Annotated in this window: 117 protein-coding genes, 2 pseudogenes and 1 riboswitch (2 of these 120 running past the window's edge); of the genes and pseudogenes, 58 read left to right on the forward strand and 61 right to left on the reverse strand. The window is 73.3% G+C overall.

The features are described from left to right. Together ACFYPR_RS18490 and ACFYPR_RS18495 are read right to left on the reverse strand one after the other, a co-directional pair. Window positions 1-366 carry the 5' portion of a VOC family protein gene (locus tag ACFYPR_RS18490; protein ID WP_355067516.1) on the reverse strand. 117 nt of this gene lie to the left of the window's left edge, so the window shows 366 of its 483 coding nt (coding positions 1-366); the start codon lies at window positions 364-366; its stop codon lies beyond the left edge, outside the window. 11 nt (window positions 367-377) lie between these two features. Then, window positions 378-1460 (reverse strand): methyltransferase, encoded by a 1083-nt coding sequence (locus ACFYPR_RS18495; RefSeq protein WP_387261056.1) that lies wholly within the window; start codon window positions 1458-1460, stop codon window positions 378-380. 59 nt (window positions 1461-1519) lie between these two features. On the opposite strand from ACFYPR_RS18495, the gene ACFYPR_RS18500 reads away from it, so the two are divergent. Then, the gene (locus ACFYPR_RS18500; RefSeq protein WP_387261059.1) at window positions 1520-2917 is read left to right on the forward strand and encodes an LLM class flavin-dependent oxidoreductase; all 1398 of its coding nucleotides are present in this window, start codon (window positions 1520-1522) and stop codon (window positions 2915-2917) included. Window positions 2918-2999: 82 nt separating this feature from the next. On the opposite strand, the gene ACFYPR_RS18505 is transcribed toward ACFYPR_RS18500, so the two are convergent. Further along, window positions 3000-4151, reverse strand: coding sequence for an acyl-CoA dehydrogenase family protein (locus ACFYPR_RS18505; protein WP_387261062.1), 1152 nt, complete (start codon window positions 4149-4151; stop codon window positions 3000-3002). 92 nt (window positions 4152-4243) lie between these two features. Here ACFYPR_RS18505 and ACFYPR_RS18510 point away from each other — a divergent pair, with 92 nt between their 5' ends. Genes ACFYPR_RS18510 through ACFYPR_RS18520 form a run of 3 tightly spaced genes read left to right on the forward strand, consistent with a single transcriptional unit; the run spans window position 4244 to window position 7434 of the window. Continuing rightward, entirely contained in the window at window positions 4244-5971 is a 1728-nt protein-coding gene (locus ACFYPR_RS18510; protein WP_387261066.1) for an AMP-binding protein, read from the forward strand. A 24-nt stretch (window positions 5972-5995) separates the two neighbouring features. Continuing rightward, a complete protein-coding gene (locus tag ACFYPR_RS18515) occupies window positions 5996-6301 on the forward strand; it encodes an acyl carrier protein (protein WP_007460186.1) in 306 nt (101 codons plus the stop codon). Further along, window positions 6298-7434, forward strand: coding sequence for a class I SAM-dependent methyltransferase (locus tag ACFYPR_RS18520; RefSeq protein ID WP_354855229.1), 1137 nt, complete (start codon window positions 6298-6300; stop codon window positions 7432-7434). The genes ACFYPR_RS18515 and ACFYPR_RS18520 overlap by 4 nt, the downstream gene beginning before the upstream one ends. Window positions 7435-7476: 42 nt before the next feature. Here ACFYPR_RS18520 and ACFYPR_RS18525 read toward each other — a convergent pair whose 3' ends face one another. Then, window positions 7477-9069, reverse strand: a complete 1593-nt coding sequence (locus ACFYPR_RS18525) for an AMP-binding protein (protein WP_354855230.1) — start codon at window positions 9067-9069, stop codon at window positions 7477-7479. 94 nt (window positions 9070-9163) lie between these two features. On the opposite strand from ACFYPR_RS18525, the gene ACFYPR_RS18530 reads away from it, so the two are divergent. From ACFYPR_RS18530 to ACFYPR_RS18540, 3 genes are read left to right on the forward strand one after another with little or no spacing between them, the layout of a single operon-like run. Beyond that, window positions 9164-10201, forward strand: coding sequence for a methyltransferase (locus ACFYPR_RS18530; protein ID WP_387261070.1), 1038 nt, complete (start codon window positions 9164-9166; stop codon window positions 10199-10201). A 9-nt stretch (window positions 10202-10210) separates the two neighbouring features. Next, the gene (locus tag ACFYPR_RS18535) at window positions 10211-11236 is read left to right on the forward strand and encodes a methyltransferase (protein ID WP_387261072.1); all 1026 of its coding nucleotides are present in this window, start codon (window positions 10211-10213) and stop codon (window positions 11234-11236) included. 3 nt (window positions 11237-11239) lie between these two features. Then, a complete protein-coding gene (locus ACFYPR_RS18540; RefSeq protein ID WP_234584997.1) occupies window positions 11240-11434 on the forward strand; it encodes a ferredoxin in 195 nt (64 codons plus the stop codon). 211 nt (window positions 11435-11645) lie between these two features. Here the strand turns inward: ACFYPR_RS18540 and ACFYPR_RS18545 are convergent, their stop codons facing one another. Genes ACFYPR_RS18545 through ACFYPR_RS18555 form a run of 3 tightly spaced genes read right to left on the reverse strand, consistent with a single transcriptional unit; the run spans window position 11646 to window position 16358 of the window. Next, window positions 11646-13907: a xanthine dehydrogenase family protein molybdopterin-binding subunit gene (locus tag ACFYPR_RS18545; RefSeq protein ID WP_354855232.1), complete on the reverse strand. Its 2262-nt coding sequence runs from the start codon at window positions 13905-13907 to the stop codon at window positions 11646-11648. A gap of 34 nt (window positions 13908-13941) precedes the next feature. Beyond that, window positions 13942-15150, reverse strand: a complete 1209-nt coding sequence (locus tag ACFYPR_RS18550; RefSeq protein WP_354855233.1) for a cytochrome P450 — start codon at window positions 15148-15150, stop codon at window positions 13942-13944. Then, window positions 15147-16358 carry a cytochrome P450 gene (locus tag ACFYPR_RS18555; RefSeq protein WP_354855234.1) on the reverse strand — a complete coding sequence of 404 codons (1212 nt, stop codon included), beginning with the start codon at window positions 16356-16358 and terminating at the stop codon, window positions 15147-15149. The genes ACFYPR_RS18550 and ACFYPR_RS18555 overlap by 4 nt, the downstream gene beginning before the upstream one ends. A 78-nt stretch (window positions 16359-16436) precedes the next feature. Between ACFYPR_RS18555 and ACFYPR_RS18560 the strand changes: the two genes are divergently transcribed. The 18 genes from ACFYPR_RS18560 to ACFYPR_RS18645 are packed head-to-tail and all read left to right on the forward strand — an operon-like array spanning window position 16437 to window position 34178. Next, complete coding sequence (locus tag ACFYPR_RS18560; RefSeq protein ID WP_354855235.1) at window positions 16437-17711, forward strand: cytochrome P450; 1275 nt, start codon at window positions 16437-16439, stop codon at window positions 17709-17711. Between the two features lie 41 nt (window positions 17712-17752). Beyond that, on the forward strand, window positions 17753-18892 hold the full coding sequence (locus ACFYPR_RS18565; protein ID WP_354855236.1) for a steroid 3-ketoacyl-CoA thiolase: 1140 nt from the start codon (window positions 17753-17755) through the stop codon (window positions 18890-18892). Between the two features lie 5 nt (window positions 18893-18897). After that, window positions 18898-20151 carry a CoA transferase gene (locus ACFYPR_RS18570; RefSeq protein ID WP_354855237.1) on the forward strand — a complete coding sequence of 418 codons (1254 nt, stop codon included), beginning with the start codon at window positions 18898-18900 and terminating at the stop codon, window positions 20149-20151. Between the two features lie 12 nt (window positions 20152-20163). Further along, window positions 20164-20916, forward strand: a complete 753-nt coding sequence (fabG, locus tag ACFYPR_RS18575) for a 3-oxoacyl-[acyl-carrier-protein] reductase (protein WP_354855238.1) — start codon at window positions 20164-20166, stop codon at window positions 20914-20916. Continuing rightward, the gene (locus ACFYPR_RS18580) at window positions 20913-21383 is read left to right on the forward strand and encodes a hypothetical protein (RefSeq protein ID WP_354855239.1); all 471 of its coding nucleotides are present in this window, start codon (window positions 20913-20915) and stop codon (window positions 21381-21383) included. The genes fabG and ACFYPR_RS18580 overlap by 4 nt, the downstream gene beginning before the upstream one ends. Beyond that, complete coding sequence (locus tag ACFYPR_RS18585) at window positions 21383-21856, forward strand: beta-hydroxyacyl-ACP dehydratase (RefSeq protein WP_354855240.1); 474 nt, start codon at window positions 21383-21385, stop codon at window positions 21854-21856. Before ACFYPR_RS18580 ends, ACFYPR_RS18585 begins: the two co-directional genes overlap by 1 nt. 18 nt (window positions 21857-21874) lie before the next feature. After that, window positions 21875-22129: an acyl carrier protein gene (locus ACFYPR_RS18590; protein WP_354855241.1), complete on the forward strand. Its 255-nt coding sequence runs from the start codon at window positions 21875-21877 to the stop codon at window positions 22127-22129. Window positions 22130-22131: 2 nt separating this feature from the next. Beyond that, window positions 22132-23337, forward strand: a complete 1206-nt coding sequence (locus tag ACFYPR_RS18595; protein ID WP_354855242.1) for a beta-ketoacyl-[acyl-carrier-protein] synthase family protein — start codon at window positions 22132-22134, stop codon at window positions 23335-23337. Beyond that, window positions 23334-24368, forward strand: coding sequence for a beta-ketoacyl synthase N-terminal-like domain-containing protein (locus ACFYPR_RS18600; protein WP_354855243.1), 1035 nt, complete (start codon window positions 23334-23336; stop codon window positions 24366-24368). Before ACFYPR_RS18595 ends, ACFYPR_RS18600 begins: the two co-directional genes overlap by 4 nt. A gap of 3 nt (window positions 24369-24371) precedes the next feature. Further along, window positions 24372-25484 carry a beta-ketoacyl synthase N-terminal-like domain-containing protein gene (locus ACFYPR_RS18605; RefSeq protein WP_354855244.1) on the forward strand — a complete coding sequence of 371 codons (1113 nt, stop codon included), beginning with the start codon at window positions 24372-24374 and terminating at the stop codon, window positions 25482-25484. Further along, window positions 25481-26482, forward strand: coding sequence for a beta-ketoacyl synthase N-terminal-like domain-containing protein (locus ACFYPR_RS18610; protein ID WP_354855245.1), 1002 nt, complete (start codon window positions 25481-25483; stop codon window positions 26480-26482). Before ACFYPR_RS18605 ends, ACFYPR_RS18610 begins: the two co-directional genes overlap by 4 nt. Next, window positions 26479-27288, forward strand: a complete 810-nt coding sequence (locus ACFYPR_RS18615; RefSeq protein WP_354855246.1) for an alpha/beta hydrolase — start codon at window positions 26479-26481, stop codon at window positions 27286-27288. The genes ACFYPR_RS18610 and ACFYPR_RS18615 overlap by 4 nt, the downstream gene beginning before the upstream one ends. Then, on the forward strand, window positions 27285-28193 hold the full coding sequence (locus tag ACFYPR_RS18620; RefSeq protein ID WP_354855247.1) for a thioesterase family protein: 909 nt from the start codon (window positions 27285-27287) through the stop codon (window positions 28191-28193). The genes ACFYPR_RS18615 and ACFYPR_RS18620 overlap by 4 nt, the downstream gene beginning before the upstream one ends. Continuing rightward, on the forward strand, window positions 28193-28885 hold the full coding sequence (locus tag ACFYPR_RS18625) for a 2-hydroxychromene-2-carboxylate isomerase (RefSeq protein ID WP_387261081.1): 693 nt from the start codon (window positions 28193-28195) through the stop codon (window positions 28883-28885). Before ACFYPR_RS18620 ends, ACFYPR_RS18625 begins: the two co-directional genes overlap by 1 nt. After that, complete coding sequence (locus ACFYPR_RS18630; RefSeq protein ID WP_354855249.1) at window positions 28878-29636, forward strand: class II aldolase/adducin family protein; 759 nt, start codon at window positions 28878-28880, stop codon at window positions 29634-29636. Before ACFYPR_RS18625 ends, ACFYPR_RS18630 begins: the two co-directional genes overlap by 8 nt. A gap of 3 nt (window positions 29637-29639) precedes the next feature. After that, window positions 29640-32420 carry a cytochrome P450 gene (locus ACFYPR_RS18635; protein WP_387261083.1) on the forward strand — a complete coding sequence of 927 codons (2781 nt, stop codon included), beginning with the start codon at window positions 29640-29642 and terminating at the stop codon, window positions 32418-32420. A gap of 4 nt (window positions 32421-32424) precedes the next feature. After that, on the forward strand, window positions 32425-33597 hold the full coding sequence (locus ACFYPR_RS18640) for an LLM class flavin-dependent oxidoreductase (protein WP_387261086.1): 1173 nt from the start codon (window positions 32425-32427) through the stop codon (window positions 33595-33597). After that, on the forward strand, window positions 33594-34178 hold the full coding sequence (locus ACFYPR_RS18645; protein WP_354855252.1) for an NAD(P)H-dependent oxidoreductase: 585 nt from the start codon (window positions 33594-33596) through the stop codon (window positions 34176-34178). Before ACFYPR_RS18640 ends, ACFYPR_RS18645 begins: the two co-directional genes overlap by 4 nt. Here ACFYPR_RS18645 and ACFYPR_RS18650 read toward each other — a convergent pair. Together ACFYPR_RS18650 and ACFYPR_RS18655 are read right to left on the reverse strand one after the other, a co-directional pair. Further along, window positions 34165-34698: a hypothetical protein gene (locus tag ACFYPR_RS18650; RefSeq protein WP_387261090.1), complete on the reverse strand. Its 534-nt coding sequence runs from the start codon at window positions 34696-34698 to the stop codon at window positions 34165-34167. The genes ACFYPR_RS18645 and ACFYPR_RS18650 overlap by 14 nt on opposite strands. Window positions 34699-34875: 177 nt before the next feature. Beyond that, on the reverse strand, window positions 34876-37674 hold the full coding sequence (locus tag ACFYPR_RS18655) for a LuxR C-terminal-related transcriptional regulator (RefSeq protein ID WP_387261093.1): 2799 nt from the start codon (window positions 37672-37674) through the stop codon (window positions 34876-34878). 569 nt (window positions 37675-38243) lie between these two features. Here ACFYPR_RS18655 and ACFYPR_RS18660 point away from each other — a divergent pair. Together ACFYPR_RS18660 and ACFYPR_RS18665 are read left to right on the forward strand one after the other, a co-directional pair. Further along, the gene (locus tag ACFYPR_RS18660) at window positions 38244-38927 is read left to right on the forward strand and encodes a hypothetical protein (RefSeq protein WP_387261095.1); all 684 of its coding nucleotides are present in this window, start codon (window positions 38244-38246) and stop codon (window positions 38925-38927) included. A 53-nt stretch (window positions 38928-38980) separates the two neighbouring features. Continuing rightward, window positions 38981-39463 carry an NUDIX domain-containing protein gene (locus tag ACFYPR_RS18665; RefSeq protein WP_354855256.1) on the forward strand — a complete coding sequence of 161 codons (483 nt, stop codon included), beginning with the start codon at window positions 38981-38983 and terminating at the stop codon, window positions 39461-39463. A 52-nt stretch (window positions 39464-39515) separates the two neighbouring features. On the opposite strand, the gene ACFYPR_RS18670 is transcribed toward ACFYPR_RS18665, so the two are convergent. Then, window positions 39516-40250 carry an SDR family oxidoreductase gene (locus tag ACFYPR_RS18670; protein ID WP_387261098.1) on the reverse strand — a complete coding sequence of 245 codons (735 nt, stop codon included), beginning with the start codon at window positions 40248-40250 and terminating at the stop codon, window positions 39516-39518. A 69-nt stretch (window positions 40251-40319) separates the two neighbouring features. Here ACFYPR_RS18670 and ACFYPR_RS18675 point away from each other — a divergent pair, with 69 nt between their 5' ends. Continuing rightward, window positions 40320-40787: an RrF2 family transcriptional regulator gene (locus tag ACFYPR_RS18675; protein WP_387261100.1), complete on the forward strand. Its 468-nt coding sequence runs from the start codon at window positions 40320-40322 to the stop codon at window positions 40785-40787. Between the two features lie 6 nt (window positions 40788-40793). On the opposite strand, the gene ACFYPR_RS18680 is transcribed toward ACFYPR_RS18675, so the two are convergent. Further along, window positions 40794-42338, reverse strand: coding sequence for a glycosyltransferase family 39 protein (locus tag ACFYPR_RS18680; protein WP_387261103.1), 1545 nt, complete (start codon window positions 42336-42338; stop codon window positions 40794-40796). A 110-nt stretch (window positions 42339-42448) separates the two neighbouring features. On the opposite strand from ACFYPR_RS18680, the gene ACFYPR_RS18685 reads away from it, so the two are divergent. The 3 genes from ACFYPR_RS18685 to ACFYPR_RS18695 are packed head-to-tail and all read left to right on the forward strand — an operon-like array spanning window position 42449 to window position 44577. Further along, window positions 42449-43480 (forward strand): aldo/keto reductase, encoded by a 1032-nt coding sequence (locus ACFYPR_RS18685; RefSeq protein WP_387261105.1) that lies wholly within the window; start codon window positions 42449-42451, stop codon window positions 43478-43480. Beyond that, window positions 43477-43983 carry a DUF664 domain-containing protein gene (locus tag ACFYPR_RS18690; RefSeq protein WP_387261107.1) on the forward strand — a complete coding sequence of 169 codons (507 nt, stop codon included), beginning with the start codon at window positions 43477-43479 and terminating at the stop codon, window positions 43981-43983. The genes ACFYPR_RS18685 and ACFYPR_RS18690 overlap by 4 nt, the downstream gene beginning before the upstream one ends. A gap of 24 nt (window positions 43984-44007) precedes the next feature. Beyond that, the gene (locus tag ACFYPR_RS18695; RefSeq protein WP_387261109.1) at window positions 44008-44577 is read left to right on the forward strand and encodes a GNAT family N-acetyltransferase; all 570 of its coding nucleotides are present in this window, start codon (window positions 44008-44010) and stop codon (window positions 44575-44577) included. Here ACFYPR_RS18695 and ACFYPR_RS18700 read toward each other — a convergent pair. Then, window positions 44574-44837, reverse strand: coding sequence for a flavin reductase (locus ACFYPR_RS18700; protein ID WP_387261111.1), 264 nt, complete (start codon window positions 44835-44837; stop codon window positions 44574-44576). The two genes, ACFYPR_RS18695 and ACFYPR_RS18700, sit on opposite strands and share 4 nt — an antisense overlap. Before the next feature lie 199 nt (window positions 44838-45036). On the opposite strand from ACFYPR_RS18700, the gene ACFYPR_RS18705 reads away from it, so the two are divergent. Continuing rightward, a complete protein-coding gene (locus ACFYPR_RS18705) occupies window positions 45037-45807 on the forward strand; it encodes a Scr1 family TA system antitoxin-like transcriptional regulator (protein WP_387261114.1) in 771 nt (256 codons plus the stop codon). After that, window positions 45798-45989 carry a DUF397 domain-containing protein gene (locus ACFYPR_RS18710; protein ID WP_363942744.1) on the forward strand — a complete coding sequence of 64 codons (192 nt, stop codon included), beginning with the start codon at window positions 45798-45800 and terminating at the stop codon, window positions 45987-45989. The genes ACFYPR_RS18705 and ACFYPR_RS18710 overlap by 10 nt, the downstream gene beginning before the upstream one ends. Before the next feature lie 66 nt (window positions 45990-46055). Here the strand turns inward: ACFYPR_RS18710 and ACFYPR_RS18715 are convergent, their stop codons facing one another. Continuing rightward, entirely contained in the window at window positions 46056-47288 is a 1233-nt protein-coding gene (locus ACFYPR_RS18715) for an MFS transporter (RefSeq protein ID WP_387261116.1), read from the reverse strand. A 69-nt stretch (window positions 47289-47357) separates the two neighbouring features. Between ACFYPR_RS18715 and ACFYPR_RS18720 the strand changes: the two genes are divergently transcribed. Beyond that, the gene (locus tag ACFYPR_RS18720; protein ID WP_387261119.1) at window positions 47358-47852 is read left to right on the forward strand and encodes a MarR family winged helix-turn-helix transcriptional regulator; all 495 of its coding nucleotides are present in this window, start codon (window positions 47358-47360) and stop codon (window positions 47850-47852) included. Window positions 47853-47859: 7 nt separating this feature from the next. On the opposite strand, the gene ACFYPR_RS18725 is transcribed toward ACFYPR_RS18720, so the two are convergent. Continuing rightward, window positions 47860-48636 carry a maleylpyruvate isomerase family mycothiol-dependent enzyme gene (locus tag ACFYPR_RS18725; protein ID WP_387261122.1) on the reverse strand — a complete coding sequence of 259 codons (777 nt, stop codon included), beginning with the start codon at window positions 48634-48636 and terminating at the stop codon, window positions 47860-47862. Window positions 48637-49195: 559 nt separating this feature from the next. Here ACFYPR_RS18725 and ACFYPR_RS18730 point away from each other — a divergent pair. From ACFYPR_RS18730 to ACFYPR_RS18740, 3 genes are all read left to right on the forward strand, one after another. Beyond that, the gene (locus ACFYPR_RS18730) at window positions 49196-49738 is read left to right on the forward strand and encodes a DUF2087 domain-containing protein (protein WP_354855270.1); all 543 of its coding nucleotides are present in this window, start codon (window positions 49196-49198) and stop codon (window positions 49736-49738) included. Window positions 49739-49748: 10 nt separating this feature from the next. Then, window positions 49749-50264: a GNAT family N-acetyltransferase gene (locus ACFYPR_RS18735; protein ID WP_355138835.1), complete on the forward strand. Its 516-nt coding sequence runs from the start codon at window positions 49749-49751 to the stop codon at window positions 50262-50264. A gap of 68 nt (window positions 50265-50332) precedes the next feature. Further along, window positions 50333-50758 carry an Hsp20/alpha crystallin family protein gene (locus tag ACFYPR_RS18740; RefSeq protein ID WP_354855272.1) on the forward strand — a complete coding sequence of 142 codons (426 nt, stop codon included), beginning with the start codon at window positions 50333-50335 and terminating at the stop codon, window positions 50756-50758. On the opposite strand, the gene ACFYPR_RS18745 is transcribed toward ACFYPR_RS18740, so the two are convergent. Then, complete coding sequence (locus ACFYPR_RS18745) at window positions 50748-51872, reverse strand: helix-turn-helix transcriptional regulator (protein WP_387184772.1); 1125 nt, start codon at window positions 51870-51872, stop codon at window positions 50748-50750. The genes ACFYPR_RS18740 and ACFYPR_RS18745 overlap by 11 nt on opposite strands. 95 nt (window positions 51873-51967) lie before the next feature. Between ACFYPR_RS18745 and ACFYPR_RS18750 the strand changes: the two genes are divergently transcribed. Next, window positions 51968-52966 carry a tyrosine-type recombinase/integrase gene (locus ACFYPR_RS18750; protein WP_354855274.1) on the forward strand — a complete coding sequence of 333 codons (999 nt, stop codon included), beginning with the start codon at window positions 51968-51970 and terminating at the stop codon, window positions 52964-52966. 29 nt (window positions 52967-52995) lie between these two features. After that, window positions 52996-53841, forward strand: a complete 846-nt coding sequence (locus ACFYPR_RS18755; RefSeq protein WP_387261126.1) for an LLM class flavin-dependent oxidoreductase — start codon at window positions 52996-52998, stop codon at window positions 53839-53841. Window positions 53842-53863: 22 nt separating this feature from the next. On the opposite strand, the gene ACFYPR_RS18760 is transcribed toward ACFYPR_RS18755, so the two are convergent. Together ACFYPR_RS18760 and ACFYPR_RS18765 are read right to left on the reverse strand one after the other, a co-directional pair. Then, window positions 53864-54235: a VOC family protein gene (locus ACFYPR_RS18760; RefSeq protein ID WP_354855276.1), complete on the reverse strand. Its 372-nt coding sequence runs from the start codon at window positions 54233-54235 to the stop codon at window positions 53864-53866. 689 nt (window positions 54236-54924) lie between these two features. After that, window positions 54925-56628, reverse strand: coding sequence for an acyl-CoA dehydrogenase family protein (locus ACFYPR_RS18765; protein ID WP_354855279.1), 1704 nt, complete (start codon window positions 56626-56628; stop codon window positions 54925-54927). Window positions 56629-56763: 135 nt separating this feature from the next. Here ACFYPR_RS18765 and ACFYPR_RS18770 point away from each other — a divergent pair, with 135 nt between their 5' ends. Together ACFYPR_RS18770 and ACFYPR_RS18775 are read left to right on the forward strand one after the other, a co-directional pair. Beyond that, entirely contained in the window at window positions 56764-57222 is a 459-nt protein-coding gene (locus tag ACFYPR_RS18770; protein ID WP_387184783.1) for a hypothetical protein, read from the forward strand. Between the two features lie 61 nt (window positions 57223-57283). After that, window positions 57284-57709: pseudogene (locus tag ACFYPR_RS18775) on the forward strand (low temperature requirement protein A); the annotation flags it as partial. A gap of 48 nt (window positions 57710-57757) precedes the next feature. On the opposite strand, the gene ACFYPR_RS18780 reads toward ACFYPR_RS18775, so the two are convergent. From ACFYPR_RS18780 to ACFYPR_RS18805, 6 genes are all read right to left on the reverse strand, one after another. Further along, window positions 57758-58474 carry a thymidine kinase gene (locus tag ACFYPR_RS18780; protein WP_139587755.1) on the reverse strand — a complete coding sequence of 239 codons (717 nt, stop codon included), beginning with the start codon at window positions 58472-58474 and terminating at the stop codon, window positions 57758-57760. 56 nt (window positions 58475-58530) lie between these two features. Beyond that, complete coding sequence (locus tag ACFYPR_RS18785) at window positions 58531-59922, reverse strand: MFS transporter (RefSeq protein ID WP_387261129.1); 1392 nt, start codon at window positions 59920-59922, stop codon at window positions 58531-58533. Between the two features lie 17 nt (window positions 59923-59939). Continuing rightward, window positions 59940-60707: a glycerophosphodiester phosphodiesterase gene (locus ACFYPR_RS18790; protein ID WP_387261132.1), complete on the reverse strand. Its 768-nt coding sequence runs from the start codon at window positions 60705-60707 to the stop codon at window positions 59940-59942. A gap of 72 nt (window positions 60708-60779) precedes the next feature. Further along, window positions 60780-61622, reverse strand: coding sequence for an SDR family NAD(P)-dependent oxidoreductase (locus ACFYPR_RS18795; RefSeq protein WP_387261134.1), 843 nt, complete (start codon window positions 61620-61622; stop codon window positions 60780-60782). A gap of 153 nt (window positions 61623-61775) precedes the next feature. Next, on the reverse strand, window positions 61776-62369 hold the full coding sequence (locus tag ACFYPR_RS18800; protein WP_387261137.1) for a hypothetical protein: 594 nt from the start codon (window positions 62367-62369) through the stop codon (window positions 61776-61778). A gap of 213 nt (window positions 62370-62582) precedes the next feature. Then, window positions 62583-63353 carry a lysophospholipid acyltransferase family protein gene (locus tag ACFYPR_RS18805; protein ID WP_387261255.1) on the reverse strand — a complete coding sequence of 257 codons (771 nt, stop codon included), beginning with the start codon at window positions 63351-63353 and terminating at the stop codon, window positions 62583-62585. A gap of 174 nt (window positions 63354-63527) precedes the next feature. Between ACFYPR_RS18805 and ACFYPR_RS18810 the strand changes: the two genes are divergently transcribed. From ACFYPR_RS18810 to ACFYPR_RS18830, 5 genes are all read left to right on the forward strand, one after another. Then, window positions 63528-64943: a cytochrome ubiquinol oxidase subunit I gene (locus ACFYPR_RS18810; RefSeq protein WP_387261140.1), complete on the forward strand. Its 1416-nt coding sequence runs from the start codon at window positions 63528-63530 to the stop codon at window positions 64941-64943. Window positions 64944-64958: 15 nt separating this feature from the next. Then, window positions 64959-65957, forward strand: a complete 999-nt coding sequence (cydB, locus tag ACFYPR_RS18815) for a cytochrome d ubiquinol oxidase subunit II (protein WP_387261143.1) — start codon at window positions 64959-64961, stop codon at window positions 65955-65957. Between the two features lie 58 nt (window positions 65958-66015). Then, window positions 66016-66846 carry an arginase family protein gene (locus tag ACFYPR_RS18820; protein ID WP_387261146.1) on the forward strand — a complete coding sequence of 277 codons (831 nt, stop codon included), beginning with the start codon at window positions 66016-66018 and terminating at the stop codon, window positions 66844-66846. 112 nt (window positions 66847-66958) lie between these two features. Beyond that, window positions 66959-68152 carry an enhanced intracellular survival protein Eis gene (gene eis / locus ACFYPR_RS18825; RefSeq protein ID WP_387261147.1) on the forward strand — a complete coding sequence of 398 codons (1194 nt, stop codon included), beginning with the start codon at window positions 66959-66961 and terminating at the stop codon, window positions 68150-68152. Between the two features lie 82 nt (window positions 68153-68234). Further along, on the forward strand, window positions 68235-68609 hold the full coding sequence (locus tag ACFYPR_RS18830) for a hypothetical protein (protein ID WP_354855289.1): 375 nt from the start codon (window positions 68235-68237) through the stop codon (window positions 68607-68609). A gap of 12 nt (window positions 68610-68621) precedes the next feature. Here the strand turns inward: ACFYPR_RS18830 and ACFYPR_RS18835 are convergent, their stop codons facing one another. Next, window positions 68622-69053 (reverse strand): hypothetical protein, encoded by a 432-nt coding sequence (locus tag ACFYPR_RS18835; protein WP_354855290.1) that lies wholly within the window; start codon window positions 69051-69053, stop codon window positions 68622-68624. Window positions 69054-69149: 96 nt separating this feature from the next. On the opposite strand from ACFYPR_RS18835, the gene ACFYPR_RS18840 reads away from it, so the two are divergent. After that, window positions 69150-69602: a MarR family winged helix-turn-helix transcriptional regulator gene (locus ACFYPR_RS18840; RefSeq protein ID WP_355068061.1), complete on the forward strand. Its 453-nt coding sequence runs from the start codon at window positions 69150-69152 to the stop codon at window positions 69600-69602. A 77-nt stretch (window positions 69603-69679) separates the two neighbouring features. On the opposite strand, the gene ACFYPR_RS18845 is transcribed toward ACFYPR_RS18840, so the two are convergent. The 3 genes from ACFYPR_RS18845 to ACFYPR_RS18855 form a co-directional block, all read right to left on the reverse strand. Beyond that, a complete protein-coding gene (locus ACFYPR_RS18845; RefSeq protein ID WP_355138807.1) occupies window positions 69680-70366 on the reverse strand; it encodes a hypothetical protein in 687 nt (228 codons plus the stop codon). Window positions 70367-70440: 74 nt separating this feature from the next. Then, complete coding sequence (locus tag ACFYPR_RS18850) at window positions 70441-70902, reverse strand: peroxiredoxin (protein ID WP_355138805.1); 462 nt, start codon at window positions 70900-70902, stop codon at window positions 70441-70443. A gap of 45 nt (window positions 70903-70947) precedes the next feature. After that, on the reverse strand, window positions 70948-71781 hold the full coding sequence (locus ACFYPR_RS18855; RefSeq protein ID WP_387261152.1) for a patatin-like phospholipase family protein: 834 nt from the start codon (window positions 71779-71781) through the stop codon (window positions 70948-70950). 78 nt (window positions 71782-71859) lie between these two features. Here ACFYPR_RS18855 and ACFYPR_RS18860 point away from each other — a divergent pair, with 78 nt between their 5' ends. Continuing rightward, entirely contained in the window at window positions 71860-72591 is a 732-nt protein-coding gene (locus ACFYPR_RS18860) for an SDR family oxidoreductase (protein ID WP_355068067.1), read from the forward strand. Window positions 72592-72621: 30 nt separating this feature from the next. Here ACFYPR_RS18860 and ACFYPR_RS18865 read toward each other — a convergent pair whose 3' ends face one another. The 3 genes from ACFYPR_RS18865 to zwf all read right to left on the reverse strand — a co-directional run bounded on the left by ACFYPR_RS18865 (window position 72622) and on the right by zwf (window position 75665). Beyond that, window positions 72622-72747: a hypothetical protein gene (locus tag ACFYPR_RS18865; protein ID WP_255473694.1), complete on the reverse strand. Its 126-nt coding sequence runs from the start codon at window positions 72745-72747 to the stop codon at window positions 72622-72624. Beyond that, on the reverse strand, window positions 72744-74156 hold the full coding sequence (locus ACFYPR_RS18870) for an OFA family MFS transporter (protein ID WP_363937349.1): 1413 nt from the start codon (window positions 74154-74156) through the stop codon (window positions 72744-72746). Before ACFYPR_RS18870 ends, ACFYPR_RS18865 begins: the two co-directional genes overlap by 4 nt. A gap of 129 nt (window positions 74157-74285) precedes the next feature. Further along, window positions 74286-75665: a glucose-6-phosphate dehydrogenase gene (gene zwf, locus ACFYPR_RS18875; RefSeq protein ID WP_387261155.1), complete on the reverse strand. Its 1380-nt coding sequence runs from the start codon at window positions 75663-75665 to the stop codon at window positions 74286-74288. A 281-nt stretch (window positions 75666-75946) separates the two neighbouring features. Between zwf and ACFYPR_RS18880 the strand changes: the two genes are divergently transcribed. After that, window positions 75947-76786: an alpha/beta fold hydrolase gene (locus ACFYPR_RS18880; RefSeq protein ID WP_387261158.1), complete on the forward strand. Its 840-nt coding sequence runs from the start codon at window positions 75947-75949 to the stop codon at window positions 76784-76786. After that, window positions 76779-77369: a DinB family protein gene (locus ACFYPR_RS18885; RefSeq protein ID WP_387261161.1), complete on the forward strand. Its 591-nt coding sequence runs from the start codon at window positions 76779-76781 to the stop codon at window positions 77367-77369. The genes ACFYPR_RS18880 and ACFYPR_RS18885 overlap by 8 nt, the downstream gene beginning before the upstream one ends. A gap of 126 nt (window positions 77370-77495) precedes the next feature. On the opposite strand, the gene ACFYPR_RS18890 is transcribed toward ACFYPR_RS18885, so the two are convergent. After that, on the reverse strand, window positions 77496-78332 hold the full coding sequence (locus ACFYPR_RS18890; protein WP_363937361.1) for a hypothetical protein: 837 nt from the start codon (window positions 78330-78332) through the stop codon (window positions 77496-77498). A 321-nt stretch (window positions 78333-78653) separates the two neighbouring features. After that, window positions 78654-78905: pseudogene (locus tag ACFYPR_RS18895) on the reverse strand (AAA family ATPase); the annotation flags it as partial. Window positions 78906-78915: 10 nt separating this feature from the next. Between ACFYPR_RS18895 and ACFYPR_RS18900 the strand changes: the two are divergent. Then, window positions 78916-79917 (forward strand): tyrosine-type recombinase/integrase, encoded by a 1002-nt coding sequence (locus ACFYPR_RS18900; RefSeq protein WP_387261164.1) that lies wholly within the window; start codon window positions 78916-78918, stop codon window positions 79915-79917. A gap of 6 nt (window positions 79918-79923) precedes the next feature. Here ACFYPR_RS18900 and ACFYPR_RS18905 read toward each other — a convergent pair whose 3' ends face one another. The 3 genes from ACFYPR_RS18905 to ACFYPR_RS18915 form a co-directional block, all read right to left on the reverse strand. Further along, window positions 79924-80565: a fasciclin domain-containing protein gene (locus ACFYPR_RS18905; RefSeq protein WP_387261166.1), complete on the reverse strand. Its 642-nt coding sequence runs from the start codon at window positions 80563-80565 to the stop codon at window positions 79924-79926. Between the two features lie 75 nt (window positions 80566-80640). Beyond that, entirely contained in the window at window positions 80641-82749 is a 2109-nt protein-coding gene (locus tag ACFYPR_RS18910) for a M14 family zinc carboxypeptidase (RefSeq protein ID WP_387261169.1), read from the reverse strand. A 122-nt stretch (window positions 82750-82871) separates the two neighbouring features. Further along, on the reverse strand, window positions 82872-83651 hold the full coding sequence (locus ACFYPR_RS18915) for an endonuclease/exonuclease/phosphatase family protein (protein ID WP_354855303.1): 780 nt from the start codon (window positions 83649-83651) through the stop codon (window positions 82872-82874). A gap of 183 nt (window positions 83652-83834) precedes the next feature. Between ACFYPR_RS18915 and ACFYPR_RS18920 the strand changes: the two genes are divergently transcribed. Then, window positions 83835-84608 (forward strand): TSUP family transporter, encoded by a 774-nt coding sequence (locus ACFYPR_RS18920; protein WP_387184827.1) that lies wholly within the window; start codon window positions 83835-83837, stop codon window positions 84606-84608. 20 nt (window positions 84609-84628) lie between these two features. Here ACFYPR_RS18920 and def read toward each other — a convergent pair whose 3' ends face one another. Continuing rightward, window positions 84629-85138, reverse strand: a complete 510-nt coding sequence (gene def / locus ACFYPR_RS18925; protein WP_354855305.1) for a peptide deformylase — start codon at window positions 85136-85138, stop codon at window positions 84629-84631. A 31-nt stretch (window positions 85139-85169) separates the two neighbouring features. Further along, on the reverse strand, window positions 85170-86363 hold the full coding sequence (locus ACFYPR_RS18930) for a chorismate-binding protein (RefSeq protein ID WP_387184830.1): 1194 nt from the start codon (window positions 86361-86363) through the stop codon (window positions 85170-85172). Between the two features lie 123 nt (window positions 86364-86486). Here ACFYPR_RS18930 and ACFYPR_RS18935 point away from each other — a divergent pair, with 123 nt between their 5' ends. Continuing rightward, window positions 86487-86687, forward strand: coding sequence for a DUF5999 family protein (locus ACFYPR_RS18935; RefSeq protein WP_234586185.1), 201 nt, complete (start codon window positions 86487-86489; stop codon window positions 86685-86687). A 123-nt stretch (window positions 86688-86810) separates the two neighbouring features. On the opposite strand, the gene gcvP is transcribed toward ACFYPR_RS18935, so the two are convergent. The 3 genes from gcvP to ACFYPR_RS18950 all read right to left on the reverse strand — a co-directional run bounded on the left by gcvP (window position 86811) and on the right by ACFYPR_RS18950 (window position 91901). After that, entirely contained in the window at window positions 86811-89633 is a 2823-nt protein-coding gene (gcvP, locus tag ACFYPR_RS18940) for an aminomethyl-transferring glycine dehydrogenase (RefSeq protein WP_387261172.1), read from the reverse strand. Window positions 89634-89704: 71 nt separating this feature from the next. Then, a riboswitch (glycine riboswitch) is annotated at window positions 89705-89803 on the reverse strand. A gap of 60 nt (window positions 89804-89863) precedes the next feature. After that, window positions 89864-90724: an NAD-dependent protein deacetylase gene (locus ACFYPR_RS18945; RefSeq protein ID WP_387261175.1), complete on the reverse strand. Its 861-nt coding sequence runs from the start codon at window positions 90722-90724 to the stop codon at window positions 89864-89866. A 109-nt stretch (window positions 90725-90833) separates the two neighbouring features. Next, on the reverse strand, window positions 90834-91901 hold the full coding sequence (locus tag ACFYPR_RS18950; RefSeq protein WP_387261178.1) for a MerR family transcriptional regulator: 1068 nt from the start codon (window positions 91899-91901) through the stop codon (window positions 90834-90836). 107 nt (window positions 91902-92008) lie between these two features. Here ACFYPR_RS18950 and ACFYPR_RS18955 point away from each other — a divergent pair, with 107 nt between their 5' ends. Beyond that, window positions 92009-92665 carry an NAD(P)H-binding protein gene (locus ACFYPR_RS18955; protein ID WP_387261181.1) on the forward strand — a complete coding sequence of 219 codons (657 nt, stop codon included), beginning with the start codon at window positions 92009-92011 and terminating at the stop codon, window positions 92663-92665. Between the two features lie 43 nt (window positions 92666-92708). On the opposite strand, the gene ACFYPR_RS18960 is transcribed toward ACFYPR_RS18955, so the two are convergent. The 15 genes from ACFYPR_RS18960 to ACFYPR_RS19030 form a co-directional block, all read right to left on the reverse strand. Further along, complete coding sequence (locus ACFYPR_RS18960; protein ID WP_355138785.1) at window positions 92709-93404, reverse strand: DivIVA domain-containing protein; 696 nt, start codon at window positions 93402-93404, stop codon at window positions 92709-92711. Next, the gene (locus ACFYPR_RS18965) at window positions 93401-94567 is read right to left on the reverse strand and encodes a globin domain-containing protein (protein WP_355138783.1); all 1167 of its coding nucleotides are present in this window, start codon (window positions 94565-94567) and stop codon (window positions 93401-93403) included. Before ACFYPR_RS18965 ends, ACFYPR_RS18960 begins: the two co-directional genes overlap by 4 nt. Window positions 94568-94569: 2 nt before the next feature. After that, the gene (locus ACFYPR_RS18970) at window positions 94570-94968 is read right to left on the reverse strand and encodes a group 1 truncated hemoglobin (protein ID WP_355068091.1); all 399 of its coding nucleotides are present in this window, start codon (window positions 94966-94968) and stop codon (window positions 94570-94572) included. Between the two features lie 365 nt (window positions 94969-95333). After that, window positions 95334-95930, reverse strand: a complete 597-nt coding sequence (locus ACFYPR_RS18975) for a MerR family transcriptional regulator (RefSeq protein WP_387261184.1) — start codon at window positions 95928-95930, stop codon at window positions 95334-95336. Window positions 95931-96120: 190 nt separating this feature from the next. Continuing rightward, window positions 96121-96585 (reverse strand): bifunctional nuclease family protein, encoded by a 465-nt coding sequence (locus ACFYPR_RS18980; protein WP_007460347.1) that lies wholly within the window; start codon window positions 96583-96585, stop codon window positions 96121-96123. A gap of 186 nt (window positions 96586-96771) precedes the next feature. Further along, window positions 96772-97473 carry a MerR family transcriptional regulator gene (locus ACFYPR_RS18985; RefSeq protein WP_193376631.1) on the reverse strand — a complete coding sequence of 234 codons (702 nt, stop codon included), beginning with the start codon at window positions 97471-97473 and terminating at the stop codon, window positions 96772-96774. A 50-nt stretch (window positions 97474-97523) separates the two neighbouring features. Next, complete coding sequence (locus ACFYPR_RS18990; RefSeq protein WP_007071101.1) at window positions 97524-97976, reverse strand: FHA domain-containing protein; 453 nt, start codon at window positions 97974-97976, stop codon at window positions 97524-97526. Between the two features lie 217 nt (window positions 97977-98193). Beyond that, window positions 98194-98574 (reverse strand): glycine cleavage system protein GcvH, encoded by a 381-nt coding sequence (gene gcvH, locus ACFYPR_RS18995; RefSeq protein WP_007460354.1) that lies wholly within the window; start codon window positions 98572-98574, stop codon window positions 98194-98196. Window positions 98575-98657: 83 nt separating this feature from the next. Beyond that, the gene (locus ACFYPR_RS19000; RefSeq protein WP_387261187.1) at window positions 98658-99623 is read right to left on the reverse strand and encodes a DUF881 domain-containing protein; all 966 of its coding nucleotides are present in this window, start codon (window positions 99621-99623) and stop codon (window positions 98658-98660) included. Between the two features lie 11 nt (window positions 99624-99634). After that, window positions 99635-99967 (reverse strand): small basic family protein, encoded by a 333-nt coding sequence (locus tag ACFYPR_RS19005; RefSeq protein ID WP_007460356.1) that lies wholly within the window; start codon window positions 99965-99967, stop codon window positions 99635-99637. Continuing rightward, complete coding sequence (locus tag ACFYPR_RS19010; RefSeq protein WP_355068094.1) at window positions 99964-100902, reverse strand: DUF881 domain-containing protein; 939 nt, start codon at window positions 100900-100902, stop codon at window positions 99964-99966. Before ACFYPR_RS19010 ends, ACFYPR_RS19005 begins: the two co-directional genes overlap by 4 nt. Then, window positions 100899-101531, reverse strand: a complete 633-nt coding sequence (locus ACFYPR_RS19015; RefSeq protein WP_354855315.1) for a CDP-alcohol phosphatidyltransferase family protein — start codon at window positions 101529-101531, stop codon at window positions 100899-100901. The genes ACFYPR_RS19010 and ACFYPR_RS19015 overlap by 4 nt, the downstream gene beginning before the upstream one ends. 294 nt (window positions 101532-101825) lie before the next feature. Then, window positions 101826-102290 (reverse strand): MarR family transcriptional regulator, encoded by a 465-nt coding sequence (locus ACFYPR_RS19020; protein ID WP_354855316.1) that lies wholly within the window; start codon window positions 102288-102290, stop codon window positions 101826-101828. 56 nt (window positions 102291-102346) lie between these two features. Continuing rightward, on the reverse strand, window positions 102347-103525 hold the full coding sequence (locus ACFYPR_RS19025; RefSeq protein WP_387261190.1) for a PP2C family protein-serine/threonine phosphatase: 1179 nt from the start codon (window positions 103523-103525) through the stop codon (window positions 102347-102349). A gap of 75 nt (window positions 103526-103600) precedes the next feature. Beyond that, complete coding sequence (locus ACFYPR_RS19030) at window positions 103601-104347, reverse strand: SAM-dependent methyltransferase (protein ID WP_387261193.1); 747 nt, start codon at window positions 104345-104347, stop codon at window positions 103601-103603. Window positions 104348-104462: 115 nt separating this feature from the next. On the opposite strand from ACFYPR_RS19030, the gene ACFYPR_RS19035 reads away from it, so the two are divergent. The 3 genes from ACFYPR_RS19035 to ACFYPR_RS19045 all read left to right on the forward strand — a co-directional run bounded on the left by ACFYPR_RS19035 (window position 104463) and on the right by ACFYPR_RS19045 (window position 106102). Beyond that, entirely contained in the window at window positions 104463-105344 is an 882-nt protein-coding gene (locus ACFYPR_RS19035) for a universal stress protein (protein WP_387261196.1), read from the forward strand. Between the two features lie 72 nt (window positions 105345-105416). After that, entirely contained in the window at window positions 105417-105629 is a 213-nt protein-coding gene (locus tag ACFYPR_RS19040; RefSeq protein WP_088948250.1) for a phosphatidylethanolamine-binding protein, read from the forward strand. Beyond that, the gene (locus tag ACFYPR_RS19045; protein WP_387261199.1) at window positions 105626-106102 is read left to right on the forward strand and encodes a hypothetical protein; all 477 of its coding nucleotides are present in this window, start codon (window positions 105626-105628) and stop codon (window positions 106100-106102) included. The genes ACFYPR_RS19040 and ACFYPR_RS19045 overlap by 4 nt, the downstream gene beginning before the upstream one ends. Here ACFYPR_RS19045 and ACFYPR_RS19050 read toward each other — a convergent pair. Beyond that, window positions 106099-106305 carry a hypothetical protein gene (locus ACFYPR_RS19050; protein ID WP_354862918.1) on the reverse strand — a complete coding sequence of 69 codons (207 nt, stop codon included), beginning with the start codon at window positions 106303-106305 and terminating at the stop codon, window positions 106099-106101. The two genes, ACFYPR_RS19045 and ACFYPR_RS19050, sit on opposite strands and share 4 nt — an antisense overlap. A gap of 133 nt (window positions 106306-106438) precedes the next feature. Between ACFYPR_RS19050 and ACFYPR_RS19055 the strand changes: the two genes are divergently transcribed. Continuing rightward, on the forward strand, window positions 106439-107089 hold the full coding sequence (locus ACFYPR_RS19055; protein WP_354862916.1) for a hypothetical protein: 651 nt from the start codon (window positions 106439-106441) through the stop codon (window positions 107087-107089). 5 nt (window positions 107090-107094) lie between these two features. Here the strand turns inward: ACFYPR_RS19055 and ACFYPR_RS19060 are convergent, their stop codons facing one another. The 5 genes from ACFYPR_RS19060 to selB all read right to left on the reverse strand — a co-directional run. After that, window positions 107095-107283 (reverse strand): hypothetical protein, encoded by a 189-nt coding sequence (locus ACFYPR_RS19060; protein ID WP_354862920.1) that lies wholly within the window; start codon window positions 107281-107283, stop codon window positions 107095-107097. A 73-nt stretch (window positions 107284-107356) separates the two neighbouring features. Beyond that, window positions 107357-108634: a hemolysin family protein gene (locus ACFYPR_RS19065; protein ID WP_387184868.1), complete on the reverse strand. Its 1278-nt coding sequence runs from the start codon at window positions 108632-108634 to the stop codon at window positions 107357-107359. Window positions 108635-108714: 80 nt separating this feature from the next. Beyond that, a complete protein-coding gene (locus ACFYPR_RS19070) occupies window positions 108715-108912 on the reverse strand; it encodes a hypothetical protein (protein ID WP_088989536.1) in 198 nt (65 codons plus the stop codon). 39 nt (window positions 108913-108951) lie between these two features. Next, complete coding sequence (locus tag ACFYPR_RS19075) at window positions 108952-109701, reverse strand: hypothetical protein (RefSeq protein ID WP_387261202.1); 750 nt, start codon at window positions 109699-109701, stop codon at window positions 108952-108954. Between the two features lie 59 nt (window positions 109702-109760). Then, window positions 109761-111109 carry the 3' portion of a selenocysteine-specific translation elongation factor gene (gene selB / locus ACFYPR_RS19080; RefSeq protein WP_355068107.1) on the reverse strand. It continues 406 nt past the right edge of the window, so only the last 1349 of its 1755 coding nucleotides appear in the window; its start codon lies beyond the right edge, outside the window; its stop codon occupies window positions 109761-109763.

A 111109-nucleotide genomic window follows, 5' to 3' on the forward strand; every position in this document is an offset into this window, starting at 1 on the left:
CTGCGAGCCCGCCTCGTGCTTGGAGGTGGTGATGCCGGAGTGCGTGACGCCGACGGCGTCCAGGTGGGTCACCCACTCGTCCAGGTCGGCGCGCTCGGGCACGTGGTAGGCCAGGTGGTGCAGCCCCGGGCGCCGCTCGTCGAAGCGGTCGCCGTCGACGCCGCCGTCGGGCGGGTCCACGAGGCAGCCCAGCACCACCGAGGCGAACGACGCCGTGTGCAGCAGGGTACGGAAGCGGAAGCCGGACTCGGGTGGCGCGACGTCGTTGACCACCACCATCTCGAAGACCGAGCAGTAGAACGCGGTGCTGCGTTCCAGGTCGACGACGGTGAGGTTGATGTGGTTGCGACCGTCCAGGCGTGGCATCGCCGGTCTCCTCAGGCCGTCCGGCCGGCCGCCGCGACGGCCGGTCTGCCCAGGGGCTGGCCGCCGTCGGGCGCGGGCACCGCCGGCACGGCCTCCAGGACCGACATCGACGAGGTCGGCGTGATCCGCGACAGCCGGAACCCGGCGTCGTCGAGCAGCGCGCGGAACTCCGGCTCGGTCCGGGTCCGCCCGCCGAACAGCGCGAGCGCCTTGACGTCCATCACCTTGCCGGTGTCGTCGTGGTTGCCGTAGCGGCTCACCGACTCGACGATGACCAGTCGACTGTCGGGCCGGGCGGCGGCGCGGACGTTGCGCAGGATCGCGGCGGCCTGCTCGTCCGGCCAGTCGTGGATGATCGTCTTGAGCAGGTACACGTCGGCGCCCTCGGGCAGCGGGTCGAAGAAGCTGCCGCCGCGGACCTCGCACCGGTCCGCGACACCCGTGCGGGCCAGCACGTCCGGCGCCTCGGTCACCACGTGCGGCAGGTCGAGCAGGATCGCGCGCAGCTCGCGGTGGCGGGCGAGCAGGCCGGCGACGAAGGTGCCGTGCCCGCTGCCCACGTCCACAAGCGTCCGGGCCGTGCCCAGATCCAGCGCCGGCGCGACGGTGCGCAGCACGAACGGGTTGACGCTCTCGGCCGACCGCTCGAACCGGACGCACTCGTAGGGGTGGTCGGCGAAGTGGTCGTAGTAGCGCGTGCCGCCGTGCACGTGCCCGAACGCGGTCTCGCCGGTACGCAGGCTGTGCGTCAGCCGCGCCCACGAGTAGATGTCCGGCGGCATGAGGGGGAAGCACTCGCGGACCGAGAAGGGGTGGTCGCTGCGCAGCGGTTCGGCCAGCGGAGTGAGCCCGAAGACCTCGGGCGTGACCTCGGTGAAGATGCCCCGCCCGGCCAGCGCGCGCAGGCCACGGGTCAACGCGCCGGGGTCGGCGCCGACGCGCCGGGCCAGCACGTCCACCGGCAACGGACCCTCGATGAGCTGGTCGGCGACCGCGAGGTCACACATGACCCGGATGGTGAACGGAACGATGTAGTCGGCCAGTTCGGTGAGGCGGGTGACCGACGCGAGGTCGATGCGAGGCGTCACGGACATGTCCGTACGGTATCCGGTCGAGCGTTGCGATACCAGATAGCATACGAGACACTTGATACGTGCATCTGAACCTGTTCACCCAGTGCTCGCCGTCGCCGCAGTTCAAGGGGTTCTGGCGGCACCCCGCCGACCGCAGCGCCACCGGCTACCGCGATCTCGGCTACTGGGTCGAGCTGGGTCGCCGGCTGGAGGCCGCCTGCCTGGACGCGCTCTTCTTCGCCGACGTGCACGGCACCTACGACGTCTACCAGGGCTCCTGGCGGGCCGCCGTGCGGCACGCCGTGCAGATCCCGTCGATCGACCCGCTGCTCGTGCTGCCGGCGATCGCGGCCACCACCTCCCGGCTGGGCCTCGCCGTCACCTACTCGACGACCTACCACGCCCCGTACGAGTGCGCCCGGGTGTTCAGCTCGCTGGACCACCTCACCGGCGGACGGGTCGCCTGGAACATCGTCACCTCGTATCTGCGGTCCGCGTCGGCGAACGGGCTCGGCTCGTACCTGGACCACGACGAGCGCTACGACCGGGCCGACGAGTACGTCGAGGTGGCCCGGCGGCTGTGGGAGGAGAGCTGGGACGACGACGCGGTCCGGCGCGACGTCGCCGCGAACGTCTTCACCGACCCGGACCGGGTGCGCGAGATCGGCCACGAGGGGCGCTGGTTCTCCGTGCGGGGCCCGCACCAGTGCGAGCCGTCGCCACAGCGCACCCCCGTGCTCTACCAGGCCGGGGCGTCCGGACGGGGGATGACGTTCGCGGCCCGGCACGCCGAGGTGGTCTTCCTGACCATGGCGGACCCGGCCAGCGGAGCCTCGCAGGTGGCCCGGCTGCGCGCCGAGGTGGCCGCACACGGGCGCGACCCGCGCTCGGTGAAGGCGTTGCAGGGCAGCATGGTGATGGTCGCCCCGACCCGGGCGGAGGCCCGCCGACGTGCCGAGGAGTACGTGGCGCTGTGGAGCGGCGAGGGCCAGCTCGCCAAGTGGTGCGGCTGGATGGACGTGGACCTCGCGGCGTACCCGGACGAGACGCCGGTGGCGGAGATCGCCGGGCAGGGCAGCCAGAGCTTCGTGGGTTTCCTGCGCCGGCTCGGACCCGAGCGCACCTGGACGGTCGGCGACGTGCGCTACCTGGTGGCGACCGCCCGCCGGCCCCGCACCGGAGCGCCGGTGACCCTCTTCGGCACGGTCGAGCAGGTCGCCGACCGGATGGAGGAGTGGTGCGCGGTGGCCGACGTGGACGGTTTCAACCTGATCCCCTGCCCGACGACCCAGGGCATCGACGACATCTGCGACCTGCTGGTGCCGGAGTTGCAGCGCCGTGGCCTGTTCCGCACCGCGTACGACCCGGCGGAGCGGACCCTGCGGGAGCGCTACTTCGGCGCCGGGGCGCCCGTGCCGGCCCGGGTGCCGGCCCGGGATACGCAGGCGCCGGCCGAACCCGCCGCCGCGCGCGGCTGACCCGCAGAACGTACGGCCGGCTCGGACGCCGCAGAGCCCACGGCCGGCTCGCACGGCCGGCTGAGATGCCGGCGCCGTGCGGTCAGAACATCGTGGTGTCGACGTCCGCGCCGGCCAGCAGCGCGCCGACAGTGGCGTAGCTGTCGCGGCTGTTGACGAAGTGCTGCGTCGCGGTGTTGATGTCGCGCAGCCGCCGTTGCAGCGGCGACGAGTCGAACACCGTCGACGCGCCGGCCAGCGCGTACGCCGTCTGCACGGCCTGTAGCGCGGTGGCCGTGACCTGCGTCGCGGTGGCCCGCAGGCAGGCGCGGTCCAGCGCGCCGAGCACCTCGCCGCGCCGCGCGGTCTCCCAGGCGGTGGCCGCCTCGCGGTGCAGCAGCGCCCGGGCCGCGCGCAGGGCCACGTGGGCCTCGCCGAGCCGGTCGTGGAACACCGGGGAGTCCGCCAGTGAGCGGGTGCTGAACGTGCGCCGGCGGCCGGCGGCGGCGTGGGCCGCCGCGTCGTGCACGGCCCCCTGCGCGATGCCGAGGTCGACGGCGGCGATGAGCAGCCCGGCCTGGGCGATGCGAAAGACCGTGCGGCGCACGTCGTCGCCGTCGCCGACCAGGCTGAAGCCGCGGTGCTCGGGGCAGATTCGGCTGGCCACCCGCACGTCCTGGCTGGCCGTGCCACGCAGGCCCAGCACCTGCCAGGTGTCGACCTGCTCCAGCTCACTGGCGGGGAAGAGCACCATCCGCGTCAGCGGAGCCCCGTTGGGCAGGGTGCGGGGGGTCCGGCCGTCGAGCACGATGCAGTTCAGGTAGATCCAGCTCGCCTGCGGGCTGCCGGTCACGAACGGCCACTGGCCGTTGACCCGCCAGCCGCCCGCGCCGTCCGGGGCGGCCCGGCCCTTCGGCGCGACCGCGCCGGCGCCCAGCACGTCCGGGCCGTGCGCGTAGATCTCGTCGCGGGCGGCCTCGGGAAAGCAGGCGAACAGCAGGTGGGCCAGGCCGACCTGCCCGATCAGCCAGCCGGTGGAGGCGTCCGCCGTGGAGAGCTGCTCGATGACGCGCAGCGCCTCGCCCAGCGGCAGGTCCGCGCCACCGTACGCGGCCGGCACCAGCATCCGCAGGCAGCCCGCGGCGCTCAGCTCGGCGAGAACGTCCTCGGGGACCCGGCCCGCCCGGTCAATCTCGGCCGCCCGCTCGGCGAGCGCGGGGAGCAGTCCGTCGACGCGGGGAAGCGTACTGGTCACGGTTGGACTCTATCGCCTTCCTCGTATCTTGTTTAGCCTTGTATCTGCTATCAATCTCGGATAGACGTACTGGGGAAGGAGGTGACGGGCCGATGACCGAACGCGCCGTTGCGGAATCGCCGCTGCTGAGCTGGCTGGAGCATCCCCGGCAGGACCGGGGCGTGCACTTCGCCGCCGCGGGCGACGACTGGACCTTCCTGTCGTACTCGGAGCTGGCCGAGCGGACCCGGGTGATCCTGGCCGGCCTGCGGGCGGTCGGGGTGGTCCCGGGCGACGTGGTGTCCATCGTCGAGCCCGCCGGCCCCGACTTCGTCGCCACGCTGTTCGCCGCGATGGCCGCCGGGGCGGCGCCCTCACCGATCGCCCCGCCGCTGAACTTCCAGGACCGCGCGGTCTACGGCGAACACGTCCTGGGCCTCCTGCGCGCCGCCGCGCCACGGGTGGTGGTCTGCGCGTCCACCCTCACCGCGGCGATCGCGCCGCTGGCCGCCACCGCCGGGGTCCGGCGGGTGCTGAGCGCCGACGAGCTGGCCGACGCCGCCGGCGGCTCCCGGGGAACGGTCGCGGCGCCCGGCCCGCTCGCGCTGCTGCAGTTCACGTCCGGCTCCAGCGGCCGCGCCCGGGGCGTGCAGGTGCCGCACGCCGCGCTGGCCGCCAACGTCGCGGCGATCCGGCGGTGGCTGGCGATGACCCCCGACGACCCGACCGCGTCCTGGCTCCCGGTGCACCACGACATGGGCCTCATCGGCTGCCTCGTCACCCCGGTGGTCAACACCAGCGACCTGTGGCTGATGCCGCCGGAGGAGTTCGTCCGCAACCCCGGGCGCTACCTGCGCTGCTTCGGGGCACGCGGGGCGCGGCTGACCTCGATGCCGAACTTCGGGTTGGAGTACATCGCCCGCCGCGTGCGCCCCGAGGCGCTGACCGGGCTGGACTTCTCCGCCTGGCGCGCGGTCATCGTCGGCGCCGAACGCGTCGACGCCGAGGCACTGCGCCGCTTCTGCGCGCTGCTCGGCCCGCACGGCTTCGACCCCCGCGCGCTGCTGCCCGCGTACGGGCTGGCGGAGGCGACCCTGGCCGTCACCGGGCTGCCGCTCGACGAGCTGTACCACGCCGTCGAGCTGCGCCCCGACCGGCTGCGGCTGGGCGCGCGGGCCGTCCCGGACCCGGCCGAGGGCGTCGACGGCGGCGTCGAGGCGTACCCGGTGGTGGGCTGCGGCCGGCCGCTGACCGGGGTACGGGTGCGGATCGTGGACGAGGCCGGCACACCGCTGCCGGACGGGGTGGTCGGCGAGATCGAGGTGCACGGCCCGTCCGTCGCCCAGGGGTACGTCAACGCCGACGACTCGGCGTCGCAGACCGCGCTGGGCGCAGGGGTGCTGCGCACCGCCGACGCCGGGTTCCTGCACGACGGGCAGTTGCACGTGCTGGGCCGGCTCGGCGACAGCATGAAGGTCCGCGGCCGGGCGGTCTTCGCCGAGGACCTCGAATGGGCCATCTGCCGCCCCGGGGTGCCGGCGCAGCGGATGGCCGCGCTGCTGGGCCACCGGGGCGGCACCGCGACAGTCGTGGCCGTGTTCGAGCAGGCCCAGCCGGAGTGGCTAGCCCAGGCGGAGCGCGAGCTGCGCCGCCGGGCGGAGGGCGCGCAGGTCGTCATCGTGGACGCCCCACGCGGCACCATCGCCCGCACCTCCAGCGGCAAACCCAAACGGCGCCAGCTGTGGCAGGCGTTCGTCGATGACCGGCTGCCCGGCACCGTGGTCACCACGGGAGCGGCCGGTCAGCGGGACCAGACCGAGCAGACGACGACGGCGTCCTGAGGGACGTTCGGACAGGAGGCGGGAATGACCGACGCGACCAGGTCGACGACAGCCGAGGTGCGGACCGAGGCGGAGGTGCGGGACTCGGTGACGGCGATCGTCACCGAACTGGCGCCCAACCCGGAGCAGACCGAGGGGGCGGGTGACTCGCGGCTGGTCGAGGACCTCGGTTTCCACTCCCTCGCGCTGCTGGAGTTGGCCTTCACCCTGGAGGACGAGTTCGAGCTGCCGCCGATCGACGAGACGACGGCCCGCAAGATCGTCACGATCGACGCGGTGGTGGAGCACGTGAAGGACATCCTGCGCTCGCGCGGCGAGCTGGCCAGTTGACCGGCCGCCCGGGGAACGCACCGGGCGCGGCGACACTGCGCGGCCCGACGCCCGGCGAGTCGGACCAGCGGGCCCGGGCGTTGTCGCTGCGGCTGTTCCTGGCCATGCTGCACACCCAGGAGCTGCTGGCCGGCTACCTCGGCGCCCGGCTGGGGCTGTACGAGGCGCTCGACCGGGGCCCGGCCGACGTGGCCGAGCTGTGCGCGCGTACCGGGATCGACAGCCGGTACGCGCGGGAGTGGCTGGAACAGCAGGCCGTCGCCGGGTTCATCGAGGTGGACGACGTGACGGCCGCCCCCGAGCGGCGGGTCTACCGGCTGCCGCCGGGGCACGCCGAGGTGCTGCTCGCCTCGGACAGCCCGCTGTCGCTGGTGTCGCTGACCATGCTGCCGCTGGGCGGGGTGGCCGGCGCGTTGCCGGCGCTGCTCGACGCGTACCGCACCGGCGCCGGGGTGCCCGACGAGATGTACGGCGACGACTGGCGGCACGGGCACTCGGGCGCCAACCGGGCGCTGTTCACGTACTCCCTGCCCGGTTGGCTCTCCTCGGCGCTGCCGCACCTTCACCAGCGGCTCGCCGCCGCGCCGAGCCGGATCGCCGACATCGGCTGCGGCGCGGGTTGGGCGGCGATCGCGCTGGCCGGGGCGTACCCCCTCGCCGAGGTCGACGGCTACGACCTGGACGCGCCGACGGTGGCCGCGGCGCAGGCGAACGCCGCGGCCGCCGGTGTGGCCGACCGCGTGCGGTTCCACCGGCGCGACGCCGTGGACCCGGAGCTGGCCGGCCGGTACGACCTGGTCTGCGTCTTCGACGCGCTGCACGAGATGAGCCAGCCGGTGTCGGTGCTGCGGGCGTGCCGGCGGCTGCGCGCCGACGCCGGCGCGGTGCTTGTGCTCGACGCCAAGGTGGCACACCGGTTCGTCGCACCCGGCGACGAGATCGAGCGTTTCCAGTACGCCACAAGCGTGCTGCACTGCCTGCCGGCCGGTCTGGCCGGGCCCGACTCGACGGCCAGCGGCACGGTCCTGCGGCCCGCGCAGGTCCGCCGGTTCGCCACCGAGGCGGGCTTCACCGACGTGCAGATCGTGCCGGTGGACGACCGGTTCCACCGGCTGTACCACCTGACCGGCTGAGAGGGGGCGGGGGAGGGCGGCGACGCCGTCCCCCGCGCCGGCTCAGCCCGCCAGCTCGGCGCCGAGCGTCCGCTTGTCCACCTTGCCCACCGGAGTGTGCGGCAGCGCCGTGCGCAGCTCCAACCGGTCCGGCAGCTTGTACGCGGCCAGCCCCCGCCCGGTGAGGAAGTCCCGCAACTGCCCCAGGGTGGGGGCGTCGGCGCGGGGCACCACCACCGCGCAGGTCTTCTCGCCCAGCACCCGGTCGGGGACGGCGAGCACGGCGACCTCGCGGACCCCCGGGTGGGCGAGCAGGTGCTCCTCGACCTCGCCGGCCGGGACCTTCTCGCCACCCCGGTTGACCACCTCCTTGATCCGGCCGACCACGACCAGCTCGCCGGTCGGGGTCCAGCGGACCAGGTCCCCGGTGCGCAGGAAGCCGTCCGGGGTGAAGGTGCGCGCGTTGTACTCCGGCACCCGGTAGTAGCCGCGCAGGGTGGTCGGACCGAGCACGATCAACTCACCCACCTCGCCGGGCACGACCTGCCGGCCGGCGTCGTCGACCACCTGGAACTCGTCGGCGTCGGACAGCGGACGGCCCTGGGTGTGCGCGGCCAGCTCCGGCGGGTCGTCCGGGCGGGTGCAGCAGATCGGGCCCTCGGCCATGCCGAAGAAGTGCGCCAGTCGGATCCCCAGCTCCCGGGTCACCCGCTCGGCCACCGCCGGGCTGAGGTTGGCGCCACCGACCTCGACCACCAGGCCGTTCAGGTCGGCGCCGAGCATCGGCGCGAGGTCGGCCCACAGCGGCAGGAAGGGCGGCATCAGCGTGGTCAGGGTGACTCGCTCGCGGGCGATCAGCCGGAACGCCTCGTCGGGGCTGGGACTGCCGGCCAGCACGGCGGTGGCGCCGACCCGCAGCGCGCCGAGGACGCCGGGGCAGCCGAGCGCCGCGTTGTGGGCGACCGGCAGCGCGGCGAGATAGACCCCGTCCGGCCCGAACCCCATCGCGGCCGCGGTCGCCCGCAGCTGGTACGCGTAGTCGTCGTGGGTACGGGGGATCAGCTTCGGCAGGCCGGTCGAGCCGCCGGAGAGCAGGAAGAACGCGACGTCCGACGGGTCCGGAGCGGGCAGCGGCACCGGGTCTGCGTCCACGTCGGACAGGGCGGTGAACTCGCCGGGGTCGCCGACGACGAACACCTCCCGCAGCGACGGCGTCTCGGCCCGTACGTCGGCGGCGAGTTTGCGCAGGTCGTAGCCCTGGACCTGGTCGACGGTCGCGTACGCGACCGCCTCGGTGTGCGCGCACAGGTGGCCGATCTCCGCGCGCCGGTGCGCCGGCAGGGCCAGGACGGGCAGCGCGCCCAGGCGGAACAGGGCCAGGCACAGCACCACGAACTCGACGCTGTTGGGCAGTTGGACCACCACCCGGTCGTGCCGGCCGATGCCGTGGGCGCGCAGCCCGGCGGCCATCCGGTCGGCCCGGCGGTCGAGGTCGCCGTAGCTCACCCGCTGCCCGTCGGTGACCAGCGCGGCGCGCTCCGGGTCGGTCCGTGCCCACTCCCGGCCCAGGTCAGCGAGGGATTCGCCGCGCCAGTAGCCCTGCGCGCGGTAGCGCTCGGCCAGCTCCCGCGGCCAGCTCACACATCCGTCCAGCATCCCGTGCCTCCCGTGAACGACGGTGACAGCGACCCGCTCACAAGCTAGTGTGCAGATACACGAGATACAAGACACGTGATAGTGGAGGCGGTTGATGCTGGCGGCGCGGCCCCGTACCGACCTCGGTGCGCTGACCCGGCTCACCGAACTCGCCGACTACATCGTGCCGCTCACCATCCGGGTGATCGCCCAGCTCGGCGTCGCCGACCAGCTCGTCAACGGGCCGCGCCCGGTGGCCGAGCTGGCCGAGGCCACCGGCGCGCACGCCCCGTCGCTGCTGCGCGCCCTGCGGGCGCTCGCCGGCAAGGGCATCTTCACCGAGGTCGAACCCGAGGTGTTCGGCCTGACCAAGCTCGCCGAGCCGCTGCGCACCGACCACCCGCTGTCGCTGCGCGACGCGTACCCCCTGATGGCCGCGGACGTGCGCGCCTGGGCCGGGCTCACCCGGTGCCTGCGCACCGGGGAGGCCGCCTTCCCCCGCGTCCACGGCGCCGACTACTGGACCTACCTGGCCGGGCACCCCGCCGACAGCCTCGCCGTCGACCGCTGGATGTCGAGCCTCACCCGGCTGCACCTGCGCACCGTGCTGCCGGCGTGGCCGTGGGCGCAGGCCGGCCACGTCGTCGACGTCGGCGGCGGTGACGGCGCGTTCCTGGCCGGCCTGCTCAGCCGCTGCCCGCAGCTGCACGGCACGCTGCTCGACCTGCCCCACGTGGTGGCCGCCGCGCCGGCTCTGCTCGCCCGGGCCGGGGTGGCCGACCGGTGCCGGATCGTGGCCGGCAGCTTCTTCGACCCGCTGCCGGCCGGCGCCGACCTGTACGTGCTCAAGACGATCCTGCCCGGCTGGGAGGACGCCGACGCCACGGCCATCCTGCGCCGCATCGCCGCGGCGATGGGCCCGCGGAGCCGGCTGCTGCTGCTGGAAGCGATCATCCCCACCGGCGATGTCTTCGACGTCGCGAAGCTCGTCGACCTGCACACCCTGGTGCTCACCGGCGGTCGGCACCGCACCCGCGACGACCTCATCGACCTGTTGGCCGGCGCCGGCCTGCGGCTGGACCGGGTCGTCGCCACGCCCACGCTCACCGTGATCGCCGCCGGTCCCGCCGGGCCGCAGCTGACATCCCCCTAGGAGGTATCGATGGCCCCGAGCCGACCCCGGATCGACATCGAGTCGGTGTTCCGACTGACCGAGCTGGCCGACTACATCGTGCCGTTCACCGTGCGCGCGGTCGCCGAGCTGGGCGTCGCCGACCAGCTCGTCGACGGGCCACGGCCGGTGGCCGAACTGGCCGAGGCCACCGGCGCGCACGCCCCGTCGCTGCTGCGCGCCCTGCGGGCGCTCGCCGGCAAGGGCATCTTCACCGAGGTCGAACCCGAGGTGTTCGGCCTGACCAAGCTCGCCGAGCCGCTGCGCACCGACCACCCGCTGTCGCTACGCGACGCGTACCCGCTGCTGGAGCCCGACATCGAGGCGTGGGCCCACTTCGACCACAGCATCCGCACCGGACAGGCGTCGTTCGACCAGGTCCACCCCGAGGGCTACTGGCCGTACATGGCCGCCCATCCGCACGACAGCGCCCGCTTCGACGCCTCCCAGCAGGCGGCCACGCGGCTGGAGCTGCGGGCCGCGCTGCCCGCGTACCCGTGGGGTGAGCTGACCACAGTCGTCGACGTCGGCGGCGGCAACGGCGCCTTCCTCGGCGGCATCATGGCCCGCTTCCCGCAGTTGCAGGGCACCCTGTTCGACCTGCCGCACGTGGTCGCCGAGGCCGAACCGGTGCTGCAGAAGCTCGGCGTGGCCCAGCGGTGCACGGTGACCGGCGGCAGCTTCTTCGAGACCATCCCGGCCGGCGCGGACGCGTACCTGCTCAAGCGGATCCTCTACGGCTGGGACGACGACAACGCCGTACGACTGCTGAGCGCCGTGCGGGCGGCGATGCGGCCCGACAGTCGGCTGCTGGTGCTGGAGCCGGTGGTCGAGGCCGGCGACCGCTTCGACGTGGGCCGCCTCTACGACCTGCTCCTGCTGGCCATGGTCGGCGGCGGCGCCCGCTCCCGCGAGCACATCGAACGGCTGCTGGACGCCGCCGACCTGCGGCTGGCGCGCAGCGTGCCCACCATGATGTTCCCCATCCTCGAGATCGTCGCGAAGACGGAGGCGTGAGCGATGCGACTGGTCGTGGACTTCTCCCGCTGCGAGAGCAACGCGGTCTGTGTGGGGCAGGCGCCGGAGGTGTTCGACGTCGGTGAGGACGACCGTCTGCACATCACCGAACAGCCGTTGGAAGGCTCGCTGGCCAACCGGGTGCGCGAGGCCGCCCGCCGCTGCCCGAAGCAGGCGCTGTCCGTCGTGGACGACTGACGACGTACCCGATCCCGGCACGCCCGTGCCTGCACCGGGTCGAGGACGTAGGGGCTACGCCTGCGCATCGGATCCTTTGCTCTGCTTCAACGGAGGCAACACCCGGTGTCCGGATAACGGACGCGTGGTGTTGCGTGGGTTGAAGCAGAGCAAAGGACGGGCCTAAACATCCCCCGCCGCCCGCCGCCCGCGAAGCGCGGTGGCGTCGGAGCTAGCGGACGGCGTACGCCTCCCGGATGGCCGTCCAGACCCGCTCGGCGGTCACCGGCATGTCGATGTGCCGCACGCCCAGGTGGCGGACGGCGTCGACCACGGCGTTCTGCACCGCCGGCGGAAGTCCCACCGCACCCGACTCGCCCAGGCCCTTGGCGCCCAGCGCGTTCACCGGAGTGGGGGTCTGCGTCGCCACCGTCTCGAACGAGGGCAGCTCGGCCGCGCCGATCATGGCGTACCGGTGCAGGTCACCGTGCAGGGGCGTGCCGTCGGCGGCGAAGCGGACCTCCTCCACCAGCGCCTGACCGGCGCCCTGCGCCAGGCCGCCGTGCACCTGCCCCTCGGCCAGCAGCGGGTTGAGCAGCACACCCGCGTCGTCGACGGCCACCACCCGCCGCAGGGTCACCTGACCGGTCTCGGTGTCGACAAGCACCACCGCCAGGTGCGCGCCGAACGGGCAGGTCGCCGCCGTTGGCTGGAAGGTCGCCACCGCCGACAGCCCACCGTCAGGCCCTTCGGCGGTGGCCAGCTCGGTCCAGTGGACGACGTGCCCGGTGGTCGAGCGGAACCGTCCCTCGGTGTACTCCACCTCGTCGCGGGCCACGCCCAGGTGTCCGGCCGCCGCGTCCCGGCCCCGCTCCATGAGGGCCAGGGCCGCTTCGCGGACCGCCATGCCGCCGGTCTGCAACGACCGGGACCCTCCGGTGCCGCCACCCGCCGGGACCGTCGCGGTGTCGGAGTGGCGTACGTCGACGCGGTCCAGCGCCACGTCGAGCACGTCGGCGGCGAGCATCGCCCACGCGGTGACGTGGCCCTGCCCGTGCGGGCAGGTGCCGGAGTGGACGGTGAACCGGCCGGTGGTGTCGACGCGGATCGAGGCGTACTCGCTGCGGGTGTCCGCGCCGGTGATCTCCACGAAGGTGGACAGGCCGATGCCGAGCTGCTGGACGTCGCCGCGCTCGCGGCGGGCCGCCTGCTCGGCGCGTAACGCCGGGTAGTCGGCCTCGGCGAGCACCCGATCCAGCGCCGCCGGGTAGTCGCCGGTGTCGTAGCGGGCGCGGGTCACCGTGGTGACCGGAAAGCTCTCCGGCGGCAGCAGGTTGCGCCGACGCACCTCGGCCGGGTCCAGGCCGATCTCCGCCGCGTACACGTCGACCATCCGCTCCAGCGCGGCGACGGCCTCCGGCTGCCCGGCGCCCCGGTACGACACCACGGGCGTGGTCGTGGTGGTGACGCTGGACGAGCTGAACTTCGCCCGGCTGATCGCGTACGGGCCGGTGAGCATCGTCCGGGTCCAGAACGGCAGGATCGCGCCGATGCGCGGGTACGCCCCGGCGTCCTGCACGACCTCCAGCGCGTACGACACGATCCGCCCGTCGCGGGTGCCGCCCAGCTCGGCGCTCTGGTGCTGGGCCCGGCCGTGCCCGGCGGCGGTCATGCTCTCGCTGCGGGTCTCCGCCCAGCGCACCGGGCGGCCGAGCCGACGGCTGGCCCAGGCGACGAGGACGTCCTCCCGGCTGGCGAACGCCTTGGAGCCGAACGCCCCGCCGACGTCGCCGTTGACCACCTGGACCCGGTCCTCCGGCTCACCGAGGGCCGCCGCGAGCTGGCCGCGCCACAGATGCACGGCCTGACTGCCGGCGCGGTAGCGCAGCCCGTCCGGCCCCCACTCGGCCTGCCCGGCGCGGGCCTCCAGGGGGCAGGGCGCGACCCGGGGGTTGCGCATCCGCTGCCGGACGACCACCTCGGCGCCCTCGTGCAGCTCGGCGCGTCCGGCCGGGCGCCGAAAGCCCAGTTTGAGCACCATGTTCGTGCCGGCCTCGGGGTGCAGCACCAGCTCGTCGGCGAGGGCCTCCTCGACGTCCACCAGGGCCGGCAGGGGCGCGATATCGGCCGCGACGAGGGCGGCGGCGTCGACCGCCTCGGCGCGGCTGGTCGCCAGCACCGCGGCGACGGGTTCGCCGACGAAGCGCACCACGCCGTCGGCGAGCACCGGGGTGGTCATCTTCTGGTTCAGCACCCCGGCCTCGGGGGGCAGCGGCGGCAGGTCCACGTCCGCCGCCGTGAAGACCGCGACCACGCCGGGGGCTCGGCGGGCGGCGTCGGTGTCCACGCCCCGCAACCGGCCGTGGGCCACCGTCGAGCGGACGATGACCAGCTCCAGCGAGTCGGGCACCCGTACGTCGTCGACGTACGTGCCGCCGGTGGTGAGCAGGGCGCGGTCCTCGGTACGCCGGACCGGTCGGCCGATCAGTGACATCTGCGACTCCTGGTTGCTGCGGCCCGGCGCCCGCTCAGGCGGGGGTGACGGCGAGCGGGATCGACGCGTACGACCGGAAGAGGGCGCTGGGCTCGCGGACCGGGTCGGCGGCCAGGTCGATGTCGGTGAGCCGGTGCGCGAGCCGCTCGAAGACGACAGCTCCCTCGATGCGGGCCAGCGCGGCGCCGAGGCAGCCGCGTACGCCCCCGCCGAAGCCGACGTGCGGGTTGGGGTGCCGGCCGATGTCGACGCGAGCGGGGTCGGCGAAGACGTCCTCGTCGTGGTTGGCGCAGCCGAGCAGGAGGAAGACCGACCGGCCGGGCCGGATCACCCGGTCGCCGACCGGGATCGGGGCCAACGCCAGCCGCGCGGTGTACTGGATCGGGGCGTCGAACCGGACGAACTCCTCGGCCGCGGTGGCGGCCAGCGACGGGTCGGCGCGCAGCCGACGCCACTCGTCGGGCCGGTCGGCCAGGGCGATGCTGCCGGTGCAGACCATGTTCATGGTCGTCTCGTAGCCGGTGAAGCAGAGGAAGACGATGTTGTCGACGACCTCGTCGATCCCCTCGGCGGGGTCCGCCACGGCGAGCATCCGGTCGAGCAGGTCGCCGTTCGGATCGGCGTGTCGGTCGGCGAGCAGGTCGCGGACGTACCCGCGCAGCCAAGCGAGGGCCTCGTCGGCCGCCGCGCGGTCGGCCTCGGGCACGAACGGCGTGAAGGCCCGGCCCAGCGCCGCCGAGCGGGGCCAGACCTCGGCCCGGGTCCGCGCCGCCGGCAGGCCGATGAGTTCGCACACGACTGTCGCGGCGACCGGAAACGCCAGGTCGGCGACGGCGTCCAGGCGGCCGGCGTCCAGCGCCGGGGCGAGCAGTTCGTCGACGAGGTCGCCGACGCGGCTCGCGGTGCGCCGGGCCACGCCGGGGCTGAACGCGCGGACGATCTGCTGGTGCAGCCGGCTGTGGTCGTCCGGATCGCGGGTGGGGATGATGCGGCGGAACACCTCGCGGGAGAGATCCTGTGCCATCCGGAACTGCGGGTCGTCCTCCGGGAAGGTGTTGCTCAGCCGGCGGTCGCGCAGCAGCGCGGCCACGTCCCGGTGCCGGGTCACGCCCCAGCTCGCCGGCCCGAAGCGGCACAGCGGGCCGGCCGCCCGCATCCGCGCGTACGTCGGGTAGGGGTCGGCGACGACCTCGGGCGCGAGCGGGTCCATCCGCGCCGGCAGGACGCGGCCGGCGGGGCTCACGGCCGCACCGCCACGGGCACGCTGGCGTACGAGCGCAGCGTCCCGTCGGTCTGCCGGCGGGCCGGGCCGGCCGGGGTCAGCGTGCCGAAGGTGCGCAGCAGGGTCTCGAACGCGACCTGCGCCTCCACCCGGGCCAGGTAGCCGCCGAGGCAGTGGTGGATGCCGCCGCCGAAGGACAGGTGCGGGTTCTCCGCGCGGGTGATGTCGAGGCGGTCCGGGGCGGCGAACTGGTCGGGGTCGCGGTTGGCGCTGCCCAGCAGCAGGATCAGCACCCGGCCGGCGCGGATGGTGCGCTCGCCGACGTCCAGATCCTCCCGGGCGAGGCGGGCGACGCCCTGGATCGGGGCGTCGTAGCGCAGGAACTCCTCGACGGCCCGGGGGGTCAGGGTCGGGTCCGACCGGAGCAGGGCGAGCTGGTCGGGGTGATCGAGCAGGGCGGCCACCCCGGTGGCGATCAGGTTGGTGGTGGTCTCGAAGCCGGCGAAGAAGGCGAACACCGCGTTGTCCACGATCTCGTCGTCGCCGAGCACGGCGCCGTCGTCGTCGGTCGCGGCCAGCATCCGGGACAGCAGGTCCTCACCGGGTTCGGCGCGACGCCGCTGAAGGATCTCACCGAGGTAGCCGCGCAGCCACTCGACCGCCCGGTCGGCGGCCGGGCGGTCGTCGTCGGGCACGATCGCGGCGAACGCCTTGCTCAGGTCCAGCGCGTACGGGCGGATGCGCTCGTGGTCGGCCGGCGGGATGCCCATCAGGGCGCAGACCACCATCACCGGCAGGGGAAAAGCGAGATCCGAGACCGCGTCGAAACGTCCGGTGCGGGTCGCCGGGGCCAGCAGCTCGGTGACCATCTGCTCGATGCGGGGGCGCAGCCGGCGGACCAGGGCGGGGCTGAACGCCTTGGCCATCAGGCGCCGCAGCCGGCCGTGCTCGGGCGGGTCGCGGTAGAGGATGATGCTGCCGAAGAAGTCGCCGGCCGCGCCGTCGCCGGCCGACATCCGGTGGTAGGCGGCCGGGAACTCGCTGCCCAGGCGCGGGTCGCGGACCAGCCGGGCGACGTCGGCGTAGCGGGTGACACCCCAGCTGCCGGGGCCCATCCGGCACAGCGGGCCGGCCGCCCGCAGCGCCGCGTAGGTGGGATAGGGGTCGGCCACCACCGCGGGATCACGGGCGTCGAATCTCGGCGGCATGCCGGTACGGGCCGAGGTCATGCCCGCCAGTATGCTCAACCAAAGATACGAGAAACAAGTACTTCCGAGATACGCGAAACACTATTAGGCTTCCGAGCCATGACCGAGACCGTGGTGAGCGCTGACCCCCGGATCATCGCGATGGAGTTGCTGATGAAGGCCCCGGCCACCGTCAGCAGCCCGTACCCGCACTACCACGCGCTGCGGACCGCGGCGCCCAAGTACCGGATGGAACAGCCCGGTCAGGGTGTGGGTTGGGTGCTCACCGCGTACGACGACTGCCGGGCCGCGCTGCGCAACCCGTCGCTGGACAAGTCCGCGCAACGCCCCCGGATGGGCGACTCCCGTGGCCGCGAGGGCGCCCGCACCCTGCTGTTCCTCGACGGGCCGGAGCACACCCGGCTGCGCGGGCTGGTCAGCCGGGTGTTCACCCCGCGGCGTACCGAGACCCTGCGCCCCCGACTGACCGCCTTCGTCGACGGGCTGCTCGACGACATCACCGCCCGCATCGGCCCCGGTGGCGGCGAGGTCGACATCGTCGGCTCGTTCGGCTTCCCGCTGCCGGTCATGGTGATCGGCGAGCTGGTCGGCGTGCCGCCGGAGGACTGGCCGCTGCTGCGCCGGCTCACCCGCGCCGCGTCCGGCGGGCTGGAGATCTTCGCCCCGGAGGAGGTGCTCAAGGCATCCGATCAGGCGCTCGGCGAGATGGAGGAGTACTTCGCCGACCTGGTCCGCAAGCGCCGTGAGGATCCCCGCGACGACCTCGCCTCCGCGCTCGGCCAGGTCGAGATCGACGGTGACCGGCTCTCGGTCGACGAGCTGATCCAGGTGATCGTGCTGCTCTTCGGCGCCGGCTTCCAGACCATGACCGACCTGATCGGGCTCGGCACGCACGCGCTGTGCCGCAACCCCGACCAGTTGCAGCGGCTGCGCGCCGAACCGGAGCTGACCCGCTCCGCGGTCGAGGAGCTGCTGCGTTTCGACTCCCCGGTGCACGTGCTGGGCCGGGCCGCCTTCGAGGACACCACCTTCGTCGACGGCACCCCGCTCAAGAGCGGCGAACACGTCATCACCCTGATCGGCGCGGCCAACCGTGACCCGGCCCGCTACGCCGACCCGGACCGGCTCGACATCGCCCGTTTCGCCGGCGCCGAACCGCCGGAGACGCCGCTGTCGTTCGCCTGGGGCCCGCACCACTGCCTCGGCGCGCAGCTCGCCCGCGCCGAGGGGCAGATCGCCTTCCGCCGCCTGGTGGACCGGTTCGCGGTCATCGAGCTGGCCGACCCGGACGCCGACGAGATCGACCTCGAATGGCGGCACAGCAGCACGTTCCGGGGCCTGGAGGAGCTGCGCGTCCGGCTCGTCCCGGCCTGAGCACCAGCGAACCACCACGCGCCGACCAGGAGGGGGAGTCCATGCCGGAGGCGGTGATCGTCGAGGCGGTGCGGACGCCGATCGGCCGGCGCGAGGGTGCGCTGTCCGGCCTCAAGGCCGTGCAGCTGCTGCGGCACGTGCAGGTCGAGGTGCTGCGCCGCTCCGGCATCGCACCCGGCGAGGTGGAGCAGATCATCGGCGGTTGCGTCACGCAGGTCGGCGAGCAGAGCCTCAACGTCACCCGCAACGCCTGGCTCAACAGTGGACTCGACTACGAGGTCGCGGCGAGCACCGTCGACGCCTCCTGCGGCTCCGCGCAGCAGGCCAACCACCTGATCGCGGCGCTCATCACCGCCGGCGCCATCGACGTGGGCATCGCCTGCGGCGTGGAATCGATGAGCCGGGTGCCCGTCGGCACCAACCTCTACCAGGGGCCCGGCCACTACAAGACACCCGACTACCCGTACGACGATCCGCCGAAGGCGCAGTTCGGCGGCGCCGAGCGGATCGCGGCCCGGCAGGGGCTGACCCGCGCGGACGCCGACGCCTACGGGCTGCGCTCGCAGCAGCGCGCGGCGCGGGCCCGCGACGAGGGCCGCTTCGACCGGGAGATCACGCCCGTGCCGCTGCCCGACGGCAGGTCGGTCGACGCCGACGAGGGCATCCGCGACACCACGGCGGAAGGGCTGGCCGCCCTGCGTCCGGTGCTCCCGGACGGCATCCACACCGCCGGGACCACCTCGCAGATCTCCGACGGCGCCGCGGCGATCCTGTGGATGTCGCGGGAGCGGGCCGACGCGCACGGCCTGCGGCCCCGGGCCCGGCTGGCGCACCAGGTCGTCACCGGCGCCGACCCCTACTACCTGCTCGACGGCCCCACGGTGGCCACCCGCAAGCTGCTCAAGCGCGCCGGCATGACCCTCGACGACATCGACGTCGTGGAGGTCAACGAGGCGTTCGCCGCGGTCGTGCTGTCCTGGGCCGCGCACCACGACGCCGACCTGGACCGGGTCAACGTCAACGGCGGCGCCATCTCGCTCGGGCACCCGCTGGGCAGCAGCGGCACCCGGCTGCTGGTGACCGCCCTGCACGAGCTGGAACGCGCCGACGGCGAGGCAGCCCTGGTCACCATGTGCTGCGGCGGCTCGCTCGGCACGGCGTCGCTGCTGGTGCGGGAGTAGGCGGCATGGACACCGAGACGCGCACCGCGCCGGCCCGCGACGCCGCGGCCTTCTACGCCGACGCCCGCCACGACCTGACCGGGCCGTTGCACGGCGTACGGGTCCTGGACGTCACGAAGGTCTGGTCCGGCCCCATCGCGAGTTGCGTCCTGGCCGACCTCGGCGCGGACGTCCTGCGCGTGGAGATGCCCGGCAACCGGGAGGGGTTGATGCCCCCGGACATTCCCGGCACCGGCCTGTCCTGGTTCCGCCAGAGCGTGCACCGCAACAAGCGCAGCATCGGGCTCGACCTGCGCCGCCCCGGCGCGGCCGAGGTCTTCCTGCGGCTCGTCGCCACCGCGGACGTGGTGGTGGAGAACTACAAGCCCGGCACGCTGGACGCCTGGGGCGTCGGCTACCAGGCGTGCCATGCGGTCCGGCCGGACGTGGTGCTGGTCTCCGTCTCCGGCTACGGCCAGTACGGCCCGGACGCGCAGCGACCCGGGTACGACCCGACCACCCAGGCGGCCGCCGGCTGGATGGCGCTCAACGGCGACCCCGACGGCGCTCCGCTGAAGGCGCCCACCTTCCTCGCCGACGACCTCGCCGGGCTGCACGCGGTGATCGGCGCGCTCGCCGCGCTGCGCCACCGCGACCGCACCGGCGAGGGTCAGCACGTCGACGTGAGCATGCTCGACTCGCTGCTGTTCTCCAGCAACGGCTACCTCACCCTCGGTGCGACCGGGGTGCCGCTGCGCCGCTGGGGCGACCAGGCCGACTTCGTGGTGCCGGCCGGCTGCTTCCGGTGCGCCGACGGCCACGTCTACGTGGCGGTCGCCCTGGACCGCTCCTGGCGTCGCCTGGCCGAGGTCGTCGGCCGCCCGGAACTGGCCCGCGCGCCCGGGTACGCGACGAACGAGGAACGCCGCGACAACCGCGCCACGGTCAACGCTGTCCTCGCCGACTGGTGCGCCGGGCGGAGTTGCGCCGAGGTGGTCGACATCCTCGACGCCAACGGGATCACCGCCGAGCGGGTGCGGACCTTCGCCGAGGCCGCGACCGACCCGCAGGTGCACGCCCGGGCCATGGTGCAGGAGACGGTGCTGTCCAACGGCAGCACCGCGCCACTGACCGGGCCGGCGGTCAAGTTCTCCCGGACACCGACCGCCGTCCGCTCCGGCGCCCCCGAGCCCGGCGCGGACACCGACCGGGTTCTCGACGAGGTGGGCGTCGACGCGGCCACGCGGGACCGGCTGCGCGCGCAACGGGCCATCGGATGAGCAGGGGGTGACATGACAACGGCAGGCGACGCGCCGCGCTGCGCGCTGGTGACCGGGGTGTCCCGGGGAATCGGCCGGGCCGTCGCGCTGCGACTCGCGGCGCAGGGGTATGCGGTGGCGGGCTGCTACAGCGCGCCGAGCGAGGCCGCGGACAAGACCCGGGCGGAGGTCGAGGCGTACGGGGTCGGGTCGTGGTTCGGGCCGTGCGACGTGACCGACCCGAACGCGGTCGACGCGTTCGTCACCGCCGCCGAGCGGCACCTCGGGCCGCTCACCGCGCTGGTCAACAACGCCGGCATCACCCGGGACCGGCCGCTGGTGCTGATGGCCCCGGACGAGTGGCACGACGTGATCGGCACCAACCTCACCGGCACCTGGAACACCTGCCGGACCGTCGCGTTCCGCTTCCTCAAGCGACGCCGCGGCGCCATCGTCAACCTGTCCTCGGTGGCCGGGGTCACCGGCAACACCGGGCAGACCAACTACGCCGCCAGCAAGGCCGGCATCATCGGGCTCAGCCTGTCGCTGGCCAAGGAGGTCGCCGGGTACGGCGTACGGGTCAACGTCGTCGCCCCCGGTTTCATCGAGACCGACATGACCGCCGCGCTGCCGGCGAAGCTGCGCGAGCAGGCGTTGGGGCAGATCCCGCTGGGCCGCTTCGGTGCGCCCGCCGACGTCGCCGACCTGGTCGAGTTCCTGCTCTCCGACCGCGCCGGCTACGTCACCGGCCAGGTGATCCGGGTGGACGGGGGGATCGTGCTGTGACCGCCGCACCCGCGTTCAGCGCCGCGACCCGCCCCGTCGACACGTACGAGGCCGCTGCGGCGCCTCTGCCGGCCATCGACTGGGTCGAGGTTTCCGCCGGGCCGCGCGGCGGGATCAGCCTGCGCGCCGGCACCACAGTCGACGCCGCCGACGTCTACCTGGCCGGGCACTTCCCCGAGCTGACCGTCTATCCGGGCGTGTTCACCCTGGAGACGATCGGGCAGGCCGTGACGTCGGCCGTCGGCTACTGCGCCGGCCGGCTGCCCCAGCTGCACCGGTTGCGCTCCGCCCGGTTCCTCGCCCCGCTGCTGGCCGGCGACACGCTCACCGTCGAGGCGTCGGTCGGCCCGGTCGGCGACGACCAGTCCTTCGACGTCGCCGCCCGGTGCGTACGCGGCGACGGGGTCCACGCGGCGACGGTGCGCGCCGTCTACCGCTGGCCGAGCGCGGACGGCGGGAACGCCTGATGAGACTCGAACACGGCGAGCTGCGGGCCCTGCTGCCGCACCGGTACCCGATGCTGCTGCTCGACCGGGTCGACAGCGTCGAGCCGGGAGTGCGCCTGGAGGCCGTGAAGGCGGTCACCGGCTGCGAGCCCTGCTATCGGGGGATCGCCGAGGGGCAGGCCCCCGACCGGTACGCCTACCCGGCCTCGCTGCTGATCGAGTCGTTCGGTCAGGGCGCGGCGGTGCTCTGGCTGCTGTCGCGCGGGCCGGGCACGACCGGGCTGCCGATGTTCACCGCGGCCCGGGACTGCGTGCTGCTGCGCCCGGTGTACCCGGGCGACGTGATCCGGCACCGGGTTCGACTGGAACAGGTCGTGCACGGTGCCGCGTTCGCCGCCGGATCCAGCTGGGTGGGGACCGACCAGGTGGCGGAGTTCGGCTCGATGATGGCGGTCGTCCGACCGGTCGACGCCATCGCGGAGCGGAAACGATGAGAGGAAGAGGGAACCCCGATGAGTGAACGCGACCAGCACATGGCGGAGCTGCGGGAGATCGTGGCGGAGGTGCTCGAGTTGGAACCCGAGGAGGTCGCCGACACCGCCGACTTCGTCGAGGAGTACGAGGCGGACTCGTTGCGGGCGATCGAGATCCTGGCCCGGATCGAGAAGAAGTACAAGGTGGAGATCCCGCAGGCCGAGTTGAACGAGATGCGCAGCCTCAAGGCCGTCCACGAGGTGGTGGCGCGACACGCCGGCTGGCAGGACTGACCGTGCACCGCGTGGTCGTCACCGGGCTCGGGCCGGTGTCCGGCATCGGCATCGGCGTGAACGAGTTCACCGCCGGGCTGCGCTCCGGCCGGTCGGCCGCCGCGCCCATCACGAGCTTCGACGCGAGCGGATTCCCGCACCACTTCGCCGGTGAGGTGCCCGCGTTCCGGCCGGAGACGCTGCTGCGGAGGCTGCGGGTCGCCGACTGGGGCCGCTCGGCGCTGTTCGCGGCGGCGGCCGCCCGGCTGGCCGCGATGGACGCGGGTCTGTCGCTGCCGGCCACCGACCCGGCGCGCGTCGGCGCGGTCGTCGGCACCACCAGCGGCGAGTCCACGGTGGTGGAGCAGCTGACCGCCGAGCTGGTGGCCGGCGGGTACCCGGCCATGTCCGCCGAGGCGCTGCGGCAGGCGCCGGCCGAGCGGCTGTCCTACGCGGTGAGCGCGGAGCTGGGGCTGGCCGGGGAGTCGGTCACCCTCACCACCGCCTGCTCGGCCAGCAACTACGCCATCGGGTACGCGTACGACCTGTTGTGCTGGGGTGAGGCGGACGTGATGGTGGCCGGCGGCGCCGATTCGGTGTGCCGGTGGGCGCATGCCGGCTTCTACCGGCTCGGCGCGCTGACCGAGCGGGCCTGTCGACCGTTCGACCGGGACCGCTCCGGCATCCTCACCGGTGAGGGCGGTGCGGCTCTGGTGCTGGAGACCCTGGAGCACGCGCAGGACCGGGGCGCCCGGATCTACGCCGAGGTGCTCGGGTACGGCGTCAACTGCGACGCCCACCACATGGTCGCGCCCAACGAGGAGAGCGTCGCGGCGTGCATGCGGCTGGCCCAGGAGAACGCCGGCGTCAAACCGGAGGACATCGACTACATCAGCACGCACGGCACCGGCACACCCGCCAACGACCTGTGCGAGGCGCGGGCCATCCGGGCGGTGTTCGGCGACCGGGTGCCGCCGGTCAGCTCGATCAAGTCGATGCTCGGCCACACGATGGGCGCGGCGAGCGGGTTCGGCGCGATCGCCACCACGCTGGGCATCCGGCACGGGTTCCTGCCCCCGACCATCAACTGGGCCACCCCCGACCCGGAGCTGTCGTGGATCGACCCGGTGCCGAACACGGCCCGGCCGGCCACGGTGCGGGTCGCGCAGAACAACGGCTTCGCGTTCGGCGGCAACAACGCCATCACGATCTTCGGGGCGATCCGGTGACCGGCCTGGTGACCGGCTGGGGAGTGCTCAGCGCGGCCGGGGACTCGGTCACCGAGCTGCTGGCCGCCGTCCGCGCCGGCACGGTCGTCGGCGTCGACGTGCGCGACCGCTTCGACGAGCCGCTGCCCACCGAGCAGGCGCCGGCGATCGCCGACTTCGACGTACGCCGGCTGCTGGGCCGCAAGGGCACCAGCTTCCTGGACCGGGCGACCGCGCTGGCCATGGTGGCCTGCGGGCGGGCGCTGGCCGACGGGGGCCTCACCCCCGACGACGACAACCGGCACCGCGTCGGCGTGGTGCTGGGCACCACCACCGGCAGCCTGAAGTCGACGATGGACTTCTCCCGCGAGACGCTGGTGCAGGACAAGCCGTACCTGGTCAACCCGGTGTTGTTCCCGAACACGGTGATGAACTGCGCCAGCGGCCAGGCCGCGATCCGCTACGGGCTGCGCGGCGTCAACGCCACAGTGGCCGGCGGCCCGCTCGCCTTCCTGTACGCGCTGCGCTACGCGCTCAACGCCCTGCGCCGGGGGTACGTCGACGCCCTGCTTGTCGGCGGGGTCGAGGAGTACACGCCGAACACGGCGTGGGCGGCGCAGCTGACCGGCGCCGGCCCGGCCGGTGAGGCCGCGGCGGTCTACCTGCTCTGCCGCCCGACGCCCGGCCGCACCGGGGCGCCGCGCGCCCAGGTGCTCGCGGTGGCCACCGGTTTCCAGCCGGAGCCCAGCGTCGACGGGCTCGCCGGCTGCGTACGTCGGGCGCTGGCCACGGCGAAGGTCCGACCGGCCGACGTGTGGGCGATCGCGAGCGGCGATCTCGACGCCGACAGCCTGTCCGAGGTGGTGCCGACGGCCGCGCAGCGGTTGTCGGTGCGTCCGGCGCTCGGTGACTGTCAGTCCGCCACCGGCGCGCTGGCGCTGGGCGTGCTGCTGGGCCGCTACGCCGAGGACCCGGACGCGCGCGGTCGGCCCGCGCTGATCGTCGGGCGGTCCCGCGACGGCGCGGTCGCCGCGGCCGTGGTGCGGGGGTAGGACATGGCCGCCACCATCACCGCCACAGCGGTCCGTACCTGCTTTGGCGACGGCCCGGCCACCGTCGCGGCGCTGCTGCGCGGCGCGTGCGGCGCCGCCGGGCTGCGGCGGTCGGACCCGGCCCGGGTGGGGGTCGGCCACGGCTACCCGATCGACGACGATGGCCCGTTCGGCCCGAGCCGCTGGCTGACCGACTGCGTGGCCGAGGCCGTCGCCGCCGCCGGCCTCGATCCCCGTCGACAGCGGGTGGTCGGTCTCGTCGGCACCGGGCTGCGCGAGTCGGCCGAGGTGGAACGGGCGGCGCTGGCGGGCTCGGTGGACTTCCCCACCGAGCGGCTGCACTTCGCCGCCGCCGTCGCCAGCGCGGCACCCGGCGTGCGGCAAGTGGTCACCCTGGCCAACGCGTGCAGCGCCGGCGGTTCCGCCCTCGCCCTGGCCCAGGACCTGGTGGAGACCGGCGAGGCGGACGCCGTGCTGGTCGGCGGCACCGACGGCAGCAGCGCCTCCATGCTCGCGATGATCGGCCGGGTGGCCGCCCGCCCGACCAGCCGGGTGCAGCCCTTCGACGCCGACCGGGCCGGTGTGCTGCTCGGCGACGGCGCGGCGGTGCTGGTGGTCGAGCCGGAACGACCCGGCGGGCTGGCCCGGCTGCTCGCCACCGGGCTGTCCTGCGACGCCGGACACGAGACGGCGCCCGATCCGGCGGGCATCCTGCGGGCGGTCCACGACGCCCACCACCGCGCCGCGCGCCGGCCCGACCAGGTCGACCTGGTGCTGGCGCACGGCACCGGCACGACGCTGAACGACGAGACCGAGGCGCGGGTCATCGCCGAGGTGTTCGCCGGTTGCGAGCCCGGCCCCCTGGTCACCGCCCTCAAGGGCGCCGTCGGCCACACGTCGGGAGGATCGGCGCTGCTCAGCGTCGCTGTCGCCGTCGAGATCCTGCGCACCGGCCGGGTGCCGCCGGTGGTCGGGCTGACCCGGCCGGCGTCCGAGGCGGCCGCGCTGCGGCTGGTCCGCGACGCGGCCGTGCGGGCGGACGTCCGGGTGGCTCAGGTGGACGCGTTCGGCTTCGGCGGTCTCAACGCCGTCACCCTCCTGGAGGCGGTGCGATGACCGGCCGCGCCCACGCCGGGCACCTCGCCCCGACGCCGGATCGCAGCGTGCCGCCGTCCGCGTCCCGCCGGCCGGGCCAGGTGACCCGGCCGGGACGGTCCACGGCGGACACGCCGCCCGGGGCCGACCCGGATCGACCGGTGGCCGCCGTTCTCGCGGCGGCACTGCATTTGCCGGGAGTCGACCTGCCGACCGGTGTGGGCGAGGCGTGGGCCGCTGAGAATCCCGCCTGCCCACCCGAGCGGGCCGCCGACCTGCTGGGCCGCAAGGGTCTGCTGGCCAAGGAGCCGGCCACCCGGCTCGCCCTGTGCGCCGTGCATCGGGCGCTGGGCCGCGCGCCGAAGGCGCCCCGCCCGAGCGGGCCGGCGGATCCGCGTACCGCCGTGGTGGTCAGCTCCAACCTGGGCAACGTCGCCACCGTCGGCGACATCGCCCGCCGACTGCGCGAGGGCGGCCCGCGCGAGGTCGGCCCGTTGGAGGCGCCGAACGCCTCCAGCAACGTCATCGCCGGCGCGATCGCCATCTGGTTCCGCTTCGGAGGCCCCAACCTCACCGTCTGTTCCGGGGCCACCGCCGGCCTGGACGCGATCTGGCTGGCCGGGCTGCTGCTTCGTACCGGCCGCGCCGACCGGGCCGTCGTGGTCGGCACCGAGCCGGACGACCCGCAGGCCCAGGCCCTGCACGCCGCCCGGGACGGCGCCACCGCCGCCCGCCCGCTGCGCGCCGGGGCGGCCTGCCTGCTGCTCGGCCGGGTCGACGCCGCGCCGCACCCGTTGGCCCTGCTGGGGCCCGTGCGGGCGGGCGTACCCGTCGACGGCACACCACGCGGCCCGCTGGTCGACGCGGCCGCCGTGGCGGGCGACCACTACGGCGCCGCGGGGGTCGTGCACACCGCCCTGGCCGTACGCCTGGTCGGCGCCACCCCGAACGTCACGGTCCGCTGCGGCGACCCCGTCGACGGCATGCGCGAACTCGACGTCCGGACGGCGCGGCGATGAGCGGCACGCCACCGGCGGTCGCCGTGCACCGGCTCGCCGGCCCGGACACCGGAACGCCGACCGTGCTGCTCGCGCACGGTATGTCCGACGCCTGGCGCAGCTGGCGACCCCTGGCGCAGCGGCTGCCCACCGGTTGGCGGCTGCTCGCGGCCGAGTTGCCGTGGAAGGCCGGCACCGATCACCGCTGGCGGCGTCGGGGCACCCCGGGCGCCTGGCTCGCCGCCGCCATCCGTGCCCTGGCCACGCCCCCCGACGTCGTGGTCGGCCACTCGCTCGGCGCGAACGCGGTGCTGGAGATGCTCGCCACCGAACCGGACGTCGCGCCGCGCGGGGCGATGCTCATCGCGCCGTTCTACTGCCCGCCCGACCTGGCGGTCACCTGGGCGGTGCACGAGCGGGCGCAGGCCAACTTCGTCCAGATCATCGACGAGGGGCTGCGCCACCGCCTCGGCCCCCGGCTGGCCGACCTGGACGCGGAGACCCTGACCGCCATGCGGGACATCATGGTGGACCGGATCGGGCCGGTCGGCTTCACCACGCTGTTCGACCACTTCACCGCGACCGCCGGCCTGCCGCTGCACGCGGTGACCGTGCCGACCATGGTGCTCACCGGTGGCCGGGACCCCGGCCTCGACGGCCCGCGCGTCGGCGCGCTGCGGGCCGAACTTCCCGACGCGCACGTCGTCGTGGAGCCGGATTTTCACCACTTCTGTCATCTCGACCGGGCGGCCGAGGTGGCCCGACACGTCGCGGGCTTCGTCGAGAAGGTCTGCCCCGACTCCGCGATCCGAGGAGGTACGCCGTGACCACGGCGGTTGAGAACGCATCCGTGACACTGTCGGCCCGGCCCGGGTTCGAGGGCGCGAACATCCGCACCTGGATCGGCTTCAAACACTTCGCGTACCTGGTGGAGCAGGGTGTGCTGCAGTGGTTCCGGGAGCGGGGGCACGGGCCCGGCCGGCTCTACCACGAGCACGGGGTGGGGCTGTCGATCCGGGACTGTTCGCTGCTGCTGCCCGCCGTCCTCGACGTCGACGACACCGCGACGGTGGTGGCGAGCACCGCCGCCAACGGTCGGTTCGCGGTGCGGATGGGTGTGCGCCGCGACGCCGACGTGACCGTGTGCCGGGCCCGGGTGCGGGTGGCCCTGGTGCGGGAGGCGGACGTACCGCAGGCGGCGCCGCTGCCGGCGGAGCTGGCCGGCCTGGTCGAGGAGCCGGCCCCCGGCGAGCCGGGCGCCCCCGCCGGCGCGGACCCGGCCGATGAGTTGCGCGCCGCCGGGGCGGGATTCGTGTGGCCGTGGCGGGTGCCCTACTTCTACTGCCAGTACTCGCAGCGGATGCAGCACTCCGGGTACGTCCGGCTGCTGGAGGAGGTGGTGGACCGCTACCTCGCCGACCGGGGTGTGTCGGTGGGCCGGATGCTGCGCGAGCGGGGCTGGATCCCGGTGGTCTCCCGCGCCCGCATCGAGGTGCTCGGCGACGCCCACCTCGACGAGCCCGTGTGGGTCAGCTTCACCGTCACCGACGTGCTCAAGGACGTCACGTACGACGCGCGGATGGACTGCCACGTCGTCCGCGACGGTCGCCTGGTCCGGGTGGCGACGGCCAGCATCCTGCACGGGTACGCGGTCAGCCGCGGCCCGGAGGCGGGCCGGCTCGCCACCCTCGACGGGGACACCGTGGCGGCGTTGACCGGCGGGCGGCGGTGATGGCCACCAAGCAGCCCCGCCTGTACTTCTCCTTCCGCAGCCCGTACAGCTGGCTGGCCGTGGAGCGGCTGACCCGGGCGCTGGGCCGGCCGCAGGAGGTGCTGGAGTTCATCCCCTACTGGGACCCGGACGCGCGGACGCAGGAGGCGCTGACCGCCCGTGGCGGCGCCTTCCACTACGTGCAGATGAGCAAGCCGAAGCACCTGTACCTGCTCCAGGACGCCAAGCGGCAGGCCCAGCGGCTGGGCCTGCCGATGCGCTGGCCGATCGACATCGACCCGTGGTGGGAGGTCCCGCACCTGGGCTGGCTGGCCGCCCGGGAACAGGGCGCGGGGGAGGCGTTCTACCGGGAGGTGATCGCCGCCCGCTGGCAGCGGGGCGAGGACGTGTGCACCCCCGAGGTGATCGCCGAGGTGGCCGAGCGGGCCGGGGTGGACCCGGCGGTGGTGCTCGGCGCGGTGAACGACGAGACCGTCCGGGCGGCTGGGGCGCAGTGCCTGCTGCGGGCGTACGAGGAGGACATCTTCGGCATTCCCTACCTGCGGCTGGGTCCACACCGGTTCTGGGGTGTGGACCGGGTCGACGACTTCCTCGCCGCGTACGCCGAGCGGACCGGCGCGCCGGTCGCGCCCCCCGCGGTGCCGGCGGGCGTGGGCGGGTACGACACCGACACCGGAGGCGGCTGTGGCTGAGCGACGAGACCCGGAACAGGAACGCGCCCACCGCCGCCGGCAGTTGGTCCTCACGCTGCGCGCGTTCGCCCTCGCGGGGTTCGACGAGGGCGCTGGCGGCCACGTCACCGCCCGGGACCCGATCGAGCCGGACACCTTCTGGATCAACCCGTTCGGCCGGCACTTCGCCCATGTGCGCGACGACGACCTGCTGCGCGTCGACCACACCGGCGACGTGGTCGACGGCTCCGGCCGGATCAACCCCGCCGGGTACGCCATCCACTCGGCCATCCACAAGGCCCGCCCGGACGTGGTGGCCGCCGCGCACACCCACTCGATCCACGGTCGGGCGTTCTCGGCGCTCGGCCGGCCGCTCGCGCCGATCACCCAGGACGCGTGCGCCTTCTTCGAGGACCACGAGGTCCACGACGAGTACGGCGGCGTCGTCCTCGACGGCGCGGAGGGTGACCGCATCGCGGCGACGCTGGGCACCGGCAAGGCCGTCGTCCTGCGCAACCACGGGCTGCTCACCGTCGGCGGCTCGGTGGCCGAGGCGGCCTGGTGGTTCCTGGCGATGGACCGCTGCTGCCAGGTGCAGCTGCTCGCCCAGGCGGCCGGCGAGCTGGTGGTGATCCCCGCCGACGCGGCTCGGGCCGCGCGGGCGGACATCGGCACCGCGCAGATCGCCCGACTGAACTTCCGGCCGGTCGCGGAGCACGTCCTGGCTGTCAGCCCCGACCTCACGCACGGCACCACGCCCAGACAGGAGTGACGAGTGGCCGAGCTGCTGAAGACCATGGTCCGGGACCGGGCCGGCGACGTCGCGCTGACCGACGAGCGGACCACCCGGACGTGGGCGGAGCTGGACCGGTCGGTGGACCGGTGGATCGGCGTGCTGCGCGGGGCCGGCCTGGACGTCGGTGACCGGGTGGCGTTCGTGCTCGGCAACCGGCACGAGACGTTCGAGGCGCTGCTCGCCTGCGTGCACGCGGGTCTGGTGGCGGTGCCCGTCAACTGGCACCTCACCGCGCCGGAGATCGCCCACATCCTGACCGACTGCGGCGCGCGGGCGGTGCTCACCGAGGCGGCGTACGCGCCGACGGTGCGCGACGCGGTGGCGCGTACGCCGGGCGGCCCCGACCTGCTGGTGACTGTCGACGGCGGGGACGGGTTCACGGCGGTGGACGACCTGCCGGCGGGCCCGGGCGTCCCGGCGCTCTCCGGCGGCGTGCTGCTCTACACCTCGGGCACCAGCGGACGCCCCAAGGGAGTGGTCAACCCGCTGCTCAAGGTGGGCGCCCCGATCGACCGGGTGGCCGCCACCACCGAGGCGCTCGGCGGCGGCCTGGGCATTCCGACGCAGGGGCAGGCGCTGCTGGTCGGTCCCTGGTACCACTCGGCGCAGTTGTTCTTCGCCCAGTTTCCGCTGCTGCGCGGCTGTGGGCTGGTGCTGCGCCGCGGGTTCGACCCGGTCGAGGTGCTGCGCGTGATCGACGACGAGAAGATCACCATCAGTCATCTGGTGCCGACCCAGTTCATCCGCCTGCTGCGGGTCGACGCGGGGACCCGGGCGGCGTTCTCCGGCGCCAGCCTCGCCCGGATCTGGCACGGCGGCGGCCCCTGCCCGCCGGAGACCAAGCGGGCGATGATCGAGTGGTGGGGGCCGGTGTTCGTGGAGTACTACGCCGCGACCGAGGCCGGCATCGTCACCCTGGCCGACTCGCACACCTGGCTGGCCCGGCCGGGCACGGTGGGCCGGCCGGCGCCGCCGACCGAGGTGGTGGTGGTCGACGACGAGGGCCGGCCGGTGCCCGCCGGGCAGGAGGGCCGGGTGGCCGTGCGGCGGCCCCCGGGCCGGGGGTTCCACTACCACAACGCTCCGGAGCAGACCGAGCAGGCGCACGTCGCCCCGCACACCTTCACCGTCGGCGACCTGGGCCACCTGGACGCCGACGGCTACCTGTTCCTCACCGGCCGCTCGGCGGAGCTGATCGTCACCGGCGGCGTGAACGTCTATCCCGCCGAGGTGGAGGCGGTGCTGTCGACGCACCCCGCCGTGCAGGACAGCGTGGTCATCGGTGTGCCGGACGACGAGTTCGGCGAGCAGGTCCGGGCGGTGGTGCAGCTCGATCCGGCGTGGCCGGTCCAGGGCGTCGAGCAGGCCCTCGACGCGCACTGCCGGACCAGCCTGGCCGGCTTCAAGGTGCCGCGCTCGTACGAGGTGGTCGACCGGATCCCGCGCGAGCCCACCGGCAAGGTGCCCCGCCGGGCGTTGCGGGACCGCTACCGGCGGGCCACGGTGTCGCCGGGCCTGCTCGCGGACCCGGCGACCTTCCTGACCGGCGTGCCGCACGACGAGTTCGCCCGCCGCCGACGGGCGGCGCCGGTGGCCTGGGTCGAGGAGGTCGAGCTGACCCGCACCGACCAGGACCGGTCGGTGCGGTCCCGGGGGCCGGGTTTTTGGGCCGTCACCCGCCACGCCGCGGTGTCCGCGGTGTCCCGTGACCCGGCGACGTTCTCGTCGGCGGCCGGCGGGGCGTTCCTCGCCGACCCCCGGACCCCGGAGGATCTGCACCGCAACCGGCAGCTTCTGATCAACATGGACGCTCCGGAGCACGCCTGGGTGCGGCGGCTGGTGGCGGGGGCGTTCACACCCCGCGCGGTGGGTCGCCTCGGTGAGCTGGTGACCCGGCATGCCGAGGAGGTCATCGCCCGGGCGGTGGCCGCGCGCGACATCGACGTGGTGGCGGACCTCGCGGCCGAGCTGCCGCTGCTCGTCCTCACCGACCTGCTCGGTGTGCCCCGGGCGGACCGCCGGTTGCTGTTCGAGTGGAGCAACAACCTGGTCGGGTTCGACGATCCCCGCTACGGCGGTGGCAGCGTGCAGCGCTACCGGGACACCTTCGCGGCGGCCTTCTCCTACGTCCGGCAGCTGGCGGCCCAGCGACGGGCCGCGCCCACCGACGACCTGCTGAGCCTCCTCGTGCACGCCGAGGCCGACGGCCGGGGCCTGACCGACGCGCAGCTGTGCCAGCTGTGGCTGCTGCTGGTCATCGCCGGCAACGAGACCACCCGGCACCTCATCTCCAACGGGGTGCAGGCGTTGCTGGAGCATCCCGAGCAGCGGGACCGGCTGATCGCCGAGCCCGACCTGACCGCGAGCGCGGTGGAGGAGCTGCTGCGCTGGGTCACGCCGATCATGCAGTTCCGGCGCACCGCCACCCGCGACACCGTCCTCGACGGAACCCACATCGCCGCCGGGGACAAGGTCGTCGTCTACTACATCTCGGCCAACCGGGACCCGGCCGCGTTCACCGATCCCGACCGGTTGGATCTCGCCCGCGATCCCAACCCGCACCTGGCGTTCGGTATCGGTCCGCACTTCTGCCTGGGCGCGCACCTGGCGCGGCTGGAGATGGCGGCCTTCCTCACCGCGATCCGTCCGCATCTGGCCCGGCTCCGACTGACCGGGCCGGTACGCCGGATGCGGACCAACTTCATGAACGCCGTCACCGCGATGCCCGCGCGCTTCGACGTCGCGCCCGAAGGGGAGTGACCCCATGCCACTGGACCTGCACTGGTTCCTGCCGACGCACGGAGACGGCCGTGACCTGGCCGAGCCCGCCCGCGGTGGCGGAGGCCGGCCGGCCCGGATCACCCGCCGCCCGCCGGACATCGGCTATCTGGCGCAGGTGGCGCGCGCCGCCGACCGGTTGGGTTTCGCCAGTGTGCTCACGCCCGCCGGCCTGTTCTGCGAGGACCCGTGGGTGGTGGCGTCCGCGCTGGCCGCGCAGACGCAACGGCTGAAGTTCATGATCGCGTTACGGCCGGGGCTCGCCTCGCCCACGCTTGTAGCTCAGATGGCCGCGTCCCTGCAACGTGTCTCGGCGGGCCGGGTGCTGCTCAACATCGTGGCCGGCAGCGACCCGGACGAGCAGCGCCGCTACGGCGACTGGCTGGACCACGACGCCCGCTACGCCCGCGCGGAGGAGTTCCTCACCGTGCTGGGTGGACTGTGGACCGGCCAGCCGGTCGACCACAGCGGCGAGCACTACCGGGTGAAGGCCGCCCTGCTGGCCCGGCCACCGGCCACCGCTCCGGCCGTGTTCCTCGGCGGGTCCTCGCCGGCGGCGCAGCGGGCGGCCGCCCGGCACGCGGACGTGTACCTGGCCTGGGGTGAGACACCGGCCCAGCTCGGCGAGCTGCTGGGTCGGGCACGTGAGCAGGCGGCGGAGGCCGGCCGCACGCTGCGCACCGGGAGTCGGCTCCACGTGATCACCAGGGACACCGCGCGGGAGGCGTGGGCCGAGGCGGACCGTCTCCTCGCCGGCGTCGACCAGGCGCGGATCGCCGCCGCTCGGCAGCGCTTCGCGCGTACCGACTCGGAGGGCCAGCGGCGGGCGGCGGCGCTGCACGCGGACGGCAACGCCCGGATGGAGGTGTACCCGAACGTCTGGGCGGGCTACTCCCTGATCCGGCCCGGTGCCGGCGCGGCGCTGGTGGGCAGCCACGAGGAGGTCGCGGAGCGGATCGCCGAGTACCACGCCGCCGGGGTGGACCATCTGATCCTGTCCGGGCAGCCACACCTGGAGGAGGCGTACTGGTTCGGCGAGGGCGTGCTGCCGCTGCTGCGCCACGACGGTCTCCTGAGTGGCGGGGCCGACGCGGACGACGGGGCCGGCACGCACGACGGGGCCGCCCGGCGGACCCCGGAGCTGGCGGTGGGCCGATGACCGGGCCGGTCGCGGAGTTGCCGATGACCGCGCTGATCGGCAACCCGAAACCCCATTCCCGTACGCGGACCGTCGCGTTGGCCACCGCGGCGGCACTGCATTCCCGACTGACCCACGGCCCGACCCCCGTCGGAACGCCGACGGTGATCGACCTGGCCGAGCTGACGGCCGAGCTGGTCGGTCAGGGCAGCCGGCCGGAGACGCTCGACGAGGTGCTGGAGGCGGTACGCCGACCGGGGCTGCTGCTGGTGGCCAGCCCCACGTTCAAGGCGGCGTACAGCGGCTTGCTGAAGCTCTTCGTCGACGTGCTGCCCCGGGGTGCGCTCACCGGGGTGGTGGCGGTGCCGTTGATGACCGCCGCCCGGTCCGGTCACCGGCACATCGTCGACACCTACCTGGGCGCCCTGCTGGCCGAGGTGGGCGCGTGCGTGCCCACGGCGGGCCTGTGCGTGCTGGAGCGCGAGTTCGACACGGCGGAGGTCGGCATCGAGCGCTGGCTGGACCGGGCGACGCCAGCGGTGGTGGACGCGCTGGCCGTGGTGCCCGGCGTGCCGGCCGAGCCCGGAGTCAGCCGGCGCTGACCTCGGTGTCGTGCTTGCGGCGCATCCGGCTGATCCAGCCCTGTGCCGTGTGCACCGGAACGTCGAAGTGCTCGGCGACGCGGCTGATCGTGCCGACCTGCTCGTAGACCGCCTCCAGGTCCGCCGGGTCGGGCGCCCGGCGGTACGCGCGACCGGCCTTGAGTCGGCTGAGCCGGTCCGGTTCGCCGGCCCGGCGTGCCGGTCGAGGCGGCTGCGGCCGGGGTGCGGTGGTCGCGGTGGTCGCGGGGACCGGCCCGACCGTCACGGCCGGACGGGGTACGGCCTCGGCGCGACTCCGGTCCCGGTCCTGCGGGGGGATGAAGGCGCGCAGCAGGGCGTCGAAGTCGACGTACGGCAGCTCGCCGGTCAGCCCGGCGCTCTGCGGCGCGCGGACGGTGAGCTCCCGCACGACCGGGTGGCCGTTGCCGGTCTCCAGACGCACGACGGTCTGGGCCACCGGGCCGGTGATCTCCTCACCGTCGTCCTCCACGGGCACGATGGTGATGATGTATTGACTCACGACGATGCCTTTCCTGCGCATCTCCGGGCGAGCCAGTGCGGCTTCCGGCCCCCCGGTCAGCCCTGTCGGGTTTGACCGGTGGTGGGAGACAAGATATCAGATTCCCGCAGGCAGAAGGCGAGATATCCGACACTCGTCACGGGACGCCTATCCTTCATCTGCGTTTTATTGTGGGCATCAACGCTCAAATCGGGCCCTGCGGGTCGCAGACCCTCGATCCTCGACAGCGGATCGCGGGTCGACAGCCCGGGACACCAGCAACGCGGCCAGCCCGGCCCGCGACGACACCCCCGTCTTGCGGAAGATCCGGGTCAGGTGAGCCTCCACCGTCTTGACTGTCACGTACACCTGGTCCGCCGCCTCGGCGTTGCTCGCACCGGCCGCCACCAGGCGGGCGATGTCCCACTCCCGCCGCGTCAGGGTCAGCTCCCCGCCCGCGGCCGCGGCCGGCAGACGGCCCGCGGCCCCGGCCGCGCGGCTCTGCTCGCCGGCCACCGAGCGGCGCAGCGGCGGGGAGTCGACCAGCTCCGCGATGCGGCGGGTCTCGGCGAGTTCGACCTCCGCCGCCGACCACTCCCGGGCCTCGCACAGAGCCCGCGCCCGCACCAACCGCGCCGACGCCTCCTCCAGCCTCCACCCCAGACTCGCGAACGAGTCCGCGGCCGCGGCGGCCAGCTCGGCGGCGCAGCGCGGATCCGCCTCCAGGGTCAGCCGCGCCCGGGCCGTCCGGGTCAACGCGCTCTGCCCCCGCAGCCCCAGCCGCTCGGCGTACCCCTCCGCCACGTCCAACCAGCGCCTGGCCTCGTCGCACCGACCGGCCTTGTGGGCCATCTCGGCCAGGGCCGAGGCCCAGCAGGCCCGGTTGGTCAGCTCGACCTGGTCGAGACCATCCCCGCCGCAGGCGCGCAGCAACGTCGCCGTCGAGCCGGCCCGGTCCCCGGCCAGGAAGCGCAGACGCACCGACACGCGCTGACTCGCCCCGTCGTACCAGTTCTCGCGGCGGGTGCTGGCGTCCAGCACGGCGGTGTCAGCCAGGTGGCGGGCCGCCTTCGGGCCGCTGCGCCAGGCCACCGCGATGGCCCGGTACGCGCGCGCCAGCGCCACCATCGGGTCGATGCCCATGGCGACGGCCACCTCCTCGGCGTCCTCACCCTCGACCCGGGCCCGGTCCAGGCTGCCCAGTCGGGCGGTCACCGCGCAACGGCCGACCAGCAGCCAGGGAGTCAGCGCCACGAGACCCGCGCGGCAGCAGATGTCCAGCGCGCGGTCGAAGTGGTGCAGGGCCGAGCGCTCCCGCTCGTGGAAGTATTCGGCCCAGCCCAGCAGGGCCAGCAGGTCCGGGTGCCGGGCAAGGTCGGTGTCGGCGAACGCGTCCACCTCGGACGACGCCCGGTCCAGCGTCTCGGGCGCCCGGATCCCACAGTCGGTGTACGCGGCCACGAACGACTGCACCACCGCCGCGGTGGTCGAGCTGACCGCCGAGCCGGTCCGCTCCGCCAGCAGGCTCAGACTCCGGGCGTGCTCGGCCGCGTCGGGCGCTGCACAGAGGGCGCCGGCGATCGCCGCCTCGACGGTCAGCAGGAACTGCGTGTGCGGCTCCACCCGCCCGTCCCGGTACGGCAGCAGCAGCGCGTACGCGTCGAACGGCCGGCCCAGCAGGCGCTCCACCCGCGCTCGTGCGGCCACCGCCCGCAGCCGCTGGTCGCAGTCGGCGAGAGGGCGGCGGGTGAGTTCCTGTAACAGGGTGCGGGCCTGGCGCAGCTGACCCGCGCCGACCAGCGCGTCCGCCATCGCGAACTCCAGCCGCGTACGACGTGGCTCGGTGACCTCGGCGGCGGGCAGCAGCCGCTGGACGTTGGTCAACCACCGGATCGCGTCGAGCCGGGGCACGAGACCGCTCTCCGCCGCCTCGATCAGCGCGTCGGCGGTCGCCGGTTCGGCGCACTGCCCGCTGGCCGACAGGTGTTCGGCGTACCGGGTGACCGGATGCCCGAGCTCGCGCAGGACGCGGGCCGCCGTCGCGTGCAGGCGTCGCCGCCGGCCGGGGGACAACGCGCGGTACACCACGGTGCGGTCCACCTCGTGACGGAACCGCAGGGTCGACGCCTCGGTGGGGTCGGTCCGCAGCAGGTCGGCGGCCACCAGCGCGTCGAGCAGGTCGCTGGTGACCTCGGGGCCGCGATCGGCGAGCGCCGCGGCCAGCGCCGGCTCGAACCCGTCCGGGCACACCGAGACGGCCTCCAGCATCTGCCGTTGCTCGTCGGTCAGCGCGTCGAGGTCGAGCTGAACCGCGCCGGTGACGTCGACGGGCAGCTCGGCGGGCAGGCCCCGCAGGGCGGCGACCGGGCCGTCCAGGGCGCCCGGGCGGTAGGCGAGGACGTAGCGGGGGACGCCGCCGGAGAGCACGTGCACCCGCTGGGCGGCGCGTCCCTCCACCAGCCCGAGCAGCGCGGCGACGCTGGCCGGATCCAACGGTGTCAGGGTGACCGGCCGGCGGCTCAGGTGGATGCCGGCGGCGAGCGCGGTGGTCACGCACGACGGCATCTGCCGCGGCCGGTACGCGGTGACCCACAGCAGACCCCGGGGCGGCGCCTGCGCGAGCCGACGCAGCAGCGTGGCCGTCGCGGGTGACGCGCTGTGCAGGTCGTCCAGGAGCAGCAGTAGCGGCCCACCGGCGCGGACCGCCGCCGACGGCTCATCGGTCAGCGCCGCGAGGGCCTGTCCGACCTGGTGGCCGTCGCGGCCGGCGGCGGCGAGCACCGGCACCCCGGCTCGTCGGGCTCGCGCGGCGACCTCGCGCAGCAGCCGCGTCTTGCCGGTGCCGGGGTCACCCACGAACTCGATCATGGCGGGTTGGCCGTCGCGGACCCCGGCCAGGGCGCGGTCGAACAGGTCGAGCGCGCAGTTGCGCCCGACCAGGGGGTCGAGAGGGTCGCCCGACGGCGGCGGGGCGAACTCCTCCTCGCTGATGTTCATCGGCGCTCCACGACGGGCGCCCGCGCGCCGCGGTCCACCGGCGTACGCCATCGGTCGGTCGTGGTCGGACTCGGCCCGGCGGCGGCCCGACGGCCAGGTCGGACGCGAGAATGCGGCGAGTGTTGGCCCAGCTTCAACTGCCACCCCCAGGATCTGTCCCGTTCGGGCCTCTCGGCGTGCCCGATGCCAGCGGTGCCAATTGCCGGCGCTCGGGCGAGCGGCAGATGCAACTCTAGGTCCGCGCGACAAGAACTGCGATCGCGGGACCGGTTGGTCCTATTGCCTAAGAGAGCAAATGTTGCTGCCCAAAAACCGAAATAGCGGACTTGGTTCTTGACACAGCGCACACCGGCGGTTGCGGTGAGTTCACGACAATGTGGGGTTTCCCCTACTGTCGCATCGTTCCCCGTCGCTTAATGTCGACCCCGGCGGTGCGACGCCTTCTGGGGGGACTTCGGATGACCGTTCATTATCGATCCTATCTGGACAATTCGTCAGATGCGGAGGTGATGCTGAGCGAGCCGGAACGATGGCACGCATTTCAGTGTCTTTTGCCGCCGCGCGCCGCGGTGGCCGACGCGTTCCTCACCCGGGGCATCAGTCCGCTGCTGCACGGCCTACAGGCTGCCGGTGAGCTGTCCGCCTGGTCGTTCACCCGACAGTCGCCACGGGTGGTCTGTCTGCACCTGCTCGGCAGCGCGCCGCGACTGCTGGCGGCCCGACTGGCGGGGCTCTGCGTGGCGGTCGGGGCGGAGGGGCCCGTGCACGTGCCACACCTCGCCGCTCCGCTGGCGCGCGATCCACGGCTGGTCGACGTGGCGGTCGACCTGATCGGGATGACCCCGGGGCGGCAGGCCCGCCTCGGCGCCGCCGTGGACCTGGCGATGGTGGCGGCCATGCGCAACTGCCCCGCCCTGCGGGGCGACAGCGAGCTCGTCACGTCCGAGGCGGTGGCCGCCCTGCCGAGCGTCCGCTGGCAGCGGATCACCACCGCGCTCAAGACCGAACGCCACCCGCTGACCTGCTGGGCACACCTGCTGGAGGCGTTCCGTCGTGCACCGGGATACGAGGGCAGGATGACGTTCGACCTGGTCCACCTGCTGCACAATCAGCTCGGGCTCAGCACCCGTGACGAGCAGCGGGTGCACGCCGACCTGATCCGTTCGCTGTCGCGGCGCCGGTCCGGAGCGCGGCGGTCGCCCCGCTCGCACCTGGGCGTCCAGCATCCCGGGCCGGTCCGCCCGAAGAGGTGAACGACCGCGCGACCTGCCGGTCGGGGCCGCCGACCGACCGGCAAGGAGTCGAAGTGATCGCGCAACGGCTGCGGGTCGCCGCCTACGCGGTGTGCACGCGGGACGAGCACGTGCTGCTCGCCCGCTTCGTGTCGGCGGACAGCTCGGCGTGCCACTGGACGCTGCCCGGCGGCGGGGTCGAGCACGCCGAGGACCCGTACGACGCCGTCGTCCGGGAGGTGGCCGAGGAGACCGGTTACCAGGTGCGGGTCGAGCATCTGCTCGGTGTGCACTCGCGGACGAGGTACGTGCCGTTGGGCGACGCCGATGCCGCCGAGCTGCACATGCTGGCCATCTATTACCGGGTGCGGATCACCGGCGGCGACCTTCGGCACGAGACGGGCGGCTCGACCGACCGGGCCCAGTGGACACCGCTGGCGAGCGTCGCCGAGCTGGAACGCTCCGTCGTCGTCGACGCGGGGCTCGCGTTGCATCGTGGCCTGCCGCCCAGCGGCCACGTGCCGCCGATCGAGATGAGCGAGCTCCTGCGGCACTGAGGTGTGCGGTGTTCCGGCGCGGGGCGTACGCCGGAACACCGCGGGTGGAAAGTCAGCGGGCCAGCCACTCCCGGTAGGACGTCGGCGCGAGCACCGCGCCCTCCGTGGCGATCAGCGCGTCGCCGGGAGCGGCCGCGAACATGCCGGCGCTGTCGTCGGTGGTAACGGTGCGCTGGTCGCCGTGCGCGGCGAGGGTGATCCGGCCCAGTTCGTCGAGCCCGAACACGTCGGGGCCGGCGACGTTGCGGACGCCCCGCAGGGGGGCGCCCACGCTGACGTCGGCGACGGCCTGGGCCACGTCGGCCGCGGCCATCGGCTGCACGGGGGTGCTGGGCAGGCGGACGCCGTTGGCGTCGGCGGTCCAGGAGATGACCGCGTCGATGAACTCGAAGAACTGGGTGGCGCGGACGATCGAGTACGGCACCTTGCCGGCCTTGAGGATGTCCTCCTGGAGCACCTTCGCGCGGTAGTAGGCCAGGTCGGGCACCTGGTCGACGCCGACGATGGACAGGACGACCGGGTGGCCGACGCCGGCCCGCTCGGCGGCGGTCAGCAGGTTGTCCATGGTCGTCTGGAAGAAGGCGGGGGAGGCGTCGTCGAAGGTCGGCGAGTTGGTCAGGTTGACGACGACGTCGGCGTCCTTGAGCGCCTCGGGCAGACCCTGCCCGGTGAGGAGGTCGACTCCGGTCGACTGCGAGTGCGGTACCGCGTCGTGCCCGGCCGCCTGCAGGATCCGGACGACCTGGGACCCGATGAGGCCCGTCCCGCCCATCACGGCGATCTTCATATCCGTTCCACCTTCCCTGTCTGTTTTGTCCGCCATGCCGCTACGGCACTTAACTCGGACTTCCTATGGGTGGAGTGGGCGCTGCACTGCTGCGTCGTGCTCACGGCCAGCAGCAGGCCCGTCCCGGCGGCCCGGCTCGCGGAGCTGCACGACGTCTCCGGCAGCTACCTGGCCAAACAGCTCCAGTCGCTGGCCCGCGCCGGGCTCATTTACTCCGTGCAGGGCAAGTCGGGCGGCTACGCGTTGACCCGCGCTCCGGAGAGCATCAGCCTGCTCGACGTGGTCCACGCCGTCGACGGGCCCGGCCCCGCCTTTGTCTGCACCGAGATCCGCCAGCGCGGCCCGCTGGCCAGCCCACCCGAGTCCTGCACCCGCGCGTGTCCCATCGCCCGCGCCATGTCCACGGCGGAGAAGGCGTGGCGCGAGGCCCTGGCCGGGATCACGATCGCCGACCTCGCCCGCGACGTGGACGTCGACTCCGGCCCCGAGGCCCTGGCCGGCGTCAGTGCCTGGCTCACCGGCGACCGCGCCGGCTGAGCACGCTCAGCCGGTGTGGCGTACCTCGGTGTCCCAGATCTGCGCCCACGGCCGCCGCAGCCCCCGGCACACGAGGATCGGGCCGCCGTTCTCGTCGTTGTCCACCTCGACCCGCTGGTCCACCCGCCCGGCGGGCGTGCACTCCTGGAACCAGGCGTTCAGCGCGTCGGGGCGCTCCCAGCCGACCACGATCGCCACGTCCGCGTCGGCGGGTGGGCGGCCGAAATCCACCATGCTGTTGTGCCCGGAGTACGCCCGGGGGAGCCCCCGGGCCGGCCCGTAGCGGGCGATCGCCCCGGCCTCCCCGTAGTTGCCGGTGAGGATGACCGCCCGCGAACGTTCCTGCGGCGGCAGGGCACGATGGACGGTGGCCACCGAGTCGGCGAACTCCGGCCAGCCGATGGTCTCGCCAGCGTCGTAGTTGACGTCGACCACGAAGCTGGGCAGCCGATCGGCCGGCAGCACCGGCAGCAACAGCACGACGGTGGGCAGCAGGAACGGCACCGCGAGCACCCCCCGACGCAGCCACGCCGACCCGCGCGAGGCCCGGGCGGCGCTCACCACCGCGCCCGCGGCGGTGAGCACGAGCAGCAGAGGCGCGTCGTAGTAACCCTTGCCGCCGGCGACCAGGACGATGCCGACCACGACCACCCAGGCCCAACCCACCGCGCGGTACGCCCGCCACGCCGGCCGGCGCAGCAGGGCGACGAGGCCGGCGATCCAGATCGGCACGGCGTACGGGCTGATGATGACGAACTGCAGGGTGAGCGCGTCGAGGCGACCGCTGTAGGAGCTGTCGCCATCGGAGATGGAGGCCGCCACACCGAGCTGCGGGAAGCCGTGCGCGGCCTGCCAGATCAGGTTCGGCGCGGCCAGCAGCACGGCGATCCCGGCGGCGGCGAGCACCCACTTGTCGCGCAGCAGCCGACGCGGCCCCGCGATCACCACCCCGGCGAGCAGACCCACGGCCAGCAACGCGGGCAGCAGCTTGTTGAGCATGCCCACGCCGAGCACCAGCCCGAGCGCGAGCGCCCACCGGCTGTCCCCGGTGCGCAGCAGCCGCACCGCGCACCACGCGACGCCGAGCCAGACCAGCAGGTCGACGGTCGTGGTGCTGAGCAGGTGCCCGCCGGCGAGCACGATGCCGGACAGCGCGGCCAGCACCGCGGCGAAGGTCTGCCCGCCCCGGCCACCGCCCAGCTCGCGGGCGATGGCGGCGACCAGCAGGACCGCGACGCCGGCCAGCAGCGCCGACGGCGTCCGCAGCACCACCAGGTTGCCCGGCGCGATCGTGTCCAGAAGGCGGGCCAGCGCCGGGACGAGCGGGCCCTGGTCGACGTAGCCCCAGGCCAGGTGCCGGCCGCAGAGCAGGAAGTACAGCTCGTCGCGGTGATAGCCGTAGCGGCCGGCGAGCAGCAGCAACGTCACGCTGGTCGCGGCGGCGACCAGCCACGGGCCGAGCGCACGGGGACCGGGCTGCGGCAGCTCGGCCGGCGCGGACGACCGCGCCGGCAGGTGCGGTCGATCGGTGTCGATGGCGGGCTCGCTCACCGACCCATCATCGCCCGCGAAGCCGCCGCGTGGGGGCCCCGACGCCTGCGGATGCAGGTGGTCTGAGCAGGTGCGAAGATCAGCTTCGTAACTCGGACCGAGAGGACGACATGCGATACCGCACTCTGGGCGCCACCGGCACGGTGGTGTCGACCCTGTGTCTGGGCACGATGACCTTCGGCGCGGAGACCGACGAGGAGGGCAGCTTCGCCCAGCTCGACCGGTTCGTCGAGGCCGGCGGCACCTTCCTCGACACCGCCGACGTCTACTCCACCGGCGTCTCCGAGGAGATCATCGGTCGCTGGCTGCGCTCCCGCCCCGACCTGCGCGACCGCCTCGTCATCGCCACGAAGGGCCGATTCCCGATGGGCCCCGGGGCGAACGACGCCGGCCTGTCCCGTGTGCACCTCACCCGCGCCCTGGACGCCAGCCTCCGGCGGCTCGGAGTCGAGGCCGTCGACCTCTACCAGGCGCACGCGTGGGATCCGCTGACCCCGCTGCCGGAGACGCTGCGCTTCTTCGACGACGCGGTCCGCGCCGGCAAGATCCGTTACGCGGGGGTCAGCAACTTCACCGGTTGGCAGTTGCAGAAGGCCGCCCTGCTCACCCAGCACCTCAACCTCACCCCGATCGTGACCCTCCAGCCGCAGTACAACCTGCTGGCCCGGGAGATCGAGTTCGAGCTGGTGCCAGTCTGCGAGAACGAGGGCATCGGCATCCTTCCGTGGTCGCCGCTGGGCGGCGGCTGGCTGACCGGCAAGTACCAGCGCGACACCACGCCCACCGGCGCCACCCGGCTCGGCGAGAACCCGCAGCGCGGCGTCGAGGCGTACGCCGGTCGCAACGCCGAGGAGCGCACCTGGCGGGTGCTCGACGCGGTCCGCCAGGTCGCCGGGGAACACGGCGCTTCCATGTCGGCGGTGTCGCTGGCCTGGCTGGCGGCCCGACCGGCGGTCACCTCGGTGATCCTCGGCGCGCGGACCACCGACCAGCTCGACGACAACCTGACCGCCGCCGACCTGGTCCTCGACGCCGAGCAGATGCGGCTGCTGGACGAGGCGAGCGCCCCGCTGGTGGGCGACTACCCGTACGGCGGCGCGGGTGTGCGCCAGCGCGGTCGTGACCTACCGACCGGCTCATGACGGCGTTCCCCGAACCCACCACCCCGGCCGGCAGCCGCACCGAGATCTTCCTGCGCTACCTGGATTACTTCCGGGAGTCCATGGTGGCCAAGGTGTCGGCGCTGGACGAGCCGGAGCTGCGGCGCAGCCGGCTGCCGTCCGGGTGGACCCCGCTGGAGCTGCTCACGCACCTGCGCCACGTCGAGCTGCGCTGGATCGAGTGGGGCTTCGAGGGTCGGGCGGTCGCCGAGCCGTGGGGCGACCGCCGCGGTGACCGGTGGTACGTCGCCCCCGAGGAGACCCTCGCCGACCTGGTGGCGGCGCTGCGCGCGCAGGGCGCCCACACCAGCGCGGTGGTCTCGGCGCACGACCTCGCGGAGATCGGCGCGCCGGGCCCGCGCTGGAACGGCGCCGACCCGGCGTCACTGGAACGGGTGCTGTTCCACCTGGTGCAGGAGTACGCCCGCCACCTGGGCCACCTCGACGTGGTCGCCGAGCTGGCGGGCGGCCCGACCGGAGAGTGAGGCCGCCTGCTCGATAATGGACCGATGCCGCTGCTCGTCGCGCCCGCGCTGCCCGCCGGAAGCCTCGCCGCCCAGGAACAACCCCACCTTCCGGTACGCCCCGGGCTGACGCTGCGGCCGTGGCGCGACGACGACGCCCCGCTCGTGCGGGCGGCGTTCGACTGCCCGGCGATCCAGCGCTGGCACGTTCGCAGGCTGGACAGCGACGACGAGGCGCGGGCGTGGACGGCGCAGTGGGCGGCCCGCTGGAGCGCCGAGACCGCCGTGAGCTGGGCGATCGTCGAGGACGACGACCGGCCGGTCGGTCAGGTGGGGTTGCGGCAGGTGTCACTCGCCGAGGCGTCGGCGGACGTGTCGTACTGGGTGCTGCCCGCCGCGCGTGGCGCGGGCGTCGCCACCGAAGCGCTGCTCGCACTGACCCGGTGGAGCTTCGCGGCGGGGCTGCACCGGCTGGCCCTGGAGCACTCCACCGCCAACGCGGCGTCGTGCCGGGTGGCCACGCGGGGCGGCTTCGCCCTGGAGGGGGTGACGCGCGAGTCGATGCGCCACGCCGACGGCTGGCACGACATGCACCTGCACGCCCGCCTGGCTTAGCGGGCTTGCGCCCAGCCGACGAAACGCGGGGTCAGGTCGGGCAGCGCCACGCCGGGGTTGAGCGCGGTGAGGTCCGCTTCGGCCTCCTTCTGGATGGTCGCCAGGTGCGTCAACAGGCCGGGCCGATCCTCGCGGTACTCGCCGAGCAGGCGAAGCTTCGCGGTCGAGCACGGCCAGAGGATGCCGCAGACCGGGCAGCGCCACGACGGGCGCAACGGGGAGTGCGTCGACTTCCTGGCCTTTCCTTCGGTGTGGAGCACTGGTCCTCCTCCTGGGTCGGCTGTTGGAAGCGGGGCCGCTTCTGGTCGCGGAAGCGGCCCCGCCACGAACGCGTCCGCCGGGTTCGGGTCCCTGCCGGCCGCGCCGTCGATACCCCACTTTGCCGGGAGTCTCTGGACAACCACACAGCGTTACGTAATCTCCTTGGCGCAGCCCATTTGCTCCCAGGGAAGGGACGGCATGAACCACGCGTTTGTCGCAGCGCTCGCCGAGGCGGGTCACACCGCCGAGAGCCTCGCCGATCGGATCGGTGTGCATCCGAAGACCGTCGCCCGGTGGGCGAACCCGGGCCACGTTCCCCAGAGTCGACACCGCGCGACCGTCGCGGAGCTGCTGGCCCGCGACGCCGAGGCACTGTGGCCGGACGCCCTCCGGCGCCGCGAACCGGTGTGGTTCCGACCCTGGGTCGACCTCGAACGCGAGGCGCTGACGCTGCGGTCGTTCGAGTTGACGTGGGTGCCGGGTCTACTCCAGACCGAGGCGTACGCGCGGGCGACCCTGGCCGGCGGGGTCCTGACGCCGGACGCGGTCGACGAGTTCGCCGGGGCGCGGATCAGCCGGCAGTCGATTCTCGACCGGGAGAGCGACGGGCCGCTGCTCATCGCCCTGCTCGACGAGGGGGTGCTGCGCCGGCGCGTCGGCGACGACCGCGCGTTGATGGCGGCGCAGCTCACGCACCTGCTCGGGTACGTCGAGACGGACACCGTCCAGCTCCAGATCGTCCCGGCGGACGCGCCCAGCTACCCCGGGCTCGACGGGCCGTTCACCATCGCCGACCTGCCGGACGGCTCGCGGGTCGCGCACGTCGACAGCGCCGCGCAGGCGCAGATCCTCGACCAGACATCGGAGCTTGTTAGCCTGGAGCGGCGGTGGGAGCGCATTCGCGGCGAGGCGCTGCCCCGGGGGCGTTCCCTGGACCTTCTCAGAGAAGCGGCGGCATCATGGACCTGACCGACGCGCGGTGGCGCAAGAGCACGAAGAGCGGCGGCAACGGCGGCAACTGCGTCGAGGTCGCCGACAACCTCCCGGGCGTGGTCCTCGTGCGCGACACGAAGGATCGCGACGGCGCGACGCTCACGTTCAGCCCGCAGTCGTGGCGCAGCTTCGTCGCCATGGCACGCGACGCCCGCTGACCGTCCACATCGCACGCGGGGCTCCCGGCGCCGCCGGGAGCCCCGCGTGCGGCCGGCCCGATCTCATCAGCGCACGCCGGCCGGTTCGGCCGGTTGCGGTTGTGGGGCCGCCGGCCAGGTGAGCCGGCGTACGCCGGGCACGAGCGCGGTGCCGGCGCAGGAGGCGAGGACCAGCAGGCCGGCGACCGCCAGGGGTACGGGCGCGCCGAAGGCGTCCGCGGCCAGCGGCGCCAGCGCGTAGCCAAGCGGCATCGCGGCCAGCGACACCAGCCAGTCGTACGAGGTGACCCGGGCCAGGACCTCCGGCGGGAAGTGGTGCTGCACGACGGTCTCCCAGACCGGGTTGAGGTAGCCGAGGGCGGTCAGCGCCACGGCGTACGCGACGATCACGGCCGGGGCGGGCGCGGCGACGGCGAGCAGGAACAGCGGCGCGGCGTAGCTGGCGAGCCCGAGGTTGGCCAGCAGCACCGGCCGGCGGAGTCGGACCCGCCCGGCCAGCAGCGAGCCGGTGAGCATGCCGACCGCGCCGGCCTGCAACAGCAGCACCCACGTCGCCTCCCCGCCGAGGCGGTTGATGGCGACGGCCGGGCCGAGGGTCATCAGCACGGCGGCGGCGCCGTTCCACGCGCCGTGCCCGAGCAGGCTGGTCCAGAACCAGTCGCGGGCGCGCACCTCGCCGAAGCCGTGCCGCAGGTCGGCGAGGACCGAGCGGCGGGGCACCGGCACGTGTCGGACCCGGACCAGCGCGAGCAGGGCCGCGCTGAGCGCGAACGACGCGCTGTCGATCACGAACGCCCATCCGGGCCCGGCGGCCCAGATCAGCGCGCCGGCCAACGCCGGGCCGAGCAGCCGGCTGGCGTTGGCGGTGACTCCCATCAGGGCGTTGGCCCGTTGCCGGTCGGCGGGCGCGACGGTGCCGGCGACCAGGGGAGACGCGGTCGGGATGGCGAACGCCGACGCGGTGCCGCCGAGCGCGGAGGCCACCACGACGGTGGTCAGCGACACCTCGCCGCCGAGCAGTTCGACGCCGATCGCGAGTTGGGTCGCGCAGCGGACCAGGTCGGTCAACAGGGCGACGCGTCGGGCGGCGAACCGGTCGGCGACGACGCCGCCGAGGGGCAGCAGAAGCAGCCGGGGCACCATCGCCGCGGCGAGGACGACGGCCAACGCCCCGGTGGAGCCGGTGGCCCGCAGCACGGCCAGCGCGAGCGCGGCGGGCACCACCGCGTCCCCGACGGCCGAGACGGTACGGCCGAGGAACAGCAGCCGGAAGGAGCGGGTGCGTAGGGGGTGAGCCATAGCCGCAATCTAGTTCGACGCCGAACCTTTCGGCAATGAATATTTCGCTGGTGAGCTAAGCTGGCGATCGTGACCGACACTCCGGACGCCGTCGACCGGCACGTCGAGCGGTGGCTGCCCGTGGTGCCCGACCTCGACGCGGACGTCGAGGGCACGGTCGTCCGGATGATCCACCTGACCCGGCACCTGCGGGCGGTCAAGGAACGGGCCCTTGCCGACTTCGACCTGCCCGCGCACGAGTACGACACCCTGCACGCCCTGGCCGGCCGGCGCGGCCGGGCGGCTCCCTCGGACCTCGCCGCGGACCTGTCCGTGGCACCCGCCTCGATCACCGCGCGCGTCGACACCCTGCTCCGACGGGGCTTCGTGCGCCGGATTCCGTCCACCGTGGACCGCCGTCGGGTGGACGTGGAGCTCACCGACGCGGGCGAGGCCGCGTGGCGCGCAGCGATGGAGGTCCAGGGCGCCGAGGAGCACCGGCTGCTCGACGCGCTGACCCCGGCCGAACGGCGACTGCTCTCCGACCTGCTGCGCCGGGTGCTGCGCGTCGCCGAGCAACCGTAGCCGCGTCCTACTCCTCTGGCTCCCAGGCGATCAGCTGGTCGAAGACGCGCCGGTCGCCCTCGACCTGCAGCGAGTCCATCTGAATGCGGCCGTAGCAGAACATGACCAGCTCACTGGCCGTACCCCGGGCCGAGACATAGGCCGTCCCCGGGCCCGCGTCGGCGACCGGCGCGACGAGCCGGGCGGTCCGTGCCCCGTCGGCGGAGAACCAGATCCGCCAGGAACGGCCCTCGGTGGCGTGGTAGTCGACGATTGCGGGCTCGTGCGGCCAGGTGGCTGTCGTCGCGACGCAGGTGGTCAGGAACTCGTCGACACCGTCGAGGGCCACCTCGTCCGGTAGCGACTGCGAGGCGCCCACGGCGACCTGGGCGTCATAGGTGTGCACGGCGACCTGCTGAAGCTGGTGCCGGGCAACGGCACCGGCGGTCTGCGGCGCCTGCGATGAACCCCACCACGTCCAGCAACCACGATCCGGGCCGGCTTCCCGCAACGCGGCCAGCAGCTCTGCCGTCGACGCGGCGAACCAGGCCAGCAGGGCCTCGCGCTCGCGGGGCGGCGCCGGGGTGGAGATGGCCGGCGGGGCGTCGGCGGGCCCCGCGGCCACGATCGCCGCCCACCTGAAGCGTCCCTCTCCCAGGTGCTGCACCAGGTCGAACAGCGTCCACTCGGGACAGGTCGGCACCCGTACGTCGAGGCTGGGCGCCGCGGCGACCGCCGCCCGGAAGGCGGTGGACCGCTCGTCCATCAGCCGCAACAGGTCGGCGAACTCCAGGGTCTCTTTCACCGCGGCTTTGTACCACCGCCCCTCGACAACCGACAGCGGTTTTCCGCGCCCCCGACGGCGAGGCCACCCGGAAATCCGTTGCCCGGCAGCCACGGGTTGACCATGCTGACGGGCATGGATCAGTGACCAGCGGCGCACGTGCGCGATGAGGACGGGTTCGAGTCACCTCCCCGTCTGCCCCTCCGCGCCGAGACGCCGGCTACCCGCCACTGGATCCGGGAGGCCCCCAGTGCCTGCTGCCGAGAGCTTGGAATCGCCGAAACCATGAATGGTTCCCGCCGTATCCGTGTGCCAGCCTTCGCCCGCACGGATACTCCTGCCGTCGAATTCGACGCTTCAGTCGTCTTCTCGCCCCCACCGCTGCCACGCACCCCGCGCGGCGCCTGCGGGGTTCACTTCGCCGCGGTGAACCCGTCGCCAGGATCAATCCCACAGCTGACCGCTGAACCGATCTTCCTCAACCTCGAGGTGCGGACCAGCAGGCCGGCGACAGCTGGCGTGGGCGCGTACTCGGAAAATCGCCTGGCGGCGCTCGTACGCCGATGGGAGGGTGACCGGCATGACTGCGCACGCTCTGGCCGGGGCCCTGGCCGACGACGGACGGCGACGGGTCTTCGCGGCGGTCGCGTTGGGATCGACAAGCGTGGCCGAGGTCGTGCAGCGCTCCGGCTTGGCGGCGCGGGTCGTGCTCACCGGGCTCCGGCGGCTCGCCGACGCGGGTCTGGTCACCGGCGCTGACGGCGCGCTCGCGGTCGACGAGGCGTCGCTGCGGGCGGCGGCGCGCGACAGCCGCCCGGCCGACGACGCCGCGCCGGCCGACGATCCGGTGCTGCGCACGTTCCTGCGCGGCGGCGTCCTGACGGGCATGCCGGCGCAGCTCGGGCGGCGACGGGTGCTGCTGGCACACGTCGCCCGGCAGTCGTTCGAGCCGGGCACGCGCTATCCGGAGCGGGCCGTCGACGACGCGCTCAAACCGTGGTGCGCCGCCGGCGCGTCGGACCACGCCACCCTGCGCCGCTACCTGGTGGACGAGCGGTTGCTCACCCGTGAGCAGGGCGTCTACCAGCTGACGGAGGCCGAAAATCCGTTGACCGGGCAGTGACGATCGACGGGTGACCGCGACCGTTCGACCCTCCTGGGTGACCTCCACCGTCCGTCCCGACCATCCGGACGCAACAGTCCTGCTGCGCGAGTACATGACCGAGATGGTGGTGCGCTACCACCGCCGCCCGGCCCGACCCGGCGAGGTCGACGCGGCGCTGGCCGAGATGCCCAGCGACGACCTGGCGTACCCCGGTGGTCTGCTCCTGCTCGCCCACCGCGGCACGGACCTGGCCGGTTGCGCCGGGCTGCGGTGGCGTCCGGACTGTGCCGAGCTGACCCGCGTGTACGTCCGGCCCGCGCACCGGGGCGCCGGTGGGGGCGCGGCGCTGCTGGCCGCCGTCGAGCAGCGGGCGCGGGCGGTCGGGGCGGACCGGATCCGGCTCGACACCCGATCCGACCTGGTCGAGGCCCGCGCCCTGTACGCCCGGCACGGCTACGCCGAGATCCCCGCGTACACGCACGGCCCGTACGCCGAGCACTGGTTCGAGAAGCAGTTGACGTCCGTCGCGGAAGGCGCTAAATAAGAAGAGGAAGTTGAGTCACCACGGCTCAACTCATCACCTTCGGCCAGGAGAACCGAGGAGGCACAGCGATGTTGATGCGTACCGACCCGTTCCGCGAGATCGACCGGCTCGCCGAGCAGTTCTTCGGTACGGCAGCCCGTCCCGCGATGATGCACCTGGACGCCTACCGCGACGGGGACCACTTCTACGCGGCGTTCGACCTGCCGGGCGTCGACCCGGACACCATCGACTGCACCGTCGAGCGCAACGTGCTCACCGTCCGCGCCGAGCGCCGCCGGCCCACCGGCGACGGTGTCGAGCTGGTCGCCGCCGAACGCCCGATGGGCACCTTCACCCGACGGCTGTTCCTGGGCGACACCCTGGACACCGACCGGCTGGAGGCCGGTTACGAGAACGGGGTGCTGACGCTGCGCATCCCCGTCGCCGAGCGGGCCAAGCCCCGTCGGGTGACCATCAGCGCCAACGGCGACGCACGTCGACAGATCAACGCCTGACCGCGACGGCCTCGACGGCCGGCACCCGCCCCGAGGCGCCGGCCGTCGGCGCGTCGCCGGGCTCCCGCTCCCCGGCGGGCGCGTCGCCGCGCTTCGGCTCTGCGGCGGGCGCGTCGCGCCGCTCGGCGGGCGCGTCGCCGGGCGGTGGGTAGAGGGCGGCGAGCGCGTGGGCGGTGCCGGCGAGTAGCTCCCGCAGCTCGGGCGGGGCGAGCACCTCCACCTGCGCGCCGAGCTTGAGCATTTCGACGCAGCCGTGGCGGACCGACTCGATCGGCACGGTCGTCGTGACCCAGCCGTCCGCGTCCGGCGCACCGGCGTGGTCCTGCGCCGCGCGGCTCATCGCTGGTGGGAGCAGGTGCGTCGTGCGCGCCAGCGCCGCCACGGTCATCCGCACCCGGGCCTCGGCGCGGTAGACGCCCCGCTCGTAGCGCTCGGCGTGCTCCTGCCAGCAACCCGCCAGGTCGAACCCGTCCGGCCGCTCGGCGGGTTCGTCCAGCACGGTCAACTCCAGGATCGCGCCCACCCGGTAGGTGCGCACCTGCCCGGACGCGGCGGCGACCAGGTACCAGCGGCCCGCCTTGAGCACCACGCCGAGCGGGTCGAGGGTCCGGGTCACCTCCCGGGGCGCCTGCCACCGCCGGTAGCGCACCCGGACCCGACGGTCCTCCCACACCGCTGTGGCCAGCGCGGCCAGGTGGGGTGTGGGCTCGGGTTCGCGAAACCAGCTCGGCGCGTCCAGGTGGAACCGCTGCCGGATCCGGCCGCCGGGGTCGGCGAGGTCCGCCGGCAGCGCGGCGCGCAGCTTCAGCTCCGCCCTGGCCAGCACCGAGCCCAGGCCCAGCTCGGCGGCCGGGCCGGGCACACCGGCCAGGAACAACGCCTCGGCCTCACCGGCGGTCAGGCCGGTGAGCCGGGTGCGGTAGCCGTCGAGCAGGCGGTAACCGCCGGCCGGGCCACGCTCGGCGTACACCGGCACACCGGCGGCCCCCAGCGACTCCACGTCGCGATACACCGTGCGAACCGACACCTCCAGGGCGTCGGCCAGCTCGGCGGCGGTCATCCGCCCCCGGGCCTGCAGGAGCAGCAGCAGGGAGACCAGCCGGCTGGCACGCACCGTGCGACCGTAGCCGACACCGTCCGCGCCGCCGCGCGGGCCGGCGTCGGCGCGCCTGCGTGGCAATCCCATCCGCTGCTGAGAACCTTTTTCACATGGTGTCCTCCGACGCTCCCGTGCTCGCCCGCCCGACCGCCCGACCGGCCCTGCCGAGCGGACCGGTCGACGTCACCGAGGCGTGGCTGCGCAACCGCCGGCTGTCCGAGCACACCCGCGACGCCTACCGGCGCGACGTCACCGCGTGGCTCAGCTGGTGCGCCGGGCACGACCTGGATCCGCTGCGGGCCAGCTTCCTGCACGTCAACGAGTACGCCCGCGCGCTGGAGTCCACTCTCGTCGTCCGCAGCGGCCGACCGTTGACCCCGGCGACCGTGGCGCGGCGGCTGTCGGCGCTGTCCAGCTGGTACGACTTCCTCGTCAAGCTCGGCGGCGTGCCGGCCAACCCGGTCTCCGGCGCGGACCGGCCCCGCGTCGACCGGGACCACTCCGCCACCGTCGGGCTCACCCCGGAGGAGGTGGACGCGCTGCTCACCGCCGCCGACGCGGAGACCGGCCCGACGGCGGCCCGCAACCGGGCGACGATCGCGCTGCTGGCCGACCTGGGCCTGCGGGTCGGGGAGCTGGTCTCGTTGGACCTGACCGATCTCGGCACCGAACGCGGGCACCGCAGCGTGCGCTTCGTCGGCAAGGGCGGCAAGCAGCGCCGCCGCGCCCTCACCCCGGGCACCGCGTACGCGGTGGACGCGTACCTGGCGCAGCGGGCCGCCACCACCGGCGTGCCGGTGACCCACCTGACCGGGCCCCTGCTGGTCACCGCCAGCGGGGCCCGGCTCGACCGGCACTCGGTGTTCCGGATGGTCCGCCGACTCGCCCGCGCCGCGGGCATCCCGGCCTGGGCGCGGCTGTCCCCGCACTCGCTGCGACACGCGTTCGCCACCACCGCCCGCTCCGAGGGTGTTCCCCTCGAAGACGTGCAGGACGCCATGGGCCACGCCGACCCGCGTACCACCCGCCGCTACGACCGGGACCGGCACAACCTCGACCGTGACCCGGCGTACGCGGTGTGGGCCGCCCGGTCCCGTCGCCGCGGCTGACTGTCCCACCCCCGGCCTACGGTCGGCGGATGAGACACGGTCTGGAGATCCCCTGCGGTGGCGGCGCCGTCGCGGTGTCCACCCTGGTCGATCTGGGTGAGCTGGCCGAGAACGCCGGATGGGACGGGGTGTTCCTGGAGGATTACCTGATCCACCACTGCGGCGACGACCCGTTCACCTACGACCCGTGGTTGGTGCTCACCGCGATCGCCGGGCGCACCGACCGGGTGCGGCTGGGCACCACGGTCACGGCGCTGCCCCGCCGCCGTCCGGCGAAGCTGGCCCGCGAGGTGCTGACCCTCGACCACCTGAGCGCGGGCCGGGCCACCGTGGCGGTCGGTGTCGGCGACCCCGGCGACCGTGGCCTGGCCGCGTTCGGCGAGCCGACCGAGGTGGCCGTGCGCGCCGCGATGCTCGACGAGGGTCTCGACCTGCTGACCGGCCTGCTCAGTGGTGAGCGGGTCGACCACCGGGGCGCCCACTACCGCGCCGACCGGGTGGCGCTGCGGCCACCGCCCGTGCAGTCGCCCCGGGTGCCGGTCTGGGTCGGCGGCAGCACCCAGGCCGGGGCGGTGCGACGCCGCGCGGCCCGCGCCGACGGCATCGTGCCGTACAAGCTCACCGACACCGACGGCTGGGCCGATTTCACCCCCGACGAGGTCCGCGACCTGGTAGCGGCCATGCCACCGACCCGGGCCGACGGCCAGCCGTTCGACGTGGCGATCGGCGGGCGACGCCGCCGCCCGGACGAGCGCGCCGAACGGGCCTACCTCCGCGAGCTGGCCGCCGCCGGGGCCACCTGGTGGCTGGAGTACGTCCCGGTCGGCGACCCGGCGGCGATGCGCGCCGCGGTGGCCCGAGGTCCGCTGCGCTGAGCGTCCCTCCCGCGCCCGCAGGTCAGCCCTGCGGGCGGGGGCAGATGCAGAACGGCTGCCCGATGGGGTCGAGAAGCACCACCCACCGGTCGCCGCCGGGTTGGAACTCCGGCTTCGAGGCGCCGGCGGCGACGAACTCCTTCTCGGCCACGGCCAGGTCGTCGACGTAGAGGTCCAGGTGGTAGCGCTTCTGCCCGGCCGGGTCCGGCCAGGACGGCGGCTGGTAGCCCTCGACCAGGCCGAAGCCGATGGACGCGCCACCGCCGCTGATCATCGCGTACTCGGCTTGGCTGTGGGTGATCTCCCAGCCCAACGCCCGGTGGTAGAAGGCGGCGTGCGCGGCCGGGTCGGAGCTGTCCAGGTTGACCATCGCGAGGTCGGCGGTTGTCGTCATGCGGGCAGTCTGCACCGGTGTACCTGCCAACCGATGTCAGGTACGTCGGGCGTTTCTCGACACCGACGACGCCCGGGTTCAGGGCGCGCCGAGTGGCCACACCGTCACCCGCGAGGCGCTCTCGCGGCAGGCCAGGCCACTGCCGGCCCGCCGGCAGTCGGTCACCCCCGCCGGGAGCGGGCCGCGCACCCGGTTCGGCGGCGCTGCGGACCTCGCTGACCGCCACCGCCGCCTCGCCGACCGCGTACACCCGCTCGGGTCGCCGCCACAGCGCCGCGCCGGTGCGCATCGACCGGGCGGTCGTCGCCACGGCCTGACGCACCTGATCGCGCTCGGTGAGCAGCAGCACGTCACCGGCGGCCTCGGCGGACCACCCGGCGGCGGGCGGCACGGCGACCCGCCAGCGCGGGGCGCGGTACGGCGCCGCCACGTCGTACGCGCTCAGCGTCGGCGGGTCCACGACCAGCAGCAGCGGGCCCGCGCCCAGCAGTGTCTCGTCGCCGGACACCGGCGGCCCCACCCGCGCCGACAGGCGTACGGGAGCGGCGGCGCCGCCGAGCAGCGCGCACGCCGCCAGCAGCAGCGCCACCCGCCACCGCCGCGACGGCGCGCCCGACGCCCGACGGTGGGCCGGGGGAGCGCCCCGGTCAGGACGTCCACCGGCCGTCACCCCCGCTCGTGTCGACCGGTCAGCAGAGCAGCTCCAGGTGGTGGTGGGCGTCCTCGGCGATGTCCTCCTGCCGCAGCCACCGCCGCGCCCACAGCCGGGCGGCCAGCTCCGCCTGCTCGTCACCCCACGCGGCGTGCTCCACGAGCAGGGCGGCGGTCAGCGCGTACGCCAGGCGCAGCGCCAGGCCACGGGCGCCCGCGAGCACCGCCGCCGCGCCCGGCTCGGCCGTCACCGCCGCGATGGTGTCGCGCAGCTGCCCGGCGGCCGCGGCGAGGGTGTCGGCCAGCGCGGGCGACAGTGGCCGGGCCAGGTCGACGGCGGCGGTCAGCCGGCTCAGCAGCGGCGTCCCGGCGTCCTCCCGGGTCAGCGCGCGCAGCACGTCCAGGGCCAGCACGTTGGTGGTGCCCTCCCAGATCGGCAGCACCTGCGCATCGCGCAGCAGCCGGGGAACGCCGGTGTCCTCCACGTAGCCGGCGCCGCCGAAGCTCTCCACGTACTCGCTGGCGGAGCTGACGGCGAGCCGACCGGTGGCGAGCTTCGCCAGCGGCGCCACGATGCGCAGCTCGGCGGCGGCCTCCGGGTCGGCGCCGACCTCGACCCGCCCGAGCAGCGCGAACGCGTGCCCCGCGAGGGCGAACGCGCCCGCCGCGTCGACCGCGAGGGTGCCCAGCGTCGCGCGGTGCAGCGGCGAGGACGCCAACGCGCCGCCCGCGACGTGCCGCGCGTCGGCGAACGCGCGGGCGTACGCGAGCCCGCGTCGCATCCCGCCGGCCGCGGCGGCGGCGTTGTGCACCCGGGTCACCACGACCAGGGTCATCGCCCGGACCAGGCCGGGCACCGCCGGGTCGCCCAACGGCAGGGCGTACGCGTCGCGCAGCCCGATCTCGGCGGTCGGCAGCGCCCGGGTGCCGAGCTTGTCCTTGAGCCGGTGCACGGTGACCCCGGGGGCGGGCGCGTCCGGCGCCGCGCCGGTGGCCAGCGGCGAGTCGACCGCGTAGCGGGGTACGAGGAACGGGGCGAGCACCCGGCTGCCCCGCCCGGCGCCCTCGGGGCGGGCCAGCGCCACCGCCATCGCGGCGTCGGCTGCGGAGCAGAACCACTTCTCCCCGGTCAGCCGCCACGAACCGTCGGCGGCGGGACGGCCGACGGTGCCGGAGCGGCCCAGGTCGGAGCCGCCCTGCGACTCGGTCATCCACTGGCCGCTGGTGATCGCCGTGGCCGGGTCGGTGGAGATCAGCCGGGGCAGCCACGCGTCACGGACACCCGCGTCGACGTCGGGGAGGCTGAGCAGCGCCGCCGCCCCGTCGGCCATCGCCACCGGGCAGGAGAACGTCGCCGACTCCGGCCCGTACAGGTGCAGCAGCGCGTGTTGCACGACCCGTGCGGCGGCGCCCCAGGTGCCGCGCGCGTCGGGCAGGTAGGGCAGCGCCACCACGGCGTGCCGGGCGGCGGCGGCCCGTTGCGCCTGCCAGCCGGCGGACGTGTCGATCCGGTCGATCCGCGCGCCCCACGGGTCGTAGCGGACCAGCGTCGGCGGGTGCGCCTCGGCGTCGGCGTGCGCCGCGCGCAGCGGCCCGGTGACGTCGGCGGCCAGCTCGGCGAGGCGACCCTTGGCGGCCGCGTGTCCGGCCGGGCCGAGGTGACGCTCCAGCCAGGACCGCAGCAGGGCGTCACCGGCGTACGGGTCGGCGGGGGGTGGTACCGGCTGCACGAAGCGGCTCATCGATCGACTCCTGGCGCTGCTGGGGGTGTGCGCCGACGGTAGACGATGCGTCGCCGCCGCGAACAGGGCCTCGGGCACACCCGATTTCCCGCTTGTCCTGCCTCACCGCGATGGCGTTCTCTACGGTCGGTAGTCGTGGGTGCCGGCCAGTCGTGGAGCCGACCGGCCCGGCGGCACCGCCCGATGCGCACCGGGCTGGCCTTCGCCGGGTTCGGCATGGCGCTGTGCTGCGTCGGGGTGGCCGGGCTGGGGGCGTGGAACCTGCAGACGGTGCGGCAGGCATCCGGCCCGATCCGGGAGACCGCCGACGGTTTCCTCAGCGAGGTGGCCCTCGGCGACAGCGACCAGGCGTACGAGCGGCTCTGCGCGGACGCGCGTACCCGGTGGAGCGCGATCGGGTTCACCAGCTGGGTGCGGACGCCACCGATGGTGACCGACTACGAGATCACCGACGTGTCGGTGGCCACCAAGGGCGGGCGTCCCCGTGGCACGGTGACGGTGCGCTTGACCCGCGACGGCGGCATCAGTGAGGAACGCCGCCTGCCGGTGGTCCGTGAGAACGGCGACTGGCGGGTGTGCGGTGACCCGTTCTGAGCCGCCGGCCGTCGACCTGGTGACCAACTGGCTGCAACCGGATCAGGGCCCGGTGCGGGCGATGCTGATCGGGGTGACGCTGGGCAGCCTGCTGTTGTCGGCGGCGATCCCGCAGGCGTTCGCCGGGACCGGCCTGCTCTTCGCGGTGGTCTACGCGGGCGTGCAGGTGGGCCGGACCATGTTCGCGTTGTGGGCGACGCAGGGCAGTCCGTGGCTGGTCGACGGGTTTCAGAAGTCGCTGCCGTGGATCGGCGCCACGTCGGTGCTCGTGGTGGTCGGCGGCCTGGTGGACACGCCGGCCCGGGAGGTGGTGTGGGCGGCGGTGATCGTGCTGGAGGTGGTTGGCCTGTCGATCGGCTGCCCGCTGCCGGGTCGGGAGCGCAGCCGCCCCGAGCGGTGGATGGTGGAGGGTGGGCACCTGGCCGAACGCTGCGCGGCGTTCGTCCTGATCGCGCTCGGCGAGTCGATCCTGGTCACCGGCAGCACCCTCACGTCGCACGTGGACCTGGTGACGTCGGGGGCGTTCCTGGGGGCCTCAGTCGCGGGGGCCGAGGTCGCCGCTGCGGTAGTGCCGGCGGCAGAGCACCTGGTAGCGCACGTCGGCGGTGTCGACGGTGTCGCCGATGACGACCTGCGCGCCCTCGCGCACGACCCGGCCGTCGACGACGCGGGCGTTGAGCAGCCCCTCCCGGCCGCACCAGCAGAGCACCTCGACCTGGATGCGGGCCACCTCGTCGGCCAGCTCGAACAGGCGCTGCGCGGCGGGGAACAGGCAGGACCGGAAGTCGGTGGCGAGGCCGAACGCGAACACGTCCACGTCGTAGCTGTCGACCAGCTCGGCCATCTGCTCGACGTGTTCGACTGTGTAGAAGCAGGCCTCGTCGCAGATCAGGTAGTCGACGCGGACCCCGTCGGCCCAGCGGCCGCGCACCAGCGCCCGCAGGTCCAGGTCGTCGGTGACCTCGATGGCCTCGTGGGCCAGGCCGATGCGGGTGGTGACCTGCGGGCCCAACGACCGGTCGATGCGGGTGGTGACCAGCCCACGACGACCCTGTCGGGCGTGGTTGTAGTTCATCTGCAACGCCATGGTGGACTTGCCGCAGTCCATCGGCCCCCAGAAGAACTTCAACGCCGCGGCGTGCACCGGACGCCCGTCGAGCCCGCGCGCGGCCGCGCAGCCCGCCGGAGCGTGCGGCTGGCCGGGGAACGGGTGGGCCAGGCAGGTCGGGGCGGCAGCGGCGTCGTCGGTCACGGTCGGGCAGCCTAGCTGATCGACCGCCCCTGATCCGTCGGGTGCGGGATGCGTGCTCAGAGCACCCGGGGTGGCGTGTTGCCGGCGGCGACGATGGCCCGACGGATCGGCACGGCGGCCAGGAGCAGGAACCCGACCACGAAGAAGATCAGCAGTGAGACCAGGCCCACGCGGTAGGAGGCGGTGAGTTGGAACACGAGGCCGAACGCGAGCGGGCCGAGCCAGCTGGTGCCCTTGTCGCTGATCTCGTAGAAGCCGTAGTACTCGCCCTCCTTGCCGGCGGGGATGAGCTGGCTGAACAGCGACCGGCTCAGCGCCTGGCTGCCGCCGAGGACCAGGCCGATGGCCGCGCCGAGGATCATGAACGGCACCGGCGCCTCGGCGGGCAGCCGGAACGCGCCGAGGATCACACCGGTCCACAGCACCAGGCTGAGCAGCACGGTCTTCCACGCGCCGATGCGCCGGGCCAGCGCGCCGAGGCTCAACGCGCCGCCGAAGGCGAGGAACTGCACCAGCAGGATGGTGATGATCAGGGTGCTCTGCTCCAGGCGCAGCTCCTCGGTGCCGTACTGGCTGGCCAGGGTGATGACGGTCTGGATGCCGTCGTTGTAGACCAGGAACGCGAGCAGGAAGAACAACGTCAGCGGGTACGCCTTGACCTCGCGCAGGGTGCGGCCGAGCTGCCGGAACCCGTCGGTGAGCACGTTGCCGCGCGCCGCGAGGGCCACCGCGCTGGGGCGTTCGCGCAGCCAGCGCAGCGGCACCAGCGTGAACGCCGCCCACCACACCCCGGCCGACACGATCGACCAGCGGGCCAGGTCCAGGGTGCGCTGCGGGTTGTCGTCCTCGCTGAGCAGGGTGACCGCGACCAGGTTGAGCGCCAGCAGCAGGCCACCGCCGAGGTAGCCCAGCGCCCAGCCGCGGCTGGAGATGCCGTCGCGTTCGTCGGGGCCGCCGAGCTGCGGCAGGAACGAGTTGTAGACCACGATGGCCGCGCCGAAGGAGATGTTGGCGATCAGGAACAGCGCCCCGCCGAGCAGGTAGCGGTCGCCGGTGACGAAGGCCATCGCGATGGTCGCGCCGGCGCCGGTGAACGCGGCCCCGCCGAGCAGCCGCTTCTTGTGCGCCGACCGGTCGGCGATCGCCCCGATGACGGGCAGCACGAACACGGTGAGGAACACCGACAGCGAGATCAGGTACGGGTAGTAGGACCCGGCTGCCACCCGGATGCCCAGCGGGTGCACGTACCCGTCGCAGGTGTCCGCGCCCAGCTCGCAGCCGGCGGCCAGCTCGGCGACGGTGGTGATGAACGGTCCCAGGAACACGGTGATCACCGTGGTCTGGAACGCCGAGTTGGCCCAGTCGTAGATGTACCAGCCGCGCCGCTCCCGGCGAGTGCTCGCCGGAGGCGGGGTGTCGTCCACCGTGGGGGTCACGGTCTCGGCCATCGGGGGTCCTTCGACGCTCAGGCGGCCCAGTGGCCGCGGCTGCGGTAGACGTCGCGCAGCACGCCGACGTGATCGGTCATGATGCCATCCACGCCACGATCCAGTAACTCGTGCATCTGGGCGGGTTCGTCGATCGTCCAGACGTGCACCTGCAGGCCGAGTCGGTGGCAGTAGTCGAGGAACCGGCGGTCCACCACCGGCACCCGCCCGTAGCGCGGCGGCACCTGCGCGGCGACCACCGACTGCGGCAGCCGCAGCGGGCGCCCGTGCAGCGAGGCGAGCCGCAGCCGGGCCACCCCGCGCATGCCGAGGCTGGTGGCGACGCGTCCCTCGGTCAGCGCCCGCAGCCGGGTCAGTCGGGCGTCGCTGAACGAGGCGAGCAGCACCCGGTCGGCGGCGCCGACCCGGGTCACGGTCGCGACCGTCGGCGCGACGCCGCCGTCGGCCTTCACGTCGATGTTGAATCGGACCTGCGGCCAGGCGCTGAGCACCTCGTCGAGCCGGGGTACGACGGCGGCGCCGCCGACGCGTACCGAGGCGAGGTCGGCCCAGCTCATCTCGGCGATGCGTCCCGCCTCGCCGGTGAGCCGCGCGAGCGTCGGGTCGTGGAAGATCACCGCGACGCCGTCGGCGGTGGCGTGCACGTCGGTCTCCACGTACCGGTAGCCGAGCCCGATGGCCCGGGCGAACGCCTCGGTGGTGTTCTCGTCGCCGTCGGCCGCGCCGCCACGGTGGGCGAACGCCAGCGGCGCGGGCGCGTCCAGGTAGCCGAATCGGTTCAGCACGGGACGCAGTATGCCTGCCGCTGGTGGACCCCCGGTGGCCTGCCGGCAACATTCGTCGCCCGGCGGCGAGGGTCAGGCCAGCCAGCCGCCGGTCAGCCGGGCCACCGCGGCGCCGTCGAGGTCGGCGAGCTTGACGGCGGCGAACTGCCGGGCCCCGTCGGAGGTCTGCACCCGCACCGGCGGCGTCGGGTCCATCAGCGTCGCCACCACGACCGCCGCGGCGTCGGCGGAGGACTGCGCGGCGGCGAACGCCTGCCCGGTGCGGGCCAGGTACGCGCGCAGAGCCGGCCCGTACACCCCGGCGGCGTCGCTGGCGGCGTCGGGATCGATGCCGATGCTGGAGACGAACTCGCTGGCCACCGCGCCCGGCTCGACGACGGTGACCCGCACCCCGGTGGTCGCGGCGAGCGGGGCGAGCGATTCCATGTACCCCTCGACGGCGAATTTCGCCGCGCAGTACGCCTCGTTGAACGGCTGCCCGACGATCCCGCCGACGCTGGAGACGGTGATCAGGCGGCCCCGGCTGGCCCGCAGGTGGGCCAGGGCGGCGCGGCTGACGTGCAGCACGCCGAAGAAGTTGACCTCTATGACGGCCCGGACGTCGTCGACGCTGTCGACTTCCAGGGTGCCGACGTGCCCGGCGCCGGCGTTGTTGACGACCGCGTCGAGCCGGCCGTAGGTGTCGACCACCTCGTCGACGCAGGCGCTCACCGAGTCGGGGTCGGTGACGTCGAGGCGGCGTACGTCGATCAGGTCGGCGACGCCCGCGGTGTCGGCGGCGGCGCGCAGCCGCTCGGCGCGGCCGAGGTCGCGCATGGTGGCCACCGTCCGCCAGCCGGCGCGGGCGCAGCCGAGCGCGATCTCCAGGCCGATGCCGGAGGACGTGCCGGTGATCAGCACGGTCTGCTCGCTCATGATCTCCTGCCCTTCGTGCCAGGGCGGCTGGCGCGAACGGAAGCCGGTCCCCGCCGGCCGCCCCCGTACGCACCCAACCCGCGGTGAACGTCACCGCATGTTACGGCCGGGACTGGTGTCCGGTGCCCGTCCCGCGGTGAACGTCACCGCATGTTACGGCCGGGACTGGTGTCCGGTGCCCGTTCGGCTCGGCTCAGCGCCATGCACCGCGTATCCGCCGGCGAGGATCGGGTACCGGGGCCGCTGGGGGTTGCCCGGGGGCAGGTCGGTCTCGGGGTCGAGGCAGTGCGTGGGTGGCGGCTCGTCCCCGTTCTGCGCCTGCGCGTCGACGATCACATCCGGCAGCCTCCCGCCGTCGATGATCTTCACGTAGTAGCCGTGGTTCCGTACCGCGCCTTCGCCCTCGGGCACGATCGCGGTCAACAGGGCGACGTTTCCGGTGACCCGCAGACAGGTCACGTCGGCCCGTCCCTGCTCGGCCAGGGTGCCGTCCGCCCGTTCGTGCCGGTAGAGGAACTGGCCGTACGTCGATCCGTCGGCGGTCGAGAACGCCGAGACGCCGAACCAGATCCGGTGCCCCACCATGTTGGGTTCGTCGTACACGAAATGCCCCAGCCCGGTGACCGTCGACCACCGGGTCGCCGCGGCGGACCTCGTCTCGGGCTGCTGAGCCCATGCCGCCGCGGGCGATGCCGCGACCACCACGGCCGCCACCACCCCCAACGCCGCCACACGTGAACCAGACATGACCATTCCTCCTCGGTCGGTTGCTCGGTTGACACGTTCCAGCATCAGCGCGGGCCGAGGCGACCTCATCCCTCCACCGAGCCAGCCTGCTCCCTCGGCCAAGGGACGGACGCCGGCGGTGATCGACTCGGTTTCCTTGAAGGCGGGGCGTCCGAGGCACGGCAAGCCCCGGTTTGCCGAAAGCCGGGTCGACCTCGGCGTCGGCGGCGTCCGCTAGCTCGACCGGCGGTGGGCGCGGCTGGGGTCGGCCGGGCGGCCGGGGTCGATGTGTCGGGGCCCGTCGGGTTCGTCGGGGCGCAGCGGGGCGAGGGCGTCGGTGAGCGCGTCGATGATCCGGCCGGTGGCCCGGCGGGCGGCGCCGGGGTTGGCGGCGTTCGCCTCGCCCAGGTCGACGGGCGGCCCGAAGTGCACCCGGATCACCGGGCGGCGCCACAGCGCGCGGGCGATGCCGCGCAGCATTCCCTTCGGCGCCCGGTAGGGCAGCACCTCGTGCGCGCCCCACTGGGCGACCGGGATGACGGGGGCGCCGCAGGCCAGGGCGAGTCGGGCCACGCCGGTCTTGCCGCGTTCGGGCCACATGCCGGGGTCCAGGCCGATGCGTCCCTCGGGGTAGATGAGGATCACCGAGCCCGCCGCCACGGCGGTGGCGGCGTCGTCGAGGGCCCGGTGCACGGCGCTGGTGCCCCGGTCGACCCGGATGTGTCCGGCGTGGCGCATGGCGGGTCCGAGCACCGGGGCGCGGAACAGCCCGGCGGTCGCCATGATCCGCGGGGCGATGCCGCGGGTCTGGCAGGCGGCGATCATCACCACCGGGTCGAACGGGCTGATGTGGTTGGCGGCCAGCACGAGCGGGCCGCGGCGCAGGTGCGCGGGGACGTCGCCGGTGACCTCGAGGCGGGCGAGCAGACCGACCAGGACGCGGGCCAGCACGAGGGCGGCGCGCCAGATCAATGGTGGCTGCCAGGGGGAGGGCGCGGTGTTCATCAGCGCGCCATCGTCGCACGCGGCGGCCCAGTGGTGCGGGCGGGTCGGCCGGATGTTCGGGGTGATCAGGGTCATTGGTCCCGGGCCGGTTCGGGCCGCCCGGCCCTGCCGCATTCTCTACGACGAGCAGTAGTATTTACTACGTCTCGTAGTACGCATAGCTGGGGGTAACAGGTGGACGCGTTGGACGTCGCCCGGTGGCAGTTCGGTGTCACGACCGTCTACCACTTTCTCTTCGTGCCGCTGACCATCGGCCTGTCCGTGCTGGTGGCCATCCTGCAGACGATGTGGCACCGCACCGGCAACGAGCGCTACCTCAAGCTCACCAAGTTCTACGGCAAGCTGTTCCTGATCAACTTCGCCATGGGCGTGGTCACCGGCATCGTGCAGGAGTTCCAGTTCGGCATGAACTGGAGCGACTACTCCCGCTTCGTCGGCGACATCTTCGGCGCACCCCTGGCCATCGAGGCGCTTGTCGCGTTCTTCCTCGAATCCACCTTCATCGGCCTGTGGATCTTCGGCTGGGACCGGCTGCCCAAGCGGGCGCACCTGGCCAGCATCTGGGCCGCCGCGATCGGCACCAACCTGTCCGCGTACTTCATCCTCGCGGCCAACTCGTTCATGCAGAACCCGGTCGGCTTCCGGATCAACCCGGACAGCGGGCGTGCCGAGCTGACCGACTTCCCGGCCGTGCTGACCAACAAGGTCGCCCTGATCACGTTCCCGCACACCCTGGCCGGCTCGTTCCTGGTCGCCGGGTCGCTGATCGTCGCGGTCGGCCTGTTCCACGTCATCCGCAACCGCGACTCCGCCGACGCCGGCGCGTACCGCTTCGCCACCAGGTTCGGCTCCTGGGTGGTCCTGGTCGCCTCCGCTGCCGTGCTGTTCACCGGTGACATCCAGGGCAAGATCATGACTGACGTGCAGCCGATGAAGATGGCCGCCGCCGAGGGCCTCTACACCACCGAGAGCCCCGCCTCGTTCTCCGTGCTCACCATCGGCAGCCTCGACGGCAGCCGCGAGGTGTTCGCCCTCAAGATCCCGTACCTGCTGTCGTACCTGGGCACCGGTGACCCGCACGGCACCGTGCACGGCATCAACGACCTGCAGGCCCAGTACGCCACCCAGTACGGCGCGGGCAGCTACACCCCGATCATCCCGGTCACCTACTGGAGCTTCCGTTTCATGATCGCTTTCGGGATGGCGGCCGCCGCGATCGCCCTGCTGGTCCTCTGGAGCCAGCGCAAGGGCCGTACCCCGCGCAGCAAATGGCTGCTGCGCGCCGGGCTGGCCATGCCGGTGCTGCCGCTGCTGGCCAACTCCTTCGGCTGGATCTTCACCGAGATGGGTCGCCAGCCGTGGATCGTCTTCGGCGAGATGCTCACCCGCAACGGCGTGTCCCGCAGCGTCTCGCTGGCCGAGGTGCTCACCTCGTTCACCGCCTTCACGCTGATCTACGCCACCCTCGCCGTGATCGAGGTCAAGCTGCTGCTGCGCTACGCCAGGGCCGGCGTGCCCGACGTCAACGACGAGCACCCCATCGACGACACCACTGACGACGCCGAGCGCCCGCTCGCCTTCGCCTACTGATCCCCGGAGCCCATCGTGGACCTGACCACCATCTGGTTTCTCCTCGTCGCCGTGCTGTTCACCGGCTACTTCATCCTGGAGGGCTTCGACTTCGGCGTCGGCATGCTGCTGCCCGTGCTCGGCCGCGACGACCGGGAACGCCGCGTCCTGATCAACACCATCGGCCCGGTCTGGGACGGCAACGAGGTCTGGCTGATCACCGCCGGCGGCGCCATGTTCGCCGCGTTCCCCGAGTGGTACGCCACCCTGTTCTCCGGGTTCTACCTGCCGCTGCTGCTGATCCTGCTGGCCCTGATCGCCCGCGGGGTGGCCTTCGAGTACCGGCACAAGCGTCCCGAGGCGTCCTGGAAACGCCGCTGGGACGCCGCGATCGTGGTCGGCTCGCTGCTGCCGGCGATCCTGTGGGGCGTCGCCTTCGCCAACATCCTGCGCGGCGTGCCGCTGGACGCCGACCACGAGTACGTCGGCGGCCTGTTCGACCTGCTCAACCCGTACGCCCTGCTCGGAGGCGCGACCACCCTCGCGCTGTTCCTCACCCACGGCGCGGTGTTCCTCGCCCTGAAGACCACCGGCGACATCCGCGAGCGCGCGGGCGCCCTCGCGGTGCGCCTGGGTGTCGGCGCCGCCGTGCTCGCGGTCGGGTTCCTGACCTGGACGTTGAGCATCCGCTCCAGCGCGGCCGCCGTCGTGCTCGCCGTCGGCGCGGCCCTCGCCCTGCTCGGTGGCGTGGCCGCCGCCCGGGTACGCCGGGAGGGCTGGGCGTTCACCGGCACCGCCGTGGCGATCGGCCTGGCCGTGGCGACCCTGTTCGCGGCGCTGTTCCCGAACGTGTTGCCGTCCACCCTGGACGCGGCCGGCACGCTGACGGCCACCAACGCCGCCTCCACCCCGTACACCCTGAAGATCATGACGTGGGTGGCGGTGATCTTCACGCCGGTGGTGCTTGCCTACCAGGGGTGGACGTACTGGGTGTTCCGCAAGCGCATCGGCGTGGCCAACATCCCGCAGCACTGACCGGCGGGCGGGGTCGCACGGTGCCCAGGAGCGAGAGGCCGCTGGAAAGATCGTCGCCATGTGGAGCCGGGATCTCGACGTACTGGTGCCGATGTGGCAGGGCGCGGATGACCTCCGGGTGCGCGAGGGCCCGGCCGCGCTGGCCGCCCTCACCGTGCCGGGGACGCGGCGGGTCACGGTGCCGGTCCCGGCCGGCGGATCGGAGCGCGAGGGCGGTGTCCGGCACCGGGCTGCGGTTGTCGACGCGTACCGCGCGCACCGTGACGTGCTCGCGCGGCACCGTCCGCGGCGGCTGCTGACCTTGGGTGGGGACTGCGCGGTCGAGGTCGCGTCGGTGGCCCACCTCGCGGGTCGGTACGCGCAACGGCTGTTCGTGCTGTGGATCGACGCGCACGCCGACTTCAACACGCCCGCGAGCTCGCCGAGCGCAACCGCGCACGGCATGCCCCTGCGGCTGCTGCTCGACGACGACGCGCAGGGCGTACTGCCGGCGCCCCGCTGCCTCTCGCCGGGGCAGGTCGCCCTGGTGGGGGTCCGGGACCTCGACCCCGCCGAGGTCGAGTACGTGCACCGGCACGACCTGACGGTGGTGGACGCCCCGACGCTGGGCGCGCAGCCGACCCGGCTGGCCGCCCCGCCCCCGCCCGGCGCCGCGGTGTACGTGCACCTCGACCTGGACGTGCTGGACCCGTCCGCGTTGCCGGCCGTGGCCGTCCCCACCCCCGGTGGCGTGACAGCCGCCGAGCTGGCGCGGTCGCTGACCGCGCTGCGCGCCCACCACGAGGTGATCGGAGTGGGAATCACCGAGTACGTTCCGCAGCTCGCGCACGACCGGCAGGCGCTCATCGAGGTGCTGGACGCACTCGGGCTGACCGATGCGCTTGCCTGATCCGGTCCACGCCGGCACGGCTCGGACACCGAACACGCGGCCCCGGCCAGCCGGCCTCGCACCCGCCAGAAAACCGGCGGTCGGCGCGGATCCGGCCCGCTAGGGTGTGCCGATGCCCGACGCCGTGCACGTTCGTGAGCTCACCACCGACGACCTCGACGCCGCCTGGGAGTTGGGTCGGTTCGCGTTCGGCTCCAACCCGCAGCGGCCCGCGCACGCGAGCGTCGAGGTGCCCGGCATGATCCGCTACGGCGCGTTCGACGGCAGCGGTCGGCTCGTCGGCAAGGCCGTCGACCTGCACCACGACCAGTGGTGGTCCGGGCGGGCGGTCCCGGCGGCCGACGTCGGCGGTGTGGCGGTCGCACCCGAGTCCCGTGGCCGGGGGGTGGCCCGTGCCCTGCTCACCGCTCTGCTGGGCGGCGCCCACGAGCGCGGCGCGGCGGTCAGCGCCCTGTACCCGACCGTCGCCGCCCCCTACCGCTCCTGCGGCTGGGAGGCCGCCGGTGTGCTGCGCACCGTCGACCTGAGCACCGTCGCGCTGCCCCGGCGCCGGCCCGCCGCGCACCTGAGCGTACGGGCCGGCACCCCCGCCGACCTGGACGCCGTCGCCGACCTGTACGAGCGGGTCTCCCGCCACCGCAACGGCATGCTCACCCGCCAGGGCGCGCTGTTCGACCACTTCAACGCCAAGGGAGACCTGCCCGGCGACGGTCTCACCCTCGTCGAGGCCGACGGCGACCTGGTCGGCTACGCCACCTGGCAGCGGGGCCGCGGCTACGGCGCCGATTCGGTGCTCACCGTCGACGAGGTGCTGGCCGTCACCGCCGACGCGGCCCGGGAACTCGTCGGTGTGCTGGGCAGTTGGGCCAGCGTCGCGCCGACGCTGCGGCTGTGCCCGCTCGACGGCGACGCCGTCAGCGCCCACCTGCCGCTGGAGGCGGCCCGCGACCACGCGCGGGACCTGTGGATGCACCGGCCGGTGGACGTGGCCCGGGCGGTGAGCGCGCGTGGCTGGCCTGTCCACGCCCGGGGCGCCGTCGACTTTCACCTCACCGATCCGCTCGCCGACTGGAACACCGGCGCCTGGCGGTTGGCTGTCGCCGACGGCGCCGCCGAGTTGACCCGGATCAGCGGCGAGGCGGACCTGCGGCTGGACGTGCGCGGTTTCGCGCTGCTCTACGCCGGGGCGGCCCGCGCCCGCTCGGTCGCGCAGGCCGGCCTGCTGGACTGTGCCGGTGACGCGGACCCGTCCGCCCTGGACCTGTTGGGCGCCGGCGGCCCGGCACAACTGCTCGACTACTTCTGACGGCCCGTGCGGCGTGCGCTCGGGCAAGGACCGTCCCCGGCGGGGACGGGTGGCCGTCCGCCCTCGCCGCTAAGGTGTGCCGGTGGAAATCCTGGCTCGTGTCCGGTCTGGAGCGACGGTGCAGCGGCTGCTGTCCCATCCGCGCCTTCCGTTGGTGGCGGCTTGGGACGACGACCGTCCGGCGATCCGGATCTGGGAGTACGGGGACGGACATCTGCGGGAGTGCGGAGCCCTCGGCGTGGGTTCGGCCGTCTACGTCGAGGACATCGGCTATGAACGGTTCGAGCGGACACCCTCCGCCGGCACCGCCGAGGCGTCGGTTGTCGACATGGACCAACTCGACCTCACCGACGGGACGCGGGTCTGGCAGTCGGGCGACCTGAACGCGGTCAGTGAAACCTCCGCGACCGACCCGTCCTGGCTGAAGATCCGGGCGGCCACGAACCGACTCACCTGAGCCCCTGTCGGTTCAGGCAACGCCCGCCAGTTCGTTGTTGGCCCGCTCGGTGATGAGCGAGAGGACGCGGGCGGCCGCGTCGGCCTCGGCGGGCGGGATGTCTCCGTACAGCCGGGCGGTGATGCCCTCGACGGCGTCGGCGATGTGGGCCTGGGTGGCGTGGCCGGCGTCGGTGAGCCGTACCTGCGGCTCGGCGGTGTCGTCGAGCCGCGCCAGGTCGGCGGCGACGAGGCCGGTGATCATCTCGTGCACGGCCGACTCGTCGACCTTTCGGGTGCTGGTGATGCGCTGCACGAGACTTGTGCGGGCGACGGGGCCGGCGGCGAGGGCGTTGAGGGTGAGGACCTGGCCGAAGTCGACGCCCAGGGGCGCGACGGCGCGTTCGAGCAGGGCCCGGGTGGCGAAGTGGGCCTGACCGATGACCTGACCGTTGAGAGTGGACACGATGCCTCCTTCAGAAACATTGGCTACACCAACGTTGGTGGAACCAACGTAACACGGTTTGTGGGTCACGCCAACGATTACTGTTAGGCTGCCGCCATGGACGCCACCGCCCCGCAGTCACCCGCCGGGCTGCGGACCACCCCGAGCTGGCTGCTCAACCAGGCCGCCACCCACGCCGGACGACTCATCAGCGCCGGCTTCGCCGCGCACGACCTGCGCGGCTACCACTACCGGCTGCTCGCCGCACTGGCCGAGAGCGGACCCGCGAGCCAGGCCGACCTGGGACGTCGCTGCGCCATCGACCGTAGCGACGTCGTGGCCGCCGTCAACGACCTGACCGGTCGGGGACTCGTGGTACGCGCCCCCGACCCGGCCGACCGTCGCCGCAACGTCATCAGCCTCACCGAGGCCGGCGCCGACGAGGCCCACCGGATGGCCGACACCGTCGCCCGCGTGCAGGACGACCTGCTCGCACCCCTGTCGAGCGCCGAACGCGACCAGCTGACCCGCCTGCTCACCCGACTGCTCGAGCACCACAGCGGCCACTGACGCCGACACCGCCACGGCGGGCCCGCCCCACCGGGGCAGACCCGCCGCGACCAGCGAAAACCCGACGCGCGCAGCGCTCAGCGGGCCTCGCGCAGCTCCGCCAGCCGGGCCTCGATCTCGGCCAGCTCCGCGCGCAGCTTCTCCGCCTGCTGCTCGGCCTCGGCCCGCTCGGTGCCCAGGATCTGCTCCACCGCCTCCTGCACACCGGGCACGTCGACAAGCGCCACCATCTTCAACGCCTCGGCCGGCTTCACCACGTACGGCTTCGCGAGGGCCTTGCTGCCCTGCTGCGCGGCGACGGTCCACTCGCCGTCGGCGTACGCCAGGGTGACCGTGAGACCGGCGGGGCTCTTCGGCTTGGCGGCCTTGACCACCCGCCGGGCCGGCGTGGCCTTCTCGGTCTGCTCCACCTTCGGCTCCTCCTGTCGCGGCGCGGGCACCCGCGGCGTGTCCAACACGAACTCCGGCGCGGGCGCCGCCGCCGGCTCCGGCTCGGGCTCCGGTTTCGGCTCCGCCACCCGACGACCCGCGCCCTTGGGCGCCACCGCCAGGTCGGCGGGGGAGAACGGCAACTCGTCGCGGCCGAAACGCACCACCACGAACTCGTCGGACACCTCGGGATCGGTCAGCTCGACCACCTGGCCGACCTGACCGGCGATCTGCCCCGCCGACGCGGTGAACACCACCCGCGGCTTACGACCGGCCGCCAACGCCTCCCGGATGCTCTGCACCTCGTCAGTGGACAAACCCTGGCCGGCATCCATCACAACCCTCTTCCGTACACCTGTTTGATTGCTGTCTTGATACCAGTCGGCTGCGACAGCCGCCGCAAGGGGGTTCAGCCGCCCAGCGCCCGCAGCGCCCGGTCCGCGTGGTCGTTCATGCTGACCTCACTGTGGATCACCTCGATGACCCGCCGGTCGGCGGCGATGACGAACGTCATCCGCTTCGTGCTCAGCGGCCCCAGCGGCACCCGCCGCTTGACCCCGAATGCCTGCGCCACCGTCCCGTCGGCATCCGACAGCAACGGATAATCGAAACCGTGCAGCGTCGAGAACTCCGCCTGCTTCGCCACCGGATCACGGCTGATGCCCACCCGCGACGCGCCCAACGCCGTGAACTCCGCGCCCAGGTCCCGGAAGTGACAGCTCTCCGCCGTGCACCCCCGGGTCATCGCCGCCGGGTAGAAGAACAGCACCACCGGCCCGGTCGCCAGGAACTCCGACAGCCGCCGCGGCGTGCCCGTCTCATCCGGCAGCTCGAAGTCCTGCACCACATCGCCGACACCCACACCCGCCACCGCGCACCTCCGTTGTCCGATCGAACGCGCGGTGAGCGTAAGCGATCACACCCAGAGCGCCATCACCTCGTCGGCCACCGTCGCCGCCTGCGCCCACCCGGCCCGCGCCGCGCCGGCCCGCCGCGCCGGGTCCAGCACGTTGCGGCCGATCGCCGTACGCGCCCCCGCGTCCGGCGTCACCACCACCACCTGCGACCCGGCCGCCCGCAGCTCGGCCACCTGCGCCGCCAACCGTGGCATCGGCCCGAACGCCGCCGACGTCGGCGCGAGGACCAGCACCCGCTGCGCGCCCGCCGCCAGATCCGCGTTCACCGACGAGCGCATCCCACCGTCGACGAAACGACGCGCCCCGATCGTCACCGGCGGCCACACCCCCGGCACCGCGCAGCTCGCACCCACCGCATCCACCAACGACACCCCGTCGGCGCCATCGAACACCACGAACTCACCCGACGCCGCGTCGACAGCCGTCACCAACAACCGCCGCGCCGGCCACTCCCGCGCCGGCAACCGCGCCTCGATCACCGCCCGCCGCGACGCCTCCGACGGGGTACGCGCCGCCACCGCCATCGCCCCGATACGCGCCCTCGACCGCACCGCGTCCCGCGTACGACCACCGGCCCACACCAGCCGCGCCACCGCCAGAAACCCCAGCCGCGCCGCCACCTCACCCGTCGGCGGGGCCAACTGCTCCTCGTACAACCGCCGCAGCGGCACCCCGGAGCGCACCTGCGCGCCGACCACCGAACCCGCCGACGTGCCCACCACCAGATCGGCCTCGGTGAGGGCCGCACCCCGCTCGGCCAACCCTGCCAACAGGCCCAACTCCCACGCCACCCCGGTCACCCCGCCACCGCCGAGCACCAACGCCCGCCGCATGTGACCCTCCTCTCGACGACCAACCCGCGCCGGTCACGGTAGCGTCGGCTCACCCCACCCGACAGCCCCGGAGGCATCGTGGCACCACCCGTCACCGTCATCACCGGCGGCGGTCGCGGCATCGGCGCGGCCACCGCCCGCCGACTCGCCGCCGCCGGGCACCACCTCGCCCTGTGCTACCGCCGCGACCACGCCGCCGCCGAGACCGTCCTGGCCGACCTGCACGCCGCCGGCGCGCAGGCCATCGCGGTACGCGCCGACACCACCGACCCCGACCAGGTCGCCGCCCTGTTCGACGCCGCCGCGCAACTCGGCCCGCTCACCGGGCTGGTCAACAACGCCGGCGTCACCAGCCCCATCGGCCCGTTCACCGAGCTGCGCGTCGACGACCTGCGCCGGGTCGTCGACATCAACCTCATCGGGTACGTCCTCAGCGCGCAACAGGCCGCCCGCCGCCTCACCGACGGCGGCGCCATCGTCAACGTGTCCTCGGCCGCCGCGACCCTCGGCAGCCCGGGGGAGTACGTGCACTACGCCGCCGTGAAGGCCGCCACCGACACCCTCACCGTGGGCCTGGCCAAGGAACTCGCCCCGCGCGGCATCCGGGTCAACGGCGTCGCCCCCGGCATCGTGCGCACCGACATCCACGCCGACTCCGGCGTACCCGACCGCGCCGACCGCGCCGCCGGCCGCATCCCGTTGGGTCGCGCCGGCGAACCCGACGAGGTCGCCGCCGCCATCGCCTGGCTGCTCAGCCCGGACGCCTCCTACGCCACCGGCACCGTCCTGCGCGTCTCCGGCGGCCTGTGAGCCGGGGCGCGCGGCGCCCCGGCTCACACCTCAGTGAGTGAACAGCTTCGCCGCCGTGATCACCGTCTGCACGACCCCGTAGCCGAGCAGCACCGCCACCACCAGCCAGGAAATCCACAACCGGGCCTGCTGCCCGTGCCGACCGTCGTCACTCATCGCGTACCACTCCTCTCGACCGTCGTGTCGTCGTCCACGCCCTGCTCCGCCGCCGGTTCGTGGTAGCGCTGCGGCACCGGCCGCACCAGCAGGTTCGCCACGAAGCCCACCGCGAGGACACCCACCATCGTGAACAGCGCCGGCCGGTACGCCGCCGCCGTCAACGTGCCCGGCTTGCCCTGCGCGTCGAGGAACCCGTTCACGATCAGCGGCCCCGCGATCCCCGCCGCCGACCAGGCGGTCAGCAGCCGCCCGTGGATCGCACCCACCTGGTACGTCCCGAACAGGTCCCGCAGGTACGCCGGCACGGTCGCGAACCCGCCGCCGTAGAACGACAGGATCACGCACGCGAACAGCACGAACAGCGCCGTCGCCGTCTGCCCGAACACGGCCAGCAGCGCGTACAGCACCATGCCCACACCCAGGTACACCAGGTAGATCGGCTTGCGGCCGATCACGTCCGACGTCGACGACCAGACGAACCGGCCCGCCATGTTGAACAGCGACAGCAGACCCACGAACCCGCCGGCCGCCGCCACCGACACCGCCGACGTCCCGTTGTCCCGGAAGAAGTCCTGAATCATCGGGCTGGCCTGCTCCAGGATGCCGATCCCGGCCGTGACGTTGCAGAACAGCACCACCCACAGCAGCCAGAACGAGCGGGTCTTCACCGCGTTGGCCGCCGACACGTTCGCCGTGGTCACCAGCGGCTTCGCCGCCACCGCCGCCGGGTCGAAGCCGGCCGGACGCCACCCGTCGGCCGGCACCCGCACGTTCGCCACCCCGAACATCATGATCACGAAGTAGCCCAGGCCGAGCGTCACGAACAGCCACACCAGCGCGCTGCCCGACGCCGTCGAGCCCGCGTTGGACGGGTCGTAACCGGGGTCGTAGAACGACAGGAGCTGACGCGACAGGGGAGAGGCCACCATCGCGCCACCACCGAACCCCATGATCGCCAGACCGGTGGCCAGACCCGGCCGGTCCGGGAACCACTTGATCAGCGTCGAGACGGGGGAGATGTACCCGATGCCCAGACCGATGCCGCCGAGCAGGCCGTAGCCCAGGTACAGCAGCCACAGCTGCTTCGTGGCGATGCCCAGCGACCCGACCAGGAAGCCCGTCGCCCAGAAGCAGGCCGAGACGAACATGGCCTTACGCGGCCCGTTCGCCTCCACCCACGTCCCCGCCACCGCCGCGGACAACCCCAGCATCACGATCGCGATGCTGAAGATCACCCCGATCGCGGTCTGACCGGTGTCGAAGTGGGCGATCAACGAGTTCTTGTAGACGCTTGTGGCGTAAACCTGGCCGATGCAGAGATGGATGGCCAACGCCGCCGGGGGAATGAGCCACCGGCTGTAGCCGGGCGGCGCGACGGTGTGCCGACGATCGAGTGCGGAAAGCATGCGCTGCTTCCTCTCCGAAGAGGACGTGAGACACCCCCACATGCCCACACCCCACGCCCGCGGCAAACCTCACCGTCGCCGGACGGTCCCTCCGGTGAGCTGAGCGGTCACTCAGCCCCTCCCTGCCGGCTACCCCAGGTCGGGCACGTGCCAGCCGCCGGCCAACGCGTCGGCCTCCGCCGGACCCCAACCACCCCTGTCGTACGGCCGCACCGGGGTCGCCAGATCCAGGATCGGCTCGACGATGCGCCACTCCTGCCGAATCGTCTCCGCCCGCGCGAACCGCAGATGCTGCCCGTCCATCGCATCGTCGAGCAACCGCTCGTACGCCTCCTGACGGCGACCCAGCGCCGCCCCGAAGTCCACCGACAGGTCGACCGGACGGCTCGCCACCTCCGCACCCGGGCTCTTCGCCTGAATCGACATCGTGATGCCGTCCCCACGACCCAGCCGGAACCGCAGCAGATTCGCCGGCGCCGCCGCCCCACCCGCGGCAGGGATCAACGCACGCTGCGGCTGCTTGAACTCGACCACCACCTCGGTCGCCGTCCCCGCCAGGGACTTGCCCGTCCGCAGATAGAACGGCACACCCGCCCACCGGGGAGAGTCGACAGTCAACCGGGTCGCCACGAACGTCTCCGTGTTCGAATCCGGCGCGACACCCGGCTCGTCGCGGTAGCCCGCGTACTGCCCCCGCACCGTCAACTCCGGCGACAACGCCTCGATCTGCCGCAGAACCGCGGCCTCCGCCTCACGAAACGCGTCCATGTCGTCACCCGCCGGCGCGTCCATCGCGATCAACGCGACCACCTGGAGAATGTGGTTCTGCAACACGTCACGGGTCGCGCCCACGGTGTCATAGAACCCGGCACGACCCTGCGTGCCAAAACCCTCGGCCAGAGTGACCTGCACGTTGTCGATGTGCTCGCTGTTCCACAACGGCTCGAACAGCCGATTGGCGAACCGGAACGCGTACAGACTCTCCACGGCCTCCTTGCCCAGGTAGTGGTCGATCCGGAACACCCGCGTCGGATCGAAGGCCCCCCGCAACGTCCGATCCAACTCCGCGGACGACGCCAGGTCACGCCCGAACGGCTTCTCCACGATCACCCGACCACGATCGGCCAGCCCGACCGCCGCCAGCCCCCGCACGACCGCACCGAACACCATCGGCGGAATCGCCAGATAGAAGACCGGACGCTCGGCGTCGCGCAGACGCTCCGCCAGCCGCTCGTACGTCACCGGGTCCGCGTAGTCGCCCGAGATCATCGACAGGTTGCCCGCCAGGGCGTCGAACGCCTCGTCGTCCACCTCGTCACTCGCCTCGGCCACCGACTTGCGGGCGGTCGCGATCAACTGCTGATCGTCCCAGGGGGAGCGGGCCACCCCGATCACCGGGACATCGAGCCGACCACGTCGGGTCAACTCGTACAGCGCCGGAAACAGCTTCTTCGAGACGAGATCACCTGTCACGCCGAACAGCACTACCGCGTCTGAGCGCACGTGCATGGCACTTCCATCCGATCATGTGGAAACCTGATCTTCCGAACGGACAACCGCGAGCCCACAGGAGGAATTCCCCGGCAACGACACACGTGAGGTCGGCGACAGCGACGGCGCACACCCTGAAAAGTCCACCGATCAGAGTGTGACGCGGGCGACACCCAACCCTGATCGACGAATCTCGATCATCCTAAGGCCCGCCAACCCCGACGCTCCACCCCCTCCCGCGTATCCGCCACGACCGAAGACGGGCAGCAACGCTCCGCGCGACAGGGGAGGACCCCAGAATGAACCTGGCAGTCGACCGATCCGCCGCAGCCGACCCCGAGGTGGTGTGCCTGCCGATGTTCGGCATGACCCGCACCGCCACGGCCACCGCCTTCAGCCCCGCCCTCGCCGGCGCCGACCTGCGCGCGACATACCTGGACCTGCCCGGCCACGGCGACAGCCCCGCCACCTGCCCACCCACCTCCCAGGCCCTGCTGGACACCGTCTGCGCATGGCTCGACCACCACGTCGACGCACCGGTCCTGATCGCCGGCGCCTCCTACGGCGCCTACCTCGCCGCCGGCATCGCCCGCCAACGCCCCGACCTGGTCCGCGGCCTGCTCCTCGTCTGCCCCGGAATCACCATCGCACCGGCCAGCCGCACCCTGCCCGACCACCGCCCACCCCCGGGACCCGCCGGCTGGCTCGACAACGCCCCCACCGAACTGCGCACCCACCTCGACACCGCGCTCGGCCACCGCACCCCGACCGTCGTCGCCACCGTGCTCGCCGCCCTGCACGCCGGCGGCCCCGGCGACGACACCTTCCTCCAGACACTGCGCACCGACCCCGGGTACGCGCTACCCGACGAGGCCACCGACGCCCCCTACGACGGCCCCGTCAGCGTCCTCACCGGCCGCCAGGACGGCATCGTCGGCTACACCGACCAGTTCCACGCCATGCGCCGCTACCCCCACGGCACCTTCACCACGATCGACGCCGCCGGACACTACCTGCCCTTCGAACAACCAGCACTGCTGCGCGCGCTCACCCAGGACTGGCTACACCGGACGCTGACCTCGCCCATGCCACGGCACACGACGGCGCAGCGCCTGCGCGACAATGGCCGGCATGGCTGACCTGAGCGATACGAAGGCCGCGCTGCACTACTACCTGCGGCGGACGCGCGACGACCTCATCTGGAAGCTCGACGGTCTGAGCGAACGCGAGGCCAGAACACCCCGCACCGTGACCGGCAACAACCTGCTCGGAGTCGTCAAACACTGCCTCAACGTCGAAGCCGGCTATTTCGGGCCCACCTTCGGCCGCCAGTTCCCGACGCCCGAGGAACTCGTTCCGCTGGAGGCATTCGACGATGACCCGCAGGCCGACTGGTACGCGCGCGAGGACGAGACGAAGGACGGCCTGATCGACCTGTACCGCCGGGTCGCGCTGTTCGCGGACGAGACGATCGACCAGCTGCCGCTCGACGCGCCCGGGCAGGTGCCCTGGTGGCGGCCAGGGCACCAGGACGTGACCCTGGACCGGATCATCATGCACGTGACCGGCGACCTCGCCCGGCACGCCGGGCAGGCGGACATCATGCGCGAGCAGCACGACGGCGGAATCGGCTGGCACCAGGACGGCACCAGCATCCCCGACGGGTACGACTGGCCGGCGTACGTCAGCAAACTGCGAAAGCTGGCCGACCACTTCGAGTGACCGACCGCGCACGGCGCCCCCGCACAGGCGATCATGGCCGATCCGGGCTGGGGGAGAGGCGACGCGGAAACGGGCAGTGCCCGGCCGACGAGAACCCTCGCCGACCGGGCACTCTCGCGGCTGCGGTCAGCTGCCGGCACCCAGGTTCTTCAACCCCTGCAGCATCTCGGCGAAGTCGCTGGTCTCCGCCGCCGGCGGCGTCTCGATGGTCACCGCCTTGCCGTAGTCGGTGTAGTCGACCACCATGTCGCCCATCGCGCCCATGACGGTGCCCGCACGGCGCGGCCGGTACTGCTCGTCGACCCAGAGGTCGACCTTGATCTCCTTGACGCCCGCCGCGGCGAACTGCTTCTCGACGCCGGCCCGCAGCTTGGCGTCCACCTGAGCCAGTTGCGTCGCCACCGGAGTGGTGACGGTGTAGTGGACGGTACGCGCCCCGTTCACCGTCTCCGCACCGATGACCGTCACGCCCTCGGCGGCGAGCAGCGTCTTGACCTGCTTGGTCGGGTCGATGTCCTCGAACTGCTTGCTGAAGTCCATCCCCGCCTGCTGGCCGATGCTGGTCATGTCCATCTTCATCCAGCGCTTGCCGCCCATGCTCGCGCGGTCCTTCGTCGGCACCTCGACGTAGATCACGGTGCCGATCAACCGGATGGTCGTCGTGTCGCCGTCCGGGTCCGCCGTCGTCATCTCGGCCTTGACCGGGTCACCCAGGTCCATGACACCCTGCATGGAGATCTTCTCGCCACCGACCGTGCCCGTCATCGTCATCGTCACCGAATCGCTCTTGTCGGTGACGTCCATCGTCTTCTGCAGCGATCCCTTGAGGTCGCTGGCGAGCAGCTCAAGGACGCTGGGCTGCTTCGGCGCCTCGGACGAGCCGGACGCCACGCCGCAGGCCGAGGCGCTGAGTGCGGTGATCGCCGAGAGCGTCACCACCGCGGTCTTCTTCCACAGTGACACGTGTGCTTCTTTCCCCGAAGGATGCTGGGAATCTCCCCAGTAGATCGACGACACGCTAGCCCACCCGGTCGACTCCCGGGTGCCGCCCAAACACCTTCGATAATGCACATTATGTAAAGTAAGCCGATTCGGGGGTCCCCTCGACAGCGGGCAGTCGCGGGTCATGCCCGGCACGACACGTGCCTCTCGATCAGCGCGACTCGTTGCGACACCGGTCCGGCCGGCACGTGGACCAGGTGGTGCCCGTACGCCTCGTACACCTGCTCGTGCACGCGGGCGAAGGCCAGCGCATCGGCGTGCGGCGATGGTGGCGTCTATCTGGCGGCGGCTCTGCAGGGCGATCACGGCGTCGGCGAAGTCGGGTTCGTGCCACGGCTCGGCGCACCCCTGCGCCTGGCGCTCGGCGATGATGTCGGTGGCGGCCTCTCGGACCGTGACGTGTCCCCTGTGGCGGAGTGCCTCCAGCAGGGTCGTCTTGCCGGCGCCGGGTGCTCCGGTCAGGACATACCGCGGTGGTTCGCGCATGTTCTCGCTCCTCTCCCCCCGCTTCCCGGGAACGCGAAAATGCTGCATAATATCCCTTATGCATGACAAAAAGGACGAATCGCTCGGGGTGCTGATCGAGGAGTTCCTGACCGCCCGCGCGACCCGCAAGCCCTCCCCCCACACCCTGGCGGCCTACCGGCGAGACCTGTACACGGTGGCCGCCCTGGTCGCCGAGGGTGACACCACTCCCCTCCCCCTGGACGCGCTGTCGATCACCGACCTCTCCCCCCGCGTCATGCGGGCGGCGTTCGCCCGGTTCGCCGCGCCCCGGGCGCCCGCGTCGGTGCACCGGGCCTGGTCCACCTGGAACAGTTTCTTCACGTTCCTGGTCGCCGATCAGGTGGTGGCGGGCAATCCGATGCCGGCGGTGGGCCGTCCCCGGGCGCTACTCCCCCAGCCGAAACCGCTGCGGGGCGCGGACACCCCCGAGGTGCTGCTCGCGTCGGTCGCCCGCGACGACGGACGGCAGCGCGACCCGTGGCCGGAGCGGGACGTGGCGGTGCTGGCGGTGGCGCTGTGCGCGGGGCTGCGCCTGTCGGAGCTGCTAGCGCTGCGGGTCGGTTCGCTGGCGGGTCGGCCGGGTGAGCGGCGGATCGAGGTGGTCGGCAAGGGCGGGCGGCCACGCGTGGTGCCGATCGAGGCGGACCTGGATCGGGTGCTGCGGGACTACCTGGACAGTCGCGGGCGCCGTTTCGGGTCGCGGTCGGTACGTCCCGACTCGGCGTTGCTGGTGGACCGGCGCGGTGAGCCGCTGCGCCGCGGTGGTCTGCAGTATCTGGTGGAGTCGTGTTATCGGCGGGCGGGCATCGGTGACCGGGTGCCGCGCGGGGCGCGGCTGCACGCGTTGCGGCACACGTTCGCGACCCGGTTGGCGGAGGACGGGGCGAGCGCGGCGGAGATCATGCGGTTGCTGGGGCACGCGTCGTTGGCGTCGTCGCAGACGTACATCGAGGTGACGGCCGGGCAGCAGCGTGACGCGGTGCGGGCCAACCGCACCAATCGCGCGTTGGCTGCTCTGGTCGGGGTGGACCAGGACTGAGCGGGGTCAGTGTGCGCGGTGGCCGGTGCCGTCGGTGGTGACGGGAAGGGGGCCGAGGACGGCGTTGATGATGTGGATGCGGGCGTTGGTGGCCTGGTAGTCGGCGCAGACGGTGTCGGCGCGGTCGGCGAGGCGGGTGGTGGCTCCGGTACGGGTGACGGTGATGGTGGCGCCGTCGATTGTGGTGGTCGAGCCGGCGGTGGCGAGGTCGCCGATCGGGTGGGCTCCGGTGCTGAGGTGGGCCTTGAGCAGGGTGCGGAGCTGGTCGGTGTGGTGGGTCATGAGGTCGTCCCAGTTGTCCTCGGAGAACGTGGCGGCGAAGGCGTCGTCGGTGGGTGCGAGGACGGTGACGGCGGTGCCGGCGGGGAGGTCGGTGAGGACGCCGCTGGTGCGCAGAGCCGCTTCGAACGTGGTGAGGGTGGGGATCCAGCGCAGTGCCTCATCGACGGGTTGACCGGCGAGGAAGGTCGGGTTGCCGGGGTCGGTGCCGGTGGGCAGGGCGGCGCAGAGGGGTCCGGTGACCTGGGGTGTGGTGGCGGCTGACGCGTCCTGGGCGCCGGTGCAGGCGGCGAGCAGCAGCAGTGTCGGCGCGAGGAGGAGGAGCCTTCGCGGTCGGGGGTGTCGCGCTGCGGTGGCGGGGTGCGACACGACGGCCTCCACGGGTTCGGGGTGGACCGGCGGCGCGAGCGTGGGGCCCGCGCCGCCGGTGCGGCTAGTTGGCGTTCAGAGTGCCGCGCACTGGGTGGTGCGGGGGCCGTGCACGGTGTTGGCGATGCCGAGGTTGGTCGGCGTGGGGTTGTTGCCGGTGCAGGTGAGAGGGCCGCGGATGGTGGAGCCGGCCAGCAGTGGGATGTCGGTGCCGGTGGTGTTGCCGGTCAGGCTGACCGGGCCGGCGACGGTGACGTCGATGATGGAGACCGCGTCGGTGGTGTTGGCGATCTGGATGGGGCCGTTGACGGTGCTGTCGGCGAGCAGGACGCCGGCGGCGCCGCTGGCGGTGACCGGGCCGCTGATGGTGGTGCCGGTGGTGACGAGTGCCGCGCCGGCGCGGACGGTGACCGGCCCGTTGACGGTGGCGTTGGCGGCGCAGGTGAAGCCGGTGACGACCAGGGGTCCGTTGCGTCGGCCGGTGAGGGTCGGGTAGACGCGTTCGCCGTCGGTCAGCTTCTCCACGCCCAACGGGTCGAGCAGCAGTGGGATGAGGCCTCGTTCGGGCTGGTTGAGGGGGACGTACCAGCCGTCCGTGGTCTTGATGACCTTCCAGCCGTGGGCGGCGATGCGCTGGGCGACGGTGGTGCCGACGCCGCCGGGTCCGTCGGTGCGCGGGCCGTTGTACTGGGCGTCGGTGAGCTTGTAGGCGCACGGCGCGTTGTCGAGGATCAGGTTGGCCGGGGGCGCGTCCAGGGGCGGCGGGCTGTCGCCCGGGTGGGGTGCGGGGTGGGCGGGGATGGGGCGGGAGCCGCGGAAGACGAGGCGGCCGGTGTTGGCGGCCTGGATCTCGATGGCCTCGGCGCGGGAGGTGAGGATGTCGCCGCGGTCGGTGCGGTGGTAGTCGAGGAACTGCTGGAACGTCCAGAGGGCGGAGTAGGTCTTGCGGCGCCGGTTGTTGGCGGTGTTGCCCTCGTCGGGTCGGGTCTGGCCGCCGGAGCTGCGCAGCTCCAGCAGGGAGTTGGTGACGTTCTTGAGGCCGAGGGTGTTGCGCAGGATGGTTTCCTCGCTGAGGCCGACGTTGCCGCCGCCTTCGCAGCCGTAGGGGCAGGGCCACCAGCCGGCTTCGGCGCCCTTGGCGTACATGTGGCCTTCGATCATGTCCTGGGACTGGTCGAAGATGGGCTGGGCGACGTTCTGGTGCCGGGGCGGCAGCATGGGCAGGTCGCCGGCGCGGGAGTTGCCGAACTCGTGGCCGTCGTAGCCGGCGACGGGTCGGTAGTCGCGGACCATCGTGATGTACGCGGCGGTTTCGGGTTGGCGGATCAGGGAGTAGTCGCGGTTGAGGTCCTGGCCGGTGGAGTTGCCGCGGGTGTTGGCGGCGCGGCCGTCTCCGTTGATGGTGGGGACGATCAGGACGGTGGTGTGGCTGAGCAGGTCGGTGATGCGGGGGTCGGTGCTGAAGGCGAGTTGCCGGGCCATGATGAGGCAGGCTTCGCGGTCGCCGGGTTCGTTGCCGTGCACGTTGCAGTTGATGGCCACGGGTGCGGTGGCGGCGACGGCTGCGGGGGTGGCGGCCGGGGTGGGATGTCCGATGACCAGCATGTTGATGGGCCGGTTCTGGACGGTGCGGCCGAGTTCGACGACGCGTACCCGGTCGCTGAGGGCGTCGATGGCGGCGGTGTAGGCGTACTCGTCGGTGTCGCTGGTGTACTGCGCGGCGTGGGTGGTCTCCCACTGGGTGCGCAGCTGTTGGCCGGGGGTGTCGGGGTTGCCCCAGGGTGCGGTGGTGGTGGCGGTGACGGGGTCGGAGTAGGGCTGTTCAGTGGTGCCGGTGCGGGCGCGGACGCGCCACTGGAAGCTGTCGCCGGGGTTGAATCCGGAGTCGGCGAAGGTGGGCGCCTGCTGGTTGATCTGGCGGTTGGGGCGCCAGACGCCGACGATTGTCGGTGCGCCGGTGGGGGTGCCGTTGGTGTCGATGGCGGTGCGTTCGATCTGGTAGTCCGTGGCGCCGTCGACGGGCGTCCAGGCGAGGGTGGCGTAACCGTCGGCCTGGCGGACGGTGAGGTCGGCGACCTGGTTCGGTTGTGCGGCGCTCTGGGCGTTGGCGGGGGTGGGTGCGGTGGTGAGGGTGAGAGCGATGAGGGTTGCTGCGGCGACGAGGGTGGATCGCTGGCGTCTCATGTGGCCTCCGACTGTTTGATCGTGGCGCGACCCGCCCAGCATGATCGTCGGAGTTCGTCGATGCAATGATCTTGAGGCAATCTTGCGGCTCGGCGCTGGCTGCGTGGAGGTCGGGTCGGTCTTCAGCCGAGGTCGACCAGCAGGGGGCGGTGGTCGGAGATGGTGGACGGTGGTGCGGTGACGGCCCGTACGGGTGGGAGCTGGTTGAGGGCGTGCCGGTCGGCGAGGACGTGGTCGAGTTGGACGCGGGGCTGCCCGGAGGGGTAGGTGGGGAGTCGGCCCAGGGGGCGCCAGCCGGAGATGAACCGGGCCGGGCCGGCGGGCAGGTTGAGGTCGCCGAGCAGGACGCGGGGGCCGGGTAGCGCGCGGAGGGCGCGCACGGTCTGGCGGAGTTGGCGGGCGTTCCAGCCGGGCACGAACGACAGGTGGGTCGCGGCGGCGGTGAGGGGGCCGTGTGGGGTGTCGAGGACGGCGGCGAGGACGACGCGGGGTTCGTCGTGCAGCAGGATGAGGCCGCCGCCGGGGCCGGGGACGTAGACCGGTGAGCGGACGGGGGCGGGCTTGAGTCGGGTGACGTGCCAGCTGCGTACGGGGTGGCGGCTGATGAGGCCGATGCCGTAGCAGGGTTCGCCGTGGCCGTCGTCGTCGTGGCGCAGGGGGCGGAACTGTTCGCCGGGGGTGCCGACGACGGCGGCCGCGAAGCGGTGGTGTGGCGCGTCGAGGGCTCGGGCGGCGATGGCGGTGAGGTCGAGGTTGCCGCTGCGGTGTTGGTCGCGGTCGACCTCCTGCAGGGCGAGGACGTCGGCGTCGAGGGCGCGGACGGCGGCGGCGAGTCGGTCGGGGTTGACGAGCCCGTCGGTCAGGGATCGTCCGTGCAGCAGGTTGAAGGTGGCCAGGCGCACTCCTGCACCCTACGTCCCCGTGGCAGGGTTGCCGTGTGGTGAAGGTGCTGCTGTGTTCGATGCTGGTGTTCGTGGCGGTTGGCATGTTGGGGGTGTGGTTGCGGCGTTCGCGGGGTCGTTGACGGGTGAGGCTGGCCACTTCGGGCGTCGGTGGGTCGGGTGGGGTGGGGAGAATTGCCGCCCGTGGACGCCGTATCGCTGAGTACGTTGCTGGTCGCCGCCGCGATGGCCGGGTGGGTGGACGCCGTGGTCGGCGGTGGTGGGCTGCTGTTGTTGCCGGCGTTGCTGGTGGCCGCGCCGGGGTTGCCGGTGGCCACCGCGTTGGGCACGAACAAGTTGGCGGCGATCTTCGGTACGGCGACGGCGGCGGCGACGTACGCGCGGCGGACGAAGCTCGACTGGCGGGTGGTGGGGCCGGCGGCGGGGTTGGCGGTGGTCAGCGCGGGGGTGGGTGCGGCGCTGGCCGGGGCGGTGCCGGCGTCGGCGTACCGGCCGGTGGTGTTGGTGGTGTTGGTGGCGGTGGCGGTGTTCGTGCTGCTGCGTCCCCGGCTGGGGGTGGTGGCGGTGCCGGCGCGGCGCACGCCGGCGCGGGTCGCGGTGGCGATCGGCGTGGCCGGGTTGGGCATCGCCCTGTACGACGGGTTGATCGGTCCGGGTACGGGCACGTTCCTGGTGTTGGCGTTCACGGCGCTGATCGGTGCGGACTTCGTGCACGGGTCGGCGATGGCGAAGGTGGTCAACGCGGGCACGAACCTGGGTGCGTTGGTGGTGTTCGGGGTGACCGGGCACGTGTGGTGGTTGCTGGGCGCGGGGATGGCGGTGTGCAACATCGCGGGCGCGGTGCTGGGTGCGCGGATGGCGTTGCGCCGTGGTTCGGGTTTCGTGCGGGTGGTACTGCTGGTGGTGGTGCTGGCGTTGGTCGCGAAGTTGGGTCACGACCAGTGGGTGGCCCGCTGACGGAGGCGGGTGGGCCCGCCCTAGGCGCGGCGGCTGGGTGAGTCGAAGCGGCCGGCGCGGATCTCGCGCAGGGCCCGGCGGCGGGTGTCGCCGCGCAGGGTGTCGACGTAGAGGGTGCCGCGCAGGTGGTCGGTTTCGTGTTGCAGGGCGCGGGCGAGGAAACCGGTGCCGCTGATGGTGAGCGGTTCGCCGTGCTGGTCGACGCCGTGGGCGGTGGCGTGCAGGGCCCGTACGGTGGGGAAGTACAGCCCGGGGATGGACAGGCAGCCTTCCTCGTCGTCCTGGAGTTCGTCGGACAGTTCCAGGGTGGGGTTGATGAGGTGGCCGCGGTGTCCGTCGGCGTCGTAGACGAACACCTGGGCGCTGACGCCGATCTGCGGTGCGGCGACGCCGGCGCGGCCGGGCTCGCCGAGCAGGGTGTCCATGAGGTCGGTGACCAGGGCGCGTAGCTCGGCGTCGAAGGTGGTGACCGGCTCGCATTCGGTGCGCAGGACGGGGTCGCCGATGATCCGGATGGGCCGCATGGTCATGCGGGTCAGCGTATCGCCGTCGGTGGTGGGGTCAGCGTCCGGCCAGGGTGGCGCGGATGGGGGTGGTCTTCGCGGCGGCTTCGGCGACCTCGGCGGCGGGGTCGCTGTCCCAGGTGATGCCGCCGCCGGCCCAGGTGTGCAGCAACTCCCCGTCGGCGGCGGCGGTGCGGATGGTCAGGCCGAGGTCGACGCGGCCGGGTGCGACCCAGCCCAGCGCGCCCATGCTGGCGCCGCGGCCGACGGGTTCGAGGCCGGCGATGTGGGTCAGGGCGGCGAGTTTCGGTGCGCCGGTGACGGAGCCGCCGGGGCAGGTGGCGCGCAGCAGGTCGGCGAGGCCGAGGCCGTCGGCGGCGGCTGCCCGTACGGTCGACTCGGCCTGCCACAGGTCGCACCAGCGGCGCACGGTGAACAGGTCGTCGACGGTGACGGTGCCGGTGCGGGCGATGCGGGCGAGGTCGTTGCGTTCCAGGTCGACGATCATGATGTGTTCGGCGCGTTCCTTGGCGCTGGTGAGCAGTTCGGCGCGGCCGGCGGCGGTGGCGGGGCGGGTGCCCTTGATGGGTCGGGTGATCAGGTGCCCGTCGCGGACCTCGATGAGGGTTTCCGGGGAGGCGCAGCCGATGGCCCAGTCGTCGCCGGTGAGGACGCCGCCGTAGCGGGCGCCGGGCAGCGCGCCGAGGCGGAGCAGGGCGGGCAGCGGGTCGCCGGTGTAGGGGGCGGCGGCGTGGCCGACGAGGTTGGCCTGGTAGACGTCGCCGCGGCCGATGGCGGCGCGGATGGCGTCGACGGCGGCGGCGTGCTGCTCGGGTGTCCAGCTGTCGGTCCAGTCGCCGAGCCACCAGGGTGTCGCCGCGCGGGCGGGGGCGCATCGGGTGGGGCCGTGGTCGTAGACGACGACGGCGAGGTCGGGCAGGGCCGGGGCGGGTTCGGGCGCCGCGGTGGGGGCGCCGGCCAGGTGTGCTCCGGCGGCGGCGGACAGGTAGAGCGCGGCGCCGCAGGCCCCGGTGTCGTGGTGGGTGGGGGTGGGTCGGGTGAGGTCGCGCAGGTTCAGGCCGTGCGCGGCGAGGAACTCCTCGGCCAGGATGGCGGGGTCGCCGCCGTCGGTGCGGCGCCAGTGCAGGCGGGCGCGTTCAGCGAGCGTGTCGCGACACGCGGTGGGCGCGGCCGGCACATCGACCAGCACCTGTGGGAGCGTTTCCACGCCGTATGGTCCGACCTTCCTCATCCGTTCAGTGGATTTCCCGTACGCCAGGCCGGCACCTGCTCGATGCTGGACACTTTCGCTTGGTACTGTGCGTCACTGGTCATGTGAACCATGACACAGTGCCCCCACAGTCCGGAGAACCCGATGTGCCAGCACCAACCGACCTGCCCCTTAGCTGAAGCCACCGACCGGGAAGCCGCCCGGGTCCTCGCCTGCTTCCCTGAGCAGGGCTGGAGCCTGCTCTGCAACGGTGTCATCGTCTTCGAGGACACCGGCGAGTTGCTCCCCGACGGCAGCAGCATCGCACCGCACCGCGGCCCCGCCCGCCACGCTCTCGTGGCCTGAACGACCACCCAGAGTTACCACACCGCCGCCGTCGACCCAGGCTAGTCCCCCGGTACGGGACGTCTCCGCCCAGGTCGCGGCGCAGCCGGGGCGGCCAGAACCGCCCGCCCCGGCCCGCCGACGTCAGTCCTCGAACGCCTCCGGCGACGGGCACGAGCAGACCAGGTTCCGGTCCCCGTAGGCGCCGTCGATGCGCCGCACCGGCGGCCAGTACTTCCCCGCCCGGTCGGTCCCGCCCGGGTACGCGCCCACCGACCGCGGGTACGGGTGCGGCCACTCGTCGCCGCTGACCATCGCCGCGGTGTGCGGCGCGTTCGCCAGGGGGTTGTCCCCCGCCGGCCACTGCCCCGACCCCACCTGCTCGATCTCCGCCCGGATCGCGATCATCGCGTCGCAGAACCGGTCCAGCTCGGCCAGGTCCTCGCTCTCGGTCGGCTCCACCATCAGCGTCCCGGCGACGGGGAACGACATCGTCGGCGCGTGGAAGCCGTAGTCGATGAGCCGCTTCGCCACGTCGTCGACGCTCACGCCGGTGGCCTTCGTCAACGGCCGCAGGTCGAGGATGCACTCGTGCGCCACCAGGCCCTTGTTGCCGGCGTACAGCACGCCGAAGTGCCCGCGCAGCCGCGCCGCCACGTAGTTCGCGGCGAGGACGGCCACGCCGGTCGCCCGGGTCAGGCCCTCGGCGCCCATCATCCGCAGGTACGCCCACGGGATCGGCAGGATCCCCGCCGACCCGTACTTCGCCGCCGAGATCGCCGGGGTGGCGTCGGCGTGCGCGCCGAGCGGGTCACCGGGCAGGAACGGCGCCAGGTGCGCGCGCACCGCCACCGGACCCACACCGGGGCCACCGCCGCCGTGCGGGATGCAGAACGTCTTGTGCAGGTTCAGGTGCGACACGTCCGCGCCGAACGTGCCCGGCTTGGCGAACCCGACGAGGGCGTTGAGGTTCGCCCCGTCGACGTACACCTGACCGCCGGCGTCGTGGACCTTCGCGCACAGCGACGCGATGCCCGTCTCGTACACGCCGTGCGTCGACGGGTACGTCACCATGATCGCGGCGAGCGCGTCGCGGTGCTTGTCGATCTTCGCGTCCAGGTCGACGAGGTCGACGTTGCCGTCGTCGTCGCAGGCCACCACGACCACCCGCATGCCGGCCATCACCGCGCTGGCGGCGTTCGTGCCGTGCGCCGACGACGGGATCAGGCACACGTCGCGGTGCGTTTCACCCCGCGACGCGTGGTAGGAGCGGATGGCCAGCAGGCCGGCCAGCTCACCCTGGGAGCCGGCGTTGGGCTGCACGCTGACCGCGTCGTAGCCGGTCACCTCGGCCAGCCACGACTCCAGCTGCCCGATCATCTCCCGGTACCCGGCGGTCTGGTCGTCCGGCGCGAACGGGTGGATGTGCGCGAACTCCGCCCAGCTGACCGGCTCCATCTCGGTGGTCGCGTTCAACTTCATCGTGCACGACCCGAGGGGGATCATGCCCCGGTCCAGGGCGTAGTCGAAGTCCGACAGCCGCCGCAGGTAGCGCAGCATCGCCGTCTCCGAGTGGTGACTGCGGAACACCGGGTGGGTCAGGAAGTCCGAGGTCCGGGCCAGGCCGACGGGCAGGGCCGCGTCGGCGTCGCCGTCGAACGCGTCCACACCGAACGCCGCCCACACCGCGCGCAGGTGCGCGTCGGTGGTCGTCTCGTCGCAGGACATGCCCACCCGGTCGGCGTCGACCAGCCGCAGGTTCACCCCACGCTCGGCCGCCGCCGCGACGACAGACGCCGCGCCGCCCGGCACGCGGGCGGTGATCGTGTCGAAGAACGCGACGTCCGCGACGTCGACGCCGCCGGCGCGCAGCCCGGCCGCGAGCCGCGCCGCCATGGCGTGGGTACGCGCCGCGATGGCGCGCAGCCCGTCCGGGCCGTGGTAGACGGCGTACATGCCGGCCATCACGGCGAGCAGCACCTGCGCGGTGCAGATGTTGCTGGTCGCCCTCTCCCGCCGGATGTGCTGCTCGCGGGTCTGCAACGCCAGCCGGTACGCCGGGTTGCCGTCCGCGTCGCGGGACACCCCGACCAGGCGCCCGGGCAGCATCCGCTCCAGGCCCGCGCGGACCGCCAGGTAGCCGGCGTGCGGCCCACCGAAGCCCATGGGTACGCCGAAACGCTGGGTGGTGCCGGCGGCGATGTCCGCGCCGATCTCCCCCGGCGCGCGCAGCAGCGTCAACGCCAGCAGGTCCGCGGCGACGGTCACCAGGGCCCCGACGGCGTGCGCCGCCTCGACGAGCCGCGCGTGGTCCCGCACCGCCCCGGACGCGCCCGGGTACTGCAGGTGCAGTCCGAAGAACTCCGCCGGCAGCTCGTCGCGCTCGACGTCGAGGACCCGCACGTCGATGCCGAGCGGCACCGCCCGGCTGGTGATCACCGCGATGGTCTGCGGCAGGGCGTCGGCGTCGACGACGTACACCCCGCTCTTGCTCTTGGACGCGCGCCGCGCCAGGGTCATGGCCTCCGCGGCGGCGGTGCCCTCGTCGAGCATGGAGGCGTTCGCGGTGGCCAGGCCGGTCAGGTCGGTGACCATGGTCTGGAAGTTCAGCAGCGCCTCGAGGCGGCCCTGGCTGATCTCCGGCTGGTACGGCGTGTACGCCGTGTACCAGGCCGGGTCCTCCAGGACGTTGCGGCGGATCACCGCCGGGGTGTGCGTGCCGTGGTAGCCCAGGCCGATCATGGAGACGGCGACGGTGTTGCGGGCCGCGAGGGCCCGCAGCTCGGCGATCGCCTCGGCCTCGGTGGCGGGATCGGGCAGGTCGAGGGTGCCGTGCCAGCGGATCACCTCGGGGATCGCGGCGTCCATCAGCTCGTCGATCGAGTCGTGCCCGACGACCTCCAGCATCCGACGCTCATCGTCGGGGCCGGGACCGATGTGACGGGTGGCGAACTGCTCTACGGACATCAGGGGCGCTCCCGGGCGAGGTCGACGGATCGGCCTCCCCCTCTGTCGCGCCCGCACAGCGCTCCACAGTGCCTGCCCACGAGGTCCTTTTGCCTGAGAGGTTCCGGGGAGGATTTGCCCCTTCGGCGCCGCCCCTGCTGCTGTCGGGCGGTCTCTCCCACGTGGGTGGTACCGGCATGGTCAACGCTACCAGCGCCGGTGTTTCCGGCAGATGTCCTACCCCTTGAACGTCACACGCCGGCCGGCGCGGCCAGCGGCGCGGCCCCGCCGACGACCCGGTCGGCCAGCACCGGCAGCAGCGCCCCCAACGGCGCGTCGACGCACACCGTGGCGTACCCGTCACCCCGGGTCGGCCCCTGGTTGACGATCGCGACCGGAATGCCGTGTTTCGCGGCGCGAATCACGAACCGGCGCCCCGACATGACCGTCAACGACGACCCGAGCACCACCACCGCCCGCGCCTGCTCCACCAGCGCGAAACACCGCGCCACCCGCTCGGGCGGCACCGTCTCGCCGAAGAACACCACGTCCGGTTTCAGCATCCCCGTCCCGCAGATCCCGCAGTCCACCGGCCGGAACCCGGCGACCTGCTCGTCGGGGAGATCCACATCACCGTCCGGGTTGACGGCGGCGACGCGGGCCACGAAGTCCGGGTTGGCCTCGCGCAGCCGCCGGTCCACCTCCTCCCGGGAGGTCAGGTTGCCGCAGTCCAGGCAGACCACCTCGTCGAGACGGCCGTGCAACTCGACCACCCGGTCGCTGCCGGCGGCGCCGTGCAACCCGTCGACGTTCTGCGTGATCACCGCGTCGACCAGGCCGGCGCGTTGCAGCCGCGCCACCGCCCGGTGCCCGGCGTTCGGCGCCGCCCGCGCGATCAACCGCCACCCCAGGTGGCTGCGCGCCCAGTACCGCCGCCGGGCGAGGGGATCCCGGGTGAACGCCTGGAAGGTCATCGGGGTGTGCCGGCGGGCCACCCCACTGGGCCCCCGATAGTCCGGGATACCCGACTCGGTGGACAGGCCCGCCCCGCTGAGCACCACCACCCCACCACCGGCCACCAGCGAGGTCAACGCCTCCAGGCTCTTCGTCACCCCTTCATGCTGCCTCAGCGCACCCGCCGACGCCGAACACCCGGCAGCGGTCACGTGGCGGCGGTCACGTGGCGGCGCCGCACACCCGCGACAACCAGCCCGTCGCCGTCTACACCGCGACGACGTCAGCGACGACGCAGGCGATGTTGTCCGGCGCCCCCGCGGCCCGCGCCGCGGCGACCAGGTCCCGCACCGCGTGTTCCGGATCGGCGGCCGCGCTCAGCGTCGAGAACAGGGCGGCCCGGTCGACGACCGCCCACAGTCCGTCGGAGCACAGCAGGTACCGGTCACCGGGCAGCGCCGCCCGCAGCGCCAGGTCGGCCTCGACCTGCTGACCGCCGCCCAGCGCGCGCACCAGCAGCGCCCGCTGGGGGTGCGCGCCCGCCTCGTCGCGGTCGAGGCGGCCCTGATCCACCTGGGCCTGCACCCACGTGTGGTCCTGCGTCAACAGGGACAGCTCACCGTCGCGCAGGAGGTACGCCCGGGTGTCACCGACGTGCACCAGCGCCAGGTGGGTGCCGCTGCGCAGCAGCGCGGTCAGCGTGGTGGCCGGCTGGTGGTCGTCGGTCGCCAATTCGCGTACGACCCGGTCGGCGTCGGTGACCGCCCCCGCCAGCATCGTCAGCAGGTCGACGGCCGGCCCGTCGGTGAGATCCAACGCGGTGAGGGCGTCGACGGCGGCGGCGCTGGCGGCCCCGCCGCCGGGCCCTCGCACCCCGTCGGCGACCGCCAGCAACCGGTCACTGGCGTACGCGACGTCCTCGTTGCTGTCCCGCACGGTTCCGGTGTCACAACCGGCGGCGTAGCGGACGGCGACTGTGCGGTTCGTTCTCGACACGGTGGCGCTCCCTTCGGACAGGTGATCCACGAGGAGGCTGGCGAGCCGGGCGCGAGCCGCGGTGTCGACCGACACCTGCCGCCAGTACGCGGTGACCGCCTCCGCCGCCGCCGCGGGCTCCAGGTCGCACACGGCGCGGATCTGCGCCAGCGGCATGCCGATGCGACGCAACTGGGCCACCAGCCGGGCCAGCGGCACCTGCCGCGGGTCGTAGAGCCGGTATCCCGACTCGGGATCCACCGCGGCCGGCGCCAGCACTCCCACCCGTCCGTACAGGCGCAACGCCTTCGGCGTCAGTCCCGCCGCCCGGGCGAACGCCCCGATGGTCAGCAACCCCACGTCGGCATCCTCCTCGCGCCGGTCACGGCGACCGGCACGCACCACCCTGGGGGTTGCCCACAGGTCAAGGTCAAGCCCGGCGACACCGCCGCCGGTAGGTTGGGCCCATGCGTGTTGTCATCGCCGGAGGCCACGGCAAGATCGCCCTGCTGCTCCAGCGGCACCTCGCCGGCCGCGGCGACTCCGCCGTCGGCCTGATCCGCAACCCCGACCAGGCCGACGACCTGCGCGCCGCCGGCGCCACCGCGGTCGTCTGCGACCTCGAACACGCCGACGTCGACGAGGTCGCAGCGCACCTGCGCGACGCCGACGCGGTGGTCTTCGCCGCCGGCGCCGGCCCCGGCAGCGGCGCCGCCCGCAAGGACACCGTCGACCGGGCCGCCGCCGCGCTGCTCGCCGACGCCGCCACCCGCGCCGGCGTCCACCGCTACCTGCTGGTCTCCTCCATGGGCGTGGACAACCCACCCGCCGCCGGCACCGACGACGTGTGGGCCGCCTACCTACGCGCCAAACGAGCCGCCGAGGACGACCTGCGCGCCCGCGACCTGGCCTGGACGGTGCTGCGCCCCGGCCGGCTCACCGACGACGAACCCACCGGGCACGTCACCCTCACCCAACACGCCGGCCGAGGCGACATCAGCCGCGCCGACGTCGCCCTGGTCCTCGCCGCGCTCCTGGACGAACCCCGCACCGCCGGCACGACCCTGGAACTCGTCGGCGGAACGACACCGATCGCCGACGCCGTCCGCGCCGCCGCGAGATGACCCCCGGGCTGGGGTCGCGGTACGTGACCCCAGCCCGGGGCGGTCAACGCTGGTGGTGACGCGGCAACGCCGCCTGCCCCACCACGCCACCCACGAAGGGCGCCCCCGGCGTCTCCTTCGCGATCCGGTCCATCGTGCGCGCCAACTGCTCACTGCCGTCGTCGAGATGCCGCGCCGCCGCCTGCATGTGCGACACCATCATCTCGCCGAAGATCCGCAACGCCTCCCGGGTCGCCACCGTGTCGTCGAAGCTCGGCCCGGCCGTACTGCGGTACTCCGCCACCGCCCGCTCGGCCTCCTGCTTCGCCTCCTCCGCCGCCGCCCGCATGTAACTCTCGTACTGCAACCGGGCGTACTCGGCGACCCGCCGCGCGTAGTCGTGCGCCTGCGCGATGATCTGCTCGGCCTCCCGCTGCGCCGCCGACAGCAGATTCACCTCCTTGGCCGCCGGCACCTTCACCGCCGCGCCCGTGCTCGGGATCACCCCGTGGCGGTGCAACTCCACCCGGTCGGTGAGCCGCTCGTTCTCCGCCCGCAGGTTCGCGATCTGCGTCGCCAACAGATCCAACTCGTCGGCGACCTGCACCCGGAACCGGTCCACGTCCGCGTTGTCGTAGCCACGCCGCGCGAACGGCGCCGTCCCGAACTCCCACCGCCGAACCCGGTCGGAGGTCATCCGCACCTGCACACCGCCGGACACCTGAATCCCGTCGTACCGGCTGATCGGGGTCGCGCTCACCTCTCACCCCCCTCACTCGACTGCTGGACCGCCGTACGCCACGCCGGGCCGTACCACTGCTTGCCCAGACCCTCGTGATGCACCTGACCCTCGTGGTAACCCGCCCGAGCCAACGTCTGCACCGCGTGCGACACCATCTCGTCCGACCCGCACACGTACACGTGCCGCGAACGCCAGTCACCATCGGCCAACGCCCGGTCCACCGCGTACACGAACTCACCCGGCCGGTTCGCGTCCGCGCCCACCACGTACGTCACCGTCAACCACGGACACGACGACGCCAACTTGTCGATCGCGTCGCTGTCGTAGAACTCGCTGCGCGACCGCGCACCCACGTACAGATCCACGCGACGACCGGAACCCTCCGCGGCGACCTGCTCCACCAGGGCCTTCACCGGCGCCCAGCCGGTGCCCGACGCCAGCAGCAACAGATCACTGGAACCCGCCGCCCACAACGCCAGACGCTCCCCCACCGGAGCGGCCAGATGCACGCGGTCCCCCACCGCCGAGCCGTACACCAGCCGCGACGACACCGCGCCACCCGGAGCGGCCCGCACATGCAACTCCAGCGTGCCGTCCGCGCGCGGCGCGTTCGCCGGCGAGTAGTACCGCCACGACCGCACCGACGGGTGCGACACCCCGATCGACTGACCCGGAGTGAACGGCAACAGGTACTGCGGACGCACCGTCAACACCGCCACGTCGAACGCCCGCCGCTCATGGGACACGATCTCCGCCACCCACCACGGCGGGTTCACCGCCTCCGCGGCCTGCGCCGCCTCCGTCATCACCTGCGCGATCAGCCCGTACGCCGCCGCCCAGTCCTGGGCCAGCTCATCGGTCCACTGCTCGGCGAGAAAATGCTGCAACGTCGCCAACAGCGCCTCACCGACCGCCGGATAGTGCTCCGCGCGGACCGCGAACTTACGGTGATCCGCGCCGAGGTCCTGCAGGAAACCCACCAGCCGATCGACCTGATCCACGTGGGACACGATGTGGCCCAGCGCGGTGACCAGGCGGTCCCGCTGCCCCGCCATGTTCGTGGGGAACATCTGCCGCGTCTCGGGATGCGCCAGAAACAACGTCGAATAGAAGTAGAGCGGCACCTCGTCGCCGTGCCCGGCGACGAGGGACCAACTCTGCTTGAGTCGGGCCGCGTCCACGCTCAGACGCCCGGACGCTCTCCGGTGGCCACCACCTGGTCCTGCACCTGCGCCAGCACCGCCCGCACGTCGTCCTGCACGTCGGCCGGAACACCCAACTCGGTCAGCGTCGCGATCAGGTACTCACCGACCTTGGCGTAGTGCGCCACCGGAATGCCCAACGGCTGGTGCGCCTCGGCCAACCCGCGACCGGTGTACTCGTTCGGGCCGCCCAGCACCACCGTCAACATCAACGCCAGGTGCCGACGCTGGCCCGCCATGTCCACAGTGGCGAAATAACCCGCCAACTCCGGATCGGCGAGCACCTTGTCGTAGAACAGCTCCACGGCCGCCTTCACCGAACCCGCTCCGCCGATGCGGTCGTAATTCGAGGCGGGAGCGGTCTCTTCCGTAACCGTCACGGTCGTTCCTTCCGGGGTGACAGGTCGCGCGCGCGGTGACGCGCAGGGGCAACGGCCACCGACGCCACACCGTCAAGCCGCTGCGGCACACCGGGGACCGTGACGGACCATAGCGTGCCCGCAACCTCCGGTCAGGGCCCCCCTATCGGTTTCCCGACAGTCGACGCACACGCATCGTCACCACAGTGGACCCCGAAGATCCACCCACGGCAACCAGAAGATCACCCACGGTATCCACTGTGGAAAACGTCACCCGGGGAAACCGTCACCCGGACGCCACGACCTGACCCGCAGTCACCAGACAGCCGTAGCCAAAAGAGTCACCCGTATCGCCGGACCGGGCACCAGCGGACGCGCAGCGCGACTCAGCCGGCCCGCCGCCGCGCCCGCCGCGCCGCCAACTCGTCACCCACCGGATCCGACGAGGGCCCCACCACCGGCTCCGCCGGGCCGCTCGCCGCCGGCTCCGTCGGCAGATGCGACAACGACCCCTGGATCTCCTTGAACGCCCCACCGATCGCGATCCCGAAGACGCCCTGCCCACCCTGCAACAGGTCGACCACCTCCTCCGGGGACCGACACTCGTACACCGTCGTCCCGTCGGAGATCAGCGTGATTCCCGCCAGATCCTCCACACCACGCGACCGCAACGCCTCGATCGCCTTGCGGATGTTCTGCAGGGACACCCCCGCGTCCAACAACCGCTTCACGACCTTCAACACCACCAGATCGCGGAACGAGTACAACCGCTGCGTCCCCGAACCCGACGCGTCCCGGACGCTCGGGACCACAAGCGTCGTGCGCGCCCAGTAATCCAACTGCCGATAACTGATGCCCACCGCGTGACACGCCGTCACACCTCGGTAGCCCACCGAGCCGTCACCCTCAGTCGCCACACCCGGCGACGACGCACCCGGCTCACCCAACTGTGTACCCGGATCAGGATCCTGCGGCTCGTGCATCCGGACAACCTCCCCGTCAGTGCGGCGACGCGTCGTTTCCGGGACGCGCACCCCTCGACACGGCAACCCTAACGCCACCTTCAGGGGTTACCACGGAGGAACCGACGCGACACGCCGCGCAGCCACCGAGAAAGATCACCAACCACACGCCGACGTCACCCACCGTGACACCAGCGCGGAACCGAGCCACTCAGCCCGCGAAATCCTCCGGACGCACCTGCTCCAGGAACTCGCGGAACTTCTCCACCTCGTCCTCCTGCTCGTCGGGGATAACGATCCCCGCCTCGCTGAGGACCTGCTCCGCACAACGAATCGGCGCACCGACCCGCAACGCCAACGCGATCGAATCGCTCGGCCGCGCCGACACCCGCACCCCATCGCCGATCAGGAGATCCGCGTAGAACACGTTCTCCTTCAGCTCGGTGATCTCCACCGCCTGCAACGGCGCCTGCAACGCCGCCAACACATCCCGCAAAAGATCATGCGTTAACGGACGGGCCGGCTTGACCCCCTGCTGCTCATAAGCGATAGCCGTGGCCTCGACCGCGCCGATCCAGATCGGCAGATAGCGGTCGCCCTCGACCTCCCTGAGCAGGACGATCGGCTGGTTGCTCGGCAGCTCCACCCGAACTCCGACCACGCTCAGCTCGCGCACCGCCGCCTCCGTGTCGTTGTCACCTACGCCGCACCGCGCCCTTTCCCTGCACGGTACACGGACCGCAACACGGTCGTCCGATGCGCTACAGCACCACGCCCGCGTCAGAGAGGGGTTACCCCGGCAAGCCTACGGCACGCTTCGGAGAAGAGATCTTTCCGCTCCACCGCCGCCTGCCGGGCACCCTCACCGACCCAACGTCGACCGAAGCCCCACCCGCACCAACGCCGCGTGCAACTGCTCCGACAACGCCACCAACTCCCGCGCCGTCTCCGCCGCCCGCGCCCGCGCCGCCGGATCACTCTGCCGCGCCAACGGCGCCACCAACTGCGCGAACAACCCGACCTCACGATCGGCCGCGCTCCGGTAACCCCGCAGATGCCGCGGCTCCAACCCGTACGCCGCCAAACCCGCCACCGCCGACGCGATGATCAACGCATCCGCGTCGTACCACCCCGGCGGATCCGACACCAGCACACCGAGCCGCTCCAACTCCACAAGCGTCGACTCGTCGATCCCACTGCGAGCCACCAGCTCAGCCCGGCCGAGCCGCACCTGCGACGACTCGGCCGGCTCCGCCGACTCCCGACCCGGCACCGCACCATCGGGCCCCACCGCGACCAACGCCGGCCGCGACCGCTCCGGCTGCTCGCCAGACGAATCCCACTGGGCCAACTGCTCACGGATCACCCGCAACGGCAGGTACCGGTCCCGCTGCGCGGTCAGCACGAACCGCAACCGCGCCACATCGTCCCAGCTGTACTTCCGGTAACCCGCCGCCGTCCGCTGCGGCTCAACCAGCCCCTCGGCCTCAAGGAACCGCAGCTTCGAAATCGTCGTGTCCGGGAAATCCACCCGCAACTGCCCCAGCACCTCACCGATGCTCATCAGCGGCTGGGACCGGGCCGCCCCGGGTGGCGTGGAGGCCGCAGGCTCGTTCACCCCCGGCCGGCCTCCTCCTCCGGGCGCGGACCGGCGATGAACACCACCCGGAACTTACCGATCTGTACCTCGTCACCATTGCTCAACGTGGCCGCCTCGACCCGCTCACGATTCACGTACGTGCCGTTCAGGCTACCCACGTCCCGCACCGTGAACGTCCCACCATCACGGTGGAACTCCGCGTGCCGGCGCGACACCGTCACATCGTCGAGGAAGATGTCACTGTCCGGGTGCCGGCCACTGGTCGTCACATCGTGGTCCAACAGGAACCGGGCACCCGCATTCGGGCCGCGACGAACCACCAGCAGCGCCATACCCGGCGGCAACGAACCGGACATCCGGCTCGGCACCACATCGGTGTCCGGCCCTTCCAGCACTTCGTCGAGCGAGCCGAGATTGAGCGTCGAGGTGACGTCGAGTGGGGGGAACTCGTCGTCTGGGCGCGTCATGGGACCACCTCACGGATCTGTTCGGTCGGCGTCGGGTAATGGCGGGTCTGGCCGCCGGGCGCTCGTCCACCCGGCGGCTGGCTCCCCGTGCCCGGGAAGGCAATTCCACAACGCTCAACTAATGGATTCTTCTCGGTCGACTGGGCGAGCCTAGCCAGCGCCGAAATGCAGGGCAACCGGACGCGCGCAGACATCCCGCACACCGGATCAAGCACACTCAGCCTTCGGTGATCTTCTGGTACGCGCCCGCCGTCAGCAACCCGTCCGTCGCCGTCGGATCGTTCGGAGTGATTTCCACCAGCCAACCCGCACCGTACGGATCCGTGTTGATCAGCTCAGGGGTGTCACCCAGCGCGTCGTTGCGCGCCGCCACCGTGCCCGCGACCGGCGCGTAGATCTCCGACACACTCTTGGTCGACTCGATCTCACCCAGCGAGTCACCGGCCGCGACCACCGCACCCGCCTCCGGCAACTGCACGTACACGATGTCACCCAACGCGTCCTGCGCGAAGTGCGTAATGCCGACCCGCACCGAGCCGGTACCGTCACCCGCCACCCACTCATGCTCGGCGGTGTATCGCAGATCCTCGGGAATCACCAGACGCGTCCTCATCCATCGGTGCCCCGGACCACCCGGGCCCGGCGCGGCCGCGCCGGTCAGGAGACCGGACGGGCGTGTTCCTACTTGGTCGGCGCGTGCAGCGCCGAAACCTCGGCAACCTCACGCTCCCCAAACGTCACGTTACCGCCGTCACCCCGGACCGACGCGACCACCCCACCAGGAATGTTCAACGCCGTACGCATCGTCGCCGGATCACCGATCACCGTGATGGTGTACGGCCCCGTCAACCGACGCCCCTCCACCATCAACGACCCGTTGTCCCCATCCAGGAAGTACGTCGATGCGATCACCCGCACCGTCGCCCGGTCACCACCGGAGATCTGCATCGCCTCCGCGCCCGCGCCCCGCAACTCCTGCACCGCGTCCAACACCCGGTCCGCCGTGATCGGCTTGACCCCGTTGCTGGAGAACTGCACCGTCAACCCCGGACCCACCGCCGGCAACGTGCCCGCCAGAATCCCCAGCTCGTCCGCCCGACGAGTCGCCTCGTCCAACGCCGCCTGCCGACCCTGCGCACCCGAGGCCAACTGCCGCTGGCTCTCCTCCAACGCCCGAATGTCCTGCTGGAGACGGTTCTCGCGGGCATCCAGATCCGACAGGATCCGCACCAGGTCCTCCTGACGCGTCGCCCCCAACGTCGGATCCGCGGACGTCGTCCGCAACTGCACGACAAGCGTGAACCCCAGCAACGCCAACAACGCCGCGATCATCACCCCGGCCGCGCTGAACCGCGACCGACCCGCCGCCACCGCAGGGGCCGACTCCGCCACCGGCTCGTCCACCGGCTCACCCGCCCGCGCCACCGCGCTCAGGTCCACCGTCGCGCCGTCATCGACCGGGGCCACCCCGGGCTCCGCATCCGGAGACTCCGGCTCCTTCGTCGGACCGTGCGGCGCCAACGGACTCAACTCGTCCGGATCCGGCGCGTCCGGCCGCGGATCCGGCTCACCCGCCGGCCCACCCGGCCGCCCCGGCACCGCCGGCTGCGGCCAGCCCGTCCCCGTCTCCGCCTGCTCGTCGCTCATCGCTGTCAAACCTACGCCCGGAACAGGTGCCGACGGATCGCCGCCACATTCCCGAAGATCCGCACACCCAGAACGACCACCACACCGGTGGACAACTGCCCGCCCACCCCCAACTGATCCCCCAGATACACGATCAGACCCGCCACCAGCACGTTCGAGATGAACGACACCACGAACTGCTTGTCGTCGAAGATGCGGTCCAACTTCGCCCGGACCCCACCGAACACCGCGTCCAACGCGGCGACCACCGCGATCGGCAGGTACGGCTGCAACGCCGCTGGCACCGTGGGATCAAGCCACACGCCCAGCACCACACCGGCGAGCAACGCCAGCACCGCGATCATCCGCCACCTCCGGAAGGACTAGCGGTCCCCGGCGAACCCGACGACCCAGGACTGCCGGACCGGACACCCGACCCCGAAGGGCTCGGACTGACCGACGGCTTGGCGTAGCGTAGCTGCGGCTCCGGAGCCGCCGGCAGGGTGAGGTCCTCCGCCTTGCGCACACCGAACGACAGGCCGGTCTTCTGCGCGACGTCCTGCATCACCGCCGCGCTGCGACTGTCCTCGAACTTGCGCCGCATCGACCCCGGCCCGATCGCCGACACCTCGTACGGCCCCGTCACCGGCCGGAAATCCACCAGGATCGCCTCGCCCGCCGTACGGATCGTCGACGTCGACGTCAACCGCTGCCCATTGATCGCGATCGCCTCGGCACCGGCGCTCCACAACGCGTTCGCCACACCCTGCAGATCGCTGTACAGCACCTGCGGCGGCCCCGCGCCCTTACCGGTCACCGCGTCCGCGTTGCCCGGGGCGTCCGCCAGGCGCACCACCACACCGTCACCCCGCACCCGGCCGAGCCCGGTGACCGCCTCCAGGTCCCGCAGACGTGCCGCGGTCGACCCGCTCAACGCCGCGTCCCGCTGCCGGCTGACCTCCTCCCGCAGCTGATCCGCGCGCGCCGACAACCGGTCGGTCTGGCTCTCCCGCTCCTTGATCTGCGCCACCAACCCGGAGCGGGCCTGAGCACGCCCCGGCTCGTCCGCCATCGTCTGGCGATACGCCACCGCGAACAGGAAACCCAGCACCACCACCACGACCAGGCTGACCGACCGCGCCGGCCAACCCCGGGACTCGTCCTGCGACGACGCCACCCGCTCGCGCGCGGCCGCCGCGTCCGCGTACCCCGGATCCAGGGGGTTGCGGAACAGCTCGGTGAGGAAGTCCGGGGCGTACACCCGATCCGGGCGGGGACGCTCCGGCGGCGTCGCGCTCACGCGGCCGCTCCCGGGTCGCGCGCCGCGCGCACCAGCCGCGACGCCTGCACCACGTACATGGCGCCGGCCACCCAGTAGAGCACCAGCCCCCACCAGGCCAGCCCCCAGCCGATCGCGGCCGTCGCCGTCGCCGCCTGACTCCACTCGGTGGCCAACAGCAGCACCGGGAACGCCGCGAGCAGCAGGAAGGTGGCGGTCTTGCCCACGTAGTGCACCGGTGGCGGCCCGTACCCGTAGCGGCGCAACACCGCCAGTGAGCCGAGCAGCAACGCCTCCCGGGCCAGCAGCGCCGCGGTGAACTGCCACGGCACGATCTCCCGGGCGGTGAAGGCAAGCAGCGTGGCGAGGATGTAGAGCCGGTCGGCGAGGGGGTCGAGCAGCTCCCCGAGCCGGCTCACCTGACTCAGCCGGCGCGCGATCCAACCGTCGACCCAGTCGGTGGTGCCGCCGATGGCCAGCACCACCACCGCCGCCACGTCCGCGCGGGCCACCAGGAACAGGTAGAGGAACAGGGGTACGCCCAGCAGGCGCCCGAAGCTGATCAGGTTGGGCAGGGTGAGCACCTGGTCGCCGGGAGCCTGGTCACCGGTGTCCCGCGGATGCTCTGCCCGAGCCGGCCGACGCGACACCCGAACCTCCTCCACCGCACGCCCCGACGCCAGACCGAGATCGGGCGCGGCGGAGGTCGTACGCGCTGTCGGGCCGGCAACCGCCGGCTCCCCTGCGGCCCCGGGTTGGGACCTCTGTCCTGATGCGGCCCGCGATCTCGATGATCGCGGGCCGGGTGAGTGCGCTGCCACTATATCGGGCTTCCCCGCACTCCTCGGCCGCCGCCGCGTGCTGTCGGTGCGGCTGTGCCGCACTGTGGCGTGGATCACCACGCGTAGAGCGTCCTAGGATACTAGTGGAAGGGGGACGGCGGTTCAGGCCGTCTGGACCGCCTGATCGGTCTGCTGCTCCGGCACCGTCTGCGTTGCCGCCCGACCGAAGGCGAGCAACGACAGCAACAGGTCGTGCTGCATCCGGGGCGGCATCCGGTCCAACACGGCCTGCACCGCGCGCTGGCGCCGCTCCGCCAGCTCCCGCAGCAGGGTCAGGGCGGCGGCGGTCGGCACCAACCGCACCTCCCGCCGGTCGCGCGGGTCGGCCACCCGGCGCAACAGACCGGTCGCCTCCAGCCGGTCGCAGAGGCGGCTGGCCGAGGAGGGCACCACGTCCAGCAGCTCCGCGAGACCGTTGACGTTGGTCTCCCGCCGGCCGCTGATCAGCATCAGCACCCGCAGCTGGGTCGGTGGCACCTGATGCCGCGACGCCGCCGAGTCGAGCACGGCGATCAGCGTCTCGGCGGCCGCGTCGATCGCCGAGGCGAGATCCGCAGGTCGCTCCACCCGATGTCCCCTGCCGTCGTCACGCTGGTGCCCGCCCGGCGCGGCGGCGGCAACCCTCATCCGCCGTCCCGCTCACGCGGACCATGCCAGTCGAGGCAGACGACGACGGCGTCGTCGCGCAAATCGGAATCCGCGTGATAGGCGTGTAGTTCGCGCATCACCGTACCAACCGCCTCGGTCGCCGGCTGCAACCGTGTGGCCCGCAGGGATCGGGCCATCACCCGCTGCCCGTACGGCTCCCGCCCCGCCGGCTCGGCCGCCCACACGCCGTCGCTGACGACGAAGACCCGGTCACCCGGCGCGAGCTGGAACTCCTGCAGCTCGTAGCGGGTCTCGGCGAACATGCCCAGCGGCAGTTGCTGCTCCAGCTCCACCGGCTCGACCGTCGCGCCACGCATCCGCAGCAGGTGCGGCGAACCGGCGTCGACCGCCCGCACCCGCCCGGTGCGGATGTCCAGCTCGAGCAGCAGCGTGGCCACGTGCCGACGGCCCCGGTGCTGGTAGTAGACCGTGTCCGAGGCCAGCTCCGCCTGCTCCACGAGGCCACCGCCGGAGCGGCGGGCGTTGCGCATCGCGTTCACGGTGACCGCCGTCAGCAGCGACGCGGCCAGGCCCGTGCCCTCGCCGTTGAGCACCGTCAGGGTCAGCCGGTCACCGTCCAACGACCAGTCGAAGTGGTCGCCACCGACGGTGTACGCCGGTTCCAACTGCCCGGCCAGGTGAAAGGCGCGGTGCGCCACGCTACGACCGGGCAGCAGGTCCCACTGCATCTCGGCGGCCATGCTGAGCCGCTCCCGGCGACGGGCCCGCCGATAACGGTCGGTCTCCCGGTCCGCAGCCCGCATCGCCACCGCCAGGTCGCCGGCGATGTCGGTGGCGCGCCCGGTCACCGCCGGGCCCGGGACGGTCGGCAGTTCGATGAGCAGCACACCCAGCCGCTCCCCCCACACCGTCAGGGGCAGGTAGAGCCGGCAGACTCCGTCGTCCAGCCCGTCGCGCACCGGCTGCTGGCTGGAGAAGCAGCGCTGAGCCACGGTGTGCTGGGCCAGGGCTCCGGCCGCCGGCAGGTCCGGATCCAGCACCGGCCAGAGCCCGCTGATCCGGTAGTCGGCGACGAACACGTCGGTGCGTAACGCGCCCAACGCCGACCGGATCGCCCGGTCCGCCGCTTCCGCCAACTGGTCGGGCGCGGCCTCGCGCAGCGCGCGCGACACCCCGTCCGGCGCGTCCACCATGGTTGGTCGTCCCTCCAGAAACTTGCTACAGGGCAAGCATCATACGGACGCCACCGGACAGCCGGTCGTCGCGGGTCAGTCGGCGTCCCGTGTCGCCAGTACGCCGTGGAAGGCGTCCGGCACATCGGCGGGCGGGCCGGCGGGCCGCCACCGGCGGACCGGGACGATCCCGTCCGACGTCGGCGTCCACCGGCCCAGCAGCGGGGCGAACGCCGACGGGGGACGCATCCGGAACGCCGGACCCATCATCGCCAGCGCCTGCGGGTGGGCGGCCAGCTCCTCGGTGTCGAAGTCCACGGCCAGCAGGCTGCCCGGCGCCGCGGCGGCGAACAGCTCGTCGAGGGTGCGCGTGAGCGTGGCGTCGTCGAGGAACGCGGCGAGCCCGAGGAAGACCACCCCCACCGGCCGCCGCCCCCACCCGGGTACGAATCGATGCAGCTGGGCCGGGTCGATCGTGCCGATGTCGGTGGCGTCGCCGTAGCCGTAGCCCGCCCGGTCGCTGTCAGCGAGGATCCGCTGCCCCAGCCGGATGGTGACCGGGTCGACGTCGGTGTAGAGCACGGTGGCCTCGGCGGCGACCTCGTGCACGTTGCCCATCGTGGGCACCCCCGCGCCGAACACCAGGAACCCGTCCACGCCCTGCTCGACCATCGCCCGCACCGCCCGGCGCAGGAACGCCCGCAACTCCCGGAAGACCGGCGCGCACGGCCCGTACGCCTGCTCGAAGGCGGTCGCCGCGGCCACGTCGACGTCGAAGTGGTGTTTCCCGCCGAGCCAGAAGTCGATCATGCGAGCGGTGCTCGGCTCGTCCGGTTCATCCATCGACGACGCTCCTCCCCGTCCGGTCGCCGCCAGCGTACCGACCCGGGCCCGACCGGCGGTATCGCTCCGTCGCGCCGCCGCGCCCGCGATACTGGCTCGGCGGGAGGTGAGACGGGTGAACTCGGCGGACAGCGCGGCGGTGGTGGTCGGCGTGGACGGCTCGGAGCCGTCCCTGCGCGCGGTGCGCCTGGCCGCCGCCGAGGCCGTCCGCCGGCACCGGCCGCTGCGGGTGGTGCACGGGTTCATCTGGCCGGTGCTGCACGTGCCGGTCTCCCCCGCTCCCGACGCGCCGCCCGGCGCCGGACTGCGCCACCGGGCCGAGGAGCTGGTCGCCGCCGCGGTGGCCGAGGCCGAGGCGACCGCGCCCGGGCTGACGGTCTCCGGCGAGATCATCGACGGCGAGGCGTCCGCGGTGCTGGTGGGTGAGTCCCCCACCGCCGCGCTCATCGTGCTCGGCGACCGCGGGCTGGGCGGCTTCTCCGCGCTTGTCGTCGGCTCGGTGGCGGTGCAGGTCTGCGCGTACGCCGGCTGCCCGGTGCTCGTCGCCCGCGGCGACCAACGCCCCGACGAGCCGGTGCTGGTGGCGATGGACGGCTCGGCGGCGTCCCGGCTCGCCGCCGACTTCGCCGCCGAGACCGCGGTGGCGCGCGGCGTGCCGCTGCGCGCGGTGCACGCCTACCGGCACCCCGGCAGCAGCGGCCCCGGTGACATGCAACCCCTGGTGTACGACGAGGCGCAGCTGCACGCCGAGCAGGAGCGGATGCTCACCGGCTGGCTGGACGGGCTGACCGACCGCCACCCGGGGCTGCGGCTGACCTGGCGGGCGGCGCACGGCCGCGCCGGCGCGGTGCTCGCCGAGGCGTCCCGTTCGGCCCAACTGTTGGTCGTCGGGGGGCAGGGGCGCGGCGAGGTGACCGGCTTGCTGCTGGGGTCGGTGAGTCAGTCGGTGCTGCACCACGCCCGCTGCCCGGTCGCCGTGGTCCGCGGCCCCCGCTGACACCCCGGGGTTGGCCCCCCGCCAGACGGGTAGACGGCCGCGGTACGCCAACGGCGACGAAGGAGGCAGCAGATGCCAGGACCACGGCCGGGCAGCAACGCGTACGACAAGCAGCGGGCGCGGTTGCGCAACGCGATCGACGACTCCGGACGCCGGGTGCCCGACGGCAAGGCCAACCAGGTCGCGAACCGGATCCTGCAGGAGGATCGCGGCCAACGGGGCGTCGTACGCGGCGAGCGCACCTACGGCCCCAAGAGCGAGCGTGAACCAGGCGACCCGAAGTGAGGGGGGTCGACGTGGCCGACGGCGCCATCGCGGGCGCCGTCGGCAGCACCGCGCTCAACGTGGTCAGCTACCTGGACATCGCTCTGCGGGCACGGCCGGCGAGCAGCACACCGGAGCAGACCGTCGACCGGCTGGCCGGCATCGCGCACGTGGACCTGGGGTCGGGGCCCCGGGCGGCGAACCGCCGCTCGGGGCTCGGGCCCCTGATCGGCTACGGGCTGGGCATCGCCGCCGGCGTGGCGTTCGCGCTCTACGCCGGTGGTCGGCGCCAGCCACTGCCGATGGCCACCGGCGTGCTCGGCGCCGGCGTCATGGCGATGACCGACGGGTCCATCACCGCGCTGGGGATCAGCGATCCGCGCACCTGGCGGCGCTCCGACTGGATCTCCGACATCATCCCGCACCTGGCATACGGACTGACGGCCGCCGCCACCTGGAACAGGTTGCGGCGGCCGTCCGGTCACGGTCGTTAGGCCCGGGCGTCGCTGTCGTCCTCGGCGACCGGCTCACCCGCCGGGCCGTACGGCGACACCTGGCCCTTGGGCACCGGCCGACCGGCGTCTCCGCGCGACGTGCCGCGGTTGAGCGGATGCCCGGTCGGCTGGGGCCCCTTGCTGTCCTGACTCGTCGCTCCCTTGGCGTTGCGCCGGAACTCCTCCTGCTGCGGGTTGACCACGAGTGTCTCCCTCCGGGTACGGCAGGCGGCATCGACCGCCTCCACCGGCGGCATACCCGTCCGGCCGGGCGGCATTCCGGTCCCGCCCCGCGCCCGCAGGGCTAGCCGCGCCCAGGGTGGGTACCCACCCGGTGTGGGTGACGATCGAGCGGTGGTGCGGGTCCTGCTGGACCGGCGCAGCCACACGTACGCCGAGGAGGCCGGTATCCGGCTCGCCGACCGCCCCGGTCCGCTCTACCAGCTGCTGGTGCTGGCCACCCTGCTGAGCACCCGGATCCGGGCGTGCGTGGCGGTCGACGCCGCGCGGGAGCTGTTCGCGGCCGGCTACCGCACGCCGCAGGCGATGGAGGCGGCGAGCTGGCAGCAGCGGGTCGACGCGCTGGGCCGCGGTCATTACCGCCGCTACGACGAGCGCACCGCCACCATGCTCGGCACTGGCGCCCGGCTGTGTCTGGACCGCTGGCACGGCGACCTGCGGCGCCTGCACCGGGACGCCCAGGGCGACCCGGCCGGGCTGCGCCGACGGCTCACCGAGTTTCCCGGCATCGGGCCCACCGGCGCGGACATCTACCTGCGCGAGGCCCAGACGGTCTGGTCCGACCTGCGCCCGTACGCCGATCGTCGGGCCCTCGCCGGCGCGAAGCGGCTGGGCCTGCCGGGCTCACCGGACCGGCTGGCGGGGCTGGTCGCCGAACCGGACTTCGGCCGGCTCGCGTCGGCGCTGGTCCGGGTGGCGCTCGGCGAGGAGTCCGCGGGCGAGGTCACCCGTGTCGCCGCCGGGTGAGGCGCTCACTTGACCGGCTTGTCTCCCTGCGGTCGGGTCAGGTGCCACACGCCGAGCGCGGCGAGCAGCGCCAGGACGATGACCCCGCCGGAGATGCCACGGCCCTCCTCGGGGCTGCGGCCCGCGCTGCCGAAGTAGATCACCGCGAGACCGGCGAGCACGGTGACGAACGTACGCAACCCTCGGTCCTTCACGTACCGCACGGTAGGCGAGGAGCATCCGCTAGGGGGTGTTTCGCCCGTGTTGTCCCTCTTCTGGGCGACGCGCTCAGCGCTCGGCGACGAACCCGCGCAGCCGCACCCGCCGCACCGCCCGGTCGGCGACCTCCACCACCTCGATGGTCAACCCGGGCAACCGCACCGTCTCGCCCGGCTCACCCGGCAGGTGACCCAACCGGGCCAGCACCAGCCCGGCCACCGTCGTGTACTCCCGCGACAGCGGGAAGCTCAGTCGCACCCCCAGATCGGGCAGGTCGTGCAGGGGGAAGTCACCGGGCACCAGCAGCGCCCCGTCCGGCTCCCGGGCCACGCCGCGCACGTCGCGGTCGGTCTCGTCGTACAACTCGCCGACGACCTCGGCCAGCAGGTCCTCCAGCGTGACGATGCCGTCGATGCCGCCGTGCTCGTCGACGACGAGGGCCAGTTGCTGGTGTTCCTGGCGCAACCGGCGCAACGCGTCGGCCACCGGCAGGGTGACCGGCAGCAGCAACGGTGACCGGACCCGCTCCCCCACCGTCCCGGTGCCGGCCCGCACCAGATCGCGGATGTGCACCACGCCGACCACCTCGTCCAGACCGCCGGGGCCGGTCACCGGGGCGCGGGAGCGGCCTGCGGCGGCCAGCAGGCGTACCCCCTCGTCGGCGGCCACGTCGGTCGGCAGCGTGGTCACCTCCCGGCGGGCCACCAGGATCTCCCGCAGTGTCCGACCGGCGATGTCGAACGCGCCGGTCAGGATCTCCCGCTGCTGCGCCGACAGGCCACGCTGACTGACCAGCATCTCCCGCAACTCCTCCTCGGTCATCTCCTCCCGACTGGCCCGGGGGTCCCCGCCGGCCAGCCGGACCACCATGTCGGTGGCCCGACTGAGCAGCCACACCGCCGGGCGGGACACCCGGGCGAGCAGGTCCAGCGGCCCGGCGCTGAGCAACGCCCACCGCTCGGCCCGCTGCATGGCCAGCCGCTTGGGCGCCAACTCGCCCAGCACCAACGTGACGAAGGTCAGCGCCACGGTCACCAGCAGCACCGAGGCCGGGCGGGCCGCCGCGCCGAGGAAGCCCAACGGGCCGACCAGCGGCTGGGCGAGCGACACCGCCGCGGCAGCCGAGGCGAGGAACCCGGCCAGGGTGATGCCGAGCTGGATGGTGGCCAGATAGCGGTTCGGGTCCCGCGAGAGCCGGACCAGCCGGTCACCGGCGCGGGTCCGCCGACCCAACCGGCGCAGCTGCCCCTCCCGCAGCGTCACCAGCGCCATCTCGCTGCCGGAGAGCGCGGCGTTGACCAGCACCAGCACGGCCACCAGCGCCAACTGCCCCAGCTGACCGCCCACCGCCCACCCCCGTTGACCGCCTGAGGTCACCTAACCGCAGCGCGCCCGGCTCCGGGCCCCGTTTCCGGCCGGCGGGGCGCTCAGTCGACCTCCAGGTCGTCCAGCGAGATGGAGTGGGTCATCAGCCACCGGGCCAGCGCCGACATGCCGAACAGCCAGAGCGGCACCGACTCGGTGGGGCCGTTGGTCGCGTAGATGGCGAACCGCAGATCCGGCGCGCGGTACGCCTCGATCCGCCATTGGTGCTGCCGGTCCCGCCAGACCGCCGAAGGGTCCATGGCGTCACCGTAGGTGACCGCCGACGGTCGAGGGGCCGGTTAGCCCGGCACCACCGCGACGCCGAGCACGGCACGCGCGGCGGACACCAGCAGGACGATGCCGATCCCGGCGAGCAGCAGCCAACCGACGCCGCGCCACCCCGAGGCGCGAACGGGCGGCGGCACCGGCGGCGGCCGCCACATCTCCCGGTACGACCAGGCCAGCACGCCCACCCCGAACGGCAGGAGCCCGATCCAGTACCAGAACCACCGGGTGCCGACCAGCGGCGGGGCGCCGCCGACCAGCCGGACCAGCCACAGCAGGGTCACCGCGCCGGCGAGCAGCCCGGCGGCGTCGGCGATCCGGTGCGCGGCAGCGCCGGCGCTCTGCCACAGGTCCGCCGACGCGGCCAGTCTCGCGTCCAACCCGGCGGGCCGCTCCGTCGACTGCGGCCCGGCGGGCTCCGCCTGCGCGTCGGGCGGCTCGACGAAGGCGTACCGGACCCGGCCACTCGGCACGCTCCAGGCGATCATCGCGCCCTGCGGGTCGTACCGCGGCTGCGGCCGGCTGCCCCAGTACGCGTCGTCGTCGGCCCAGCCCGACGCCCGTTGGAAGCTCACCACCCGGCCCGCCGCCAGATCCCGGTCGAGCTGGCCCGCCGTCGCCTCGCGCGGCGCCACCCACCATGCCAGCGAAGCCCACAGCACCCACAGCAGCGGCAACCCCCAGCGCAGCGGGACCGAGACGACACCACGCCACCGGTCAGCGAACGGCCGCGACGGGGACAGGGACGGGGACAGCTCGGCCATCTGTTCACCCTGGCAGCCCGCCGCAATCCTGTCCGCCCCGGATCATCGCGGTGGCGCGCTCAGGTGACGACGACCCGGGCGTCGTCGGGCAGGCGGCGGGTGACGCCGCGGCGGTCCAGCAGCTCCAGCAGCGGCACCGCCACCCGGCGGGTGGTGTCCAACGCCTGCCGGGCCGCCGACAGGGTGAACGGCTGCGGCAGCCCTGCCAGCACGGTGACCGCCGCGTCGAGGGCGTCGGGCAGCAGCACCACCGTGTCGGCCAGCCGCAGCAGCGCGCCCGCGCGTACCGCCGCACCGATCTCCCGGGGGCCCAGGCCCAGGTCGACGAGGCGGTCCGCCTCGGGGGCGCGAAACGGCCGGTCGGCGTATTCGGCGCGGACCCGCTGCACGGCTCGGGCCACCGGCTCCGGCAGGGTGTCGACGGCGGCCGTGCCGATCCGCCCACCGTGGACCCGCAGCGGCGGGCGGATCAGCGCCTCGACCAGCGCCCGGTCGGGCAGAGCGAGGCGTTGACGCAGCGCGTCCACCGGCATGCCCGGCTCCAACGGGTGCTCCCGGGCGTACCGGCCGACCTCCTCGGTGAGCTGCTCGCCGAGCCGCTGCCAGTGCGCGGGGTCGGCCAGCCAGTCACCGGCCACCGGCGTGGCCTGCACCGGCACACCCATCCGGCGCAGCGCGCCGACCCGCACCAGCCGACGGCGGCGCAGCTCACCGGCCAGGTCGGGTCGACCGTCGAGGTCGGCGAGGACCGTCGCGCGGGCGGCGGCCGCGCCCCGCCGCGACAGCGGTGGCGGCGCCACGTCGAGGACCCGTACGCCGCCGGCCACGTGGTGTCGGCCGGGATCACGCAGCAGCGCCCGGTCGCCGACCAGCAGCGGCAACGGGCGGGCCAGCCGCAGCCGGACGGTGTCCGCGCCGAGCGGCCGGACCCGCACCGGCACCGCCGCCGACCCCACGTGCAGGGTGAGGGTGGCGGGCAGGTCGGCGGCCGGGTCGCCGGTGAGCCGTACGTCGATGACGTCGGTGTGATGGAACCGGCCCGGGGTGAGCAGCGCGTCGCCGCGGCCCAGCCGGTCACGGGGCGTACCGCGCAGGTTGACCGCCACCCGGGCCACGGCCGCCGCCTCCGGACGGGCCTCGCCGAGGGAGTGCAGGCCCCGAACCCGAACCAGTTCGTCGGCCCCGGCCAGCTCCAACTCGTCGCCGACGCGCAACCGGCCGGCGCCCAGCGTGCCGGTGACGACGGTGCCACTGCCCCGCACGGTGAAGCTGCGGTCCACCCAGAGGCGCACCGGGGCGTCCACTGTGGGGGCGGGCAGCCGGGCGGTGAGCCGCTCCAGCGCGGCCCGCAGCTCCGGCAGGCCGGCACCGGTCAGCCCACTGACCGCCACCGTCTCCACCGCGCCGA

It is taken from the genome of Micromonospora sp. NPDC005254 (genome assembly GCF_042872525.1).
In the GTDB taxonomy this organism is placed as follows: domain Bacteria; phylum Actinomycetota; class Actinomycetes; order Mycobacteriales; family Micromonosporaceae; genus Micromonospora.

Coding starts and splice junctions, on each gene's coding strand:
- ACFYPR_RS18495 (WP_387261056.1), bottom strand. CDS start 1,460: ATGTCCGTGACGCCTCGCATCGACCTCGCGTCGGTCACCCGCCTCACC.
- ACFYPR_RS18510 (WP_387261066.1), top strand. CDS start 4,244: ATGACCGAACGCGCCGTTGCGGAATCGCCGCTGCTGAGCTGGCTGGAG.
- ACFYPR_RS18515 (WP_007460186.1), top strand. CDS start 5,996: ATGACCGACGCGACCAGGTCGACGACAGCCGAGGTGCGGACCGAGGCG.
- ACFYPR_RS18525 (WP_354855230.1), bottom strand. CDS start 9,069: ATGCTGGACGGATGTGTGAGCTGGCCGCGGGAGCTGGCCGAGCGCTAC.
- ACFYPR_RS18530 (WP_387261070.1), top strand. CDS start 9,164: ATGCTGGCGGCGCGGCCCCGTACCGACCTCGGTGCGCTGACCCGGCTC.
- ACFYPR_RS18535 (WP_387261072.1), top strand. CDS start 10,211: ATGGCCCCGAGCCGACCCCGGATCGACATCGAGTCGGTGTTCCGACTG.
- ACFYPR_RS18540 (WP_234584997.1), top strand. CDS start 11,240: ATGCGACTGGTCGTGGACTTCTCCCGCTGCGAGAGCAACGCGGTCTGT.
- ACFYPR_RS18545 (WP_354855232.1), bottom strand. CDS start 13,907: ATGTCACTGATCGGCCGACCGGTCCGGCGTACCGAGGACCGCGCCCTG.
- ACFYPR_RS18555 (WP_354855234.1), bottom strand. CDS start 16,358: ATGACCTCGGCCCGTACCGGCATGCCGCCGAGATTCGACGCCCGTGAT.
- ACFYPR_RS18560 (WP_354855235.1), top strand. CDS start 16,437: ATGACCGAGACCGTGGTGAGCGCTGACCCCCGGATCATCGCGATGGAG.
- ACFYPR_RS18565 (WP_354855236.1), top strand. CDS start 17,753: ATGCCGGAGGCGGTGATCGTCGAGGCGGTGCGGACGCCGATCGGCCGG.
- ACFYPR_RS18570 (WP_354855237.1), top strand. CDS start 18,898: ATGGACACCGAGACGCGCACCGCGCCGGCCCGCGACGCCGCGGCCTTC.
- fabG (WP_354855238.1), top strand. CDS start 20,164: ATGACAACGGCAGGCGACGCGCCGCGCTGCGCGCTGGTGACCGGGGTG.
- ACFYPR_RS18585 (WP_354855240.1), top strand. CDS start 21,383: ATGAGACTCGAACACGGCGAGCTGCGGGCCCTGCTGCCGCACCGGTAC.
- ACFYPR_RS18590 (WP_354855241.1), top strand. CDS start 21,875: ATGAGTGAACGCGACCAGCACATGGCGGAGCTGCGGGAGATCGTGGCG.
- ACFYPR_RS18605 (WP_354855244.1), top strand. CDS start 24,372: ATGGCCGCCACCATCACCGCCACAGCGGTCCGTACCTGCTTTGGCGAC.
- ACFYPR_RS18610 (WP_354855245.1), top strand. CDS start 25,481: ATGACCGGCCGCGCCCACGCCGGGCACCTCGCCCCGACGCCGGATCGC.
- ACFYPR_RS18615 (WP_354855246.1), top strand. CDS start 26,479: ATGAGCGGCACGCCACCGGCGGTCGCCGTGCACCGGCTCGCCGGCCCG.
- ACFYPR_RS18625 (WP_387261081.1), top strand. CDS start 28,193: ATGGCCACCAAGCAGCCCCGCCTGTACTTCTCCTTCCGCAGCCCGTAC.
- ACFYPR_RS18640 (WP_387261086.1), top strand. CDS start 32,425: ATGCCACTGGACCTGCACTGGTTCCTGCCGACGCACGGAGACGGCCGT.
- ACFYPR_RS18645 (WP_354855252.1), top strand. CDS start 33,594: ATGACCGGGCCGGTCGCGGAGTTGCCGATGACCGCGCTGATCGGCAAC.
- ACFYPR_RS18655 (WP_387261093.1), bottom strand. CDS start 37,674: ATGAACATCAGCGAGGAGGAGTTCGCCCCGCCGCCGTCGGGCGACCCT.
- ACFYPR_RS18670 (WP_387261098.1), bottom strand. CDS start 40,250: ATGAAGATCGCCGTGATGGGCGGGACGGGCCTCATCGGGTCCCAGGTC.
- ACFYPR_RS18685 (WP_387261105.1), top strand. CDS start 42,449: ATGCGATACCGCACTCTGGGCGCCACCGGCACGGTGGTGTCGACCCTG.
- ACFYPR_RS18690 (WP_387261107.1), top strand. CDS start 43,477: ATGACGGCGTTCCCCGAACCCACCACCCCGGCCGGCAGCCGCACCGAG.
- ACFYPR_RS18695 (WP_387261109.1), top strand. CDS start 44,008: ATGCCGCTGCTCGTCGCGCCCGCGCTGCCCGCCGGAAGCCTCGCCGCC.
- ACFYPR_RS18705 (WP_387261114.1), top strand. CDS start 45,037: ATGAACCACGCGTTTGTCGCAGCGCTCGCCGAGGCGGGTCACACCGCC.
- ACFYPR_RS18710 (WP_363942744.1), top strand. CDS start 45,798: ATGGACCTGACCGACGCGCGGTGGCGCAAGAGCACGAAGAGCGGCGGC.
- ACFYPR_RS18715 (WP_387261116.1), bottom strand. CDS start 47,288: ATGGCTCACCCCCTACGCACCCGCTCCTTCCGGCTGCTGTTCCTCGGC.
- ACFYPR_RS18730 (WP_354855270.1), top strand. CDS start 49,196: ATGACTGCGCACGCTCTGGCCGGGGCCCTGGCCGACGACGGACGGCGA.
- ACFYPR_RS18740 (WP_354855272.1), top strand. CDS start 50,333: ATGTTGATGCGTACCGACCCGTTCCGCGAGATCGACCGGCTCGCCGAG.
- ACFYPR_RS18750 (WP_354855274.1), top strand. CDS start 51,968: ATGGTGTCCTCCGACGCTCCCGTGCTCGCCCGCCCGACCGCCCGACCG.
- ACFYPR_RS18755 (WP_387261126.1), top strand. CDS start 52,996: ATGAGACACGGTCTGGAGATCCCCTGCGGTGGCGGCGCCGTCGCGGTG.
- ACFYPR_RS18760 (WP_354855276.1), bottom strand. CDS start 54,235: ATGACGACAACCGCCGACCTCGCGATGGTCAACCTGGACAGCTCCGAC.
- ACFYPR_RS18765 (WP_354855279.1), bottom strand. CDS start 56,628: ATGAGCCGCTTCGTGCAGCCGGTACCACCCCCCGCCGACCCGTACGCC.
- ACFYPR_RS18785 (WP_387261129.1), bottom strand. CDS start 59,922: ATGGCCGAGACCGTGACCCCCACGGTGGACGACACCCCGCCTCCGGCG.
- ACFYPR_RS18795 (WP_387261134.1), bottom strand. CDS start 61,622: ATGAGCGAGCAGACCGTGCTGATCACCGGCACGTCCTCCGGCATCGGC.
- ACFYPR_RS18800 (WP_387261137.1), bottom strand. CDS start 62,369: ATGTCTGGTTCACGTGTGGCGGCGTTGGGGGTGGTGGCGGCCGTGGTG.
- ACFYPR_RS18805 (WP_387261255.1), bottom strand. CDS start 63,353: ATGAACACCGCGCCCTCCCCCTGGCAGCCACCATTGATCTGGCGCGCC.
- ACFYPR_RS18820 (WP_387261146.1), top strand. CDS start 66,016: ATGTGGAGCCGGGATCTCGACGTACTGGTGCCGATGTGGCAGGGCGCG.
- eis (WP_387261147.1), top strand. CDS start 66,959: ATGCCCGACGCCGTGCACGTTCGTGAGCTCACCACCGACGACCTCGAC.
- ACFYPR_RS18840 (WP_355068061.1), top strand. CDS start 69,150: ATGGACGCCACCGCCCCGCAGTCACCCGCCGGGCTGCGGACCACCCCG.
- ACFYPR_RS18845 (WP_355138807.1), bottom strand. CDS start 70,366: ATGGATGCCGGCCAGGGTTTGTCCACTGACGAGGTGCAGAGCATCCGG.
- ACFYPR_RS18855 (WP_387261152.1), bottom strand. CDS start 71,781: ATGCGGCGGGCGTTGGTGCTCGGCGGTGGCGGGGTGACCGGGGTGGCG.
- ACFYPR_RS18865 (WP_255473694.1), bottom strand. CDS start 72,747: ATGAGTGACGACGGTCGGCACGGGCAGCAGGCCCGGTTGTGGATTTCC.
- ACFYPR_RS18870 (WP_363937349.1), bottom strand. CDS start 74,156: ATGCTTTCCGCACTCGATCGTCGGCACACCGTCGCGCCGCCCGGCTAC.
- zwf (WP_387261155.1), bottom strand. CDS start 75,665: ATGCACGTGCGCTCAGACGCGGTAGTGCTGTTCGGCGTGACAGGTGAT.
- ACFYPR_RS18880 (WP_387261158.1), top strand. CDS start 75,947: ATGAACCTGGCAGTCGACCGATCCGCCGCAGCCGACCCCGAGGTGGTG.
- ACFYPR_RS18885 (WP_387261161.1), top strand. CDS start 76,779: ATGGCTGACCTGAGCGATACGAAGGCCGCGCTGCACTACTACCTGCGG.
- ACFYPR_RS18900 (WP_387261164.1), top strand. CDS start 78,916: ATGCATGACAAAAAGGACGAATCGCTCGGGGTGCTGATCGAGGAGTTC.
- ACFYPR_RS18910 (WP_387261169.1), bottom strand. CDS start 82,749: ATGAGACGCCAGCGATCCACCCTCGTCGCCGCAGCAACCCTCATCGCT.
- def (WP_354855305.1), bottom strand. CDS start 85,138: ATGACCATGCGGCCCATCCGGATCATCGGCGACCCCGTCCTGCGCACC.
- ACFYPR_RS18930 (WP_387184830.1), bottom strand. CDS start 86,363: ATGAGGAAGGTCGGACCATACGGCGTGGAAACGCTCCCACAGGTGCTG.
- ACFYPR_RS18935 (WP_234586185.1), top strand. CDS start 86,487: ATGTGCCAGCACCAACCGACCTGCCCCTTAGCTGAAGCCACCGACCGG.
- gcvP (WP_387261172.1), bottom strand. CDS start 89,633: ATGTCCGTAGAGCAGTTCGCCACCCGTCACATCGGTCCCGGCCCCGAC.
- ACFYPR_RS18955 (WP_387261181.1), top strand. CDS start 92,009: ATGCGTGTTGTCATCGCCGGAGGCCACGGCAAGATCGCCCTGCTGCTC.
- ACFYPR_RS18975 (WP_387261184.1), bottom strand. CDS start 95,930: ATGCACGAGCCGCAGGATCCTGATCCGGGTACACAGTTGGGTGAGCCG.
- ACFYPR_RS18985 (WP_193376631.1), bottom strand. CDS start 97,473: ATGAGCATCGGTGAGGTGCTGGGGCAGTTGCGGGTGGATTTCCCGGAC.
- ACFYPR_RS18990 (WP_007071101.1), bottom strand. CDS start 97,976: ATGACGCGCCCAGACGACGAGTTCCCCCCACTCGACGTCACCTCGACG.
- ACFYPR_RS19000 (WP_387261187.1), bottom strand. CDS start 99,623: ATGAGCGACGAGCAGGCGGAGACGGGGACGGGCTGGCCGCAGCCGGCG.
- ACFYPR_RS19005 (WP_007460356.1), bottom strand. CDS start 99,967: ATGATCGCGGTGCTGGCGTTGCTCGCCGGTGTGGTGCTGGGCGTGTGG.
- ACFYPR_RS19025 (WP_387261190.1), bottom strand. CDS start 103,525: ATGGTGGACGCGCCGGACGGGGTGTCGCGCGCGCTGCGCGAGGCCGCG.
- ACFYPR_RS19030 (WP_387261193.1), bottom strand. CDS start 104,347: ATGGATGAACCGGACGAGCCGAGCACCGCTCGCATGATCGACTTCTGG.
- ACFYPR_RS19040 (WP_088948250.1), top strand. CDS start 105,417: ATGCCAGGACCACGGCCGGGCAGCAACGCGTACGACAAGCAGCGGGCG.
- ACFYPR_RS19070 (WP_088989536.1), bottom strand. CDS start 108,912: ATGGACCCTTCGGCGGTCTGGCGGGACCGGCAGCACCAATGGCGGATC.
- ACFYPR_RS19075 (WP_387261202.1), bottom strand. CDS start 109,701: ATGGCCGAGCTGTCCCCGTCCCTGTCCCCGTCGCGGCCGTTCGCTGAC.